Source organism: Corynebacterium sp. TUM25015 (assembly GCF_056393505.1).
Genome location: NZ_CM150783.1, coordinates 807,401 through 922,743, shown reverse-complemented (window position 1 = coordinate 922,743; position 115,343 = coordinate 807,401). Strand labels below are relative to the sequence as shown.

Sequence of the window (115,343 nt, the reverse complement as noted above, 5' to 3'; positions counted from 1 at the left end):
GTGCGCATGAGTCGGTCTAGGTTAACGAAGCTTCCGATAGTTAGGCCGATCGTGGTAGCGGCAAGGAAGCGACTGCCCAGGGACAGGGCGATCTGCACACCATCGCGGGTGAGGATCCACCATCCGGTTTCCTGTCCGAAGGGTGCGTACATCAATCCGAAGCCCAGGAAAGCCGGTAGGCCTAAGAGGTTGGCTGCGAGAAAGGGACGACGGGGCGTCGAGAAGAAAAGGGCCATAACGGCGCACAAGACCCACGCGATAGCGGACACGGTGAGGCTATCGGCGACGAGGACGAAAATCACCCCGCTTATAGCGAGGGTGAGGTATGTCAGTGGATTCATGCAGCCTTGTCGGACGTCGGTGCAAAGGTTCGGCGCGTGCGCTGTGGCAATGCGCGAATGACCAGGTAGATCACGCTAAACACAATGAACTTATCGATTGGATCGGAAGTCCACGACTGCAAGAATACGGCGGTCATCGGATCGAAGCCCAGGGAACGGTAGGCAGTCACAAGCAGACCCGTGCCCGTACCGGCGGTGCCACCGAAGATGAAGGAGGCGATCGGGGCGGAAAGCAGGGCTGTCAGGAAACCGATGAGCAAGGCGGATAGGGCGATCTTCCAATATGCACCTACCCACCACTTGCCGAGCAGTCCAGCGCATACGCCGACGAAGGCGTAGGCCGCTGCGAAGCCAACGACGGTCGGGTTGAAGGTTCCCCACACCAGCGCGGAGAGCACGCCGGTGACCAACCCCGCCCAAGGGCCGGCCAAGGCACCGACCAGCACCGTGCCGATGGAATCCAGGTACAGCGGCAAAGGCAGACCCATGTTGCCGATGATGTGGCCGAGCACGACATTGATTGCCAATGCGACCGGCAGGAGCGCAAGGGTGCGCACGGGCAGGCGCGGGATTACGGCGATGAGCGCCAGGATGGCGGGGACAACGAAACCGACGAGGGCAATGGTGGAACTTTTGGAGTCGGCGAGGGACTCATATGTCGAGTCGGAGGGCTGCCAGATGACGAGGGTCAGCCAGGTGGCGACGATGATGATTGCGGATAGACCGAGCAGTCCATAGGTGGCTTTTTGTGACAGGGGGCGCATGGGGTGGGTCCTCGTTTTTCGCAGGGGCCAGCGCGCGACTAAGCGTAACGTCTATGTCACCTCGACGTTTCGACCGCGTGGCCAGTGGTTTTAATGTTTGTTTAATGCTTACAGAATCGGTACGGATTGCACAAATCGCAGCCATTTTGGCGGCATCAGGGGCAGGGAAAACGGGTGTGAAACCGGGGTCACAAGCACCTAATTTAAGTGACTTAGTTGACAGACCAAGCTGTCTATTCTTAAATGGTTTAGCAAGCGACCCGCGCATGGCGGAGGCAGTTCCGCCCCGCCGCGAAGCGTGCCTTCTGGAGCCCCGGGAAAGGCATAGCGCGCGGGAACCGCAGAACGGCAAAGGCTCCCAAACGAGCCTTAACGCAGATCAATTAAACAAAGAAAGACAGGAAAAATCATGACTTTCAACGCAACCGTCGCCGGGGTTCCGCGCATCGGACCTGACCGCGAGCTCAAGAAGGCTCTGGAGGGCTACTGGCGCGATAACTCCACCGGACGCAACCTGGCCAACACTGCAACACGCCTGGTTAACGACTACACCGACGAGCTGCTGGCCGCCGGCTTGGATTCCGCAGCCTTCTCTGGCCGCTCCTTCTACGACGCGGTACTCGACACCACCGCTTTGCTGGGGCTGCTACCCGAGCGCGTCGCTGACATCGCGGATCACGATAACGATGGCCTGCCGCGCTTCATCGACCGCTACTTCGCCGCCGCCCGCGGAACCAAGGACCTGCCGGCCTCCGCAATGACGAAGTGGTTCGACACGAACTACCACTACATCGTGCCGGAGCTGGCCAAGGATTCCCGCGTGGAGTTGGACGATTCCGCATTCCTAGAGGACATCCGCGACCAGGTCACCCGCGCTGGCGAGGCCGTCCGCCCCGTTCTGGTGGGCCCGCTGACGTACCTGGCTCTGTCGCGCACCATCGACGGTTCCGATGCCTTCGCTCACCTCGAGGAAATTTTTGACGCCTACTCCCGCCTGCTCAAGCGCATCGCAGACCGCGGCGTGAAGTGGGTACAGTTCGACGAGCCGATCCTGGTTACCGACTTCGCCTACGCGGATGCACCTGCCAACGAAGACCTGCTGAAGCGCACCCGCGCTGGCTACGAGAAGCTAGCCGAGGTGGCCGGAGCTGGAGATGAGGGCGTCAACCTGCTTATCCAGACCTACTTCGGTGACGGCAACGCAGCCATCGAGCTACTGAGCGGCTCCGGTGTGGCAGCCTTCGGCGTGGACCTGGTGACAGGTGGCGCTGCTGCTGCCGAGCTGCCCGCATGGACCGGCAAGGAACTGCTGGCCGCTGGCGTGGTGGATGGACACAACGTGTGGCGCACCGACCTGGACGCAGCGCTAAAGACTCTGCAGGGCCTGCAAGAGCGCGGCCCGGTGGCTGTCTCCACGAGCTGTTCCCTGCTGCACGTGCCGTACTCGCTGCAGCGCGAAGAGAACCTGAATGCAGAGGTGAAGAAGTGGCTGGCCTTCGGATCCGAGAAGATCCGTGAGGTCGCCGCCCTGTCCCGCACCCTGCGCGGCGAGCAGACCGAGGCCGATGAGCAGCTGTTTGCCGAAACCCGTGAAGCCATCGAGGACCGCAAGAACTCCACCCTGACGCACAATGCCGCCGTGCGTGAGCGACAGGATGCTGTGACCGACGCCGACCGTCGCCGCGATTCCATTAAGGCTCGTCGCGAGGCTCAGAAGGCTGAGCTGAACCTGCCGCCGCTGCCGACCACCACGATCGGTTCCTTCCCGCAGACCACCGAGATTCGCCAGGCGCGCGCCAAGCACCGCAAGGGCGAGATTGATGATGCGGCCTACACCCAGGCAATGAAGGACGAGGTCGCGGACGTAATCAAGCGCCAGGAGGAACTGGGCTTGGACGTGCTAGTGCACGGCGAGCCAGAGCGCAATGACATGGTGCAGTACTTCTCCGAGCAGCTGGAGGGTTACCTGTCCACCGAGCACGCATGGGTGCAGTCCTACGGCTCCCGCTGCGTGCGACCGCCGATCATCTTCGGCGACGTCTCCCGCCCGCACGCCATGACTGTCGATTGGTACAAGGTGGCAGCTGACCTGACCGACAAGCCAGTCAAGGGCATGCTGACCGGTCCGGTGACCATGCTGGCCTGGTCCTTCGTACGCGATGACCAGCCGCTGGGCGTAACCGCCGACCAGGTTGCACTGGCGCTGCGCGATGAGATTGCCGACCTGATTGCCGCTGGCGCCCGCGTGGTGCAGGTGGACGAGCCCGCTATTCGCGAGCTGCTGCCATTGCGCAAGGAACAGCAGCCGGAGTATCTGGAGTGGGCTGTGGGCTCCTTCCGCCTGGCTACCTCTGGCGCGGAGAACAAGGTGCAGATCCACACGCACATGTGCTACTCCGAGTTCAACGAGCTGATCGACACCGTCTCTAACCTGGACGCCGACGTGACCTCCATCGAGGCTGCACGCAATGGCATGCAGGTTCTGGCCGCTCTGAAGGATGAGGGCTACGAGCTGGGTGTTGGCCCAGGCGTGTGGGATATCCACTCCCCGCGTGTGCCGAAGCAGCAGGAGGTTGATGACCTGCTGATCGCTGCCCTGGGCTCCGTGGATCCCGCCCTGCTGTGGGTTAACCCGGACTGTGGCCTGAAGACCCGCGGTTGGGAAGAAACCACCGCCTCCCTGGAGGTTCTGGTGGCTGCCGCCAAGAAGGCCCGCGAGCGAGTCTAGTTACTCGGGGGGCTTACTAGGGGCTTTCTCGGAGGCTTTTTAGTCTCCAATGTCGCTAGATCGGGAATGTGTTACTGACAAGCATTTCAATCAATCTAAAACCGCAGGTCAGGGGTTTTTGATTTTGAAGGTTTTGAGAATCTCGTCAACACATTCCCGATCTAGCGACATTTTGCACTTTTGGGACGGCGCTAATCAGCGCCGAACCCGCACACAACCCGTTCAAATTCCGCAAAGACGTCCGCCGGATCCAAAGCTTCCAGAATCCGCGCATTAGCTGGGCGGTTCCAATAAGCACCACACGCTCCTGCGGGATCCACATCTCCACGGACAGCTGCGACAGATCCGCCACCACCGTCAACAACTCGGTCAGCCACGGTAGTGCCACGCATGAGGGGAGAATCCGCTTCAACATCCACGGTGGCGTCATAAAGAGAACAAGGAATACGCCCCAACATCACCATCGCCGCGGCGAGGTCATGGATCTGCGCGCAATAGCCCACGCCGACAGATTGGTGAAATTCGAAATAGAAGCGGAGAGCGTCGCCGAGCAGGGCGGCAAGTTGTGGGCGTGAAGGGCGCACGGCGTCCTGCCACCTGCTTAAACGCGGAGGATGCAGTAGAACCTGTTCCGTGACATTGAGTGGGCAGATGACCGGCAACGAGCGCTGCGCACACTGCGCACTCTGTGCACTCTGTGCAACAGACTCGCCGGACGCTTCCCCACCGAATACGGCCTTCAAAGCATGCGGATCAACCCACGCATTCCATTCAGCGGTGGGAGTGGTGTTGCCTGGGTAGTTAAATGCCCCCGTCATTAGCGTAATTTCAGCCGGCCCCACCACCTCGGGCTCGTGTGCCAAAGCCCAAGCCAGGTTTGTCGCCGGACCAGCTACCAGAATGTGGGTCGCCCCGCGCCACGTCTCCACGGCCGCTCGCGCATCTCCATGCACGGCCGCTCGCACATCCCCTCTCACATCCTCGTGCGCATCCCCACACCCAGCCTCCAATTCGGGCGAATAATAACCTAATCCTCTTTTTCCGTGCGTTTCCGGAGTCGTGGTCAATGGCAATACCAAAGGCTTCCCAGCACCGGCCACTACAGAAACTTCCGGCGCTCCCGCCAGACGTAAAACCTCTTTAGAATTCACCGCCGCCTGCCCGACCGTCGTATTCCCTGCGCTGGTCGTCACCACTAAATCAATCTCATCAGCGGAGTGAAGATAAGCCAGGTAAATCAGTGCAAGACTGTCGTCAATCCCGGTATCCACATCGGCAACAACACGTGGTTTCTCCGCCTCCGCCGCCATTGATTTTTTAATCATTTCTATTCCCCAAAAGCTGTTTATTTGTTTAGTTGATAGGTGTTCAGTCTTATATAATGAATGCCATGGTGCACGACAATGTAACCGAAACTACTCACTCTGATGATGCCCGCTCCCCGAAGGCCGCGGCTCGCCGCGCCGCTATCCTGGACGCCGCCCGCAAGGTGTTCACCAGCGACGGATATCACCACACTAAGCTCACGAAGATCGCAGAGGTGGCCGGCTGTTCGGTCGGTACCCTGTATACCTACTTCGAAGATCGCCAAGATCTGCTGATGAACGTGCTGGCCAGCGTCGAGAAGGACATGACTCCCACCCTGGACGATAGCTTGCTGAGCACTGATGACGCCCGCGCTACGATCGAGGGCTCCAACAAGGAGTTCGTGCGCTTTTACGCACACAACGCGGGTGCCATGAACCTGGTGGCGCAGTCTTCGCAGTTCAGCAAAGAGCTCGCGGTTCGACAGATGCAGATTGCCAAGCAGATGGTTGGCCGTAACCGCCGGTTCTTGGAGGCCTTGCTCGCTAAGAACATGATCCCGCCGCTGGACGATGTGGAGTACACCGCTGCTGCCATTGCCGCCATGTTCACCCGCTTCTGCCACGCCACTTTCGTGGAAGGCTTCTACGAGGTCACGGATGACAACCGCGAGGAAATCATCGAGCGGACCACCAAAACGCTCAATCTGATGACTCTCCGCATGGTCGGTCTGAATCAGGCTAATTCCGCCGAAGACTAAACTCTCTGCCCTGATCGATCGAGATGCCGCGCACAGCAGTTGGCTCCCGATCGAGCACCTTCAAGCAGCCAGATAGGTCGCCTGCAAACGTATAGCCCTCTAGAAGTCCCAGTCGTCTTCCACTGTGGACTCCGCCCGACCGATAACGTAGGAAGATCCCGAGCCGCTAAAGAAATCGTGAGTCTCATTAGAATCGGGCGCTAACGCGGCGATAATCTCCGGCTCGGTTTTTGCCGATTCTTCCTCATACTGTGGCGGGTACCCTAAGTTCATCAGTGCCTTATCTGCGTTGTAGTGCACAAACGCCATCACGCCTTCGATCAGTGAGGCTTGGCTGGGCAAGGCTGTGCCATACAAATCCCCCGAGTATTCTTTCTCTAAGGCAAGCAGCTCCTCCACTAGGGAGAATGTGAAGTCCTCGAGCTCCTGCGCGCGTTCTGGGTGAGCCTCCAACCCGCGCTGAAACTTATATCCCGAGTAGTAGCCGTGCACCGCCTTGTCGCGCAGGATCAGGCGGATCATATCCGCCGTATTCATCAGAATGCCGCGACAGCTAAACCACAGCGGCAGGTAAAACCCTGCGTATAGCAATAGAGAAGAAAGTAGCGTGGCCGCAACTTTGCGCTTGAGCGGATCTTGCCCGTTGTAGTACTGCATCACGGCGGTCGCCCGCCGTTGGAGTACGGGATTGTCCACTGCCCAGGCGTATGCGCGGTCGATTTCCTCGCTGCTGCACATAGTGCTGAAAACGCTGCTATAGCTGCGAGCGTGCACGGCTTGCATGAATGCAATGTTCGCGTAGACGGCCTGTTCGTGCTCCGTGCGGGAATCTGGGATCTGGCTGATCTCACCGACGGTGGCTTGGACTGTATCTAGCAGTGTCAGTCCCGTGAATACCTTTATGGTCAACTCGCGTTCGGCATCCGTCAGGCCATTCCATCTGGACAGGTCATTGGATAGCGGCACCTTCTCAGGCAACCAGAAGTTACTGGTCAGGCGCTGCCAGATCTCTAGGTCCTTTGGATCTTCCAGCTGGTTCCAATTCACCGGCCGCAGAGGAACGCTTGGGTTCTGCAGCCATTGTGGTGGGGTTTGGGAGCGTTTACGGTAACTCAATTTTCACTTCCTGCGTTTTTGTATCGGTTTTCACTTGGGTCTTGTTCTTGACGCCCGTTCTCCCCGCGCATGTGATTCCAGAAATTGCGGAGCCCTAGTTGTACCCGGGCAACGTCGCGAGCCGTGCCTAGAAGCTCGAAGCGGTAAAGCTCCGGCACGTGGCACTTGGCGGCAATCGTTGATCCGGCGCAGCAGTATGCAGTGCCAAAGTTCGTATTTCCGCTGGTAATTACTCCCCGAATTAGCGCGCGATTGTGCGGATTGTTGAGGAATTTGATGACTTGCTTGGGAACGGCTTTCCGCTGATCACCTCCGCCATACGTCGGGGTGATTAACACATAGGGTTCGTTGACGATCAGCTCGGGATCTTTTCTTCGCAAAGGAATGCGCTGGGCGGGGATACCGAGTTTGGCTACGAAGCGTCGAGTGTTTTCGGAGGCAGAGGAGAAGTAGACGATGCGCGGCTGTGTAGCCGCGGTTGTTGACATAGCGGTTTTCCTTCCTAGTTGTTTAATCTGCCGCTCTTGGAAAACAGCACCTTGAGCACGAGACATAAGGTTCAGACATAAAGTTCAATATATTGAACTTTAGAGTAACACTCGATTGAACTTTTGTGTAGAGTATGCAGCGTACAACGCTCGACTACTAAGAAAGGAAAACTTCCATGGCGAAGCTCACCCAAGAGATGAAAGACATGCTCAGTGCGCAATTGCCGTATCTGGCAACGGTGACCGACGGCGAAATGCTCTTGCCGAATATCGGCCCGAAGCGCAGCCTGCGCGTCTGGGATGACGAGACGCTGATCTACAACGAAAACACTGGGCGCCAGCACCTCGAGAATCTTCGTGCGGGGTCGAAAGCCGCGGTAGCGGTAGTAGATTGGAGCCAACTAGACGGGTTTAGATTTGTCGGCTCTGCAGAGCTATTCCACGAGGGGCCCGTTTGGGAAGCAGCAGTGAAGTTCGCTGATGAAATGGGCCACAATCCGCCGAAAATGGCGGTGCTAATTCATATTGAGCAGATCTACACGCTCATGCTCGGCAAGAATGCCGGACAGCTACTCGCCAGCGATGATGAATCCCTATTCGTAGACTGACCGCAGCGCCCTTTGCGCCACTACCGCTAGCCGGTAGTTATCGCGCCAGCCCTAGCCTTCCGCTACGTCGTTGATGACGATAGTTTGGTCGCGCCCCGGCCCCACACCGATGTAGGAAATGCGGCAGCCGGAAAGCTCCTCCAGGCGCTTGACGTAATCCTGCGCCTTCTGCGGTAGTTCCTCGAAGGTCTTGCACTCCGTAATGTCCTCGTCCCATGCAGGCATGGTTTCGTAGATCGGAGTGGCATGGTGGAACTCGGTCTGCGTCATCGGCATCTCGTCGTGGCGAACACCGTCCACGTCATAGGCCACACAGATCGGGATTTCGCCGATGCCGGTCAACACGTCCAGCTTCGTCAGGAAGTAGTCGGTAAAGCCATTGACGCGGGAGGCGTAGCGGGCGATCACGGAGTCGTACCAGCCACAGCGGCGCTTACGACCGGTGTTCACTCCCACCTCTCCGCCAGTGGTCTGTAGGAACTCTCCCCACTTATCGAAAAGCTCGGTCGGGAACGGTCCGGCGCCCACGCGGGTGGTGTAGGCCTTGATGATGCCCAGGGATGCCGTGATGCGCGTCGGTCCAATGCCACTGCCCACGCAGGCGCCACCGGTAGTGGGGTTCGAGGAGGTCACAAAGGGATACGTGCCATGGTCCACGTCTAGCATCGTGGCCTGGCCGCCTTCCATCAGCACGGACTTACCGGCGTCAAGAGCCTTGTTCAGCTCCGTCGTCGCATCGATCAGCATCGGCTTGAGGCGATCGGCGTAGGAGAGGAAGTACTCCACTACTTCGTCCACATCGACGGCGCGGCGGTTGTAGATCTTCACGAGGATCTGGTTCTTCTGATCCAGCGCGGATTCGATCTTTTGACGCAGGATGGATTCGTCCAGCAGGTCCTGGGCGCGGATGCCCACGCGGGAGACCTTATCGGCGTAGGTCGGGCCGATACCACGACCGGTGGTGCCGATGGCGCGCTTACCCAAGAAACGCTCCGCCACGCGGTCGATAGCAATGTGGTACGGCGCGACCAGCTGCGCATTAGCGGACACGCGCAGGCGGGAAGCGTTCGCACCGCGGACCTCCAGCCCGTCGATTTCTTCGAAAAGCGCCTCTAGGTTCACCACGCAGCCGTTGCCAATGATGGGTGTGGCGTTCTCGGATAGCACGCCTGCGGGCAGCAGCTTGAGCTCGTATTTCTCGCCTCCGACGACGACGGTGTGTCCGGCGTTGTTGCCACCGTTGGGCTTGACGACATAATCGACCTTTCCGCCCAGAATGTCGGTAGCTTTGCCCTTACCTTCGTCGCCCCACTGGGCGCCTACGACAATGATCGCTGCCATGGAAACTTAAACACGTCCTCTTGGGTTGGTACAGATGTACTCACGGTTGTAGCCCCGCTCCGGCGGTCGGACGGGGCACCTAGACGTTTCACCATTCTAGTACTTCGCCGGTGGTTGTGGCACTCGCTATGGTGGGTTTCTATGTTGTTCTTCTTGCGTTGCGATGTTCCCGCCAGCGATCACGTGCGCGATCCCGTGCTGCCGGGCGAGGTCGTGGAATGCCTCGATGTATCCGCTGTTCCCACGCGCAAGGAGTTGCGCTTTTTGGATGATCTGGAGCGTTTTGTGGTGGGCTCTACCCCGTCGCTGGATGAGCTGATGCAACGCCCAGACGCACCCCATTTGGGCACCCCGCAGCCTGACCCGCACCAGGTCAGCGAGCGGGTGCGGGTGATTGTGCAGGGCAACGATGCCGCCATCGCCGCTGTGGTTTCTAAGTTGATGCGGATCGATGCTCTGTGGGTCGAGGTTGGGTTTATCCCTACCGGTTCTTCTGCGGTCGCTCTTTCTTGGGGGCTGGACGCCACCTTCTCCCCCGCCGAACATCTCACCTTCGCGCTCGCTTCCCCGGCTGTGCCGACTCCGGTGATCCGCGACGACCATGGCGTGGTGACGTTGGGAGTGGCCGAGGTGACTGGCCCGGAGGGTGATTCTGGGACTGCAGAGATGATCGGCGAGGTGATTGTTGATTCCGCGGTCTTGTTTGAGCAGAACAAGGCCGGAACAAGTGACTTCAATAACGGTGTGCGGATGGTGCCCACTCCGGATGCTCCAGGGTTGGCTGCGGTGCAGCGTCCGCCGTTGCCACGCAAGGGCCTGTTTGGGCGAGTGAAAAAGCCCCGCAGTGCCGTTTCTCCGACGGTACTGCGGGGTCGGGCCTTGCAGGCCGGTGGGGTGGATCTGGTAGTCACCCGCGATGGGGTGCGCCATCCCCGCCCGCTGAAGTCGGTGACGTTTTACCGCCACCTGCGGGACGGGCAGTTCGTGCGGCAATAGGCGGGCCGGAGCCCGCCCCATTCCTCAGGAACTGTGGCTAGCGAATGTAGCCGTGGTCGCGGGCCCAGTTGTATAGGCCAGTCAGCCCAGCACCGATGGCAAGGACGCCAAACAGCGCGGCGATGAAGTAGCCGAAGGCACTGGAACCAGTAACTCCGTCAGAGCTGCTGGAGCCAGAGCTGCCAGTGGGCTTGTCTTCATTGATGGTCACCTTCAGCGGCTTGGTGGCCTTGGTTCCATCTGGGTAGGTGATAAGAACCGGAATGGTGTAATCGCCCGGCTTAACGTCCTTACCCGGCTTGAGGCTAACGGTGCCGTCCTCGTTGACGGTCGCCCATGCCGGAGCACCTTCACCGGCGGTGAACTTGGTGCCGTCGGCCACATCGGTCGGAGCCGGGACGGTTGCCTCTTCGCCCGGCTTGACGGTCGTATCCGTGTACTCCGGGTTGTGGATCTCGTTGGCGGGCTTCACGGTAACGGTGACGTTCACAGTGGTGTCATCACCGGAGTTATCCGGGTATGTCACCTTCACCGGAACGGTGTAGTCACCCGGCTTAACATCCAGACCCGGCTTCACAGTCACCGTGCCATCCTCGTTAACAGTCGCCCACGCCGGAGCACCCTCACCGGCTGCGAACTTCGCACCCTCAGCCACGTCCTCCGGCTTCGCAGCGGTCTGCTCATCACCCTGCTTCACGGTCACATCCGTGTACTCCGGGTTGTGGATCTCGTTGGCGGGCTTCACGGTAACGGTGACGTTCACAGTGGTGTCATCGCCGGAGTTATCCGGGTATGTCACCTTCACCGGAACGGTGTAGTCACCCGGCTTAACATCCAGACCCGGCTTCACAGTCACCGTGCCATCCTCGTTAACAGTCGCCCACGCCGGAGCACCCTCACCGGCTGCGAACTTCGCACCCTCAGCCACGTCCTCCGGCTTCGCAGCGGTCTGCTCATCACCCTGCTTCACGGTCACATCCGTGTACTGCGGATCGTGGATCTCGTTAGCGGGCTTCACGGTCACGGTAACCACAGCAGTAGTGCGGTCAGCAGAGTCATCTCCGTAGATGACCGTCACCGGGATCTTGTACTCGCCCGGCTTAACCTCGAGACCCGGACGTGCCTCGAGGCTGCCTTCTTTGTTCAGAGTGACCCAGTTCGGTGCGCCTGCACCCAGGGAATACTCAGCGTCCGCAGTGCTGCCCTCAGGAGCAGCAACAGTGGCGGTCTCTTCCTGCTTTACCTCGATCGGCTTGTAGGTCGGATCATGTAGCTCGTTGATCGCGCGCTCCGTGACCGTGACCTTCAGCTCGCCATTGTCGATAGTGCCATCGGGGTAGGTGATGGTGACTGGTACGTCGTAGTTCTGCGGAGGAACATCGCCATCTGGGTTCAGTCGAACTACGCCCTGGTCGTCGATTGTTGCCCAGCTGGGAGCATCCTCTGCCAAGGCAAACTTCGTGCCCTCTGGCAGTCCTTCGATAGCGGGGGACTTTGCGGAGCGGTTCGCTTGAACGGTGATACTACCGAGCTCAGGGGAGTAGATCTCGTTGTCCGCCTTCTTGGTGACAGTCACCGTAGCGGTTACATCGTCCTTGGAACCATCGGTGTAGGTAGCAACAACTGGGATCTGGTAATCGCCAGGCGCAACCTGCAGGTTCGGCTTTACAGTAATGGTGCCGTCCTCGTTGACAGTCGCCCACGCCGGAGCACCCTCTCCAGCGGCGTACTGCGTGCCCTCGGCAGCCCCTTCCGGTGCAGCAACTGTCGCGTTGCTCTCCTGCTCCACCTTGGTGGCACCGGTGTACTTCGGATCGTGAATCTCGTTCTTCGGTTTCACAGTAACGGTAACGTTCACAGTGGTGTCATCGCCGGAGTTGTCCGGGTAGGTCACCTTCACTGGAACGGTGTACTTGCCCGGTTCAACGTCCAAGCCCGGGTTCACGGTCACAGTGCCGTCATCGGCAACCTTTGCCCACGTCGGAGCCCCCTCACCCGCAGCAAACTTCGCACCCTCAGCAATGTCCTTCGGAGGCTCGACAGTCTCCGTATCCTGCTGCTTCACGGTCACATCCGTGTACTTCGGATCGTGGATCTCATTATCCGGCTTCTTCGTGACGGTGACCTTCAGCTCCGTCTTATCGGAGGACTGATCCGGGTAGTTGATGACAACCGGGACAGTGTAATCGCCCGGCTTAATCTCCAGACCCGGCTTCACGGTCACAGTGCCGTCGGTATTCACGGTTGCCCAGGCAGGAGCACCGTCACCTGCTGCGAACGTAGTGCCCTCCGGAGCATCCTGAGGCGCAGCTGCATTCTCAGTATCCTGCTGCTTGACAGTCACATCCGTGTACTTCGGATCGTGAATCTGATTATCCGGCTTCTTGGTGACAGTCACCTTAGCGGTCAGATTGTCCTTGGAACCATCGGTGTAGGTAGCGACGACCGGAATCTGATAATCGCCAGGCGCAACCTTCAAGCCCGGCTTAACAGTAATGGTGCCGTCCGAGTTGACGGTCGCCCACGCCGGAACGCCCTCTCCAGCGGCGTACTCCTTAACCTCACCAGCCTCTTCCGGTGCGGCGACAGTCGCGCTGCCCTCCTGCTCTACCTTGGTAGTGCCGGTGTACTTCGGATCGTTCAGTTCGCTCTTCGGCTTAACAGTGACCTTCACCTTCACCACGGTGTTATCCGCAGAAGTATCCGGGTATTTAACAACAACCGGGACAGTGTAATCGCCTGGTGCAACATCCAAGCCCGGGTTCACAGTCACCGCGCCATCAGCGGCAACCTTCGCCCATGCCGGCGCATTAGCCCCCTTAGCGTAGATAGTGCCAGCCGGAGCGGCGGAAGTATCTGTCGAGGTCGCCGTATCCTGCTGCTTGACCTCAATGTCCGCATATTTGGGCTCGTTGACTTCAGCGAACTTTCCCACCTGAGTAGCGCCCAGGGTCTTGAACTGATCGGTCATGCAGGTGACCTTCAGTCCTGGGGTCTTAATGAATCCGCCAGCAATTCCTTGCCCCCAGACCATGTTGCTGGCGACAACACGCCCCAGGTTATCCAGCTTCTCGTACTTCTTCGGGGTCTGGACTGCAAGGGTTCCCGAGCTCTTCGCCTTGAGCTTAAGCTTGAGCTCCTGGTAGTTAATCGTAACCTTGCTACCGGACTTGCTGGGCTGCATCATCCCATAGACTTCCAGGAGGCGACCATTCAGCGTGGTTCCGGGCAGATTAGATTCGACCAATTCTGCGTCTGCGGAAAGAGCGAAGCGAATCCGGTTCGCTTTAGTATCTCCCCTCTCAAAGGATGGTTGTCCGCTCACGAGACCAGCCTGCTCATTCACGATGGACACCGGATCGATCTTGATCGTGACATCAAATTCCTCGCCCGGGCGGACACTCTCAGGCGTCGTCACGTGCATGCCAGTCGAGATGTCATAGTTCACGTTTCCTATACCGCCACCGGCATAGACGTTACAGCGGAAATCCAGGTTCGTATCCTGTGTCTTGCTGGCGGTCGCGGCCTGGGCAGCGGATGGGGACAGTGGAGATTCTGGAACCGCAGACACGGTCAGGATCATGCTGGCTGCGGCCGCGACAGCGATCATTGCGCGGCGGGAGCGAAGGTGCATCATAAGTGCTTCCTCAATTTAGAATGAGTCAATCCGAAAGCATGACGCGACAGAAGCGTCATTCGCTGCTGAATTTACGCCCCACTCCCAGGAAGTTCCACCCGTATTCATATTCAATCTTAATCTATTACTAATTTTTACCCCCGTTTCCTTATCAACCCCCGCTCCCACTCCTCTTACTCATCCCACATCTCCGGCGGCTGCCACGGTCGATCCACCGTCGGACGCAGAAATGCAATGGCCGATTCACGCGAGTAGCCACAGATCTGCAGGGCGTCCACAATAATCGAGCGGCACTGCGCCAACACCACCATGCCCGACAACCCAGTCCCCTCCGCAATATGCAGATCCGCCTCCGCACCAAGCTTTTGCAGGGCGCGCACGATCTCCGGAATCTCCACCGCCTCATCGCGCGTACCACGGGTGCCGCCCTCGGCGAACAACGCACCCAGATGCCCCAATTCGTTGGAGATACCACGCATCAGCTCTATCATCTCCTCCGGCGGTTCGATCTCGTCCAGCATCATGATCTCCGCCCGGCGCGCCAGCACGCGCGTGTTGCGCATGACATTATCCACGGGCACCAGGATGCGGTTCATCGTCTTCGCATGCCGTCTGGCCGTCCAATAGATCGGAGATACCGTCACCACTTCCGATCCCCCGCCCACGTTCGTGAGCAGGGCATTAACGTTTGTCTGCGTACCGCGGGCAACCTCTAGCGCCTTGGTAATTTTCTCCGCCTTGCGTTCCTCCATCCCCTGAGCCACATCATCCAACACCAGCGAGGCCTTAGACACCAGCGTGGAGACCTCCCGCCGGGCCGGGCGCAGCGGCGAGTTCGGCACCAAGGCCAGAACCAAAATGCCGATCACACCACCAACCAGCGCATCCACCATGCGGTCGAAAGACCCCGAGGTGCCTGGAGGCAGAATCGTCGCCACCAAAACCGCAGAACTGGAAGCCTGAAAAGCCACGGAGACGGACTTATCCACGAACGTCGCCACCAGAATTGCCACCAGCACCACCACTGAGACCTGCCAGTAGCCACTGCCGATATTGCTAATCAGCACGTCACCGATACCCACGCCCACCGCGGCACCCAGCACCAGCTCAAAACCACGCCGCAGCCGCTTACCTGCGCTAACCCCCAAGCTCAACACCGCAGCAATCGGCGCAAAGAAAGCCTGTTGGTGGCCGCAAACCTGCACCGCAATAAGCAGCGCCAGCCCAGCACCGATTGCACATTGGATGGCAAAGACCAGACCCTCGCGTACGCGGATCATGCCCTGCACAGGAGCAATGCGACGCAGGTTCCGCGCAGCGGCGCGCACGCCGGGGCGCAGGCGGTTGGCCGGCTCGCCCCACATTTCCTTTGCGGTTCGTGGCCGCCGTTGTGGTTCTGCCATGCCCGCCAGTCTAGGTGGTCACATCCGCCCACACTGCCAGATGGTCCGTGCCGAGGATGCGCTTCGTCCCGCCACCCAAGCATTCGCCAGTGGTCATAATGTGGTCCAGCCGAACCACAGGGAACACCGCCGGCCACGTCGGCGTGTGCGCCAGGTGCCCCGTACAGTCACTGAGCTCAAAATCGCGGTAGCGCGGGTGGCTGCGCGTAGCGTTGAAGTCGCCTGCCAGCACCAGATGGCGCCGGGAATTGGCCCAATCACTCAAGTTCGCCAGGTCGCGCTCCCACGCCGTACGATACTCCTTGACCGGCGCCACTGCGTGCACACCCACGAACTCGCTGTTGCCATGCAGCGGCGCGTTCACCCGGGGTGTTTGGAAACGGGTAAGGTCGCGCACCATGTTGCCGTGCGCCCCTGTTTTTTCTTTATATGACGCCGACACCAAGCCCACGACATTATCCGCCCGATCGTTGCCAGGCCGCGGCTTGGTCAAAGGCAGATAGCCAGTTTCCTCCGCTACGCTATCCACTTCCTCTTCATTCGTTTCCAAGAGGAAGACAACGTCCGGTTTAAGTTCCTCAATCGCACGGGCGATTCGCTTATCGTCAGCTTTCCCCCAGTATGTGTTGAGGGAAAATACTCGGGTGGAGTTGTGGGCGTCCGAAAAATTGGGGGCAGGTACGCGCGGGACGATCAAGACCGCCAGCACAGCGAGCACCGCGCACAGCGCCGCGCGGCGAACTGAATTCAGAATGCCCAGGCCGGCGGCGGCCAGCACCCCGGCGACCCAAGCGCTGGCTTGGATTTCCGCGACAAAGGGCCACGATGCGGTGGTTTGCGCGGGCCATAGGATGCTGGACATCCAGACGATCGCCACCACGACTGCGGCGATGCACAGGTTGCGGTGCGCCACCGGGTGGGGCGTCGGCTGGGAAAATGAACGGCGTTTGTTCAATTTCCTATTACGGGGGATCACTAGCGCTCAGTAGAAGAGGCAGCGGAGCCATCCAGCCCCAGGGCTGGAGCTGCGGCAGGATCACAGTCGTGCAGCAAGTTCAGGCAACGCACGACCTCATCGTCCTCACCGAGGGCGCGGGCGGTCTGCACCAATGCGCCGATTGCGCGGAGCACTCCCCGGTTAGGTACGTGATCCCAAGGCACCGGGCCGGTGCCACGCCACCCGTTACCGCGCAGCGCATCGAGGCCGCGGTGGTAACCAGTGCGGGCACAGGCGTAGGCCTGTACGGGCTGTCCTTCGGCCAGTAGAACCTCGGCCAGGGCGGCCCAGGCACCGGAATCCTTCAAGTTGGCGGAGACGGCCGCCTCCAAGGACTCGCGGGACGGTGTGGATGATTCCACCGCAACCGCACTGGCTAGTTCCTCCGGCAGACGCACCTCTGGGTGCTCTGCGCCGAAGAGATCTCGACTGTGACGAATCTGTTCTGCCATGGCTCCAGCGACGCTTACTTTGCGACGGAGGTGCCGGCAGAGTGCAAGTCGTTGCAGGCCTCAACAACGCGGACGGACATCGCTTCCTCAGCCTTCTTCAGGTAGGAGCGCGGATCGTACACCTTCTTGTTTCCGACCTCGCCGTCGATCTTCAGCACACCGTCGAAGTTGGTGTACATGTGGCGTGCAACCGGGTTGGTGAACGCGTACTGGGTGTCCGTATCAACGTTCATCTTGATAACGCCGTAGCGCAGCGCCTCTTCGATCTTCTCCTTTTCGGAGCCGGAGCCACCGTGGAAGACGAAGTCGAACGGCTTGTCGCCCTCGGACAGACCCAGCTTCTTCACGGCAGCCTTCTGGCCCATGTCCAGAACCTCCGGGCGCAGCTTCACATTGCCCGGCTTGTACACGCCGTGGACGTTGCCGAAGGTAGCGGCCAGCAGGTAACGGCCGTTCTCGCCGGTACCCAGAGCATCGACAGTCTTCAGGAAGTCCTCTTCGGTGGTGTACAGGTTGGCACCAGCCTTGGCCTCCACGCCGTCCTCTTCGCCACCCACGACGCCGATCTCAACTTCGAGGATGATCTTAGCCTTCTGCGCATCCGCCAGTAGCCCCTTGGCGATCTCCAGGTTCTCGTCGATCGGAATAGCGGAACCGTCCCACATGTGGGACTGGAACAGCGGGTTCTCGCCTGCCCCCACGCGCTTGCGGGAGATCTCCATCAGCGGGCGCACGTACTCGTCCAGAACTTCCTTCTGGCAGTGGTCAGTGTGCAGAGCAACGTTCACGCCGTAGTGCTTCGCAGCCTGGTGTGCGAAAGCCGCCAGAGCCTCCGCACCAGCAACCATGTTCTTCACGGCCAGGCCCGAACCGAACTGGGCACCGCCGGTGGAGAACTGGATAATGCCGTCGGACTCAGCATCTGCAAAACCCTTCAGAGCTGCGTTGATGGTCTCAGAAGAGGTGCAGTTGATAGCAGGGTATGCGAAGCCATTTTCCTTCGCATTGTCCAGCATGTCGCGGTAGACGTCGGGGGTTGCAATAGGCATTTCGATGCTCCTTCAAATCCTTGACTAAGGCAGGTTGGTCTCCGCCAACAATTATGCCGACAAATTCCACACCGTGCAGTCGCCTCCGGTGAATACTCCCCCTACTCCCCCGGAAGATTCGCTTGGATAGCCTTCGGGCTTGCCTACTGGCCCGCCTGGATCGTGCGTACTACCGCTTCCATGAGCATCCAGCCGGAAAGCTGCACCGAGAGGTCCCTTTCTGCAATGTCAGAGCTCGATACCGCCCCGGCAATTGTCGCCCCGACCAAGCCGCCGGACTGTGGCATGGTCGCATCCGTTCCCCAATCTGCGGAGAACACCGGCAGGCCATCGACCTCTAGCCGGTAACGCCACACCTTTTCGGCTGTGGCCAATACAATCCGTCGGGCTATGGCGACAGATTCGGCGCCGTGCCGACCTGGCGTCGGAACGCACTCAACAACAAGAGAAAGATAACGCGCAAGAATGCCATTAAATAGGCCGCCGTCCCCGCCCGCCGTGCGCACGTTAATAGCACCGTCGCGGTCGGTTAGGTGCGTTTCGATTGCGCGGAGGAGGCCATGGATGCGGGTAATTTCTTTGACGCCCACTTCTGAGACTTCTTCATCTCCAACCCCGGCGGCGCGTCTGCGCGCACGGGCGAGCTCCACGAGCGCGCCGAGAGTGACACCCTGACAATAAGGGTGCACCGCTGTGACGGGTTCTGGGCCGGCCATCCGCATGTGGATACCGTCCATGACCAGGCCATCTTCGTTGATGAGGTTGTCGAAGGTCCAGTCGACGAGCCGTTCCGCGGTGTCGATGTCTCCATGGCGGGCGGCCAGAATGGCGGCGGGGCCGTTGGTGGGGACGTTGTAGAAGGTCTCATTTGTGCGCCACGGCAGCACGCCGGTGAGGCTGTCCACGCCCTCGAATATGTTCTCCATCAGGGGCTCTAGGTCGCGCGGGATGCCGAGTTTCTCCTGGATTTTGGGGGTATTTGCCACCCGCTGCAGGGCCAGCGCGAGCCACGCCTTGTCATCGTAATAGTGGTTGGCGGTCAGGCGGCTGATGTTGCGGAGCCGCATGGCGCGGATGTGGCGCTGAATGGCGCGGATCCGCGAGCTGGTGGGGCGGCGGAGAGCAGCATCGATGACGTTGTCGATGTAGTGGGCTTGCCACCAATAGTGCCAGCGGACAAACATGCGGTCGCGGGTGGTCGGTGGCCAGGCGATGACGCCCAGCGTGGTCCGCGGGATACCCCAGAGTCGGCTGGCGTGGCGCTCGTTAATCGCCTGGTAGGCCAGGTCTGCGCGGTGATCCCAGAGTTCCAAGAGTTGCTGCTTGGGATCGGCTGCGGCTGCAGTTTCCTTGTCACCAGCGGCAGCCTTGACGTCGCTTTTCTCTCGCTTGTCTGGAAGTTTGAACACTTCTGCACACCTCACTAGGTTGTCGCACTTCTGCTGTTCCGCCGTAGTGCCCCGGCTTCCACTGCAGACCAGTCTATCTACAGGCTCTCCGCTGCTGCATGCTGCTGTCTGCTGCTGCATGTCCACAATCCGTGCTTCCCAGCCTTCATTACAGCCTCTTCACAGAGGAAAATGTCGCTAGAACGGGAATGTGTTAAAGACAATCTCTTTCAACTACACAAATATGCAGGTCACGGCGCTAACACTTTGTGCCAACCAGCCTGCACAACCAGCAGATTCCCGATTCAACGACATCCCCCCCCCAAGACGGCCAAATGGCCCCAGCTACCAGGCCTTATCCAGGTCCGCATGCTGGCGGATCCATGTATGCATCGCAATCCCCGCCGCCACACCGGCATTAATGGACCGCGTCGAGCCGAACTGTGCAATCGACACCGTCATGCGGGCAGCGTCCTGCGCCTCCTGGGAAACACCCGGCCCCTCTTGGCCAAACAGCAGCAGGCAGCGCTCCGGCAGTTCCGCAGTTTCCAGCGGAACGCACCCCGGGGTGTTATCCACTGCCACCACAGTTAGCCCCTCCCGGGCAGCGAACTCCAACACATCCGCAACCGTCGCATGATGTTGTAGGTGCTGGTAGCGGTCGGTGACCATCGCTCCGCGCCTGTTCCAGCGCCGCCGCCCGACGATATGCACGGTATCCACCGCAAACGCATTGGCAGTGCGCACAACCGTGCCAATATTCGAGTCGTTTTCGAAGTTCTCGATGGCGATATGCAGCGCGTGCCGCCGCGTATCAATGTCCTGAATGATCGCGGACTGCCGCCAATAGCGGTATGCGTCAACCACGTTGCGTGTGTCCCCGGTATCCAGCAGTTCGGGGTCGAAGCGCGGATCCGTCGGACGGGGCTGGTCGGGATACTCATCCTCCCAGCGGCGCACGCCATGGGGATGCTCCAGCCATTCCGTCGGTCCGGGCTTATCGTGTGCTTCGGGTGAAGTGGGCGTCATAGAAAAACTAAGCAAGCCCCAGGTCAGACAGGCCCAGCAGCGAGCGGTACTCAACCCCCTCGGCCTCGATAACATCCTTGGCGCCCGTCGCGCGATCCACAACTGTGGCCACACCAACAACAGTCGCGCCAGCCTCGCGAGCTGCGGCAACGGCTGTCAGAGGCGAATTGCCGGTAGTCGTCGTGTCCTCGACGATGAGCACTCGCTTGCCTTCAATGTCCGGCCCTTCGATACGGCGCTGCATGCCGTGCTTCTTAGCCTCCTTGCGCACGACAAAAGCGTCGATGGATTCCCCATCTGCGTGCATGATCGCCGTCGCCACCGGGTCCGCGCCAAGAGTTAGTCCGCCGACGTGCGCGTAATCCCAGTCTGCAGTCAGTTCACGCAGCAGCTCTCCGATCAGTGGAGACGCCTCGTGGTGCAAGGTAGCGCGACGCAGATCAACGTAGTAGTCGGCCTCCTTGCCGGAGGACAGCGTTACGCGCCCATGCACGACCGCCAGCTCTCTAACGAGTTCAGCAAGGCGCTGCTTCTTAGCTTCATCAATCATTGCGGTTTCTCCTTCTGGTTGCTGCTGGCTACTGCCTGGTTACTGCTGCTTACTGCTGATCGTCTTCGACGATCTCGCCGTCGACGGTTTCGTACTCGATCGGTTCGATAGGTTCGGGGCGGGCGTGGCGTGCTTCTGGCGCGCGATGACGCCCCCTGCTCCGCCGCCGTTGCGTCACAGGAGACAAACGCACTGCAGTGGACTTAGTCTCCTCGACTTCCGCGAACTCATCGAAGTCCTCGAGCTCATCAAAAATTGTGGCTTCTTCCGCATCATCGCGGATGACCCGCGCGTATTGAGAAAAGTGGGAGCTCATGTGCTCCGGATCTTCGCCCAGTCGCGGGATGCCTCCATCGCGGCGGCGCCGGCGCCCTGCGTGTGGGTCGTCGTCCGCATCTGCGTCGTCATAATCGCCTACGGCGAAGCTGTCGAAGCTTTCTGTATCCCCGCCTTCCCAGCGCGCGTGCGTTCGGGAGGGGAAGGCCACCGGCTCAGCGGGGCGAGTGATGTCGGGGCGTTCTGGGTTCGGTACCTCGGAGTGCGCGGCAACCTCTTCGGCCTGTTCTTCAGCAGCGCGGGCGGCGGTCGTGTCGGCTCCCTCGCCTTCAGCAGTGCCCTCGCCCCCGCTGCTGGTATTGCCATCTGGAACGGCCCGCAGGTGCGCGCGACGAGAGGAGGTCTCTGCAGCCTGCTCCTCAATCGCTTCCTGGTTCACCGGATCATTGGTGTGCACTTGCAGTGGCCCGCCAGGCAGCGGTCGCAGCTGATCGGCCACGAACATCTCCAACGGCGCACTGGTATGTGCCGGGGGTAGCACCATCGCGGCATCCACCAGCGAGCGCAGCTGTGGGAAGATCGCCTGCCACACGTGGAAATCTAGTTTCCGGGAGACCCGCACTACCGTCCAATTCTGCCCCCATGCCACATCCGTCGCGACCTGCGAAAGTGCGGCCAGAGCATCCTCCACGCGGGCATCCAGCATGCGGTCGAGCGCGCGGACGTCGGTGGTATAAGCCGCGAACGGCGGCTGATCCAGCAAGTCGGTTCGCCGCATGCCCGCAGGTTGCGCTCCCCCTGCTGAATAAAGCACCTGAACTGGCGATTCTTCCACTCGCCGCATAGCCATCAACGTGGAAGAACCGAGGTCACCGATATGTACCTGGTGCCCGTCGATGAACCCGCTCACAACCTCTCGCAAGGTCGGCACCCCGCGCTGGTGGTCGCCGGTGATGGCGACGGGCCAGTCCCGCGCGACTTCACTGTCTTCCTTTGTGTATTCGAAGCCGTTGTCGGCTGCCCATTGACGACGCCGCCTCCGGGGAAAACCGAAAGCCGCCATCGCCGACGCGGACGAACGCGCGGGAACAGGTTCCTTTTCAGGCGTGCCTTCTTCCCCGGACCAGTCATCGAACTGGGGGCCATCCCACGCCTCAGACCACTCTTCACCGTCTGGGTTGTCGGTGCTGTCTACAGCCTCCCCGTAATCCGGGTCGTCCTCCCAGTCCTCGTCTTCCGGGTAATCCCCGTCGTACCCGTAATCCTCAAAGTCCGAGTACTCCTCGTAGTCCTCGTAGTCCTCGAACTCCTCGTTTTCCAAGCCCTCTGGGTCTTCGGTGTGTACTGCACCTTCTGCAGCCTGCTCTACGCCAGAGCCTGCGCCCTCGGCCTTTTTTGCGCGCAGCAATAACCACACGGCGAGGCCCAACAAGGCCAAGCCGAGGAGTAACGCGAAGATGGAACCGCCCATAGAGACTGTGAGGAAAGCTGAGGAGTTGGAGTACTGAGTACTAAGAGCTGACTTACTCGTTAGCCGCCTGGTAAGCCTCAGCGTCCATCAGATCACCGGACTCGGTGACCTTTACCTCGTACAGCCAGCCCTCGCCGTAGGGATCCTCGTTGATCAGGCCAGCGTTATCCTCCAGCTCCTCGTTGATAGCTACAACCTCGCCGGAAACGGGAGCGTAAATATCAGATACGGACTTGGTGGACTCGACCTCACCGAAAGCCTCGCCAGCCTCAACCTCAGTACCGACTTCAGGCAGTTCAACGAAAACGATGTCGCCCAGTGCCTCAGCGGCGATGTGGGTGATACCCACGCGCACGGTCTCGCCCTCCACAACGGCGGAGGTGTTAACCCACTCGTGCTCCTCGGAGTACAGGAAATCAGTTGGCAGTGCAGTCATTGTTTTTAGCCTCTCTTTTTCAAACTTTTGCGGTTATTTGTGGTTATCTGCCCAAACCATACACCAGCGGACAGACAACCCTTTTTCGTTACTTTTCCCGGGAGTAGAACGGCAGCGCCACAACCTTGTATTCGAAGCGCTTACCACGAATATCTACCTCAACAGTTGCACCCTCGGCAGCCGCACCGGAATTCACAGCGGCCTTCGAGACATACGCCATAGCCACCGGGTGTCCCAACGTCGGCGACAGCGCGCCGGAGGTCACGGAACCAATCGTGGTCTCGCCTTCCGCTGCGTACACCTCGTATCCCTCGCGGGCAGCGCGACGGCCTTCGCCTACCAAACCGATCAGGATCTGCTGGGTGCCCTTGTCCTTCGCGGAAACGATGGCGTCGCGACCAACGAAAGAGTCCTTGGACTTCGTCGCAGCAAGAATGCCCAGACCCGCATCAACCGGCGTCAGCTTCAGCGACAGCTCGTGGCCGTACAGAGGCATGCCCGCCTCCAAGCGCAGAGTGTCGCGGCATGCCAGGCCGCATGGCAGGCCGCCCAGCTGCCCGGCCACGTCCATAGCCTTCGTCCACACAGCCTCCGCGCCATCGTTGTCCACGATCAGCTCAAAGCCGTCCTCGCCGGTGTAGCCCGTGCGCGCAACCAGTACCGGCTGGCCTGCGGCAATACCCTGGAATGCCGCGTAGTAGCCCAGTCCCTCGATGGCCTCTGCCACGGTCTCGCCCGCGCCGGATGCCTCAGGAACCTCTACCACGTTGTCTACGATTTCCAGCATCGCCTGCGCGGCCTTCGGTCCCTGTACGGCGACCATGGAGGTCTTTTCCGACTCGTTTTCAACCTCTACATCGAAACCTTCGGTACGGCTCTGAAGTGCGGAAACGACGTTATCCACATTGCCCGCATTCGGCACGATCAGGAACTCGTTTTCCCCCAGGCGGTAGGTAATCAGATCGTCGATAATGCCACCGGATTCGGTGCAGATCATCGAGTACTTCGCCTTGCCGATCTTCACCGCGGACAGCTTGGAGATGAGCGCGTGATCCAGGAACTCCGCCGCCTTCGGTCCGGTCACGCGCACCTCGCCCATGTGGGAAAGATCGAATACGCCCACGGACTTACGCACCGCGTGGTGCTCATCAAGTTCGCTACTGTACTTCAGCGGCATATCCCAACCGCCGAAATCGGTGAAGCGAGCGTCCAGCTTCTTGTGTACTTGGTACAGCGCGGTCTTCTTTAGTTCGGTCATATCTTATTCTCCTTCTTCTCGTTTTTTATGACGCCCCTAGGCCCCAACGATCCTTAGTCTTCGTTAATTGCGAAGTCTTCCAAGGGCGGGCAGGTGCACACGAGATTGCGGTCGCCATAAGCATTGTCGATACGACGCACGGGCGTGAAGTACTTGGTGTGCCGCAGGCTGGCCACTGGGTATGCGGCCTTAGCGCGGCTGAAGTGTCCACCGGATACAGCTTCCTCGAAGTCGTCCCGCACAACAGAATAAGCGGTAAACGGCGCATGGCGCAGAACGGACTGCTCGGCGGTCACCTTTCCGTCGATGATCTCCTGGATCTCGTCGTAAATGGTGACCATGGCCTCGATGAAGCGGTCCAGCTCCTCCTTATCCTCCGACTCGGTGGGCTCCACCATCAGGGTGCCGGCCACGGGGAAGGACAAGGTCGGTGCGTGGAATCCGAAGTCCATCAGACGCTTGGAGACATCCTCCGCGGTAATGCCGGAGGCCTTCGTCAGCTCGCGCAGATCCAGGATGCATTCGTGGGCGACCAGGCCGGTATCGCCCTTGTACAGCGTCGGGTAGTACTCCTCCAGCTTTCGGGAAACGTAGTTAGCGTTGACCAGCGCCATGCGGGAAGCCTCGGTCAGTCCCTCGTCACCCATCAGAGCAATGTAGGACCAGGTGATCGGCAGCACGCCTGCGGAACCGTACAGGGCACCCGAAACCGGCTGACCGGTTTGCAGGGCGGCATCCCCGTCCAGGACGTCGGCGTTCGGGTCGGCGGGCAGGAACGGAACCAGGTGCTCCGCTACACAGACCGGGCCAACGCCCGGGCCACCGCCGCCGTGCGGGATGGTGAAGGTCTTGTGCAGGTTCAGGTGGGATACGTCGCCGCCGAACTCGCCCGGCTGGGCCAGACCCACTAGGGCGTTCAAGTTGGCACCATCGACGTACACCTGGCCGCCAGCTTCGTGGACCTTCTGGCACACGTCGCGCACCTGCTCCTCGAACACACCGTGGGTGGAGGGGTAGGTCAGCATGATGGCGGCGGTCTGCTCGCCATACTTCTCCAGCTTGGCCTCCAGATCCGGGACGTCGATAGAGCCGTCCTCGGCGTTCTTCACAGCAACCACCTTCAGACCCGCCAGGGCTGCGGAGGCGGCGTTCGTGCCGTGTGCGGAAGCCGGGATCAACACAATGTCACGCTGGTCGTCGCCACGGGACTGGTGGTAGCGGTGGATAGCCAGCAGACCTGCGAACTCACCCTGGGAGCCGGCGTTTGGCTGAACGGAAACCTTGGCATAACCAGTGATCTTCGCCAAGCGCTCTTCCAGATCCTCGATCAGCTCAATCCAGCCCTGTGCCTGCTCCGTCGGAACCTGCGGGTGAATGCCCGCAAAGCCCGGCCAGGTGATGGGCTCCATCGAGACCGCTGCGTTCAGCTTCATGGTGCAAGAGCCCAGCGGGATCATGGTGCGATCCAGCGCCAGGTCGCGATCGGCGAGCTTGCGCATGTAGCGCATCATCTGAGTCTCGGAGTCAATGGAGGTGAAAATCGGGTGGGTCAGGATCTCCTCGTCAGCTGCGCGCAGCACGCCGGCCTGCCCCAGTGGCCCGGCGGTAACGTCGAAGCCCGCGGAGGTGACGTCGCCGGTGCGGGAACCCAGCACCTCGATCAGCTTGGCAATGTCCTCATCCGTGGTGGACTCACCCACCGAGATGCCGACAAAGGAATCATTGACCTGGCGCAGGTTGTAGCCTGCCTCTGCTGCGGCGCGCAGAGCCGTGGAGGCGTCGCCCAGAGAGGAACCAGACACATCAACGGTGACAGTGTCAAAGAAAGTATCGTGCGCCAAGGTCAGGCCAGCCTCGGACAGGCCAAGTGCCAGGGCGGTCGCACGAGCGTGGATGCCCTCCGCGATTGCGCGCAAGCCAGCCGGGCCGTGCCAGACCGCGTAGAAACCGGCAACGACAGCCAGCAGAGCCTGGGCGGTACAGATGTTACTGGTGGCCTTATCACGGCGAATGTGCTGCTCGCGGGTCTGCAGAGCTAGACGATAAGCCGGGGTGCCCTCAGCGTCCACGGATACACCCACAATGCGGCCCGGCAGCTTGCGCTGCAGGTTCTCGGTGCAGGAGATGAAGCCTGCGTGAGGGCCACCGAAAAACAGCGGCACGCCGAAACGCTGAGCCGAACCGACGGCGATATCTGCACCCTGGGAGCCGGGAGAGGAAAGCAGTACCTGAGCCAGTAGGTCGCAGGCGACCGTTACCAAGGCACCGGCGGCCTTTGCTGCACCAATCACACCGGACAAGTCGCGCACGCGCCCCGTGGAGCCGGGGTTAGAGAGTACGACGCCTACGAGGTTCTCATAATCCTCGAAAGAGACATCATCAGCCAGATCTGCCACCTCCACCGGAATGCCCGCAGCCTCGGCACGAGCCAGGGTGACGGTGATGGACTGCTGGTGCAGGGCAGAATCCAGCAGCACCACGCCGCCCTTCTTAAAGGCCTTTGCGTTACCGCGTGCCATCAACTGCACGGCCTCTGCCACGGCAGTGGCCTCATCCAGCAGGGAGGCACCTGCGACCGGCAGGCCGGTCAGATCCTGCACCATCGTTTGGAAGTTCAGCAGAGCTTCCAGGCGACCCTGGGAAATCTCCGGCTGGTACGGGGTGTAGGCGGTGTACCAGCCCGGGTTCTCCACCACGTTGCGGCGGATAACGGCCGGGGTGATTGTGTCGTAGTAGCCATTTCCGATCAGCTGCTGCTTCTGCACGTTCTTATCGGCGAACGCACGCAAGGCGGCGAGGGTATCAGTCTCGTCCAAGGGCTCCGGCAGACCGATCGGGCCGGCCTGGCGGATGGACTTCGGCAGGGCATCATCGGCCAGCGCGGCGGTGGATTCATAGCCCAGGTAGTCCAGGATCTCCTTGGTATCAGCCTGGTTCGGGCCGATATGACGCTGAACGAAGGGGGCAGAGTTACGGCGAGTAGCAGTAGACATTGCTTTTTCAGGGACTTTCCGGTCGTAAGTGCACGGTCGTAAAAAGGAGCCCTCCCCACTCTGTCGCTTGTACCTGAGAGCTTCACCCGGGCAACCCGGCTTTTCTCCTTCGGCGCCCGCGTGCACACGACTGCGCGCAGGTCTTTCCAGAGTTGCCTCACTGCGACGGTTCTTGGGGCCTGAGAGTGTCCCGGGGAGGAATTGCTCCGTCGGCGGCCGACGCGGTTCAAGCGCCGAGCCTCTCCCACCACAGCTAAAAGCGGCAAAAACATATGCAGTTTTCCCCCACATCATAGCGGGCGTGGGTCGGATCACTAAAGAATCCCAGCAATGGGGAAAATCTCATTCTGGCTCCGTGCCCCCGCTTGAACCGCCAAAATGTTACGCATGGCAAAACTTCCTAGCTTCCTCCCCCACGCTCTTCCCGCCGTTAACGGCGGAGTCGCAATCGTCACTGGCGCTTCCTCGGGCATTGGACGCGCCACCGTCGCCGCCCTCGCAGAGCTTAAATCCAGAGCTGCTACAACCTCCACGACCACTTACGCCCCAACCCACATCATCGGTACCAGTCGAAACCCCGACACCATCACTGACCCTGTCGATGGGGTCGATTACCTCCCCCTCGACCTGGCTGACCCTGCCAGCATCGACGAGTTCACCTCTTCTGCCCTGAGCTACGGCTCCCCCACTGTGCTCGTCAACAACGCTGGCGAAAGCCAATCCGGCCCCTTGGAAGAGCTCCCCTATGATGCCCTGCACCGTTTATTTGAGATCAACGTGCTGGGACAAGTGGGCGTCACCCAGAAAATCCTGCCGGAAATGCGACGTAACGGAGCAGGGCGCATCGTGATGGTCGGCTCGATGCTGGGCTCATTTCCATTGGCCTACCGCAGCAGCTATGTCGCGTCGAAAGCCGCCATCAAAGGCTTTGCTTTCGCCGCCCGGCGCGAAGTCAGGCCATTTGGTGTGGGCATTTCCGTGGTCGAGCCTGGGTCGATCAACACGGGGCTTTCCACGCGGCGCACCAAGTACGTGGATCTTAATGGTCCCTACGGCGCCGAGTTCTCCACCATGCTAAAGAACCTGGATAACAACGAAGCCAATGGCATTTCGGCGGAGCGCGTGGCCATGGAGATCCTCAAGCCCATCACCACGGCTCGCCCTCAGCCGCTGTATGCGACGGGGTCGATGGCGCCGGTGGTGTTCCCCCTTTCCCGCGTGCTGCCGACAGCGGCTATGCATTGGCTCATCAATCGCAAGCACGGACTCTAAGACTCTTAGCTGTGCTAGGTTCTAAAGCTGGTGTCCCAGACGTCCTCGACCGGCTCCTCCTCCCAGCCAAAGAACTCATCGTCGAAATCGCGACCGCGACGAGTAGACCAGTCATCCCAGGGTGCGGCGAACAACGCCAAAATGCCCGCTCCCACAATTCCCGTGATCATCAGCGCCCCGGCCAACGTGATCAACCAGATGGTCGAGTGGAGATAGAAGACGAACATCAGCAGCAACGTTCCGATCAGCCCGACGGTCGCCAGCACAACGTATAAGCGATTCACAGGGTGCCGTCGGTGCCCGTAGCTATTGCGCATGGTGGCCAGAAGCGGCCATACCTGCACCCCAATCAGCACGACAAAGAAAACACCGGCGATCTTCTGAACCTGTTGCGGGGTGAAGATATCCACCGCACCGGACAGCGCCAGGAGCATCCCCAGCGTCGCAACCATGCTCAGAAATTTACGTACCATCGCCCGCGGACACCCCTACACCCAAAACAGGTTGTCGCCGCCCATCACGGGCTCGCCCGACATCACGTCTATCTTTATTTCCGACGCCCCCATCTGCAGCCCCAACACCATCACTACCGGGTCGAATCCCATCCGGCCCAGCTCCCGGGGAGTGTAAGTACATAGGGGTGTTCCCTGTCGTACTATGTCGCCTTCCTGGACATGTACGTCGAAGCCTTGCCCACCAAGGCGACCGGTATCCACGCCGAGCTGCATAAAGATGCATGGCTGGTCGGCCAGCATTTCCGCATGGCGGCCGTCTACGGCATGGGTACCAGAATCCGGGCGGAGGGTGGCTGGCAATGACTGGGCTTGAATGACATACATGTTCGGCGCCACGCGCTTCATCATCCCGCCAATGGGTGCGAGCGCTTGTACAACCTCCACGCCTGCGTCGGGGATTACGGCTATACCTGCGCCGATGGTGCCAGTGGCAAGCACGGGGTCGGGAACGGAATTGAGGCTAACGGCAGTCCCCGCCAGCGGGGTCACAACGGGATACTGAACTGGCAGCTCCTGTTGCAGGCCGGGCCTACGGGGATCCTGTGCGAAACGGGGATCCATACCTCCAGAGTCTAACCGCGTGCGATGGGTCGCGAGGAGGAAGCGGACCATTGAGACCAACCTCCTACGAAGTTTTTGGCCCCTGGCAGTCCCGCGTACTCCATTGCGGCAATAAACAGCGAGGAGTGCAGCCCGGATCCGGAGTAAACACACACGTCCTCACCACTGGTCACACCATGGTTGGCAAGGATCTGCCGGATCTCCTCCGGGGATCGCACCTTGCCGCTGGCGCTGCTGTCGCGCTCGCTACGGTTCTGGAATAGTTCCTTAACCGGAATGTTGATGGCTCCCGGAATGCGACCGGCCTGGTGGTCGAAGCGTTCCTTCTTGCCAGTGAAGCGAGAATTCTCGCGCGCATCCACCAGGATGTGATTCTCGCGCCACTCATTCACCTCGTCGAGTTCAAGGGTGGGCATGCTACCCGCACGAACCTCAGTGGTACCGCGGCCGCGCAATGCACCGATTCCACCTGCGACGTCTCCGCCCGCCGCCTCCCACGCGCCTGTGCCGCCGTCGAGGATGCGGACGTTCTGCACACCTGCCCAACGGAAAACGAACCAGGCGCGAGCTGCATAGAGGTTGGCGCCGGCGTCATAAATGTATACAGGGCGACCATCCGTAATACCCCAATCGTTAAAGCTCTTCTGCAGCTCCTCGGGGGCGGGCAAAGGGTTACGTCCGACATGGCGGGAAGGGATGGAGGCCAGGTGCACCAGGGGGTTACAGAACATGGCGCCGGGAATGTGCTGGCCGACATAGGCCTCCCAGGCGCTGTTTTCGGTACGCGCCCAGTGCGAGTCGATCACGGTCATACGCTCGCCCCGTTTGAATGCTTCTAGCATTTCCTCGCCGGTGACGAAGGGGCTAGCGGGCGGCTGTTGGGCAATAGGGTTGCTCATAGTTGCCAAGTCTAGAACCCCGCGTGCGCCGATGTTGCATACGTGTGGCTACAGTGACGCTCCGTTACTCCGGAGCCCTATTGTTTATGCGCCTTACTCTTGTGCCACCGCGGCAGTTTTGCCGGGACGCCTTCCTGTTCTTTCCGGGAACCAACCTCGCACCGCCGCAAATCCGATGATCGCAATCGCTACCACCGTCGCAATCCCCCCAATACCCCAAGCGAGTCCGGCTATCACGGCTATGGGCGCCACAATATTCATGCCGATTTCGAAGGGAGCGAAACCCACGTAGGCAATGCCATATTCGTTCATGGTGCCGGACTTCAGATCCGGGTCCACGATCTTTAGCAGTGCAATACCTGTAGCCACTGCCGCGGTTGCCCAACCCCAACCAAAGATGCCGCGTTCTAGCCACTGATCGCCGAAGAACAGTGGAGCGAAAACGAAGAAGAACAGACAGCAGTAGGCAATGCCCAGCGCGAACAGAATCAGCAGGGGCACTAGGTAGTTAGCCACCGCGTCCGGCTTAATTGAGGCAATGCCGAAGGCGATCATAAAGTCCGTCGACGCTCCGGAAATGGACTTCACGGTTTGCTGGTCCAGGTACTTCGGGCGTCGAATCACATGGAGGAAGACCTTGCCTCCGATACCGACCACGAAGGCCAGGGCAAACAGCGGTACGGAAACATCCGGGAAGAAGTGCCCGATGATCTGCTGACCGATGTAGGCAAACATGACGGTCACTGCAATGAAGCCCGCATGCAGGGCGAGCGGCTCGATCGAGGATGGGTTTGTGGTGGCTCGGCCGATCGAGGGCTGTTTTTCCTCGTCCTCAATGTGACCCGAACGCAGTTCCCATGGCAGTTTCTCCGGCAACGTGGATGTGCGACCTGTTCGGATGCCCCAGTTCGCGAAGATGATTCCACCAATGATGGCGGCCAGTGTGCCGACGGTGGCGGAGGTAAAGCCCAAGGACATGGCGGCGTCCGCACCATGATCCCCAAACGCGCCACCGACGGCCGCAGCAGTTCCGAATCCACCTACGAAGCCGACGGGCAGCATCATGCCGAACCACTCCGGGGTGTCGAAGAGCGGACCGAAGATGAAGATGCCTAGCAGGATGAATAGGCCCCACTGACCGAGGAACATAGAGGTGGAAAAGCCCCACATGTTCTTCGCTTTCGACGCATCGTTCGACGCGAAGGACATACTGTACGGCATCGAGGCGAACACCACGGCAATTAATAGTGTGGAATAATCGCCGAGGGCTCCCTCTTTAATTCTCTATCTTTTCTCTTCTTACTCTGCGCGCTCTGTTGCTCTCGGTATACTATCGCACCCAATTCTTGACGCCCGCGTTTCCCAAGCAAACATACTTAGTATCGGATAGGTTCAAACTGTGCAGCGTGCCGCACACGTGGGAACTTTTCGCTAACGGGCGACATCCCACACCCTGAATGCCTGATGAGGCATGATGCCAACCGCAAACAAGAGAAAGAGACCAACCCCGCATGAAGAACACTTGCCCCTCCACTGGCTCCACCGGCATGTCCAAGCGCCTCGGCGCTGCTTTCCTAACCGGCGCGCTAGCCGTCACCGGCTTAAGCGCCTGTTCTCTGCTTGGAGGAAAAGAAGTATCCCAAGAAGAGGTAGAACAGGGCATCTCTGACTCTTTGGAGAAGGAGGTTGGTCAAAAGCCCGAGAGCATCGAATGCCCCGGCGGCCTCAAGGCCGAAGAGGGCGCAAAGCTGGAGTGCAAGCTGCACCATTCCGGTGAAACGTACAGCGTTGAAGTCACCGCAGACACGGTCGACGGCAACAACGTTCACTACAACGTAGAGGTCGCCGACCAGCCAGAATAAACCATAGCAGAACTAGATAAGCACTAGAATAGCCCAGAAGGCTCGTCCGAATAAGACCACAGCAGGTTCTTGGTCTGCTGGTAGTGCGCGAGCATCATCAAGTGAGTCTCGCGCCCCAGACCGGACTTCTTATAGCCACCGAAAGCCGCGTGAGCTGGGTAATTGTGGTAGTTGTTCACCCACACTCGGCCCGATTGAATCACACGACCAGCCTTGTAGGCAGTCGTTCCATTACGCGACCACACACCTGCACCCAGACCGTATTCTGTGTCGTTGGCGATACGCATAGCCTCGTCAAAGTCCTTGAACGTGGTGACGGCCAGCACGGGCCCAAAAATCTCCTCTTGGAAAAGGCGCATGTCATTGGTGCCCTTGAAGATGGTGGGTTCGATATAAAAGCCACCGCTGCGACCCGAGATCTCATTAATGCCGCCACCGCACAGCACCTGCGCGCCTTCTTCGGGGCCGGTCTGCAGGTATCCGGTGATCTTATCCATTTGCTCCTGGGAAGCCTGCGCGCCCATCATCACATCCGTGTCCAGGGGATTTCCGACATTGATGGACTTCACTCGCTCAATGGCTAGTTCCAGGAACTCTTCGGCAATATCCTCCTGTACCAGCGCGCGGGACGGGCAGGTGCAAATCTCGCCCTGGTTGAGTGCGAACATGGCCAGGCCTTCCACGCACTTAGCGCGGAACTTGTCGTCGTGATCCATGATGTCGCTAAAGAACACTGACGGGGACTTCCCGCCGAGTTCCAGGGTGACCGGGATGAGCTTTTCCGCCACGGCCTTGTTGATGATTTTGCCGACTTCCGTGGAGCCGGTGAACGCGATCTTGTCGATGCGGTCGGAAGCGGTCAGCGCGGCGCCTGCTTCAGTGCCCAGCCCGTTGACGATGTTCAGCACACCCTCCGGGATAATGTCCTGGATAAGCTCCGCGAACAGCAGGATGCTGGCGGGGGTCTGCTCGGCGGGCTTCAGCACGATGGCATTGCCGGCAGCCAGAGCTGGGGCGAGCTTCCACGCCGCCATCAACAGCGGGAAGTTCCACGGGATGATCTGCCCCACCACACCCAGCGGCTCGTTGAAGTGGTAGGCGATGAGGTCTTCGCTGATCTGAGATGTGCGATCTTCCTGGGCGCGGAGGGCACCGGCATAGTAGCGGAAGTGGTCAACAGCCAACGGAAGATCAGCTGCGAGAGTTTCGCGTACCGCCTTACCGTTGTCCCAGGTCTCGGCGACGGCCATCATCTCCAGGTTCTCTTCAAGGCGATCAGCAATCTTCAGCAGCACGGCGGCGCGATCCTGCACAGAGGTCGCGCCCCAACTGGGCTGAGCTTTTTCTGCGGCGTCGATGGCCTTCTCGATGTCAGCCGTCTTCGAGCGTGGAACCTGGCAGAACACCTCACCGTTGATGGGCGTGACGTTGTCCATGTATTCGCCATCGACGGGTGGTACCCACTGGCCACCGATGAAGTTGTCGTAGCGCTCCTTGAAGTTGACGAGGCTTCCTTCGGTGCCGGGATCAGCATAGACGGTCATGAGCGTGCTCCTTACGGTAACGAGATGGAATATTGAAACTGCAAAAGCTCCACCCCGAATACTCGGAATGGGAAACTTTTGTCATCCAATATAGTGACGCTCGTCACTTTTCACGACCATGCTGTTTTTATATTTATGTCGCCGACACCCCCCCCGACCGTCACCAGACTTTAGACCTCACCATCAGCGGCCCCGAGGGAGGCGATGACCAGACCTGCAGCCTCGTCGCCACCGCGATCAACGTCCACGCGCACCGTATCGCCGTCGCGCACGTCCCCAGCCAGTAGCTTCTTAGCCAGCTGGTCACCGATCGACTTTTGAATCAGTCGGCGTAGCGGCCGTGCGCCATAGGCTGGATCGTAGCCGTGCTCGGCCAGCCACGACTGGGCGTCATCAGTAACATCCAAGGTCAAACGGCGGGCCGCAAGGCGATCCGCCAGAGCGCGCACCTGGATAGACACGATGGATTTCAGCTGGTCAGACGACAGCGGCTCGAAGATCAGCACGTCGTCGAGTCGGTTGATGAACTCCGGCTTAAAGGCGCGCTTCACCGCCTCCATGACCTCCTCGTCGGTACCGCCGGCGCCAAGGTTAGAGGTCAGGATCAGGATGGTGTTACGGAAGTCCACAGTCCGGCCCTGGCCGTCGGTCAGGCGGCCTTCATCCAGCACCTGCAGCAGCACATCGAAAACATCCGGGTGAGCCTTCTCTACCTCATCGAACAGCACCACCGTGTACGGGCGACGCCGCACCGCTTCAGTTAGCTGGCCACCTGCGTCGTAGCCGACGTATCCCGGAGGAGCACCGACAAGGCGAGCGACGGAGTGCTTCTCGCCATACTCCGACATATCGATGCGCACCATGGCGGTCTCGTCATCGAAGAGGAAGTCAGCCAGAGCCTTTGCCAGCTCCGTCTTACCCACGCCTGTCGGCCCCAGGAAGAGGAAGGAGCCCGTCGGACGATTCGGGTCAGCCACCCCAGCGCGTGCACGGCGCACTGCATCGGAGACCGCATCAACGGCGCTGTTCTGGCCGACCACACGGCTACCCAGAACACGCTCCATGTTCAGCAGTTTCTCGGTCTCACCCTGCAGCATCTTGCCGGCGGGCACGCCAGTCCAAGCGGAGACGACATCGGCGATGGTGTCGGGGGTGACTTCCTCGGTCAGCATCATGCCTTCCTGCTGCTCAGCCACAACCTTCTCCGCTTCGGCCAGCTTCTTCTCCACGTCCGGAATGTGTCCGTAACGCAGCTCAGCAACCTTGGCGAAGTCGCCTTCCCGCTCGGCGATCTCGGATTCGCGACGCAGGCTATCCAGCTCCTCCTTCAGCTCGCGGAGGTTATCGATACTGCCCTTTTCGTTTTCCCAACGGGCGGTCAGCCCAGCGAGCTTTTCCTTTTCATCGGCCAGCTCGCTGCGCAGACGCTCCAGGCGATCCTTGGAAGCAGCGTCCGTTTCCTTGGCTAGTGCCATCTCTTCAATTTCCAGGCGGCGAACCACACGCTCTACGTTGTCGATCTCCTCTGGGCGTGAGTCGATTTCCATGCGCAGGCGGGATGCGGCTTCGTCGACCAGGTCGATAGCCTTATCCGGAAGGAAGCGGCTGGTGATATAGCGATCCGACAGGGTTGCTGCTGCCACCAGCGCGGAGTCCTGGATACGTACGCCGTGGTGCACCTCGTAGCGCTCCTTCAGGCCACGCAGGATACCGATGGTGTCCTCCGCGGTCGGCTCACCGACGTATACCTGCTGGAAACGACGCTCCAGCGCGGCATCCTTTTCGATGTACTTGCGGTATTCGTCCAGGGTGGTCGCGCCGACGAGTCGCAGCTCACCTCGGGCCAGCAGAGGCTTGATCATATTGCCCGCATCCATCGCGGAGTCGCCGCCGGCGCCAGCACCGACAATGGTGTGCAGCTCGTCAATGAACGTGATGACCTCACCCTCGGCCTCCTTAATCTCATCCAGGACAGCCTTCAGGCGTTCCTCAAACTCGCCACGGTATTTTGCACCGGCAACCATAGAGCCCAGGTCCAGGCTGATCAGCTTCTTGCCGCGCAGGGACTCCGGCACGTCACCAGCTACGATGCGGCGGGCCAGCCCCTCTACGATTGCGGTCTTACCGACGCCGGGCTCACCAATGAGCACCGGGTTATTTTTCGTGCGACGGGAAAGCACCTGGACAACTCGCCGGATCTCCTGGTCACGTCCGATGACCGGGTCGATCTTGCCCTCGCGGGCGCGTGCTGTGAGGTCGGTGGAGTACTTTTCCAATGCTTGGAACTGCCCCTCCGGCTCTTCAGTAGTGACCTTTCGGTTACCGCGCACAGATTCAAAGGCGCCACGGATGGCCTCGAAGGTCGCGCCCGCCTCGTGCATCGCCTTTGCGGCGTCGGAATCACCCTTGGCGATACCGGCCAGCAGCACCTCGGTGGAGACATAGGTGTCTCCCAGCTGCTCCGCCAGTTCCTGAGCGGCGGTCAGTGCGTTCAGGGCATCGCGGCTGAACTGCGGGTTTGCCATCTCGCTACCGGATGCCTGCGGGTATCCAGCTACCAGGTTCTTAGCCTTGGCTGCGATGGTCTGCGGCTGTACACCTGCAGCCTGCAATACGGGCAGGGCAATGGAATTATCCTGCTCCAGTAGCGCAACAAGCAGGTGCGCTGGTCGGATGTCTGGGTTGCCTTTGGCGGAGGCATCCTGAAGTGCAGCCTGCATTGCAGACTGGGTCATGGTGGTGGGGTTGAAGCTCGACATTTCTACATCTACCTCCTGCGGCTTCATTCAGGTCGCGCTTGCACGCTCCCGACTTTACTTGAGTACACCTCACTCAACCACTACAAGCTTGAGTCTATTCCGCTCAATTTACGTATATGAGTGTGATTTACCCCACAAATTCACCCCCGGCCTAGTTTTCTATACGAAAGCTATCGTTTCCTCGCGCTCCATTGGGTTAGATGAAGGTTATCCAAATCGGAAAATCTCTACATATATCCGTAAAAGGGGTGAAGGGATCATGCTCAGACTCCACAAGAAGAAAGCACCCGCCCGCCAAGTAGCCTCCGCCATAGCTGCTACAGCTTTGGCACTGGCGCTTCCCGGCGCGCTTACCGCCTGTTCGGACTCCTCCGCTGAACCTTATGGTCCAGGCAGCACCGCCAAGTTGAAGATGGCGGACAGCTACTCAATCACTCACCCTGTCGGCAAAGGTGGCACTCAACCTTTTCTCGATCAGGTCGAAAAAGACCAGTCAGTAGACATCGAGTACTTCTCTTCAGGGCAAATGGGCAAACAAGCAGACATCCCCTCCGTGCTCCGCAGTGGTGTGGTCGACCTGGCAGTCATCTCTCCTTCCTATGTCAGCTCCAGCTTTCCTCTCAGCAGCGTGGGCGATCTTCCGGGTTTTAGCTCCGATGCATGCGTGACCGCCTATGCACTTCGCGATCTAGTGAAGCCAGGGGGCGTCCTTTATAAAGAAGAACTCGAACCCATGAAGTTCATGCCGCTGTGGACAGGTTCGATCCCAGGCTACGAAGCGATGACCGGCGGCAAAGACCCATCTCACCCCGCCAACTTCCACGGCGCGGTACTGCGCTCCACGGGCGGCGCACTAGACCGCGTGATTGATGAGATCGACGCAGCAGGTGTAAGCATGCCCATTGGCGACATGTATGAAGCAATGTCGCGCGGCACAGTAGAAGGCACACTCGCCAGCCCGATCTCGATTACTCCCTACGGGTTGGAAGACGTCATACACGCCAGCACGTACGGAGCCCAACAGGGCAACTTCACCTTCTTCTATGGCATCAACCTAGATACCTGGAACCGTCTGAACGATCAGCAGAAGAAAGTGCTGACCGATGCGGCCGATAAATCACAACAGTCTGTCTGCAAGGAACTCAATTCCGCCCGTGAAAAGTCGGTACAGAAGATGAAAGATGCCGGCGTGCAGTTCTACGACGTCACCGAAGGCCAGAACGCCAAGGAATGGCAGAACATTTCGCAACCAGTTTTGGACAAGTGGATTGAGGTTGCCGAATCCAAGGGTCACCCAGCTCAACGGGTCGTGGATGACTTCAAAGCCGCCCTCAAGCGCCATGCACATCGCGCAGAGACGAAAGAGGCAGCAGGAGAAGGAGCAGAAGAAGGGAAGGAGCAGTCATGACCAGTAGCAACTTGGTCCACCCCGGCCATCATGGCACCGCCGAACGCAGCAAATACGGCTACCAAACCCAGGATCACCCGGGCTTCGACAAGGTACAAAACACCATCTCCGCGGTGTGTGCCTGGATCGCGGGCGCGGCGATTTTGGGGCTGGCGCTCGTCACCCTCGCTGAAGTCATTGCGCGCGAGTTCTTCAGTTCTCCCCTCGGCTGGAATATCTCCGTCACGGAGCGCTATCTACTCCCCATTACTGCCTTCTTTGGGCTGGTCACCACCTATCGAACCGGCACCCATATCGCCGTAGAGTCGCTCTTCAACAAACTCCCGCTCCGAGTGCAAAAGACCATCCTGCTGCTTATTCATCTGGCTGTGGTTATTTCCATGGTGTTCGTCTTCATCGGTGGGTGGAACCAGACCTATACGGTGTTTACCCTGCACCACGCCACCCTCCCAGGCATGGCCGATCTCGCCACTCCCGACTGGACTTACCGCGTGATCGTGCCCATTGCAGCCGCACTGTGCGCTTTTGTGGCGGCACTGGATTTTCTCCGGGAGCTCATCACCCCATGGGATCGCCCCTACACCGACTACGAACCCGGCGAGGAAGAGGTATAGACCATGCTTGCGCTCTCAATCATTGTGCTGTTGGTCGCGCTGATTGTTCTGCGTGTACCCGTTAGCTTCGCCATCTTCGGTGCGGCCACGGTCGGACTCATCGCCCTCGGCGGAGTCGAGCTGGCCATCGCCACGATGGAGACCTCGCCCTTCGCCGCCGTGCGCTCCAACTCTCTATCCGCCGTGCCACTGTTTATCCTGATGGCGCAGCTGATGCTGATGTCGGGTCTTTTGAATTCTGTTTTTGACGCCGCCAAGGCGCTCGTTGGCCGTATCCCCGGTGGTACCGCCATCGCCTCCATCGGCGCGGGCACCGCGTTCGCAGCCGTCTCTGGCTCCTCCACCGCCGCGGCCGCCACGCTGGCGCAGACGTCCTCTACCCGCATGATCGAGGAGGGCTACCACAAGGGCACCGCGACGGGCTTGGTGGCAGTGGTCGGCACGCTGGCAGCCATGATCCCGCCCTCGATCATTTTGGTCTTCTACGCGATTACCGCAGAGGCTCCAGTAGGCGATGTCCTGGTCGCGGGCTTCTTCCCTGGCTTGATGGTCGCACTGGGACTGGTATTGGTCATGTACATTGGCTTCCTCAAGGATCGCTCCCGTGCACCACAAGGCGAGCCGGTTCCCTTCAAGGAAAAAGGCCTCCAGCTGTTGAAATCATCCCCATTGCTGCTGATCTTCCTGGCGGTAGTCGGCTCCATCTTCACCGGCATCGCCACGCCCACCGAGGCCGCCGCCCTGGGCGTGCTGGCCGCGCTGATCCTGGTAGTCGCGAAAGGTCGTTGGGACCGCAAACAATTCGGACTTACTGTGCTGGAAACGGTGAAGACCACCGGCATGATCTTTGCCATCATCATGGCCGCTCACGTGCTGGGGCACTTCCTCACCGAAACCCGCGTGACCCCGAAGCTGGTCAGCGCCATCGGCGAGTCCTCCCTGCACCCGCTAGTGGTCATGGTTCTGATCGGTGCTGTGTACCTGGTTCTGGGCTTCTTTATGGATCAGATCGCCATTATCGCCCTAACCGTGCCGGTTACTCTGCCCATTGTCGAATCACTGGGCTACGATCCGGTCTGGTTTGGTATCTTCATCGTGCTGCTGGCCGAGACCGGCATGGTCACCCCGCCCATGGGCCTGAACGTATTTGTCGTCTCGAAGGCCGTACGTATCAACCCCATGATCGTGTTCAAGGGAGCATTCCCCTATGTCGTGATCATGCTGGTCATCGCCCTGGCTTTCCTGCTGTGGCCCCAGCTGGTGCTGTGGGTGCCGGAGTTAGCCGCTTAAGCTGGCCCGTGCCCATCGGGTATGGGGTTCCTTTCTAAAACACTAGAGAACGCATAGTGCTCAAAACCTGTTTAAGCTGCAGAGCATCCATTAGCGTTTACCCCATGTACAAAGATCGCTACATTATCCTGCAAGCATCCACCTTCACCGAAGAGAATGTGGATCCCGACCTCTTTTTCGACCGGTTTCGCTGGGCCGAATTATCCCTGGGTTTTTCCTACACCGGCGATTCCGACGGAAAGGTAATCCCTCTTAGCCTTTGGGAAATTAATGATGCTACCCACGACACTATTGAAGATCTGCAGACTATTCGCGCACACTTAACCGTGCGATCGAAAGAGGATCGCTTCCCTCTTCGCCCGTTATTTGCCGTGTGGGACTCCGCATTGCCAAGTTCCGCATTTTCAGCTCTCCACTCCATCAGTATGAGCGCGATTTCCGACTTCGGCATACCTTCAGTTTCCGATATCGAAGCTATCTCCGCTTGCGAGCGAAGCGTCAACGCATATGAACAGGACGAACCATGGGCCAGCTCCGTCAAATTGCTCGAACAGATCATCTCTCGTCACCACATGAAGCAACGAGGGAAGATCACCGCATTCTTCGGTGGAAAAGAGGTTTCCAAGGAGGCGTACTACGCAGAAAGCTTTCGCCCCGCACTAATCTCCAGCGCCTTTGAAACCATCTTGCACGCCCTCCCCCAGGGAGAGGACTGGCGAATCACCGCCACTTCTTCAACGACGAACTCAGCTTAAGCTGCTAACGGTTCCAGCGGGCACTGTGGCGTCTTAAAACCTCAATAATCCGCTCCGCATCGCGCGCGATCTGCTCGGTCGAGGCAATAACGGCCACCGAAGCGACCGCCGCTCCCTGACTCTCGACCCGCACAGCCACACCATCCGCCCCGTTCAAGGCCACACCAGGAGCAATACACTCGCCGGTCGCGCGCATGTCTGGGTACCAGCGCTGGAACTTATTGATGGTCTCCTGCGAGCTCTCGGAAGCAGCCAGAATCCCCCACACTTGCTCGTGCCCCAGCCCGGAGAGGATCGCCCACCCCGCCGATGTCTCGAGCGGCGGGCGCTGCAAACGATTCTGCGCCAGATACTCGAACTCAGGATCCGACAGCGCGTAGTCGAGGTAGTAGACGTTGTCACCTACCAATGACGCCAACACGGCGATATAGCCCGTCTCTTCAACCACGTCTTCCAGCATGTCGTGGGTGACCTGATCCACTGGTCGGCTACCGGCGAGAGTGCTCAGAAGATACGGCGCAAGCCCCAAGCGGAAGGTTTTATCCCGCTCCTCCAGGTATCCGGCCGCGACCAGACCATTCACCAGGGACTGAGTGGAACTTACCGGCGCGCCAATAGCCTTCGAAATATCGGTGAGCCCGCGTGGCTGCGGGTTGCGGGCCACAAACTCCAAGATGTCCGCAATCCGGTCGACAGTGCGGTGGTGCGACCTGCCTGGCTGCTGATCGACGGGAAAGGGGAACCGGGACGCGTCGGGCATTGAGGGTTCCTTTCGGCTAGGTAGTTGACGTAGAGGGAACGGCGTAGCGAGAGCAACGTCGGGAGCGTGACTCAAACGATAGTAAAGGAAGATTTCGCAAAAACCTTTCGCGACGAAATCACTTCCTCTACACTCAAGGGTACACAAATCAGTATCGGAATCCCTATATATGTAAGGAACTGACTGGCATGACCTCCTCACCGCTCGACCTCACCTCCTTCAACAGCCTGCTCTCCGACGAAGAGCGCATGCTGCAGGAAGCCATGGCGGACTTCGCCCAGAAAACTCTCAAGCCCAATGTGCAGGAATGGTTCGACAAGGGTACCCTGCCCGTCAAGGAACTCGGCCCGCAGTTCGGGCAGCTCGGCGCTCTGGGCATGCACCTGGAAGGCTACGAGTGCCCCGGCGCCTCCGCTGTCGCCTACGGCCTGGCCTGCATGGAAATCGAGGCCGTCGATTCCGGCCTGCGTTCCTTCGTCTCCGTCCAGGGCTCCCTGGCTATGTTCGCCATCCACCACTGGGGTTCCGAGGAACAGAAGGAAAAGTACCTGCCGAAGATGGCCGCCGGTGAGTACCTGGGCTGCTTCGGCCTGACGGAGCCCGACGCCGGATCCGACCCGGCGTCCATGAAAACGCGCGCAACCCGCGACGGCGACGAGTGGGTCCTCAACGGCACCAAGATGTGGATCACCAACTCCCCCGTCGCCGACGTGGCCGTTGTGTGGGCTCGCACCGAGGACGGCTTCGCAGGTTTCATCCTGGAAAAGGGAATGGAGGGCTTCACCGCCCCGGAAATCCACAAGAAGCTCTCGCTGCGCGCCTCCATCACCGGCGAGATCGTGCTGGACAACTGCCGCGTTCCGGATTCCCAGCGCCTACCGAAGATCGACACTCTCCGCGGCCCGCTGACCTGCCTCAACGAGGCTCGCTACGGCATCATCTGGGGCGCCCTGGGTGCCGCCCGCGACAGCCTGGAAACTGCCATTGAGTACACCGAGACCCGCGAGGTATTCGGCAAGTCCCTCTCCAGTTACCAGCTCACCCAGGCGAAGCTTGCCAACATGTCCGTCGAACTCAACAAGTCCGTCCTTTTGGCCCTACAGCTCGGCCGCCTGAAGGATAAGGGCGAACTCGCCCCGCACCAGGTTTCCGTCGGCAAGCTGAACTCCACCCGCGTGGCCTTGGAGATCGCCCGCGAGTGTCGCACCCTGCTGGGTGCTTCCGGCATCACCCTGGAGTATTCGCCGCTGCGCCATGCCAACAACCTGGAATCCGTGCTGACCTACGAGGGCACCGCAGAGATGCACCAGCTGATCATCGGCCAGGCTCTCACCGGCAAGGGCGCATTCCGCTAAACCGCCGCAGCCTACTCCCTACCCAATCCACCCAATCCCCCTCCCCAACCAGAAAGGCACAAATGGGCCCCCTTGAAGGTATCGTCGTGGCCGATTTCTCCCGCGTCCTCGCCGGCCCCTACGCAACCATGATGCTGGCGGACATGGGCGCACAGGTCATCAAGATCGAGCGCCCCGGCACCGGCGACGACACTCGCTCGTGGGCACCACCCGTCAACGCCCAGGGCATGTCCACCTATTTCGCGGGTGTGAATCGCAATAAGAAGTCGGTGGAGATCGATCTCTCCACCGATGAGGGCCGCCAGCAGGCCCGCTGCATCGCCGCGGAAGCCGACATTCTGGTGGAGAACTTCCGCCCCGGCACGATGCAGCGCATGGGATTGGATTATGAAACACTCCGCCAGCACAACGAAGGCCTGATCTACGCCTCCCTCTCCGGTTTCGGCTCCGGCAAGGGTGCAGACATCGGCGGCTACGACCTGATGGTGCAGGCCGTCGGCGGCCTCATGTCTATCAATGGCGAAAAGGACCACCCCGTGAAGGTCGGCGTAGCACTCGTTGATGTACTTACCGGACTGCACATGGGCATGGGCATCCTCGCGGCGCTACATTCCCGCACCTCCTCCGGCAAGGGCCAGCACATCGAGATCAACCTGTTGCACACTCTGCTTTCCTCCCTAGCCAACCAGGCCAGCGCGTTCGTCGGCGCGGGCGTCATTGGTAAGGCCATGGGCAATACCCATCCCTCCATCGCCCCCTACCAGGTGTTTAAGACCCAGGAGGGCGACCTCGCCATCGCCGCCGGCAATGACTCGCTATACCACCGGACCTGCCGGGTGCTGGGGATTGAGGAATATATTGATGACGCCCGCTTCGCCACCAACAGCGACCGAGTCGCTCACCGCGCCGAATTGGCCGCAATCATCGAACAGGCATTGGCTCAAGGCAGTGCGCAGGAATGGTTTGAGAAGCTGCGCGCCGCTGGAGTCCCCGCAGGCCCGGTAAACAACATCAAACAGGCCTTTGAGTTCGCCGAATCCCTCGGGCTGGACCCGATCGTGGAGGTCGAGGGCATGCGTAGCGTGCGTAACCCGATCAACTTCTCGGACACCCCCGTCGAGTACCACACAGCACCTCAACAGCTGGGCAATCAGGCGTTCCAATAGGGGAAGTTCCCATTCACAGGTTCAGGTGAGACAATGAGGGCAACCAGCCGGCCCCTCACCCGGTTGCCTCAACCCGCCCCTGGAGAGCAAGGAGACTTCGAGTCCGTGGCACGCCACTCTTCACAAGACGAATACACCTTCGCTGAGTTGCTCGCGCTCATTGAGGAACACCGCCACGATCTGACTCAGCTCACCCGTGCGAAGCTGAATTCCATGGATCTGAGGCCCCGACCTGTGCACTTTCCGCACGTCGCGGGTACTGAGTACACCAATCCCTCCCCGGATTTCTCCCAGACTTTGGATCTGGATGAGGTATATCTGGATCGCACCATCCGCTTCGTTCTCCGCGGCATCACCCGTGGCGGCGAGTTCGCCTCTGCCCAGGGGGAATTCCTGGTGGCGATGGGCAAGGATTTCCGCAAGTTCGGCATGGGGTCGGAGCATTATGCCGCGCTAGAGTCCACGTTAGTGGAGGCCATCGGCGAGCATATCGGCGTCACCAAAAAGCTCAGTGACACGATCAACCTGGGGTGTAGCCTGCTTGCGTATGGCGCAATCGAGGATGAGGAAGCCGAGCTGCCCGCCACCTCCGCCGCGAAGGTACTCGAGGTTCTTCATCCCTGTGACGCCGTCGCGGTGGTCCGCACACAGGTGGATCCGCCGTTGCCGTATTGGTCGGGTCAACATGTGGAGGTGCGCACTCCGCACACCCCCGAGCTGTGGCGTGCGCTGTCCCCCGCTATCCCTTTTAATGAGGACGGATTGGTGGAGTTTCACGTACGCGCGGTCGGACCGTTTTCCCGTGCAATCGTGGAGGGCACCCAAGTCGGCGAGCAGTGGGTGCTGGCTAACCCCTATGGGGATCTACAGATTTCGGGGGAAAAGCCGGTGGTGATGGTGGCGGGCTCCACGGGTTTGGCTCCGGTGCGGGCAATCCTATTGGATCTGGTTCAATCCGAGGAGCGGCCTCCCAAGGTGCAGCTCTTCTTCGGGGCACAGAACCCGGACGAGCTCTATGAGTGGAAGAGCCTGGTGGCCTTTGAGGAGGCTTTCGACTGGCTAGACGTGTACCTGGTGGTGCAGAACGACGAGCCGGCGGCGGAAGAGTTCGATGCTTTCACTGCACGTGGCCTAGTAGGCGAGGTGGCTGCCGAACAGGGCGCATGGCGAGATGCCGAAGTGCTGATCACGGGAAACCCAGACATGAAGCAGCACACTGTGGAGGCTTTCCTGCGTGCGGGCGCGAACCGAGAGCAGCTGCGCTTCGACGTACCGCACAGCTAGTGCATTACTGCACTATTTCTCTTTGCTCTTCAACCTCACCGATCAGATCGACCCCTACGCCGAGTTCGCGATCGATGCGGTGGCCATCGAGTACCGGGAGAGACTTGCGAACCTTGTCCACGTAATTCGGGTCAATATCGATGGTCAGCACCTGTGCGGCATAGCCAGTCTCCGCTAGCCGGGCGCCGTTCGGGCCGATGGCCACAGAGTGGCCGATGCCGGTAGGACCGTCCGCAGTGCCGTAACGCTCCGGTGAACCAGGACGCGCCATTCCCGCGGCGATCAGGTAGCTAGTCGAATCCAGCGCACGGGCTGCCGTAAGCTCGCGCCACTGCTCCAGCTTCCCAGGACCATCCGCCCAGCTAGAGGGCACAATCATCACCTTGGCGCCCGCGGCTGCCATGGCCACAAAGTGCCCTGGGAAGCGGATGTCATAGCAGGTAGCCAGCCCCACACCCACGCCACCGACGTCAATAACCACGCGACGCTCCCCGGGCTTGACGGTGTCCGACTCTCGGTAGCCGAAGGCATCGTAGGTGTGAATCTTGTCATAGTGCGTCACATAATCCGGTCCCGCGACCAGCAGGGTATTGTGCACGCGGCGGAACTGATTGGCCTCCGGGGAGTCGCTGGGCTGCTCAGTTACCAGCTTCCCGCTCGGAGTGCGATAAACGGTATCCGCCGGGGTGAACATGCCGACAACGGCGGTCGTCCCGTGCTTCTTGGCCGTATCGATCACCGCCTGGGCGAAGGGCCCATCCAGCGGTTGGGCGACTGTATCCAGCCGTCCGCTATCGAAGGGGAACATAGCAGCTTCCGGGAAAACGACCAGGTCAGCACCATTTGCCGCACCGGACGCAATGTACTTCAGGACGCGAGCCAGGTTAGCTTCCACATCCGGTTCGGCCTTCATCTGGATGACAGCGATACGCATACAGACCACCCTAGCGATTCTGCCGACATCGTGCGCTCTTTTGCCTTCCGCTTACCGAAGGCCTGTGGATAAAACTGAGTTATCCACAAGCTCCCAAGTTTTCTCTTTATTGACGCCCCTTGGTCTCCCTACACTCCCTTTTCAAAAGCACGGTCTAAAAATGCGTAGAGCACAGGGGGTTTGCATGCAATATTCGGCAATGGGGTTTCTAAATTATCTCGACACAATGGAAATCGATTCGGCAGCGGTACAGAAACGATGCGAGAAAATCACTGAGAACGGCGTGCAGTGCGCTTCGGCTGGCTATTCGGTGGCGAACGCAGAAGCTCCTGGAGTGCCTGGCGGATCAACAACCAGTGCAATTGCCACGGCTGCGGATGGACTCCACGCAGCTTTCACCGGTTTCGGCCGGCAATTGAGCACAATGAGCCAGAGCATTAGCGCCTTCACCAACGACGTGGACTTCGCCGATAATGACAGTTCCGATGCGCTCTCCGGAGGTAACCGATGAGCGAGTATGGAGGTTCCGGTTCCAGCAGTTTCGGAAAAACAGTCACGGTCCACGATGTGGAACATGCCAATGTAGATGCGCTGCGCACCGCCGCCGGACTGTTTAAAAGCAGCGGCGAGAAGACCTCTCGCCATGCAGGAGAAGCGCGAAAGACTGCCCAATGGGAAGCCGACTGGTCGGGGCAAGCAGCCGATGCAGCTAAACACGCCACTGATTCAGCTGCGAACCAACTGGACACCGCTGGTTTTAGCAGCAGCACAATTGGGAAAGTGGCGAATCTTCACGCCGATATTCTTACCCCCACCAAGTTGGCAGTGAGGACGACGGTAGGGCTTGCCCGGATGGCACTCATGTCCGTCCAGCAGGATGGTGAGGTGTCAGCTAAACACCTTGTGTTGATTCCTGGAATCGGCGAGGCTGCACAAAGCATGGCTCTAGCGCTAACGAATGTTCTGCGCGGGGCACTGAAATTGGCGGGTCTGTTGGATCGAGCCTCGGGCGGAATCATTCATTCGATCAGTAACTCCATTGCCCTACCCCGAAGTGATTTTGCAGGGGGCGAAACCGAGGGGGCGTCACTACCGCTAGTTTCCAAAGACCTGCCAGTAGAGCGCGTGAATTCTCCCCATGGCCCCGTGGTGACGGTGGGTGATCCCAAGCATGCGGATGAGGTAATTACGCTGGTCAGTGGCGTGGGTTCCAATAATCCGGAGGCACTCCAGCGCACAGAGGCGTGGGCGCGGGCAACGGCGGCGGACGCCGCAGCACAGGGCAAGAACGTGGCGGTGGTGGCTTGGCATGGTTATGCGGCGCCCGAAGATCTCACAAGTGCGGTATCGCGGGAACCAGCAAAGGCCGGCGCTACGGCACTGCAGGAGCATCAACGTCAGCTACGCGAAAGGAACCCGAATGCAAGATTGCAGGTAGTGGGCTATAGCTACGGGTCCGTGGTGGTCGGCGAAGCCGCGGCTCGCAGCGGTGCAGGCCTCACCGCGGACGAAGTCAGGCTATGGGGCAGCCCGGGCGTCCACTCCGAACAGGCGGAGGACTTGCAACTACATGCGAAGGATGGGCACGCGGAGGTGTACAACGAGCACGTCCCCGGCGATATGATTCGGCTGACGACTACTCCGGAGCTCGGGGTGCATGGGCGAGATCCAGCCGCACCCGATTTCCATGCCCCACCGCACGATGCCAATGCAGGTGATTGGTCCAGTTACGGTTGGGGGCGAATTTTGGATCTCTACCTGCTACGCCGCGGGGAGACAGATGCGCATAGCTCCTACATGTGGTCTCCGGAGGTGAATGCACACTAGCGAAAACCACTATGCACAGTGCCGGCGTTCCATATCGATTAGCGCCTGCTTCAGCTCAGCTCCGCCCAGATACTTTCCGATGTGCCCATCGCTGCGCACTACGCGGTGACAGGGATAGAGGATCGGGAGTGGATTGTTTGCGCAAGCCGAGGCAGCGGCACGGATGGCACGCGGGCTGCCTGCCTCAGCTGCAAGCTGGGCATAACTCCATGTCTGGCCGTAGGGAATCCGCGCCATTGCTTGCAGCACTCGTCGCTGGAACGGGGTGGTAACACGACTGAGATCCACAGGAACGGTGAATGTGCAGAGTTCGCCGGAGAAGTATGCGCGCAATTGTTCTGCAGCTTCTGCAGCGTAACAGCTGGCGGCATTACCGGGGTTGCCGGCGCCGCTTTCCTGCTGAACACCTTCGAACTCAACGGCCAACACGCCTCGGTCGGTGGCCAGCACCCGGAGCGCGACGTCATCCAGCCGAACTACATTCTGACCGATTTGTGAATCCATACTGTTATTATGCCCAACCATTATGCCCCCCTCACGCGAGCATCCACGCGCCGGTTGGGTCAAAGCACCATCTACGTTGTACGGTACTAACCGTGAATATCTCTAATAATGGGGATACCCCATCTACTTCGAACGCATCGCAGGGAAAGCGCCTGGGCGCGTCCGCCGGTGAATCGACCGGGGCGCACCACCCCCAGGCCTCTACTGCGGAGGTACTGATTAAGGACGACCCGCGCACCGTTCGCATGGGCACGCTGGTCAGCCTTATCGTTGGCTCCACCGTCGGCGCGGGCATATTCGCCCTGCCGCAAAATATCGCGTCGGTGGCCTCGCCCGGTGCCGCTCTCATCGGCTGGGGCATCACGGGCGTGGGCATGCTGTGCATCGCCTATGTCTTCCAGGCTCTCGCTCTGCGCAAGCCGCACCTGGATTCCGGCGTGTATTCCTACGTGCGCGCCGGGTTGGGGGACTTCGTGGGCTTCGCCTCTGCCTGGGGATATTGGCTGGGCACCATCATTGCCCAGGTGGGGTATGCCACATTGTTCTTTAGCTCGCTCAGCTTCTTCTTCCCCATCTTCAGCAGCGACCATCCGCTGGTGCAGTCGATCTGTGTTTCGGCGCTAACCTGGGGAATCTTTATCGTCCTTTCCCGAGGCGTGCGTCAGGCAGCGATCATGAACGTCATCACCACTGTGGCGAAGATCCTGCCGATTCTGGCTTTCCTGGTGCTGGTTGCCTTCGCCGGCTTCAACACGGACGTCTTCACCTCAGACTTCTGGGGCCGTGCCGCAACCTTCGGCGAGAATCAGGATCAGGCTTTCTCCCTGGGCGACCAGGTAAAGGGCATGATGCTGTTCACTGTCTGGGCTTTCATCGGCGTGGAGGGCGCCTCGACTTACTCGAAGCGCGCACGCCACCGCAAGGACGTGTCGCTGGCGACCTTCCTCGGATTCATCGCAGTGTTCTTCCTACTCAACGCCGTGAGCTTCCTTTCCTTCGGTGTGGTCTCCCGCGAGGAGCTGGCTGCTATGGGCGACAATTCCATGGGAACGGTGCTGGAGCACGTCGTTGGCCCGTGGGGCGCTGGGTTGATCTCCATCGGCCTGTGCATCTCTGTGCTGGGCGCCTATGTCTCCTGGCAGATGCTATGTGCCGAGCCAATCACGCTCATGGCGCAAGATGGACTACTACCAAAGACAGTTGGACGCACCAACGATATGGGCGCCCCCTATGTCTCACAGTTCCTTTCCGCCGTGGTGATCCAGGTGTTCATTATCGTGTTCTACCTCAATGAATCCACGTACACCACGATGGTGCAGCTGGCTACGTCGCTCTATCTGGTGCCTTATGTGTTCTCCAGCCTGTACCTGCTGTTCCTGGCCACGCGCGGCCACGGCTTCAAGCACCCGGACGCGGGCTCGAAGTTCGATATTTCCGGACCGGAGGTAAGCAAGGGTACCAACCGCATTCACCTGCTCATCAGCGCGGTGGCCTTCGGCTACTCCTTGTGGCTGCTCTACGCCGCCGAGCTGCAGTTCGTCCTACTGGGCACGCTGCTCATTGTGCCGGGGCTGGTGGTTTACGTATCCACCCGCATCAAGGCCGGCGGGCGCATCTTCAATACTTTCGAGTGGATCATCAGCACCATCGTCGTTATTTCGTCGATCGGCGCACTGTACCTGATCCTCACCGGCCAGGTCAGCCTCTAAACTAGCGTCGCTTCTGCCTGTCCCACAGCACTACCGACGTCGAACGCGGGACATGCACGATCTCACCACGTGGCCGCCCGCCCGCACCTTCGCCACGCTCCATGCGCGCCTGCACATCCGCCAACCGGCGACGCAGGGCAGCGTTTTCCTTCTCCAGCTCATCCAGCCGGTTCTGCTGGGCAATGATCGTTTTAATGCCCGCCAGGTTTACGCCCTCCTCGTGGGAAAGACGCTGGATTTCCTGCAGCTGCTCAATATCCTCACGCGAGTAGCGACGGCCACCGCCGCTGGTGCGTTGGGGCGTCACTAAACCCATCCGGTCGTACGTGCGTAGCGTTTGGGCGTGCATTCCGGTGATGCGCGCGGCGACAGAGATCACGAAGACCTCCCTTTCGCCGCCGCTCTTTCCAGTACTCATCAGTTACCCTCCCATCCTTCGCGGGGGTCGAATCCAGAGCGCTTTTCCTCTTCCGAGTACTTTCGCAGCGCACTCATCGCTCCCTCGTCCAGGTTCTTTGGTACCGCCACCTTGACGGTCACCAGCAAGTCGCCGCTGGCACCGTTGCGCTTATTCACGCCGTGGCCGCGCACACGCAGCGTGGTGCCGTCCTGCGTGCCCGCAGGAATGCGTACCCGCACCTTGGAAGCCAAGGTAGGCACCGTCACTGCCCCACCGAGCACCAGCTCGGGGTAGCTCACCGGCACGGTTAGCTTCAGGTCATCGCCGTCGCGGCTGAACACCTTGTCCGGCTTTACGTGCACAGTCACGAATAGATCGCCAGCCGGCTTGCCACGCTGCCCTGCCGACCCCTGTCCAGCCAGACGCACCTTCTGCCCGTCGACCACACCCGCCGGCACGCGCACCGTAATCGTGCGCGCCTGAGTAGTGCGGCCCGTACCAGAACAGTCTGCGCATTTGTCCTTAATTACCGACCCCGTACCCGAGCACTCCGCGCACGGGCGGGAAAAACCGAAGGCACCCTTGCTCTCACTGACCATGCCGTCACCGCCGCATGCACCGCATGTGCGCGGCGCGGTGCCCGCCTTGGCACCAGAGCCATGGCAGTTTTCGCAGGGCTCGGGTTTAGTGAGGCGAATCGGAACGGTCACGCCTCTTGTAGCCTCGCGGAACTCGAGCGTCAGCTCCGTCTCCACATCTGCCCCGCGGCTGCGCTGGGTACGGCGGCTACCCCGCCCTCCGAAGCGGCTGCGGGAGGCGCCGGCGGTCGGATCCTCACCGAAGATTCCGCCGAAGATGTCGCCGAATCCACCACTGTGGGCGTCATTGCCAAAAAGATCAGAGACGTTAAAGCCGCCTGCACCGCTGAATCCTGCACCGCCGAATCCTGCGCCGGTCGAATATGCACCGCTAGCAAGCATGCGCTTCAGCTCGTCATACTCCGCGCGCTTTTCCTTATCGCCCACCACACTGTAGGCTTCGGAAGCCTTCTTGAACCGCTCCTCCGCCACCGTATCGCCCGGGTTGGCATCCGGGTGGTTTTCGCGAGCGATCTTGCGGTATGCCTTCTTGATCTCCTCTGCCGATGCGGTGGAGGACACGCCGAGGTCTTGGTAGTAATCCTTCTCGGCCCATTCACTGTGCGCCATGTGTCGCTCCTTCCTTCTTGCGCTGTTCACGCGGGGTATCACTCATTAACCTTGAGTCTACCGCGCTGAACTTTTGATATCTAATCTTCTATAACGACGCCCCTACGCTCTTATTCCCTTGCAGCGCCACTTCGGGGCCAGACGAAAGCCCACTCGAGCAGAACTGACTAGGGTGGGGCCATGGCACCCAAAAAGCGCAGTTGGTTTAGCCGACTTTTCGGCTCCCACAATTCACCATCCGATCTCGGCAGCTCTGGCAGCTCGGTTGATAGCTTTTCTGCTCCCGGCACACCTGCTCCCGGCCCGGAGGATCCACCAGTGCCGTTGAGCGGCCTGGACTTGCACCAGTCCACCGCGATGATTCGCCACATCGTGCGCGCGCTTAACGATCTCGGCTATGGCGCGAACCCCACTCCTGAGGTGGTGTATTTCAGCAAGCCTGAGGACATTGAGAAGCCCCTGAAATATGTCGGCCGCACCCCTGGCCCCTATGGCGGCAGACTTCCGGCACCGGACGATGGCGAGGGTTCACTAATGGGCCTTGAGAACATCACGAAGCAGGTCGCGAGCGCCGAGGACTTTGCCAGGGACATGCCCGAGATGGTCAATAACTTCGTTTCCACGCTTGTCTCGTCTATCCAGATCACGACGGATATGGGCTCAATCCCCGACGCGGAGTTCTACTCCTACCTGCGTGTACGCCTCACGGCGATCGAACTTCTGCCGGAGAGCGCGCAGGCGGATGCGTTCGAGTTCAACCCAGAATCCCCCATTCGTCCTTTTTCAGACGCCCTTTGTATCCACCTAGTCGTAGACTCACCTAACGCAGTGTTGGGCCTGACCCCGGATTCGCTGGAGGATCGAGGGCCCGTAGAGGACCTCTTCCGGATCGGCTACCGCAACCTATGGCAGGATCTGATTGATTCCGATCTTGAGGTGCAGTCCATCCAGGCGGACAAGAGCAAGCCCGGAGAACGCGTGTGGTTGTTCGTTGGATCCTCGTACTACGTGGGGTCTATTCCGATTCTGTTGGATGACATCGTCGAGCGTTACCTACCCCAGATCGATCGCGAGTCTGGGTTGTTGCTGGCAGCTCCGCATCGCCATGTAACGCTGCTCCGCGAGATGGATGAGGGCAGCGATCTCATGGGGTCCATCAAGATGATGGCAACCCTGGCCGCCAACCAGTTCTCCCAGCAGGCGGGCGCGTTGAGTCCACGCCTGATGATCTCTCACATGGGCGAGGTGACTACGTTCACCAATGTGAAGTGGAATAGCGACCACACTGCGGAGCTTGAGGTCAAGCCGACCGCATACCTCACCGAGAAGCTTCATCTCGGTGACCTAGGGGATGGAGGCGGCCTCGCCTAGAACGGTGGCTCTTCCTCGTGGTTGCGCTGTTGTTTCCGCTGGTTGAACTCCACCACCCTCCGCGTTCGCTTTATGGCTCGGTGCCGGAATGTGAATCTTCCCAGCGGGCCGTTCGGAGTGGTGATCACGGTGTGGCCGTCGCCGTGGCTGCTCCAGGTTTCCACTCCATCGGAGGAGATCTCCACATCCCATGCTCCGGTCGTCTTCGCATTGTGATGCTTTGCACAGAGACAGTGGAGGTTTGACGTATCAGTCGGCCCGCCTTCCGGGTTGTTATGCACGAAGCGTTTGACGTGATCCAGCTGGCATTTGTGGGCAGGCACGTCGCAACCGGGGAACCGGCAAGTCCCGTCCCGCCCTTCCACGCTCGCGCGAATCAGCGGCGTCGGAGTATAACCAGCCGTGGTGGCCTTCCCCGGAGCCTGCAGATGGGTCACGCGAGCCATCCATTCCTTCGTAGCCAGCGGACTAAGCCAGGTGCCAGCTGCCCAGATCTGGGAATCCGGAATATCTACCCGTCGATATAGGTTGAGGTTCACTTCTGCAGTAGCACTCCCCCGCACCAGACTTAGCAGCGCCCGCGCCCGCGAGCAGTTCTCTTTCTTCCGTACGCCATCAACCGCTTGAATCAGCTCTAGCGCCTCCAACTTAGGGAGAGTCAGATAAAACTCGGTATGGTCGTTTGGCCGGTCATCAATGCTCAGCCTTGCTGCACTTCCCAGCGCATCTTCGACACCCTCCTCATTCGCATCGTCCGAGAGCATGGCCTGATCTGCAGGATCGATCGGACAAGCCAAAGGCTCGCGCTGCATCACGATCTTCTTCAGCCGCTGACGGATCGTGCCATGCCCAAGCATTGCCTGGTTAGGTCGAGTAGGTGAAAGTGCAGTGTATACATCGGCTTCTATGGCGGAGGCGTGGGCGTCACTAATAGCGACAAGGCTCTGCGCGACAATCCGCCAGATTTCCATGGAGTAAGCCCCCGTTTCGGCGAGCTTCAACAGCGATGGGAAGCGGCGGAAGGTCGCGCCGACGTCAATAAGCTGGATGACCCGAAACTCCGGGAGCCCCAGGCGGACACACAAGCGGGTGGTGACATCGCCGACGCATTCATGGTCGCGAGGCGTGCATGCCACAGCAAGGCGCGCATTGTTGCGATTGATGTCGCAGACTGCTGCGCTTATCGGATCGGTAGGGTCGGTTACCTTCCAAAAAGGCTTCTGCGCCTGATCGGCGGATTGGTTGGGCGGACGCTGGTCTGGTGGCGATTCTTCTGGTGGTGTGGGTTGGTCGAACATCTTTCCCCTTTGATGATCAAAGTCCCCTGTGTTGCATGGTTTTCGTCCCGTGGTTTTCCGTGCACAATAAGCATAGAAAACGCCCCCGACACCCCTTCCGAAAAACACTACAAAATCGAACGCTCGTTCTAAACATGTGTGTTCTAGCCATAAGAAAGGGCCCCACGGTAAAACCATGGAGCCCTCTTAAGGGGTTAACTCAGCGGTAGACCGCCAACAGGACTACTGCGGGTCGCCGATAATAACCATCGCATTGCGCAGCACCCGATCTTCTAGACGGTAGCCACGACGTAGAACAGTGGCCAGCACCTTCTCGTCACCGCTGCTAGTGTCCTGCACTGCCTCGTGGCAGTTCGGGTCGAATTCGTCGCCTTCCTCACCGAACTTCTCCACCTTCATGGAGGCCATCACGGAGTGCAGCTTATCCGACATGGACTTCAGCGGACCGGTCAGATCGCCATGCTGTTCTGCCATCTCCAGATCGTCCAGGATCGGCAGCAGCTCGGAGGCTACGTCGGCCTTCGCGCCGGTAATCACGCTCACGCGGTCACGCTCTACGCGACGGCGGTAGTTGGTGTACTCCGCCGTCACGCGCTGCAGATCTTCGGTGCGCTCGGCCAGCTCGGCCTCGATGTTGTTCTCGGCCTCGTCTGCGGCGTTGTTGTCGACGCCCTCATCTTCAGCCAGATCAACCTCAGCCAGACCCTCGTCGACCCCTTGTGCCTCGGTTACTTCCGGTTCGGTATTTTCCGAGGCGTCCGGGTTCTGATTCAGATCTTCAGACATTACTTCTTATCATCCTCTGCGGAAGTGTCCTCATCGACAACCTCGGCGTCGACAACGTTCGGGTCATCGGTTGCAGCGGCACCTTCAGCACCGGATGCTGCTTCTGCCTCGTAGATAGCCTTGCCCATCTCCTGAGACTCAGCGTTCAGCTTCTCCACAGCGTCCTTGATGGCCTCGATGTCATCACCCTTCAGAGCCTCGTCCACAGCCTTGGCTGCTTCCTCGACCTTGTTCTGGGCGTCTTCGCTGACCTTGTCCTTGTTCTCCTCGACGAACTTACGGGTCTGGTAAGCCATAGACTCTGCAGAGTTGCGGACTTCCTGCTCCTCGCGGCGCTTCTTGTCCTCCTCTGCGTGAGTCTCAGCATCCTTGACCATACGGTCGATCTCCTCCTGGGACAGGCCGGAGCCTTCCTGGATCTTGATCGTGTTTTCCTTGCCGGTCGCCTTGTCCTTTGCGGACACGGAGACGATGCCGTTGGCGTCGATATCGAAGGTGACCTCGATCTGCGGAACGCCGCGCGGTGCAGGGGCGATGCCGGCCAACTCGAAGGAGCCGAGCAGCTTGTTGTGCGCAGCCATCTCGCGCTCACCCTGGAAGACCTGGATCTGCACGCTGGGCTGGCTATCCTCAGCGGTAGTGAAGGTCTCGGATCGCTTCGTCGGGATGGTGGTGTTGCGCTCGATCAGCTTGGTCATCACGCCACCCTTGGTCTCAATGCCCAGGGAAAGCGGGGTGACGTCGAGCAGCAGCACGTCCTTCACCTCGCCGCGCAGCACACCGGCCTGCAGGGCAGCACCCACGGCAACAACCTCGTCTGGATTGACGCCCTTGTTGGGCTCCTTACCACCGGTCAGCTCGGTAACCAGCTCGGATACGGCAACCATACGGGTGGAACCACCGACCAGCACGACGTGGTCGATCTCGTCCACGGTAATCTCCGCGTCCTTCAGTACTGCCTGGAACGGAGCCTTGGTGCGATCCAGCAGATCCTGAGTGATCTTCTGGAACTCGGTGCGGGTCAAAGTCTCGTCCAGGAACAGCGGGTTCCTGTCCTCGTCCACCGTGATGTACGGCAGGTTGATGGAAGCCTGCTGGGAGCTAGACAGCTCAATCTTGGCCTTCTCCGCTGCCTCGCGCAGACGCTGCAGAGCCATCTTGTCCTTGGTCAAATCCACGCCGTGGGAGGCCTTGAACTTCTCGGCCAGCCAATCGACAATGCGCTGATCCCAGTCGTCGCCACCCAGCTCGTTGTCACCAGCGGTCGCGCGAACCTCTACCACGCCGTCGCCGATTTCCAGCAGGGAAACGTCGAAGGTACCGCCACCGAGGTCGAAGACCAGGATGGTCTGCTCCTTGTCGCCCTTCTCCAGGCCGTAGGCCAGAGCAGCTGCGGTCGGCTCATTGACGATACGCAGAACGTTCAGGCCGGCAATCTGGCCCGCATCCTTGGTTGCCTGACGCTGTGCGTCGTTGAAGTAAGCGGGGACGGTGATGACTGCGTCGGTTACGTCCTCACCCAGGTAGCTTTCCGCGTCGCGCTTAAGCTTCTGCAGGGTGCGAGCGGAGATCTCCGGAGCGGTGTACTCCTTGTCGTCGATGGAAATCTTCCAGTCCGTACCCATGTGGCGCTTAACGGAGCGGATGGTGCGATCCACGTTGGCAACCGCCTGGTTCTTAGCGGACTGGCCAACCAGTACCTCACCGTTCTTGGCGAAAGCCACGATGGACGGGGTGGTACGGGACCCCTCGGAGTTGGCGATAACCTTAGCCTCGCCGCCTTCCAGAACAGACACCACAGAGTTGGTGGTGCCCAAGTCAATTCCTACTGCGCGTCCCATTATGGGGTACCTCCTGTTGTGTTAATCCTTCATTGGATTGTTGTTGTCGGTCATCGAGCCTTTAGTGTGGACGACTCAACTCATGTTCTCCAGTATCCGGAGTTTTTCTTTCTAGTCAAATCTTCTTGAGTCAGTCACACTCAACCTGCTCACACCCTACTCAACTCATCGCACCTCAAACTTGTTCCCGATCGACTCAACTTTTTCAAAAATACTTTTAGATTCACCCCTGAACCTCCCCTGAAATGCGCAAACCCGCCCCACCTGTTTTGATAGTGGGTATGAAAAACCGCATACGCATAAACCGCGCCCTCATTTCCACCCCGCTGGCAGCCGCCACACTTGTCGCTACCTCGATTCTCGCTGGGTCGGTCATTGCCGCTCCCACAGCCCTTGGCGCAACCACAGCCACCGCCCCTTTTTCTTCCGCTACCCCTTTTGGTTCCGACGCCTCACTCTCCGCACCGCAATTCCCCGCAGGATCGGCTTTCCCACCTTCCGGCGCTCTGAAAACTGGTGGCCAGGAACAAACTCACTACAACGGCGCGTTCGACCTCGGCCAAGCGAGCAAGGATCCCAACGTGGGTGGGCTATCCGGGCTTACTGCCCTCACCGATGGCTCCTACCTCGCCATCTCGGATGACAAAGGCGATCATGGCCCCACGCGCGCCTACCGCTTGAACATCGACAACAACGGGCGGGCAAAGGTCACCGGACAAGTTAATTTCACCAAGCCAGATGGCAGTGCATACAACCCCAAGGAATACGATGCGGAGGAGATCCAGCAGCTACCTAACGGCCATTTGCTATGGACCACCGAGGGCGAATCAAAGGGATCGAAGAACCGCTCACCCCTTGTCATCGAATCCGATAGCAACGGGCGGGAAATCCGGCGCATCCATCCCCCGCACTATCACGTCCCCGACCACAATGCAGCAAAAGATGTTAAACAAATTAAAGGTATAAGCCCCAACAAAGGCCCGGAGGGCATGACAATTTCTCCTGATGAGGAAACTTTTTACACTCTCAACGAGAACTCATTGGTGCAGGATGGGCCAATCAATACTCCCGAGGCGGGGTCCAAAACTCGGTTGACCGCTTACAGCACTACAACCGGCAAGCCCAAGGCTGAGTATGTGGTCGAGGTGGACCCCACGTACGCCCCCAAGGCCGATCGCGGGTACGCTTCCTTGGCTACTTCCCCGGATGGCAGCCTCTACGCGCTGCAGCGCGGTTACATCCCCAAACAAGGTAACCGCGCCGAAATCTACCGTTTGAGTCTGGAAGGGGCCACCAATGTGCTTGGCCGGGAGCGCTTGGACGGTAGCGAGGTGCCCGTTAACCGCGAGAAGGTCTTCGATTTCGCTGGGCAAAAACCCAGTGACATTCACAAGCTCAGTGACAACCTAAGCTCGAGTGGCGATAAGGCTAACACTGAGGCAAGCCCTAATATCTCTGCATCCCCCGAAAATGTTGAAGGCTTAACCTTCGCGGTCCCGCCTGCCCACTCTGCCGATGTGCCGGCTCACGGTTCCGTCACCACCGGCTCCCTTCCTGCGGGCTCCTCCGCCATCGGAAACCACGCCGGCAGCTCCACTTCCCCGGCGGAGTTAAACCGCGTGTACTTAATCTCGGACAATAACTTCAGTGATTCGCAGCGTACGTTGCTCCATTCTTTGGACATCCCCCGGCGCTAATTACCGCTCCTCACCAGCACAGGCGCGGAACGCAGAGTTCTAAGCCTGCGGGATGGTTTCTATAGCCACTGTCCGGTCAGCGCACGCTGTCAATAACCGATGGTCGTGGGAAATCAATAGCACTCCGCGGTTCGCCCGCACGGTCTCGCGCAACATCTCCACAATTTTCGCCGTCGCAATTGGGTCGAGCATTGAAGTCGGTTCATCGCAGATGAGGAAGGCCGGATCCATCACAGTTGCGCGGGCCAAGCATGCTCGCTGCAGTTGCCCATCGCTTACCTGTGCTGGTCGACGATCAAGCAATTCCCTATCCAGCATTGCTCGCTTCGTATGATCCTCCACGCACTCGCGAATCACTTCCCTATTGTGCTCCCCGGCGATCAATAAGGGTTCGGCGATGATCTCTCGGAGAGTCCACCGCGGATTGCACGCATCCCGCGGGGATTGGCTCACCAACGCTATTCGTGATCGCCGGCGATCTCGCCCCGTCACCACAGGTTCTCCGTCAATCGTGACCTTTCCCGAATCTGGGAGGAAACGCCCGGAAAGCAACTTGGCCAACGTCGTTTTGCCAGATCCTGAAGGTCCAATCAGCCCCACGAGCTCACCGCGTTCAATGATCAGTTCAATTTTCTCCAAGACGGGTTTCCCTGCATAGGAATAGGTCACCTCGGTAGCTTTAAGCATTTCTCTCCCCTACCTCGGTTTGGTATTCAATGCCTCCGCTGGGCAAAGCCGCAACCAACGCGTGACTAAAGTCGGTTTGCGGTGCATCCCAAAACTCGCTGGCCTGTCTACTTTCCACTACTTCGCCCTCATGCAGCACAAAAATGTGGTCGCACACTTCCCATTCTCGAAGGTCCTCTAGATCGTGACTTATCAGCAATACTCCGAGCCCCAAATCCTTGGCCGCGGACCGCAGTAGCTCCAGCGTCTCCTTCGTTAATTGTGGGTCCAATGCTGCGGTGGGCTCGTCTGCGATAAGGAATTGCGGATTTCCCGCCAACGCCGCAGCCAGCGCCGCTCGCTGCGCCATGCCGCCCGATAGCTGGTGTGGGAAATACTCGCTGACCTCAGAGTCAAGGTGAACGCGTTCTAACAACTCCTCCACATCCAAGCCACTGCCATGCCGATCGATAATCTCTTGGAGCTGGGTTCCAATTCTCCTCACGGGCGTAAAGGACAACGCCGCGGCTTGGGGAACAAACCCCACCATTGAGCCCCGCACACTAGCTAAATCAGTACTGTTCCAGTCTGCTTCATCAGCAGTGGTTTTATCGGCTTCCGCAACGTGAGCGGATCCACCAGCTTCCGTATCTTGGGTGACCCCGCTGGGTTCAAGGTGCCCTTTGGTCGCCCCGTGCGCTGCACAATTCCCATCAGGCGCCCCAGCCGGATAAAGCGAGACCTTCCCTTCTACTCGAGCCCCTGTTGGGACCATCCCAATCAACGCGCGCCCCACGGTCGATTTACCAGAACCGGAGGTTCCGATCAGCCCGGCCACTTCTCCACGGCGCACGGTCAGGTTCACCCCACACACAATGTTTTTTGTCCCCACCTCTACGCCAAGCCCGCGAGCACGTAGCTCCCCCAACTCGCTCGTCGCCTCAGTTGGCTCCGCAGGCTCCGACCTACGCCCTCTGCGGCCTGCCCCGGCTTCTTTCTGCAGTGCTGACTTCTTCTTTTGCTTTCCGACGCCACGCTCTGCCCGCGCTGTCGCTCCTCGGGTCAGCGATACCCCAGACATCGTGGTGAGCAGCAAGATCATCGCTGGGAAAACCAAAGCCCACCACGCCCCACGGGTGATGTCTTCGCGCGCCAAATCCATGAGCGTTCCCAGTGATGGCTCGTCAGCCTGGATGCCCAGGCCAAGGAAGGACACGGTGGATTCGTGCCACACAGCATGGGGAGTGAGCATCGCCATCGCTACCAGTGCTTGACCAGAAGCCGCTGGTGCCAAATGCTTACGCAGCACCCAGCCAAACGAAGCCCCTGCACCGTACGAGCACTGCACCATTTCGGACACGCGGACCGTCAACACCGCAGATCGCACGATACGCGCAACCGGTGACCAGTGAGTCAAAGCGATGGACCCCACGATGGCAGCAACGGATCCCTGGAATAGTGCGACAATAACCACTGTCAAAATGAGGTGCGGAATGGCACTCACGGCATCGTTGATGCGCATAACAATGCGATCGACCACGCCACCGAGCCCCGCCAATAACCCGACGAGCACGCCCAATGCCGTAGCGGCAACCGCAGCCGTAAGCCCGATGAAAAGGGAAACCCGCAAGCTTTCCGCGGTTCGTACGAATAGGTCGAACCCAAAGTGATCAGTACCGAAAATATGCGCGGCAGTCGGTGAACGCAGGGAATTGGCGAAACTTGGAGTTCCCGCCTCGAAGACGGCGGGAACTATAGCTGCATACAGCACCAGAAGTGCAAAAACGCTTAATCCAATGAGGTGCCCACGCATCCACCTGCGGGCACTCTGTGTCTGCGAGTGCGCGCTAAACCCCTGTGCTTCGGCGCTGCCAATATCTAGATGAGCACTATGTGCTTTCACGGCTGAGTTATTTGAACTAGGGCTGTGCTCATCGATCGAACTAGAGCTGTGCTCATCGGAGGAAAGAGAATTCTTGTTAGACATCGCTTACCCTCGGGTCGATCAATACGTAGGACAGATCGCTCAATAGGGATCCCAACATCACCACTACCGTGGTCGCGACCGTGGTGAATGCCAGCAGGTGAAAGTCCACGGCCACAGCCGATTCCACCGTGGCTTGCGCCAACCCCGGCCAGGAGAAAACCGTTTCCACGATCACTGCTCCGACGACTATCTCGCCGAGGCGCGCTCCGATCAAAGTGATCAGCGGCATGAGCGACATAGGCAGCACATGCCGAACGAGGATCGTGTGTTCGGAGAGACCACGCAAGCGCACGTTGGCAACCGCTGGCGACTCAACGGCTTCGGCAGTAGCGCGTTGCATCGTCAACAAAGGCCACGACAGCTGCGAGATCGCTAGAACGACTGCCGGTGCGATGAGGTATGGCCCCACCGTTCCCAGTGACGGGGACTTACCGACGGGCGCGGCCCCTCCCACGGGGATGAGGTGCCAGAACACGCCAAAAAACAGCACGCTTCCTAGGGCATAAATATAGGAAGGAGTGGCTGCCACAAATACACCCAACGCGGTTATCGCCCGATCCACCACTCCGCCGGGTCGGCGAGCAGCACTCAAGCCGAGAAGCGCTGCAATCGCCAGCATCAGCAGCAGGCCCGCTCCGGATAGCAGCATCGTCCACGGCAGGCGCTCGCCAATAACTTCAACAACCGGTTTGCTGTACACCCGGGACCACCCCAGATCACCTGTAAAAACGTGCCCCCACCAGGAGACCCATTGCTGGTACCACGGGGCGTCGAGGCCCAAGGAAGAGGCAATGCGCGCACGTTCTTCGGCAGTGTAGTTGCCGTAGTTCGCGCCGAGGTGGTGCGCAAGGGGATCAAACGGCGACAAGGCAGCGAGGCCGAACATAATGAAGCTGACCACCACGGTTGTCACGGCAATGAGCAACAAGCGCGTACCAACCATACGGCCGATCCCGCCGAGGTTATCCCGGCGCCCCGGCAATACAAACCTGCGCCAGGACTGCCGAGTTTTTGCTGAAGTGAGAACCCCGTCTGAACCGTCAACTCCGTTTGAATGGGGGGCTCCAGCCGAGCTTGCCTTATCTGCAATCCGAACAGCACCAACGTGACCAGGAGCAGGATGACCAGCACCAGAGTGACCTTCAGCGGTGTGAACGTCCGCAGTATTCACAGCGGCTCCGCCATGAGCGGAGTTAGCAGCAGAAGAAGTGGTAGAAACCGCTCTCATGTGTTATTTCTTCCAAGCGGCTAGGCGCCACCAAGGCCCCCACGTCACGCCGTGAATATGGGGTTCGAGCAGGAGATTCGGTTTCTTCCACGAATTTTCCTTTGAGACGTAAATGTGGTTGACGTTCGCCAAAGCCAGCATGGATGGGTTTTCTGCGTGCTCGGCTTGGATCTTGCGCCACAGTTGGTTGCGCTTCGCCTCGTCGTTCTCACTGCGCGTCTCATCCAGCAGGTCATCCAATTTCTTGGAGCCGTAGTTGCCTGGATTAGCCCACTTACCCGTCGCGGGTGTGCGTGTGTGCAAATACTCATAGGCCATCACCGTGGCGTCATAAGGGGCCGATCCGCCGCCCAAAACGACCGACACATCGTGTACCTTCGGTTCGATGTCTTGCCACGTGCTGGACTTGGTTTCGAACTCTAGACCCAGCTTCTTCATCTGCGAGGCGAACTCGATGGCGATGTCTCGGCGCAGCGTGTCGTTGCCTGCATAGTAGAGGTCTACGTGGAAGGGCTTACCGTCTTTTTCCCGCACACCCTGGCTGTTCTTCTTCCACCCAGCTTCATCGAGTAGTTTCTCCGCTTTGGCCACGTCGTGTTGGAAATCCAGGGCTGGATCGTGGGCATCACCGTAGATTGAGGACAATAGTCCAGAGATCGGAGTGCCCTGCCCCGCCAATGGTCCATCAATAAATGCCTGCCGATCAGCGGCGAGGTTCAAAGCCAAGCGCACCTTCGGATCGGCGAACTCGGGCGTTTCAGGGAAGGAAATACCCCGCCAATCAGCCGTCTTGGTGACATCTACGCTGATGCCGTCCTTACCTTCTAACCCCTTCAGTTGGCTGGGCGGAATAGCGGCACCATCAATTTCACCAGCAGCTACGCGCTGCGCGCGGGCCGTATCATCCGCAGCCGTCGTAACAACCAATTCCTTGACTTCCGGCGCACCGTCAAAATAGTTGTCGTTGGCTTCAAAGATCGTTTCATCACCCCGGCGCTCCTTCAGGTGGTAAGCGCCAGTACCCACGGGTTCGGTATTCAGCTTGCTTTGGGTAACGGCCCCTTTGTCCAGCATCTCGGAGGGAGCGATCGCGTAGGTGAGTCGCGACAACATTTCGGCAAGTGGGGAACGCAACTTAAACACCACGGTGTGCGGATCTTGGACCTGCACCTCGTCGATGATGTCGTAGCGGCTGACTACTTCGGAACCGGCGGAAATGTCTTTGGCTACGTCATACGATGCCTTCACATCTTCGGCATCGAAATCAGAACCATCGCTGAACTTCACTCCCTCTTTGAGCTTCACAGTCCACTTCGTGGAGTCAGCATTGTGTTTCGGCATTTCCGCAGCCAGTGCTGGCATAAAGTTCGGAACCTTGTCTGACGACGATGGCTCTGGTCGCAGCAGACCGTCGTAGATCGGGCTCACACCGGTTTGGGCATATCCCGTCGCTGGGTGGAATCCATCGCCAGCTTTACGGTCTGCCAAAACCAGCCGGGTGGGGTACTGGCCCTCCCCACCGGAAGCTTGGCGGCTCGGGTCACCGCAGGCTACCAGCGCCCCTCCAATCATCACGCCGGTTAAGGCACATGCTGCCCTTCGCCGCAGTTTTGTTCGCATACGTCATTCCTGTCCAGCACCCTATTTAAAGCACTTATTGCAATTCATTGTCATTATTAGAAGAAGAAACTACCTTACGGCATATTTAGATTTCAACCCCTTGAACTTTTCTCGACAGCACCGCAGGGTGCCTTAAGCTTGGATGCCATGGACATCTTCACCCGCGCCACTCCTGAACCCCCTCATGCGTTGCGACAGCATTTCGCAATGCGCTCCCACTCCTGCGATACACATACCGTCTACTCCATTGCCCCTATGCAGTTCGGGGGCTCTCATTCCACCGACGCCACGCGCAACAGCCCGCACACTTCCGCCTTGGCGGAGATTCCACCCGAACACGCAGCTTCACAGGCTGTTCTTTTTATTGCGCCACACTCCCCCTCAGAGCCATTCACAAACAGACATTGGGATCTCGCCTGGCAACTCGCGGAAACCGATCTTCGAGTTGAAATACCAATCCCCCGCGCCAATAAAACTTCCACATCACCTTCCACTCCTCCCCCACACCCCACCACAGCATCTTCAACGCACCCCGGCACACCATCTTCAACCGCTACCGCCTCCTCCACAGGCTCTGCGACCATCCGTCAGACCTACCGCAACCTCCTAACGGACCACGGCCCTCAACTCGTAACAGCCATAGCGGAATCGTCTTGCATCCCCGAGTTATTGGACGCACTCCAGGAAGCGACCGCACCGCGCACCATTGTGCTACTGGCGCCCCAAGCTAAAGACATAACTCTACTGAAACAGCTCTTCAGAGCCGATAGCCCGATCGCAGACCGTGCGCTAGACACTGAAGTACACATCTTCTTCGCCAAGAAGGATAAGGGAAGCCCGGGGATCGTCGACGAAGCGTCGAAATTAAAGAAAATTGGAGCCACAGTCATCCTCCACGAAAGCGCTAGCGGCGACCGCCTATACCATCTGCGACGTTCAAAGGCAGGGCGCGCAGCCCGGAAAGCGATCATTTCTGTGGCACACAACACAGCAGCTCGGGATATTTAAGCAACATCATCGTTTCTAAAATACTGCCAAAAAAATAGGCGCGACCAGCGGAGAAAACTTCACCAAAGCCCTGTTCAATTGTTAATCTACCTAGCAAGTAATTAGTTCATACATATTCCGATTCCAGCTCGGATGTGAACTACTTGACTGAGTCACCGTGGCTCATACAGGACTTGCGAGGAGCACAACATGGACCTGCTTGCAGCAGGGCAGGCGACCTCCAATGACATTCCATGGAACATCACCGTTCCACTGGGCATCATTGGCGCGCTGCTTTCACTGCCCGCCTGGATTTTCTTCATCCGTGGCGCGGCGCAGATCTTTACCACGATCCGCCTCGGCCAACCGGCGCTGAAGAGGACGGACAATCCCGCCGGCCGACTGATGAACCTGATTAAGGAGATCGTCGGCCACACCAAGATGGCTAAGAAGCCGGGAGTAGCGATTGCTCACTGGCTGGTCATGGTCGGATTCCTGCTGGGATCCATGGTGTGGTTCGAGGCCTACATCCAGATCTTCGATCCCGAGGGCGGTTGGCCAATCATCGGCGATTGGGGCCTGTACCACTTCGTGGACGAACTGCTGGGCTTGGGCACCGTCCTTGGCATTATCGCCTTGATCATCATCCGTCAGAAGATTGGCGATAAAGATAAGAAGGCACGCTTCTACGGTTCCAACTCTAAGGCCGCGTACTTCGTTGAGGCCGTTGTGCTCATCGAGGGCTTGGGCATGATCTTGGTGAAGTCCTCCAAGATTGCTACCTTCGCCAGCTACGAAGGTGGCCACGTAGCAACTGACTTCTTCACCATGCAGGTCGCCAAGATTCTGCCGGAATCCCCACTGCTGGTTTCCATCTTCGCGCTAATCAAACTGCTTTCCGGAATGATCTGGCTGTTTATCGTGGGCCAGAACATCAAGTGGGGCGTTGCATGGCACCGCTTCATGGCTTTCTTCAACATCTTCCTGAAGCGCAACTCCGATGGCCGTAACGCCCTGGGTGCAGCGAAGCCGCTGACCTCCGGTGGTCGCATGCTGACCATGGAGAATGCAGATCCGGAGGAAGACTCGATCGGCGTAGGCAAGATCGACGACTTCACCTGGAAGGGCTGGATGGACTTCACCTCGTGTACCGAGTGTGGTCGCTGCCAGGAGCAGTGCCCGGCGTGGAACACCGCGAAGCCGCTAAGCCCGAAGCTGCTGGTCACCAACCTGCGTGACCACGCCATTGAGTCCGCACCGTACCTGAAAGCCACCCGCAAAGACGAGAAGCACAGCGGTGGCATGTTCTCCGGCGATGGTGCTACCACTGCCGTTCTGGATGACCCTTCTGTTGACGCCCACGCGGACATGCCGTTGCTGCAGCTGGTAGCTGCGGGCGAGATGGGTGTTATCGACCCCGACGTACTGTGGTCCTGCACCAACTGTGGCGCCTGCGTGGAGCAGTGCCCTGTGGATATCGAGCACATCGACCACATCGTCGATATGCGCCGTTACCAGGTACTCGTTGAGTCCGACTTCCCGACCGAGCTGGGTGGCCTGTTCAAGAACCTGGAAACCAAGGGCAACCCGTGGGGCCAGAACAACAACAAGCGCTCCGACTGGATCCAGAAGGCCAAGGAAGATGGCATCGAGGTGCCGGTATTCGGCGAGGACATCGAGAACTTCGACGACACCGAGTACCTGTTCTGGGTTGGTTGTGCGGGCGTCTACGACGACAACGCAGTAAAGACCACCCGTGCTGTCGCCGACCTGCTATACACCGCCGGTGTGAAGTTCGCCGTACTGGGCGAGGGCGAAGGCTGTACTGGTGACTCCGCCCGCCGTGCCGGCAACGAGTTCCTCTTCCAGATGCTGGCAGAGCAGAACATTGAAATGCTCGACAACGCTTTCGACGGCGTTCCGCCGAAGCAGCGCAAGATCGTCGTGACCTGTGCACACTGCTTCAACACCCTGCGCAACGAGTACCCGGACCTGGGCGGTAACTACCAGGTTGTCCACCACACGCAGCTGCTGAACAAGCTGATCCGCGAGGGTCGCCTGGAGCCGGTTGCCGCACCGCAGAGTGGCCGCCAGGTCACCTACCACGACCCGTGCTTCCTGGGCCGCCACAACAAGGTCTTTGAGGCTCCACGTGAGCTGATCGGCGCTTCCGGCGCCAACCTGGTGGAGATGGATCGCAACCGCGATACCGGCTTCTGCTGTGGTGCCGGTGGTGCTCGCATGTGGATGGAAGAGCACCTGGGCGAGCGCATCAACCTGAACCGTACCGACGAGGCTCTGGCAACCGGTTCGGATGCCATCGCCATCGGCTGCCCGTTCTGTAAGACGATGATGACGGACGGCGTGAACAACCGTCAGTCCGACATCGAAGACAAGAGCCAGCGCACCCAGGTTATGGACATCGCCCAGATGTTCCGCGAGTCCGTCTTGGTTGACGGCGAACTGCCAGCACCGAAGTCTCCGGAGTTCCTGGTTGCGCCGGAGCGTGGCTGGGTAGACGAGGAAAAGCTGGCCCGCGAAGAGGCTGAGCGCAAGGCTGAGGAAGAAGCCAAGAAGAAGGCTGCCGAGGAAAAGAAGCGCAAGGCTGAAGAAGCTAAGAAGAAGGAAGCTGCTGGTGGCGCCGCCGCTGCTGGAGCCGCCGCCGCTGGTGCCGCTGCTGCAGCACCGAGTGCTCCGGGCGCTCCTGTTGCACCGGGTGCTCCGGGCGCTCCAAAGGCTCCGTCCGCTGGCGCTCCTGCTGCTCCGTCCGCTCCAGGTGCTCCGGCAGCTCCATCCGCTGGCGCACCATCTGCTCCGGGCGCACCTGCTGCACCGGGTGCTCCAAAGGCTCCGTCCGCTGGTGCTCCTTCTGCACCATCTGCTCCGGGCGCTCCAGGTGCTCCGGCAGCTCCGTCCGCTCCTGCTAAGGAAGAGCCAGCAGCAGCTGAAACGACTTCTGATGGCAAGATCAAGCTCGGCGCAACCGCACCGGCGGCACCAGGAGCTCCCGCAGCTCCCTCTGCTCCGGCGCCAGCGACCCCATCGGCACCAGCAGCACCAGCGCAGAACCAGGCAGACACCGAGACCGCATCTGCTGAGGCCGAAGCTCCACAAGCACAGGCACCAGCAGCTCCGGCACCAGCACAGTCGGAAGCCAGCACTGAAGGTGGCGTCATCAAGCTAGGTGCGATGACCCCTGGCGCGCCAGGCGCTCCAGGTGCACCAGCACCGACCACTGCTGCGGCACCGGCTGCTCCTGCAGCGAACGAGGCGCCTGCAGAACCTGAGGCTCCAGCCGAGACAGAGACTCCCGCTGAGCCGGAAGCACCTGCAGAGCCGGAAGCACAACCTGCACCAGAGGCACCAGCCGAGGACAACGCTCCTGCTAAGGATCAGGAGCAGCCTCAGGCAAAGACGGAAGGTGGCGTCATCAAGATCACGCCAACCGTCCCAGGTGCACCAGGTGCGCCAGGCGCTCCGGGAGCCCCCAACGCCTAAGGTCTAAAGCCTGAAGTCGGGAAGAATTTCCCGGTAACAACAGCCGCATCTGCTCAGCAAGAGCAGGTGCGGTTGTTTGCGTCTGTGAGGTTCGGACTACTCCGGATCACCCGTGAAGTGCCACGCGCTATACCCTTGGGCGACCTCGTGGGGTACTGACCGTGGGATCTCCTGGGATCCAAAAGCGCAGCGGTGCATCGACATTCTTGCTGATGCCGATACGCTTTCCCGCCACGAAGTCCACTGATTCGCTTGCGCGCTGAAAGTGAAGGACAGGCAGACGGGATGGATTAGAGGTTTTGCCTTGTCGAACTTCAGCCCCGTTCAGCTCGAGGTCGAACCCCATCGCCTGGCCGAGGTTTCCTGGACCGCGGGCCAACGCGGCGTCGAGAACCTTAGATCCCCGGCGCCGACGAGCAACCTCGTAACCATCGATGACTTCCCCACCACGCAGAAGCACTCCGCCCGCATGTCCATCAGGACTGCACACTAAGTTCCCGGCGCGGTGAATGCCATAACTCGCATACACATACAAGTGAGACGAAGGACCGAACATCGTCATGCAGCGCGGAGTGGGCCCCTTAAAAGCGTGCGATGCAGGATCGGTTTCCCCAAGGTAGGCCTCTACCTCCGTGATCCGAATGGCCACCTGCCCCAAACGCAAAATGCCGCCCAACAACAACGGGGCGACGGCATCCGCAGACTGGTCGAAATCAATCAGACTGTCATTGAAAGCGTCGATCGAGTTACTAGTGGAAGCGTCGGTCATGCCGCAAGTTTAAGGCAAGCACCCGGAAGCGGGAGCAGCGGCAATCGGCCCCCGTCCAGCCCGGGAATGTACCGCACGCGTATGGTGCCCTAGAATGAATTCTCATAGAGAGGCCTCACGCCTAAAGATAGAGGTAGGTTTTCCATGACTGACGCTGATTCGACTGACAAGAACGCTCCCCTCACCTCGGGGAAGTCTGTAAGCGACGCTGAGGAAACCTCTGTTATGAAAGTCAGCAACGACGGTAACGGCAGTAACGACACTAACGGCACTAACGATGCAGACGCTCCGAACAGCAAGCCGACTGAACCCGCGGAAAATCCTGAGTCTCAAGAGGAACCCGAAGAAGAAAAGCCAAAGTCGGGTTTTCGGAAGTTCTTTGGGATCATGCCGTTCTGGGCTTGGGTTCTTACTCTCGGCCTGATCGCAACAATCATTGTTGCCATCGGCGCCTACACCTCCATGCGATCCACGGAGACGGGCACTCCCGGCAGCATCAGCAACACCGAACAGCTGAAACCCTCGTACCCGAAGCCCACCACCAGCGGCAAGTACGATGACGACGATACGAAGCCAACCCCCGACGCGGGATCCGGCTACGGATCGGGCTACGGCAATGGGTACCAGGACTACGGCTACACACCACAGGAACCGCAGCAGACAGAAGCGACTTCCACGGAATCCGAAACAGAGAAGCCATCTACCAGCCCCAAACCCTCTACTCCGTCCCGCGGCGGAGACAACCGCCCCTCTCCGAGAGGCAATCGCGGCAACAATAGCTCAAGCCCCCGCCCCCGCGTTGGAGGCGCCGTCGGCGGTAACACAGGTGGTGGCACGGGCAACGGCAATAGCTCCCCCAACACCGGCGCCGGCGACACTGGCACTGACAGCGATTCCGACGCAGACGCTGCCGAAGAGTAGTGTGCCGCCCCGATAGACATACGCGCGGTCGCGCATACGCAGGGTGGCGTCGTCAAAAAACTATAAAAACAGCAGTCACAATGGCACAATGGAGAGAATGAGTAGACCCAAACGCCCAAGCGAACTGCGCACGTTGGACCAATCGACGAAGCTGCAAAACGTCCTCTACGAAATCCGCGGCCCGGTGAACACCGAGGCGGAGCGGATGGAGGCCGACGGGCACCGCATCCTGAAGCTCAACACGGGCAACCCCGCGGTGTTTGGCTTCGAGGCGCCGGATGTGATCATGCGCGACATGATCGCCGCGCTGCCGACGGCGCAGGGCTACTCCACGTCAAAGGGCATCATTAGCGCCCGGCGCGCCATCGTTTCCCGCTACGAGGTCATCCCAGGCTTCCCCCAGTTCGACGTCGAAGACGTTTACCTGGGCAACGGTGTATCCGAACTAATCACCATGACAATGCAGGCGCTGTTGAACGATGGCGACGAGGTTCTGATCCCCTCCCCCGACTATCCACTGTGGACTGCCTCCACGTCACTTTCCGGCGGCCGCCCCGTGCACTACCTATGCGACGAGGAAAACGACTGGATGCCCTCCATCGAGGACATCAAGGCGAAGGTCACGGAGCGCACGAAGGCCATTGTGGTCATCAACCCGAACAACCCTACGGGTGCTGTGTACTCTCGCGAGATCCTGCAGCAGATCGTGGATGTGGCCCGCGAGCATTCGCTGTTGATTCTGGCCGACGAGATTTACGACAAGATTCTTTATGACGACGCCCAGCACATCAACGTCGCATCACTGTGCCCGGATCTGCTGTGCATCACCTACAACGGTCTCTCCAAGGCCTACCGCGTGGCGGGCTACCGCTCCGGCTGGATGGTTATTACGGGCCCGAAGGGGCATGCAAAGGGCTTTATCGAGGGCGTGAATGTCCTGGCTGGCACACGCCTGTGCCCGAACGTGCCGGCGCAGCATGCGATCCAGGTTGCGATTTCTGGTCGCCAGTCGATCGACGATCTGGTGCTGCCGGGTGGCCGCCTGTTGGAGCAGCGTAATGCGGCCTTCGAAGCCTTGAATGAGATCCCGGGTGTGAGCTGTGTGAAGCCAATGGGCGCGCTATATGCTTTCCCGCGCCTGGATCCGAATGTGCACGAGATTCACGACGACGAGAAGTTCATGTTCGATCTTCTACGCTCCGAGAAGATCCATTTGGTGCAGGGTACGGGCTTCAACTGGCCTACCCCGGATCACTTCCGTGTGGTGACGCTGCCGTGGGCCAGTGACCTGCGCGCGGCGATCGAGCGCTTGGGTAACTTCTTGGCTAGCTACCGGCAGTAGCTGTTACAGGCTGGCGCCCTTCTGGGGCGCCTTTTTATTGACGCCACCTGCGCCCCAGTTACTTTTGGAAATTCAGGTAGGCCTTCGAGGGGGTCGGGCCGCGCTGCCCCTGGTACTTGGAGCCCAAGGCGCCACTACCATAGGGGGATTCCGCCGGGCTAGTCATGGCGAAGAGCGCCAGCTGCCCAATCTTCATGCCCGGGTAAAGGGCGATGGGCAGGTTGGCCGTATTGGAAAGTTCCAGGGTGATGTGCCCGTTAAAGCCCGGGTCGATAAAGCCCGCAGTGGAGTGCGTAAGTAGCCCGAGGCGACCGAGGGAGGACTTGCCTTCCAGGCGCCCAGCAAGGTGTGCGGGAATGCTGAAGCATTCCAAGGTGGCGCCGAGGACGAACTCGCCGGGGTGCAGAATGAAAGCCTCATTGTCGGGGACTTCCACCAGGGTGGTGAGCTCTTCCTGTGGCTGCTTCGGATCGATGTGCGTGTATTTGGAGTTATTGAACACGCGGAACAGGCCGTCGAGGCGCACGTCGATGCTTGATGGCTGAACCATCTTGTCGTCGTGAGGGTCGATCTTCAGCTCGCCGGATTCAATGGCGGCGCGGATGTCTCGGTCTGAAAGTAACACGCTCTATAGCCTAGCGGGTGTGGAGTTAGCCCCGGCCTAACGCCAGGAATTTCCACCCCGCGGCCTCCCAGGTCTTGCGGGGCAGGCAGTTGCGTCCATCCAGCACGACGGGGTGTTCCCCTGCCACCAGCGCACGGGCAGCCACTGGATCGAGCTCTTGGAACTGCTTCCACTCCGTCGCCACAATGACGATTTCCGCACCACGCAGCGCTTCCTCCACATCGGGCGCGTAGTTGAGCGTGGGGAAGATCTTCGCAGCGTTCTCCATACCCTGCGGGTCATACACGGTCACATTCGCACCACTCAGGGAGAGCGAACCTGCTACAGATAGCGCTGGGGAATCACGCACGTCGTCACTGTTGGGTTTGAATGCTGCACCCAGAACCGTAACGTTCCGACCAATCAGGGAACCGCCCAGCGTCTCGCGCGCCAGCTCTACTGTTTTCTCGCGGCGACGCATATTAATGGCGTCCACCTCACGAAGGAACGTCAGTGCTTGGTCGGCGCCGAGTTCACCTGCGCGAGCCATGAACGCGCGGATGTCTTTTGGCAAGCAACCGCCGCCGAAGCCCAGGCCTGCGCCGAGGAACTTGCGGCCGATGCGATCATCCATGCCGATTGCGTCGGCGAGCGCAGTAACGTCCGCGCCGACAATTTCGCAGAGCTCGGAGACGGCATTGATAAAGGAAATCTTGGTGGCTAGGAATGCATTGGCCGATACCTTAACCAGCTCGGCGGTCGGCAAATCCATGACGAGGAACGGGGTTCCCTCGTCGAGTGCGGGGGCGTAGATCTCCCGTGCGAGGTCTTCAACCCGCTGTTGTCCTGCTTGGTCTTCACTGTTGGAGCTATCCCCGCCGAGGCCTAGGACGATGCGGTCAGGGTGCAATGTGTCTTTCACAGCATGGCCTTCGCGGAGGAACTCAGGGTTCCAGGCAATAGCAATGTGCGCATTGTTTGCTGACGCCGCCGTTATTTCATTGGCCTTCAGCTGCAACTCGTGCGCAGTGCCGACAGGCACGGTGGACTTGCCGAATACTGTGTGCTGCCCCTTGACTAGCGGTGCGAGGGTCTCGATGACTGCATTTACATAGGTGGTGTCTGCAGCATAGGAACCTTTGCGCTGTGGGGTACCCACTCCGATGAAGTGCACGTCGGCAAACTCAGCTGCTTCTGCGTAGTCAGTAGTGAAGCGCAGGCGACCAGCCTCAATGTTGCGGGTGAGGATTTCTGGCAGTCCCGGTTCAAAAAAAGGTACGCGCCCTTCCGAAAGAGCCTGGATTTTGTCCGGGTCGACATCGACTCCGAGCACATCGTGGCCCATTTCGGCCATGCAGGCGGCGTGGGTTGCGCCAAGATATCCCGTTCCAAACACTGTCATACGCATAGCAGGCAAATTTACAATTGCTAGGTAAACGGGAAGTAACCTTCAGATGATCTTGTTAGCAGCGTTAGGTTAACTGCGTTTGAGCACTCCTAAGCCCAATCTGAGCGTCAGGTATGCACATCATCAATCCCGGTAAGGTGCCGAACGCTCAAAAATATCGTCACCCCCCCGAAACAGCACCCCCATCCGGGAGTCAAGGCGACACGCTGATTATTGATAGATATATCCGTATAGCTGGGCATATAAGAGGGAAAGCTATCCCACTTCAGCGCGTAAACGATTTAGATGACCCAAATCACACCGAATGTTCCCTCCCAGTTTTCCAAAAGCTTCAAATCCCTGTTAAGGTTTATCTTTGTTAGGGCTTATCAGCGTTTCTCCAGCTTAGTTGTGAGATTCTCTTATGAAAGAAGAAGTGAACAACAAGGAGCCCCGGGGGAGCTTGAGTGAAGTCCTAGACTTCGAACCGCTCACACTTTCAGAAAGGCATTTCAGATGCGTAAGTTCCGCAACGCAGCTCTGGCTGTTGCTACCGCTACCACCGTTGCCATCTCCGGCGTTTCCGTTGCTTCTGCTCAGAACAACGAGGGCCAGAACCCACCCGCTACCGGCTCCTCCGACCTGAAGGACAAGCTCGGCTGGGGTCAGGACTTCACCGGTGACCAGGTCGGTAACTGGCTGAACCCGAAGTACGACGGCGAGGACAAGAACAGCGCCCTTCCTCTGTGGGCCAAGATCTTCGTCGGTGGCGGCATCGCTGCTGCAGCTGCTTCCGTCCTGGGCCTGGTCGTTGCTCCGGCCTACAACTTCCTGAAGTACAACGGCTTCCTGGGCTAATTCCAGAGCTGCAATTCTCTTTCATCACACGATTTCAAGGAAAAAGGATTCTAACATGAAGAACTTCCGCAAGGCCGCTCTGGCCATCGCCACCGCTTCCTCCGTTGCACTGGGCAGCACCGCTGTTGCTTCCGCTGAGGGTCACCAGAACCTGTCCCCGATCTACGGCTCCTCCGCTGAGGCTAATAAGAACGTCGGCGAGGCTCTGAACACCGGCGACAAGGTTCACGGCGCTAACCTGTGGGGTAAGGAGCAGATCGACAACCAGCCCGGCTGGTGGATCCTGACCAAGACCCTGACCTTCACCGCTATTGCTGGCGCTATCGCTAGCGTTGGCATTGCTATCGGCAACTACCTGAAGAACCAGGGCATCATCATCTAAGACCCTTTAGAGCTCCAAGCTCTGGGCTTCGATAGCCGAGGGGGCGGGAACGATATTTCGTTCCCGCCCCCTTTTCGCATGCCTGCAGTTCTCCGTAGGCCCGCCCCCAGAGCCGCCGGAGGCTTAGGCTCTTACTTACAGCTCACGATCGGCTGGGGATCGTAGACCGTGCGCTGGGTTTCGCGGGATAGTTCCTTGCCCTTCAGATCCTTTACCACGCGCGTATCGGTAGTGGTAAAGCCCGGAGCACCCGAGGATGGCGAGCATTCATCGCCATCGAGCTCAATCTTTTTAGGCGAGGTCGGATTTGTCCGCTCACCCGGGATGGATTCCACATCCACCTGCTTCACACCACGTAGCTCCACGGTGACGTCGCCATCACTCACACGCGTCCTAATGCGCACAGGGGTATCAAATGGATTCTTAAACTTCAGGTCGATCGCACCCTCGTACACCGTGGCCTCGCGACCAGCCGGATAGCGGGAAATGTAATACGAGTGCGGAGTGTGAGCGACGTCTTCCATACCCGCGAAGTAAGAAGCGTTATACAGTGTGGTCGCAAACTGCGAAATGCCACCGCCCACAGCCTTGCCGGCGTGACCGTCAATAATGATGCCGGACTCCACAAAGCCCTGCTCCGTACCACGTGGGCCCGTGTGCCCGTTCAGAGAGAATGTCTCGCCCGGCAGAACGATGGCGCCGTCCACCATCTCCGCTACACGGCGAATATTGGTACCCGACGGACCGCTGAAGCCACCAGTAGTAAAGGTGCCGACGACATCGTCAAAGTGTGCCTTCTTGGCCTGTGCGGTGGTGTACTTTGCCTTCTTCTCTTCGTAGAGAACCTGATGATCGCGCTTCTTCTTATCCAGAGCCTTGGCCTGGAAGTCGCCAAGCGTTTCCTTCCACTGAATAGCCACACCGTCCTTGGACGGCACCACCTCGATATCGTCGCCGTGGAACTCGAAGCTAGCGTCCCGATATTCCACCTCAGTGCTGGAAAGCTGTTCGCCTAGGATCTCCTGCACCTTCTCGGTATTCCACTGCGGCATGAACTCACCGCCTTCCACCTTGAAGGTCAAAATGTCATGCCAGTTCTGTGGGGTGATTACACCATCGACCTTTTCCCGGCCATGGAACACCAACTTCTTCGCCGTCGCGGGCACCACGTACTGCTTGGCTGCCCGCTCGGCTGCGTCCTTATCAGCATCAGCCGGCGTGATGGTCGCCTCCACGTTCACGCGACCATCAGTGTTCAGCCAGTTGTCTCGCACCTCGGAACTTAGCAGCTCTCGATCCACGGTCTGCCCCGGCTTGTCTTCCTTAATGTCAGCTTTGCCCTCGGTATTAACGGAAAGCTCAGCATTCTGTGGGTCGCGGGTTAGTTCCCTTTCGACGCGGTTCAGGGAGCGGTTGAGATTCTCGTCCGTAATCTTCGAGATAATGCCCACCTCACGGGTCTCAAAGAACGAGCGGATACGCGTAATAGGGTTCAGCGGCTGCTGCCCTGCCTGATCCACCGTGGCACCCCAATCCACCTGCATGCCGGACTGTGTGGGCTCAAGCTTGGTACTCATATTGCCCGCCAGAACAGTGACCGGCTGTCGGGTACACTCCCCCAGGTCGTTACGTAGGCGCTGTTCAGCCTGGGATTTATCCACGCCACTGATGTCTACACCACCGACGGTTACGCCCCGGGGAACCTTGCCTTCACTCATGGCCAGATCTACGCCGTAGAGGATGCCCCCCAAACCGATCAAGCCGATAAAGAACCAAGCCCACCACGGAATGCCTCGCCGCTTGCGGGGCTTGACGGGACGGTTCCCGTCCCCCACCTGCGCACGGTGCTGGCCGTGTGGGCGACCTTTGCTCGTCTGATCCTGAGAATTCACGCAGGTAAGTCTATCGTGAATGCCCCCGATCAGGGAATTCTTTTATCGCGGATTACACGTGCGATTCACAGAATCGCGCACATGCTCTTCCGGAATCCGCCCATCGTCAATCGCCTTGCGGATGGCTTCCACCACATCGGGGATCTCCACCGCACCCGCCGCCGCCAATGCCACATCCGCACCGGCTGCCAGCGCGGCAACAGCTGCCTCGGGACCGGGGTAGCGATCCGTCACAGCTTTCATTCCGGTCAGGTCATCGGTATAAATCACGCCATTGTAACCTGCGGCGTCATGCTGCGGCCCGTAGCCGCCATCTCGCAGCAGCTTGTACGCGGCAGGGTTCACGGACGACGGCAGCCCCTCGCCGAGTCCCGGAACCTGTACATGGCCAACCATGACGGCCATTCCGTCAACGTCGATCAGCTCCCGGAAAGGTAGCAGATCTTTAGCTTGCATCTGCTCCAGGGGCGGAGTGGTCACCGCACCCATGTGCGAATCTCCCGTCGCGTGACCATGTCCTGGGAAGTGCTTCAGGACAGGAGTCACACCGGCCTCCTGCAACCCCTCCGAGTAGGCCCGTGCGTAGTCCGCGGCAATCTTCGGATCGGCACTGAAGGAACGGGAACCGATCGCATTGTCAGAGACATTCTGCCCGCCAGCCAAGTCCACCACTGGCGCGAAATCCACGGTAATGCCCAGGTCGCGGATCTTCTTGCCATGTTCGGCCATAAGGTCGCGCACTTGGTCGGGGCTCATCGTCTCCGCCATCTCCTTGGCACTGGGGAGTTCGCCGATAATCTCGGATAGGCGTTGCACCAGCCCTCCTTCCTCATCCACACTCACCGTCAGCGGTTCACCCGCGCGCTTCTCCAGCGCTGCCAGGCTACGCGCGGGATCACCTTGGCCATTGAGGATTGAGCGATCAGTCTGCGAGCCGATAAAAAGGTGGCGCACGCCTTCGTCGATGGCTTGTTCTGCAGATTCGTAGCTAGTGACGCCCACAGCCAGCATTCGGCCAGCCATGTCCCTCGGGGCCTTGTTCTCCACCTGGGTGCAAGCCTTTTGGTTCTCCGCCTCGGCGGCAGTACTGCCGGTCGGCGGAGAGCCCGCGGAAGAGGAGGCAGCGGACGTGCTGGCAGAGGTGGAGGATGCGGTGGGCTGGTCAGTGGGCGTCGAAGAGGAACAAGCGCTTGAGGCAACAAGAAGAGCGCAAGCAACGGCGCCAATGGCTACATGTCTACGGGGCATAGTATTAACGTAGTAACAAACGCAACGTGTAGCGCACCAATCGAAGGGCGCATATCAAGGAGCGAGCAACATGACCGAACAAGCACAGCAGACAGAACAAGCGCAGCAAACACAGCACAAAACCTTTGACGCGAGCGGCGATACCGTACTCATCGCCTATGACGGCTCCGCCGAGGCCCGCGGAGCTGTGGAGCACGCCGGGCGCTTCCTGTCGGCGAAGAACGCCTACATCCTGACGGTCTGGGAGCCTATCCACCGCCAGGCGGCACGTGCGGCGGGCATGAGTGGCATGATGCAGCACGACTGGTCCAACGAGACCGGCGAGCATCCAGAGGATGATGATCCGGCTTACGCTGAGGCCGTCAACATTTGTAACGAGGGCGTGGAGTTGGCTAACTCCCATGGTTTTGTTACCGAACCCTTTCTGGTAGAGTCCGGAACGGCTATTTGGAGCGCCATTGTTGACGCAGCTGATGAACTGGACGTGGATCTGATCGTGACGGGCACTCGCGCCCTCTCCGGTTGGAAGTCTTTCCTACAGTCCAGCGTGTCGGACAGCATCATTAAAAACGCTGGTCGCCCCGTTTTGATTGTCCCACCCATTGAAGATGAGGACTAGTTTTCGCAAACGAATGTTTGTGACGTGTTTCATTGGGTACGATCAACAAGAAGCTAGTACGCTAAAACCACAACAGTCCCACTAGGAACAGGAAATCACATGGCTAACGAAACCGCCTCCACCCGTCGCGGCCTGGGCGCCCTGGTCGCCTCCGCAGTCGCAGGCCTGGTTCTGGGCGGCGCCGCAACCTTCGGTGCTGGCGCAATGGCCGACACCACTGAACTCCCCACCGATGAGCAGATCGCCGTGAACCAGGACAATGCCTTCCTGGGCGCAGTCCAGTACGGCGGCCGCGCAGAATAAGGCGCACCACCCACGTGCCAAGTTCGGCGCACCGTCCCCTTTCTCGCCACGCATGGGCTCTTAGTGCCCTTGCGTGGTTTCTTTTCGCGTTCCTACAGTCCCCCGGGCTGATTTCAGCCGATACAAAACTGGATCTAACGGCCGATCCTTGGGGCTTTCTACGCCAAGCGCTGTACCCCTGGACGGATACTTTCCCCCTGGGGCAATTGCAGAACCAGGCCTACGGATACCTGTTCCCCCACGGCCTATTCTTCGCAGTCTTTTCCTTCTTGCCCGATTGGATAACGCAACGCTTGTGGTGGGGGCTGCTACTTACGCTCGCTTTCGCTGGCACTGTCCTGCTGCTGCAACGGCTCCAGATCGGTAGCCGCAGCTCGCGGGTGATCGCCGGCATCCTCTTTGCACTATCTCCACGCATTCTCACCACGTTGGGGGCTATTAGCTCCGAGGCGTGGGTGTGCGCACTTGTGCCCTGGGTGTTGTTGCCGGTAGCGAGCGCCGCCCTCATAGCGCGAAGTGGACGAGGTTGGCCCGACCGGCGCTCACGCACCTACCTCGCAAAATACGCCCTCCTCAGCGCGCTGGCCGTACTCTTCCTCGGCGCAGTGAATGCCGTCGCTACAGTTGTGGCCATCCTGCCCGCAGTGATTTTCTGGCTCGGCATGTGCCTACGCCGTCCACGGGTGGGTCTCTACTTCGCACTGTGGTGGGTTCCCGCCGGGTTGCTCGCCACATTCTGGTGGATCGGTCCACTCCTGCTGCTGGGGAAATACTCGCCGCCGTTCACGGATTACATCGAGTCAGCCTCGCTGACGACCAATTGGATGAACCTCGCCGAGATTCTGCGTGGCACCACCAGCTGGACCCCTTTCCTCTCCGCCGAGCGTCAGGGTGGCTACGCGCTGGTCGGCGAACCGGTCTTCATCGCCGGAACCCTATTGGTCGCCTTTCTGAGCCTGTGGGGGCTTACCCGCCCGAACCTTCCCTTCGCCCGTCGCTGGCTGGCGATTCTGTTAGTGGGAATCGGTGCAATGGTGTTCGCCACAGCCCCGATCTCTCCGCTCTCCGTGTGGGGTCGCATATTTCTCGACGGTGCGGGCGCCCCGCTGCGCAACCTGCACAAATTCGATCCACTAGTGCGACTCGCACTGGTGGTCGGTATCGCCCACGGCCTTGCACGCCTTCCCTGGCCGGGACTTAGCCGCGAGCGCTGGGCACGGTGGCGCAACCCGGAAAAGTACCCGGAGGTTCCCCGCGCCATCGCCATAAGCCTATTGATCGCCGTGGTCACCGCCACGGGCTGGAGTGGGCGCATCGCTGCCGCCGATGCCTACCGCCAGATTCCTGACTATTGGACCCAAGCCGCCGACTGGTTGAACTCCGAGGTCAAGAAGGAAGCCGGGGATTCCCATACCCCTGCCCGCACTATGATCCTCCCCGAGGCTCGATTTGGTCGACAGACCTGGGGAAACACCCGCGACGAACCCGCTCAGCCACTACTGGACGTGCCGTGGGTCGTGCGCGATTCCGTGCCACTAGTGCAGCCCGAGGCCATCCGTGGGTTGGACGGACTCCAGCGCGAACTCGATTCCGGCACAGCCATCCCCACCCTCGCCCCTACGTTGTGGCAACAAGGCGTGGGCTATCTGCTGCTGCGCTACGACCTCACCACCGCTGCCGATACGCCGGGCGCCAAGCGGGTTCAGCGCACCCTCGACCGATCGGGCGGATTCGAGGAAGTCGCCTCCTTCGGCGACGACCAGGTGCGGATCTATCGCGTCGACGGCGGTGTTACAGATGGCACCGACGGCACCGCGGGTGATCTGCGGATTATCGACGCCGAACGCATCGACGTCGCCCATGCCAGCCCCGAGGCCCTTCCCCGCCTGGCGGCAGCGGACGCTGCCTTAGGCCGGCAAGGCGTGCCGCGGACGCGCGTGGGGGCGTCCCAAGGAAAAGACCTAGGGGTACCGGCACAAACGGTAACCGACACGCCTGCGCTGCGTGAACATAACTACGGCAACGTGGTGGGCGCCGACAGTGAGATCCGCAGCCTCGACGATCCCAGCCAAGTACTCAATCCGGTGCGGGATTACCCAGTGCGCGATGCCGATGGGCGTCCGCTGTCTCCGGAGGAAATGACGCATGTGGAGACCCAGGGCGAGGTACGTGTTTCATCAACCGCAGCAGACCCAACGGGCTTCGGCGGTGCGGAAACGTATTCGTCGGCAACCTCCGCAGTGGATGGCTCACAGCGCACCGCGTGGCGGCCGACGGTCGGCAACGTTGCCGGACAGTACATCGAGTTCCGGGTGGGCGACGCACACAACAAGCTTGGGTTGCACCTAGACATTCAGGGGCGGCCCGCACGCGTGCAGGTGACAACATATCTGCAGGGCAAGACGGTTTCGGGCACCAGCGCTACCCTCAAGCCCGGCGAAACGAACAAGGTCAAGGTGCCCGCGGGGCGCGCAGATTCGATCCGCGTAACGATTGTGGGCGCCTTCGGTGACTTCGGCATCGCCGAGGCAAAGGTACTGGCCGACGGCGATGAGGACGTGACCCCGCGGCGAGTACCCACTGTGCCTGCTGTGCCTGCTGCCGGGGAAAGCGATAACAAGTCGACGCTAAACCGGTGGGTTTTTGGCCAAGAGATCAATGAATCCGTGATGCTGCGTGGCTTTGAGATTCCCAAAACCGTTGGCAATGGTACCGGCGAACTGCCGGTTGTTGTCCACTCCTCCGAATGCACAGCTGACGGAAAGAAGGGTGCGCCGGTAACGATCGACGGGCAAGACTACTTCTGCGGAGACACGCTCAACCTCACAGCGGGCAAGCACATCCTCTCCACCACCGCACGCTGGTCGGCGCTGACAGTTGCCGAGCCGCTGTTCGCCGCAGCAGTGCGGGAAACACCGGCGGCCCAGCCCCTGCAGCAAGGCACTCGCCTGGAACCTGCGGACAAGAAGCGCGTACTATTCAGCCCCTCGCAAGCAAACCCCGGACGGATCGCCACCCTGGAGAACGAAGGCGAAAGTATTCAGCTGACACCTATCACCGTCAACGGTTGGCAGCAGGGGTGGATCGTCCCGGAGGGCGCCTCCGGGCTGGTAAAGATCCACTTCGAAGGCACGGGACTGTACCGCGCCTGGCTGGCTATCGGACTAGTCGCAGCGTTGGTCCTGGTGGGGCTATGCATTTTCGTCGCACGACGGACACGCGGACTGCCGCGCCCGGAACTGGTGGCAAACGAGGAGCCTGCGCAGCATTCTCCACGAGTGCGCCGGGCTATCCGCGCGGCCAAGGTTGTCGCTGGCGCAGCGGCATTCCTCGCCTTGCTGCTGTGTGTGCGCGGCAACTGGGGCAGCGGAAACTACTACGCAGGTGGGTTCGTTGTTAACGGCGCACTGGCCGTCGTGTTGCTGGTCGTAGTCGGCTCGGTACTCGCCCGGTCGTTCCGGTCTGCGCGCACCGAACGCCACCAAGAGTTAATCGCCCGGCGCGCAGGCTCCTCCACCACGGAGTAGCTCAGCGCGGCCACCGGCACGCTCAACACGAACGTCGCCACCAGTACCAGCGCCGTGTGCCCGCTAAAAAGGTTCACGCCCAACAGTGGGAACACAATAGAAAGCAGCGACATGTGCCACAGGAAGATCGCATAGGACCAACGCCCCAGTGCCTGCATCAGCGCGGACTCCAGGAACTTGGATCTTGGCGCCAACGTATAGGGCACGATCAGCGAGGCCGCAAACACCAACCCATACAGCGTCCGGCGGGCGAACTCCGCCGGCGCCGCGTGTGTAAGCCCTTCCGGTCCATCCGAAGCTGCGACCGCCAGCGCCCCCACAGCCAGGAGCCAAAACACCCAGCGAAACTTCGCGATAGCTCGAACCACCGGCAACTGGTAACGGGCGTCAATACCCTCGGCACCTTGCTTACCCGTCAGTGCGTAGGCGCGATCCTGCACGATCGACTCCAGCTCTGCACCGAGCAATCCCACCCCGAACCACGCAGTAAATGCAGGTGGCATGATGTGTGGATTAAGCCCTCCCGGCTCCGGCGCGTCGGCGAATGCGGGGATAAAAGCCCAGCCAAAGCTTGCCGCCGCCACCCCGACGATCCACGCGATACGCCATTTTCGTTCTTGACGCCCCCACGCCACACCGATTAACGGGAGAACGAGGTAAAAGGCCATTTCTACGCACAGGCTCCATAGGTGAGTCAGCCCACCGATGAGACCACCGTCGACGTAGATTTGCGTCATGGTGATGTTGGATAGCATCTGCCATACCGTTGGTGCACCCGCTACCGGGAAGAACAGCAGAACTATGGCGACGGTAACCAGATAGGCGGGGAAGATGCGCCCGAGACGCTTGACGTAGTAGCCCGCGAGAGTCATCAGATTGTCGTGCGAGGTCGACAATGAGAAATCCGCCCGGTGACGGCGCCACAGTAGGAAACCGGAGAGGGCGAAGAACACTGGGACGAAGAAATCCGTGCGTGCCATCATGCGGTTAAGGAGGTTGCCGGTATCCGCGCCCGTCTGGAACGCGACGTGGGTGATGATGATGCCGGAGCAGGCAATCGCGCGCAGACCTTCCAACGCGGGGAGGAAAGGCGCGGGTCGGGCGGATACTTTCTTTGGGCTCATCGGGATCAGCATAACCGACCGGGTGGACTGTATAGAACAAAACTGCAGGCGGAAGCTGCAAACAAGACTTTTCTGGAAAAATATTTTAAATCTACGAAGTATCTAGTTTTGATTGGCTAAAGTATTGGAAGCTTCACAGGCTAACTACAGTCACATCAGAATCTTGTTCCTCCGGCCAGTGGTCCGGATAAAAGCAGACAAATAGAGTCAGGAAAAACCATCCTATGAAGAGAATCCTCTCCTCCGTAGCGATCGTGCTCGGCGTGGCATTGCTGGTCTTTGCCATTGCACTGCCCACTTATGTCGTTCCGAAGGGCAAGGTGCTGCCACTGGACCTCGTGTCCACCACGGGCACCCCAAAGACCGAAGGTAATCTGCTGGATTCCGGCGCACTAGCTTCCGGCAAGCCGGTCGGCGACAACAAGGACAAGCCCGAGTGCAAGGGCGACAATCCGCAGGTCAAGTGCTTTATCAACAAGGGGCTCGAGATGCAGTCCCAGCGTTTTACGACCGCACAGGAGCCCTCGGACGATAAGGTCGTGACATTCGAGGCCGGCCAGACTTTGTTCCGTACGGACAGGAAGGAGCCGAAGAACCTGATTAGCGCCTCCATCGACCACGTCACCCTGGATCGCAAGACCCAGATGCCTGTGCCAGACCCGACGTCCTCGGTGGAGCTGAACGCACCAGCGCTGGATGCAGCGGCGAAGAAGGGCGAGGACGAAGAGGTTGAGACCTCCGTGGCGCCGTTTACCCGCCCCGGTATCACCTACCAGTTCCCGATGGGCACTGACCGTAAGTCCTACGACTACTTCGACATGCAGATCCTAAAGACCCAGCCGATCGACTACGTCGGCGAGGAGGAGCAGGATGGCGAGAAGGTCTACCGCTTCGAGCAGACCGTTCCCCCAACCGAGCTGTACCCGGCTCTGCGTGAGCGCCTGGAGGCCGATGGTGAGCTGTCCAAGGGTGACGAGGGCACCCTGGCTGCGCTGCGCCTGAAGTTCCCGGCAAAGGTGTGGGGCCTGGGCGAGGATGAGATTAAGAACAAGTCCGGCGAAAAGAAGGACGCCGACGAGAAGGACGAAGAAGGCGCCGACAAGAAGGAAGACCTCGGCCCTGAGGTCGAAATGTCCCGCTACTACACCGTCCACCGCGTGCTGCGCGTGCAGCCGGATACCGGCGTGATCGTCAACGGCTCCGAGGAAGTCTTCCAGTACTACGCACAGGACGACGAGGACGCTCAGCGCATCTACGAAAACAAGGAAGAAGAGATCAAGAATCCGACCCGCACCGCCGTGTACTTCCCCGGCGCGTGGGACGATGAGTCTCGCAAGCAGCAGATGAGCAAGGCCAGCGACGGCATCAAGAAGATGAAGCTCATGGGCACCATCCTGCCGTGGATTCTAGGCGCAGTTGGCCTGATCCTTCTGGTTATCGGCTGGATTGCTCACCGTTCAGCCCGCCTGGCAGGCAAATAATCCCCCGCTGAACTACTAGACTATTGACTGTGAATTCGCAGTCGCTTAAGACCACCGCCAAGCGCGATAGCCTGATCGTGCGGGGGTGGTCTTTTGTAGTCTCCGTAGTCACTCTGTGGCCGTTTTGGTTGGGGCTGCGCCCCGACCCCACCAAGGCTTATCTACTGCGGGACATGTTTGTTCCCCACTCGCTGCCGGATAACTCCAACAACCTGGGGATTAATGAGGGCGCTCCGCGTGCCCTACCGCAGGATGCGATCCTCGCCCTGTTTTCCCCGACTATCCCAGCGTCCTTCATCGCCAGCGCGCTTGTCATTGTCTCAAGTTTGATGGGGTGTTTCTTTGCGGCCAAGATGGTGCGGGGGATGGCAGAGGGACGGCTATCAGCACAGCTATTGGCGGCACTTTTCGTCGTGTGGAACCCCTTTGTTATCGAGCGTTTTCTGCAAGGGCAATGGACTGTCGCCACTGCGGGAATGTTGCTGCCCGCCATCGCTTATCTATCTTCGGCTCGCCGCCACGGACTTCTTTATGTCGCGATCTGCCTATGCGGTTTTGTCCCCACTGGATTGATCTTGGCACTAATCACGGCGCTGGTTTTTGCTCCTTCACGCGGGGAACGCCTGCGCAGTCTGGCTGCGAGCGCTGTCGCTTCCCTTCCGTGGATGCTGCCGGCACTGTGGATCTCCAATTCTTCGCAGACCCGCTCCGATGCACTGTCGGCTTCTCTGTTCTCCGCCCGTGGCGAATCGTTTCTAGGCCCCCTCGCCTCCACCATGGGACTTTCCGGTGTGTGGAACGCTGAGGCTTCCCCACCTTCTCGCACTTTGATGTCTGTGGTCATCGGCATGCTGTTGTGCGTAGTGTTGTTGTTCGGCTTTAAAGAGCTATGGCGCGTCTACCGGGCCGCCGCGGTACTGACGGTTCTTGCCTTAGTGACGCCCCCTCTGCTGGCCACTCCTTGGGGCGTGGATGTTATGGGCTTTGCCATTAGCCATGTGCCCGGTGCGGGCATGTTCCGCGATACAACCAAGTTCGTTTGCCTGGCCATCCCCGGTTTTGTGCTTCTCCTGGCCGTCGCCGTGGAACGGCTGGATCCGCGCCGTGCACGGGAAAATTCTCCTAAGTCCACAGCTCCACCGAAGTGGGCGCCTCAGGCGGCGGCCGTGGGACTGGCGGCTGCGTGTGTCCTGACGATTCCGGCCTTTCCTGCCGACATGGCCCCGCTGAAGCGTGTGGAGCTTTCCGATACTTGGAATCAAATGTCCAACATCATCTCTGGCGCGCCCAAGGGAAAGATTGTGCTGCTACCGCCCGGCAATTACCGCACCCGAAACAACCGACCACACGTGGCTCCTGGGCTGAAGCTCTTGCCGGGCTCGCCGATGGATCCGGGGTTTTTGATCGTCGATGGTCACGTGGTCGACGGCAACCCGGCCAGCATGGCGATCCTGTCTGACCTTATGAGCGGCAAGAACACCCTGAAACGCAACGGCGTGAGCTGGGTGCTGGTGGACTGGTACTCCGTCAACGATGGGGAAGCGATGGCTAAAGCTATGCAGGTGCTGAACTCGAAGGGAATCCGCCGAGTCTTAAGCTCCGATAACTACGAGCTTTTCCGGGTACAAAGTCCGACACTTCCGCACAACCCTGTGCAGGATCGCGCACCGCTGTACGTGGGCATGACTTTCTACTGGATGCTCATGATGTGGGGAATGTGCTTGTGGCTATGGCGCACAATCCAGGGGCAGACTAGTGCTCGGCCTCCTCGCGCAGCAGTTTCTCCCATGAAGCTCCGGTAGCTTCCCAGGAGAACTCCCGCGCACGGCGCTGCGCGGCACGCCCCATTGCCCGGCGCTTCTCGGGGTTGTCCAGGAGAAACTCCACCGCGTTCATCAGCCCACCTGGCGAATCGCACAGCAGACCGGTTTCCCCGTCAATAACAGAATCCCGCAGCCCGGCAGAAGACTCATAACCCACGGTTGGCACTCCGTGTTGCCCGGCCTCAATGACGGCTAGACCCCATCCTTCCTTCCGGGAAGGCATTACGTGCACCGAGGCGCGGTTGAGGATTCGGTGCTTCAACTCCTCGGACACGTAGCCGTGGAAGATCACCAGCGGTTCGATGCCCAGCTCGCGGGCATAGTCCCGCAGACGGTCGGCCCACCACCCGTCGCCGATAACGTCCAGGCGTACGTTCGGATGGGTGCGCGCCACCGCGGCTACCGCGTCGAGCGCATGTTCAATCTGCTTGTGGGGCACCAGTCGAGAAAGCGCCACCAAGTGAATCGTCGGTTCTTCAATGGCATCGTCGGAGTTGGGGTTAGGGGCGTCCGGAATCAAAGAGGAAGCAACCGGATCCACGCCGTTACGAATAATCTCAATATTGCCGCGAGGCACACCCAACTCGATAAACTCCTCGGCCGACGGTGCCGAGACAGTGACCCAACGGCGACGGCGGTGGATCCATGGCGAGAGAGTCGATTCGATAAACCACCCGATACGGGAGAGCACCGGGCCTGCGACAGACCACTGCTCACGGTGGCAGTGGTGGGTGAGCACGACCGTGGGCGCGCCCGCTACGAGGGAGGCGAAGAAAGGCACACCGTTTTGTGTATCCACCACCACATCTGGGCGCCCGATATCCGCTAACGGCCCCCGCCCCCGACGCGCGGCAAGGATTGCAGCTAGGGCACGCAAGTAGACCGTTAAGTTTCCGCCCCCACGGGAGAAGCGGAAGTTGGGGCTCAGTTGTTCCGAACGAGACGCACCGGAGTAGTGTGCCGTGCGGAAAACTACCTGGTGGCCTTGGTCGGCGAGGTACTGCCCGACTCGCTCCAAGTAACGCTCGCTGCCGCCACCTTCGGGGTGGTTCGTGTCGCGCCAACAGAGAAGCAGTACTTTCATGATGAACACTATTCTATCCACCCCTGCCAGCACCTTTGAGGGCTTTGGCGAATCTTTGGCGAAACGCGCGCACGATCGCCTAGCAACCTGAAAAGATGGACACTCGATGAGCCTTAATAACCACCCCTCCCGGCAGCACACAGTGTTGAGCGTCTTTCGTCGCCGTGCGACACTACGCCGTTCTTTTGGCCTGCTGAGTGATTTCAAATACGAGCAAACTCGCCCGGATATTTTCTACGGCCACCTAGCTGCGGACACGGTCGGGTTGATCCGGGACGTTTACGCCGGCGTGCGTGGCTTAACAGCTAGTGCAGCTGAGGAGCCTTTGCATGGCGCAAAGATCCTGGACGTTGGCGGCGGACCCGGCTACTTCGGTGTGGCCTTCGACAAAGCCGGCGCGGATTATTACACCTGCGAACCGGACGTAGGCGAGATGGCCGCCGCAGGTATTAAGCTGCAGACCTCGGTGCGGGGTTCGGGGCTAGATCTACCTTTTGTTAGTGACGCCTTCGACATCACCTACTCTTCCAATGTCGCCGAACACGTGCCGGATCCGTGGCGGATGGCGGACGAAATGCTACGGGTGACGAAACCCGGCGGAGTAATGATCTACAGCTACACGGTGTGGTTGGGTCCGTTCGGCGGGCACGAAACCGGCCTATGGCAGCACTACGTGGGCGGGGAGTTCGCAGCCCGGCGCTATGAGCAGAAGATGGGCAAGCCGCCGAAAAACCGTTGGGGCGAAAGCCTGTTTAACGTTTCGGCCTCTGATGGTTTGGAATACGGCCGCAAGGTGCACGCCCGCGCGGATGATCCCGCCGAGCTCGTGGCCGCTTTCCCGCGGTATCACCCGTGGTGGGCATGGTGGATGGTGAGGGTTCCGGGGCTACGCGAGTTCGCGGTCTCGAACTTGGTATTGGTCTTTCAAAAGCGCTGATTCCCCGGCTATCCCCCATGATCCACCTCAATGGGGGCACCACGTGGGGCATAAAAGGGGCAAGAAAAGACATAAGACTACAACTATTTCCCCAAAGAACGGGTAATGTGGCGTGAGACACAAGGTTAGTGCTTTGCGCGTACAAATCACTAACAAATCACTGTCGAGAACGATAGGAAATAGGACTGACATGACCAGTAACACTGGCGCCCCAGAGGCATTCATTTACGACGCCGTCCGCACCCCGCGTGGCAAGGGCAAGCCGGGCGGCTCCCTGCACACCGCAAAGCCCGTCGACCTGCTCTCCGGTCTGATCGAGGCAATCATTGAGCGCAACCCGGGCATCGACCCTAACCGCATCAGTGACGTCATCGCTGGCTGTGTCACCCCCGTCGGCGACCAGGGCATGGATATCGCCCGCACCGCCGCACTGAACGCCGGCCTGCCGTACACCGCCACCGGCCTCCAGGTGAACCGCTACTGCGCCTCCGGCCTGACCGCCGTGAACCTTGGTGCCCAGAAGATCCGCTCCGGCTGGGACGACCTGGTCTTCGTCGGTGGCGTGGAGTCCATGTCCCGCGTCCCAATGGGTTCCGACGGCGGCGCCCTGGCCATGGATCCGGCCTCCAACTTCTACAACGACTTCATCCCGCAGGGCATCTCCGCTGACATCATCGCCAGCCTGGACGGCCTGACCCGCGAGGATCTGGACACCTTCGCAGCTCGATCCCACGAGCGCGCATCCAAGGCCTGGGAAGAAGGCCGCTTCGACCGCACCGTCGTTCCGGTGAAGGATCAGAACGGCGTGACCCTGCTGGACCGCGACGAGACCATCCGCCCCGGCACCACCGTCGAGGGTCTGTCTGGCCTGAAGCCCGCCTTCGCCATGATCGGCGACCAGGGTGGTTTCGACGCTGTCGCACAGACCAAGTACCCGCAGTTGGAGCGCATCAACCACCTGCACCACGCAGGTAACTCCTCCGGCATCGTCGACGGCGCAGCGCTGCTGGCCATCGGTTCCGAGCAGGCCGGTAAGGACTTCGACCTTACCCCGCGCGCCCGCGTTGTCTCCGTCGCTACTTCCGGTGTGGAGCCGACCATCATGCTGACCGCCCCGGCCCCAGCTTCCCGCGCCGCTCTGGCCAAGGCGGGCCTGAAGCCCGAGGACATCGACATCTGGGAGATCAATGAGGCTTTCTCCTCCGTCGTACTGCGTGCACAGCGCGAGCTGAACATCCCAGACGAGAAGCTCAACGTCTCCGGTGGCGCCATCGCCATGGGCCACCCGCTGGGTGCAACCGGCGCGATCATCACCGGCACCGCCGTCGACGAGCTGCACCGCACCGGCGGCCGCTACGCCCTGATCACCCTCTGTGTCGCAGCTGGCATGGGTGTGGCCACGATCATCGAGCGCGTCTAACCGACCTTTCCCGCAAACCAAAAGCACCAGAAACACTCAAAATTTTCCTCTGACTTCCTCCCGCGAACGGATGCGTGAGGGCGTCAATACATAAAACAAGGAGCATCACACATGAGCATGTTCAAGTGGGACCAGGATGGCGACGGCATCGTAACCATCACCATGGACGACCCGAACCAGCCGGTCAACACCATGAACGACACCTTCCAGGGCGAGCTGCCCGAGCTCGTGGAGAAGCTGCAGGGCGCAGTGGAATCCGGCGAGGCCAAGGGCGTAGTTATCACCTCTGCAAAGAAGACCTTCTTCGCAGGTGGCGACATCAAGTCGATGATCAAGTCCACCCCGGAAGATGCAGAAGCAATCACCAAGCAGATCGACGGCATGAAGGCCGGCCTGCGCGCCATCGAGACCCTCGGCGTGCCGGTTGTCGCCGCCATCAACGGTGCGGCTCTCGGCGGTGGCCTGGAGATCGCACTGGCTACCCACCACCGCATTGCTTCTGACGCCAAAGGCCTGAAGGTTGGCCTGCCAGAGGTCACCCTGGGTCTGCTGCCGGGTGGCGGCGGTGTGACCCGCGTGGTTCGCATGCTGGGTCTGCAGGACGCACTGATGAAGGTCCTGACCACCGGACGCCAGTTCCGTGCAGAGGACGCACTGAAGACCGGCCTGATCGACGAGATCGTCCCGGCTGACCAGCTGGTCGACGCTGCGAAGAAGTGGATCAAGGAGAACCCGGAAGCTACCCAGCCATGGGACCAGAAGGGCTTCAAGATCCCGGGTGGTACCCCGACCAGCCCGAAGCTGGCACAGTTCCTGCCCTCCTTCCCGGCTAACGTGACCAAGCAGATCAAGGGCGCACCGATGCCGGCTCCGAAGGCCATCCTGAAGGCCGCCGTTGAGGGCGCACAGCTGAAGAACATCGAAGAGGCCACGGCCGTAGAGACCCGTTACTTCGTGGAGCTGGTCACCGGCACGACCTCCAAGAACATGATGCAGGCATTCTTCTTCGACCTGCAGTACTGCAACGGTGGCGGCCAGCGCCCCAAGGACGTCGAGAAGAAGCAGTTCAAGAAGCTGGGCATGGTTGGTGCCGGCATGATGGGCGCAGCGATCGCCTACGTGGCAGCAAAGGCTGGCATGGAGGTTGTGCTGAAGGACATCAAGATGGAAGCTGCCGAGAAGGGCAAGTCCTACTCTGAAGGCCTGGAAGCTAAGGCACTGAAGCGCGGCAAGACCACCGAGGAGAAGTCCAAGGCTCTGCTGGATCGCATCAAGCCTTCCGTCGACTACGCTGACCTGTCCGACTGCGACATTGTGATCGAGGCCGTGTTCGAAAACACCGAGCTGAAGCACAAGGTATGGGCAGAGATCGAGGCTGCCGTGCCGGAGGATTGTGTACTGGGCTCCAACACCTCTACCCTGCCGATTACCGAACTGGCTACGGGTGTAAAGCGCCCGAAGGACTTCATCGGCATCCACTTCTTCTCCCCGGTCGACAAGATGCCACTGGTGGAGATCATCAAGGGCGAGGAAACCTCCGACGAGACCCTGGCTGCGGCCCTGGACTTCACCGGCCAGATCCGCAAGACCCCGATCGTCGTCAACGACTCCCGTGGCTTCTACACTTCCCGCGTTATCGGCTTCTTCCTGAACGAGGCTATGCGCATGCTGGCTGAGGGCATCGACCCGGCCGTGATCGAGGCCGCTGGCCGCCAGGCCGGCTACCCGGCACCGCCACTGCAGTTGCAGGACGAGCTGAACCTGAAGCTGGCCCGCAAGATCGGCTCCGAGACCCGTGCTGCCCAGGAGGCCGCTGGCCTCACCGTCGACGACGGTGGCGTAACCGAAATTGTGGACAAGATGCTGGACGTCTACGACCGCCCCGGCAAGCTGGAGGGCAAGGGCTTCTACGAGTACAACGAGGAGGGTCGCCGTGCCGGCCTGTGGCGTGGCCTGTGGGACGAGCTGGGCGCTGGCAAGGTGAAGGTCGCCGACGCCGAGTCCACCGTTGCTGGCCACGGCCTGGATTCTGCCACCGTCGGCGCTGCCAAGAAGGCCGCTGCTGATTCCACCGGCGTATCCGCTGGCTCCAACGTTCCGGCTGACGCACCGGCCTTCATCGACCTGGTCGAGCGCCCGCTGTTCGCCGAGGCTCTGGAAACCCAGAAGTGCATCGACGAGGGCGTGCTGACCTCCGATGCGGATGCCAACATCGGCTCCATCATGGGTATCGGCTTCCCAGCATGGACCGGTGGTACCCGTCAGTACATCAAGAACTACGACCGCCCGGCCGCTGCTGTTCTGCCTGAGGGCAAGGTGGCAGACCGCGACGGTGGCGACTACCCGACCCGCGGCGTTGCAGGCTTCGTTGCCCGCGCCGAAGAGCTGGCCGCCAAGTACGGCGAGCGCTTCACTCCGCTGGAGTCGCTGAAGAAGTAGTTCTTCCTCCCCTTTTAGGTAATAGTCCCGGTTAATGGTTCCGCGGAGCCATTAATCGGGGCTAGTCTTTTACCTCTGTCTTGTGCAGCTGCTCGTCTAGATCCTCCGGATCCAGGTTCGCCTGCGAGAACGCGCTGGTCAACGGTAGTCGCAGCTCCAGGTCAGTTCCAGGGCACAGTTCGATCTTGCCCTCCTCCAGGGTGAAATCCAGCACATGCCCGCCGACGGTGCGCAAGTCGTCGATGAAGTGCACGTGGCAGCCGGGAACAGAGATCCCCTTTTCGTAGACCGGTGTGCGGAAGCCCGCGATAATGCCCGTCACGTCGGTGAAGTGCTGCTCGGCGTCATCCTCCGTGACCTGCACCATCGGCCGATACGGCGGTTCCTGCTTGATTACGGTGCGCGTCACCACGCTACTAAAGTGCCCGGTAATGCGGACGGCGTACATGTAATTCGAGGAGGGAGTCATGCCGTCGATGAACTTCGATAGATCCGCGCGACGGATATTCTCCGGCGCACGGCGCCGGATGCGGGGTACGAAGTTGGTGGCCACGGCATAAGGGCTACAGGTCTCCAGATCCGCGCGGGTGGCGGTGCCGTCGTGGCGCAGCTGATAGCAAACGCCGTCGATGATCACCATCTCGCCATCCAATGCGTCGAATGTTCCGAGCCCGAAGTTGCCCTTGCCCAGCAGCTCTCCGACGGTCATCTCGCCGTCGTAAATACCGTCCAGGAGGGCGGTCATCAGGGAATTCTGAAAGATTGTGTGCCTGGTTACCGGTGAATCGCTCATGCCCCCATTGTTGCTGGAGCCACCGGCCATTCGCTTTTTGGTGACGCCACTCATTCCCCAGGCACCCCGAAGCGGGGGAGACTAGCAGCCCTTCTTCACGGTAATCGTCCAACCGGCGTCGGTGGTCTGCTCAAAGTTCGTGACCTCATGGCCATCGTTGGCAGCCCATCGTGGGATGGCGTCCGTCGCCTGGGTGCAGTCGAAATCGATCTGCAGTGAATCACCGACGGCAAGGTCAGACATTGCCGCCTTCGCGTCTACCAGCGGGAAAGGGCACACCGCACCGAGGGTGTCGAGCTTATAGGTCCGCTCACCGACTAGCTGGAGGCCGTTGTCTTCCTCATCGCTTTTCGACGCCAAAGCCTCCGCCGCCGTAGATTTCCGATCTAGCAGGAGTGTTCCGGTGGTTTGGAACCCCAGCTGAGCAGCCATGGACTCGTGGTCTGTATTACTCGTTCCAGTACCAGCGGGTTTTACGTTGCGTAGTGTGGTCTGAGTCTGGCCTGGCACCGCATCGGTGGGCTTGAGCCACAGCTTGGAGGCAATGCCAATTCCGATGGCGATGAACAGCAGCGCAACCCATCCCTGGTAGCTGAACAGGGAGGTCTGCACCATGCCGTTGCCCACGGTGCAGCCACCCGCAGCGGACGCGCCCACACCCATCAGCACACCGCCGATAACGGAGCGGACGGCCTGTTCGGCGGAAGGAACGCGCAGCCGGAATTCTCCCGACGCCTTGGCCGCGAAGAACGCTCCTACTAGGAGGCCAAGCACCAGCATGACTCCCCAGTCGACCTTGTCTTCACCGCCAATGAGGAACTTCGACAGGTTGGACGAGGGGCTGGTAATACCCAGGCCGTCGTTACGTCCGGTCGCTGCCGACAGCGGCCATGCGAGCACTCCCAGCGCACCGATGATCGCTGCGGTCGGGTAGAAATGCCATGGCTTCTCTGCGAGTACGTGCGCCAAGCCAGTTTTCTTTGGCTTCAGCGTTGCCATCGTGGGCGCCTTAGCTTCCTGCGAAAGGAAGTGCCGGGTAAGAAAGGCCACACCGATGGCGAAGGGAATCACTAGCCACCAGACGTAGATACCTAGAGAACCGTGGATGGTGGTTATGGGCAGCTTCCAGCTTCGCAATCCCTCATTGAGGAAGTTCAGCGCGCCACCCTTCATAGCCGCAGCGCTTCCCGCATAGAACACGAGGGCAAGCCACGAACCGATGAGGCCTTCTGCCGAGCGGTACCAGGTGCCAGACGCGCAACCGCCGGCCAACACGATTCCTGCGCCGAACAGCAACCCACCGAGAACCACTGCTATTGGAGCAAAGGACTTGTACTCCGGAGTGATCACACCCGCAGAAGTGAGAGCGGCAAGGCCAACGGCATGTACGGCGATAACGATGAGCAGTGCGTTAAAGCCGCGCCACGTCTTGTTGAGGAAAATGTCGCGGATCATGCCGGTGACGCAGAACCGTCCGCGCTGCATAACCCAGCCAAGGACAGCACCTAAAGCTAGTCCGGTGAGAATCATGGGCTCCCCTACTCTAAATCCAAAAAGTGAACCGATCTGTCTATTTTGTTCCGGTCATATTAGCGCTCGTCACCCCTCCCCACAAAGCTATAGCGCCCAAAAGTGACCCAATAAACATTGATAACGACCCCCAGTCCAATCCCATAGCCCAAGACCAATTCAAACCTATAAATCGTGGATACTTTACAAAGTCGATGCTATAATGAGTGGTGGATCGCAATGGCGTCACCCGCATTTCCTACTCGGAATCCATTTCAACTCCACAACAGAGCTGAAGAAAGTAGGTAGGCTATGGGGCGACGGTTGCGAATAACTGCCAAACAAATCCATCGAAGCCAAGCCCTTAGGAGGCACAGCATGTCCCTCATCAACACCGAGATTCTGGATTTTAAGAACCCCGCCTTTTTCAACGGTGAATTCACCGAAGTATCCAAGGACGACGTCCTGGGCAAGTGGTCCATCTTCTTCTTCTACCCGGGCGACTTCACCTTCGTCTGCCCCACCGAGCTGGGTGACCTGGCTGACCACTACGAGGAGCTGAAGGGTCTGGGCGTAGAGGTTTACGCCGTTTCCACCGACTCCCACTTCGTGCACAAGGCATGGCACGCAGAGTCCGAGCAGGTCGGCAAGGTGAACTACTACATGCTGGGCGACTCCACCGGCCAGCTGACCAACAACTTCCAGAACATGCGCCCGGGCGCCGGCCAGGCTGACCGCGCTACCTTCCTGGTAGACCCAGAGGGCAAGATCCAGTACATCGAACAGACTGCCGAGGGTATCGGCCGCGACGCTTCCGAGCTGGTCCGCAAGGTCAAGGCTGCTAAGTACGTCGCAGAGCACCCAGGCGAGGTCTGCCCCGCCAAGTGGGAAGAGGGCGAAGACACCCTGACCCCGGGCATCGACCTGGTTGGCAAGATCTAACAAACCCTTATCCCCCGCTGCATAGAAGCGGGAAACCCACGGCGGGCAGGGCTTTCCATTTACGGATCCCGCCCGCCGTTTTTAGTGCCCCTAATAGAAAACACAACGCCTCCTCCCCCGAAGAACCCACCGTGGCGCAATACCCGATTGGGGTGGCGTCAATAGGAAGAAAGAAAGAGAGAGCCTCACATGGCTAAGCAACTTTTGGATGACAACCTGCGCAAACAACTAGGCCAACTCGTCCCGCGCATTACCGAGGACATCGAGCTGGTATACGGCCTGGATGACCGATCGGCTTCCGAAGACCTGGAGAAGTTGCTGCAGGACATCGCCGGGCTGTCCGATAAGATCACCACACGCCGCGACGACGAAGCACACGAGCGCAAGCCCGCCTTCAGCATCGTGCGGACTGGAAGCGATATCTCCGTAACCTTCGCAGGCATTCCGATGGGCCACGAGTTCAGCTCACTGGTACTGGCGCTGCTGCAGGTCGGCGGCAACCCAGTCAAGGAAAACCAAGACCTCATCGAGCAGGTAAAGAACCTGGACGGCGACTACGAGTTCGTGACCTACATGTCCCTGACCTGCCAGAACTGCCCGACCGTCGTGCAGGCGCTCAATACCATGGCGGTGCTGAACCCGCGCATCAAGCACACCGCAGTGGAAGGCTCGCTATTCCAGGACGAAGTGAAGGAAAACAACGTCCTGGCCGTGCCGACCATCTACCTCAACGGGGAGGAGTTCGGCCAGGGGCGCACCACCATCGAGGACTTCGTGCGCAAGCTGGACAGTGGTTCCTCGGCGCGCGAGGCTCAGAAGCTGAACGAAAAGGAGCCTTTCGAGGTGCTGGTCGTTGGCCAAGGTCCGGCGGGCGCGGCAGCCTCCATCTACGTTGCCCGTAAGGGACTGAACGTAGGCCTGGTTGGCGAGCGCTTCGGTGGCCAGGTGTTGGACACGAACGCGATTGAGAACTTCATCTCTGTGCCGCGCACCGAAGGCCCGCAGCTGGCCGCCGCACTCGAGGATCACACGAGCCAGTACGACATCGATGTTGTGAAGTCTCAGTCCGCCACGGGCCTGACCCCCGCCACCGAGGAGGGTGGCCTGCACACCGTTCACTTTGGGGATGACGCCACCCTGCGCGCCCGTGCCCTGATTATCGCTACGGGCGCCCAGTGGCGAACCCTGGGCGTTCCAGGCGAGGAGGAGTACCGCAACAAGGGTGTGACCTTCTGCCCGCACTGCGATGGCCCACTGTTCAAGGGGAAGCCAGTTGCCGTGATCGGTGGCGGAAACTCTGGCATCGAGGCTGCGCTGGACCTTGCAGGTGTGGTGAAGCACGTGACGGTGCTGGAGTTCGGCGAGGCCTGCCGTGCCGATGACATCCTGATGGAGCGCGTGAAGGAGACTGCGAACATCGACGTGATCACCTCCGCCGCTACCACGGAAATTGTGGGTGACGGCAAGAACGTCACGGGTCTGAAGTACACCGACCGGACCAATGACGAAGAGAAGTCGCTGGAGATTTCCGGTGTATTCATCCAGATCGGCCTGGTGCCGAATACCCAGTGGCTGGGCGAATCCGGCCTGGAGCTAAACAAGATGGGTGAGATTGTGGTGGACGAGCACAATGCCACCAGCATCCCCGGCGTTTATGCTGCTGGCGACTGCACCGCCGTGCCTTTCAAGCAGATTGTGATTGCTCAGGGGGCCGGCGCGAACGCGGGCTTGGGCGCCTGGCAGTACACGGTGACTGCGCCGAAGGCCTAGGGATTAACTGGTTTGGCGGCCCGGCCGTGCTGACTGAGCGGTAGCCGTCATGCGGTAGCTGTCGTGCGGTAGCCACCGTGCGCGCCACACCAGCCCCACCAGCCCCACTGAGCTATCTACCCCCCTCCAATAATGGAAATGGGCAGCGACTCAAGGGTGGCGAAGCGGGGTGCTGGCTCAAATGTCGCTAGAACGAGAATACGTTACTGCGAATAATTTGCATTACCACAAAACCGCAGTTCAGAGACCTGCAGCCGGTCAGGGGACCATGGCGCATGGTTGCGCATTCCCGTAATAACGACATTTCCGATTCTGTAGCCACTCCACACACCCGGAACACCCCTCTGCAGAACAGGTTTTTATCCACCGCGGAGCTCCCCCCCAGCCGCAAAGAGCCAACATCTCTCGCTACAGGGAGCCAGTTTGACTGCGCCACGGGGTGCCGGGTTGCGCTTTGTGGGCTACCTATTTGCCAGCCTCGGCAATCTTCCTGATAGTCGCGAGCGTTTCGGGAATCCCCACCAGGGCAGCTTCGCGGCGCTTCTCCGCTTCCGATTCGCCCTGGTCACCCCACTTCTTGAAGAATGCAGCTCGGCCGGCCTCGTGAAAATTCCAATCCTCATAGAGTCGCGTACGCATGCCCGCACCGTTGCCCGCAGCCCCACCGAGCGGCTCCACACGGTAGCCCCAGCGCACGAAACCGCCAGGCTGAGCATCCGGCCCAACCACCCATGCGAATTCGTGCGGGCGATCCGCTGCTACAACTTGGGATACTGTTCCCCAGGTACGCTCGGACGTTTCGTTGGTTCCCTTGAAACGACTCCCCACCTGGCCAGGTTCGCCCAGCCACTCGCAGCGCTTACACGTTGGCGACCATTCTCCGGTGCGGGTGACATCGGAGATTAGCTCATAGACTTCCTCCGGTGTGGCATCGATATCAATGAAATCGCTAACCGCCCATCGGCTGACCTGCTGTGATTGCTGGTCATGCCGAGTCTGATCTTCTGCGGTCTGATCTTCGGTGCTCATGCCTCCCAGACTAGAACACCGGGGACTTCGAGACTGGCGCTTTAGTCAACGCGCGAGCACTGGTTCGAGCAACACACTTCTTTAGTCGTTCCAGACCTGCACAGCACCTTCGTGACCAGTCATTACGACTGTCACGATCACTGCAATCGCAGCAATCACAGCAACGACGCGCAGCACATTGGCCAGCCAAGTAGGCAGAGAAGCGAAGCGGTCGACAAGGAAGAACCCGACAACTGCAACAAACAACACAATCACACTGACAATGAGGAAATTCGCGTACTCCGCATGCTTTGCGAGCGGTCCTGGATCACCTTCAGAAAAGCCCTGCATTTCTAGCAAAGCTTCGCCAGATACACGCGCCAGCCAGGTGAATGGCAAAGCCAGAAGGTTTGTGGCGACAGCGCTGCGGACGATGGTCTTACTCTGCGGGCGAAAACCCACGCAATACTGAAGCTCGCAGCAAGTGGTGCAAATACCACTGCGGCGTGGATAAACAGAGAGTGACCGGGTACCCCGGCAATCGTTGAAAACGATTCCACAAGTATCCGCACTAGTTTTGTTAGCCGCAAGCAATCACATGCTGCCCTAACTGAGCTAATCCTCGCGTTACTTCACAGCAAAGGGTGCCGGGAGAGTTTCTCTCCCGGCACCCTTTGCTCGGAAGCGTCTAGTGGACGCAAGCGCAAACCACGTGCGCTAGGGCACAGCTACTTCGCAGCCTGCACGCGATCCTTGAGACCATTGAACTCGTCCCAGACCTCGGACGGAACCTTCGGACCGAGGAACTTCAGCCATTCCTCGTTGTCCGCCAGGTCGCGCTCCCAATCAGCTGGGTTCACCGCCAGCGCCTCGCGGATGTCCTCCTCGGTCTCCTTCAGGCCATCGGTGTAGATGTCCTCATAGCGAGCGGTGTAGCCAACGACGGTCTCGTCAGCCTCAACGCGCCCCTCGATGCGGTCGATGATCCACTTCAGCACGCGAGAGTTCTCGCCGAAGCCCGGCCACAGGAAGCGGCCGTCCTCGCCACGGCGGAACCAGTTGACCAGGAAGACCTCCGGCATCTTGTCGCCGCCCTTGTTGCCCATATCGATCCAGTGCTGCAGGTAGTCACCGGCGTTGTAGCCGATGAACGGCAGCATAGCCATCGGGTCGTGGCGCAGGGAGCCCACAGCAGCCTCGGCAGCAGCGGCAGTCTGGCCGGAAGCCAGAGTAGCGCCGATGAAGGTGGCGTGGTTCCAGTCGCGTGCCTGGGTAACCAGCGGCACGGTGTCCGCACGGCGACCGCCGAACAGGATGGCGGAAACCGGCACACCCTTCGGGTCGTTGAACTCCGGTGCGGCAACCGGGCACTGCTCGATTGGCACGCAGTAGCGGGAGTTCGGGTGTGCGGCCTTGTTGCCGGAATCCGGGGTCCAGTCGTTACCCAGCCAGTCAATGAGGTGCTGCGGCTCGCCCTCCTTGGACTCCCACCACACGTTGTTGTCGTCGGTCAGGGCAACGTTGGTGTACAGGGTGTTGCCCGGCTCCATGGACTTCATTGCCATCGGGTTGGAGGCGTAGTTGGTGCCCGGTGCCACGCCGAAGAAGCCGTTCTCCGGGTTCACCGCGTACAGGCGACCGTCCTCGCCGAAGTGCAGCCATGCGATGTCGTCGCCGACGACCTCTGCACGCCAGCCCGGAATGGTCGGCTGGATCATGGCCAGGTTGGTCTTGCCACACGCGGATGGGAAAGCCGCACAGATGTAGTAGGCCTTGTCCTCTGGGCTGATCAGCTTCAGGATCAGCATGTGCTCTGCCATCCAGCCCTCGTCACGTGCCATAGCCGAGGCGATGCGCAGGGCGTAGCACTTCTTAGCCAGGATGGCGTTACCACCGTAGCCAGAGCCAAAGGACCAGATTTCGCGATCCTCAGGGAACTGGGTGATGTACTTCGTGTCGTTGCACGGCCAAGTCGAATCTTCCTCGCCGGGCTCCAGCGGAGCGCCTACGGAGTGCAGCCCCTTAACGAACTCGCCGTTCTCGCCGATCTTATCCAGCGCTTCCTTACCCATGCGGGTCATAATGCGCATGGACATAACCACGTACGGGGAGTCCGTAATCTCGATACCCAGCTTCGGAGACGGATCGGTAATTGGACCCATGCAGAAGGGCACGATGTACATACGACGCCCCTTCATGGAGCCGGAGAAGTGCTCGCGCATCTCCGCACGCATCTGCTCCGGATCCATCCAGTTGTTGGTGGGACCTGCGCCTTCCTCGGTCTTGGAGCAGATAAAGGTGCGGGACTCCACACGCGCAACGTCAGACGGGTTGGAGCGAGCCAGGAAGGAGTTCGGCTGCGCCTTTTCGTCCAGCTTGATCAGGGTCCCCTGCTCAACCAGCTGCTCTGCCAGCTGATTCCACTCCTCCTCGGAGCCATCGCAGAACACGACTGATTCTGGCTGAAAAAGCTCCACGGCCTCCTCGATCCAGTTCAGCATTTCCTGGTTCTTGGTGGGCGCCTCGCCGACAAGTCCTCGAATGGTCATCGATATTCTCCCTACGTTGTTTCTTCCCACAACCCGACTTAGCCGTCCGTATGTTTAAAACGTCCAGTTCAAACCCTGGCTGTATTCACCTAAAGTCTACTAAATCCTGTGGTTCTTGGGCGTTCGATATAGCTGCTATCTGTAATTTTCCGGGCCTGCACCACGGCACAAGAGCCCCTTATGCCCCCAGACTATCGCGAAGCAACGCGGCGATGTTTTGGTTCCACACGGAGTGGACGCAGGTCACACCCTCACTAACCCCATTGCCCCCGATCAACGCATTTCCAAGCATCCGTTTCCCAACGAGACCTCCCCGAATTGGGGGTGTCGCTGTTGCCTCTTGATGACGCCCCCTCCGCCTCCGCGGGCTCTATCCACCGCCAGGCTGACCATTGTCCGTCATAAGAGACTGAGGAGACATAATCCACCTTGCCGTCACCATCCGTATCAGAAAGGATGCTCATCCCCTGGTCGTCGGCAATCGTGACGGACTCCTCCACTCCAGTGCTATAAGATCCACCGGCCCCGCTGTATCCTCCACTAGTTTCAACACTGTTGGCACCGGCACCCCAACCACCGTGGCCGGGCGCCCGATTCGGGTCGTGAGCATGCGGATCGCTGAGGTTCAGCTCGTTGACGTAGTACTCACGGCCTTGGTACTCGACAGTCAGCCCGTCGCGAATCTCGCTCTCTCCGCCACCGTGCAGCTCGTTCCCGACGTGCAGCTCGTTTCCACCGATCAGATCGACCAGCGGATTCTGTGGCAGAGCCCCGCTGTTGTTGCCAATAATGTCCGCGTAATCGCCCGCACCGTCAAGGCTGAGGCCATCCCCTGGAAAATCACTCATGTCCATCCCTCCATATTCACCCCTGCATATTCATTAGCGATTCACTAGCGCGTCTTTATTGCCAGTTCGCGGATTCGAGGTGCGACCGGCGGAACCTCCAGCCGGGCAACCACCTCCGTCACCACCGTTGCCCAGTGGGTTCGCAGAGCCGCACCCTCCTTGGCAACCCGGACTCGCAGCGCTGCGGATCGCTGCATTGCCAGTCGCGCTCCCACCACAACCAAGGTCACGAACACTCCCACAAGGATTCCGGCAATTACACCAAATAACCTGCCGACCATGGTGCCCAAACCCAGCCCGGCTGCCAGCCCAGCGGCGGCAGCCAACACCAAGCTCGCACGGGATCCCATTTCCACAGCAGGCCGGGCTGGAGCCTCCGCCTGTGCCTCCGGAAGCGCCGGGAACAACACACCTTGTTCCAATACCGCCAGCCGCAGCCGCGCCATAAACACCGCGTGCCGGTGCGCAAAACCTGCAGCTCCTCCTGCGCCCGAAACGCGCCCGTTCGTATCACCGGCGCCATCCAGCACCTCCTGGGCGATCCGCGTCGCACTCAAGCGCGTAGCGATACGCACACGATCTACACGCTCGGCATCCGCTCGGCGCGCTTGCATCTCCCACTCATTAAGGTCCACCCCCAGCGTGCGGATCCATTCGCACACCTCCTCCACGGTGTCACACCACACCCATCCTGGAGTATCAGCCCATTCGGACGAGGGGGCGTCACTACCAAAAGGCCACAACAGCACCACGCCCATGGCTTGTGCAACGGCCCGGGCAACCTCGCGATCCTGTTGCGTCGAGCGACCAACCGCTGCCACGACAATGTCCGGGTGCCGCTCTGGACCAGCTCCCTCGATGACCTCTAACCTCTCCCCCGCCTCTGCCGTGCTCTCTACTCGCGCACGCAGCGCCGCAGCGCACTCGGCCACGACACGCGCGTCCGGGCCGATGACCGAAATGGTCTTCAACATGATTGTTAAGTCCCCCACTTGGCTTAAGACATTCTGCAAACCATCTGCAAGAATGGTCGAGATGAATAATTCTGATAAAACGCCAGGCAGCCTTCCCCCAGGCCGCCCTCTACAGACAGAGTTTAACGATGGTCGCGACTATCCGCGACTGGGAAACTTCAGCTTCCGTCGCGGCACCCTGACCGATAACCAGGAGGCTCTCTGGAACGAACACTGGCCCCACCTGGGCAAAGTCCTCGCCGACGAGGTCATCGACCTGCCTGAATGGTTTGGCCGAGAAGCTGAAACGATCGTGGAAATTGGCTCCGGAACCGGCACGTCCACCGCCGCAATGGCTCCTTTGGAAGCCGAAAAGAATATTGTTGCCGTCGAGCTTTACCGCCCTGGGCTGGCCAAACTGCTGGGCTCTGTTGTGCGCGGCGAAATCCACAATGTGCGCATGATCCGTGGCGATGGCGTGGAAGTCCTGCAGCGCATGTTCGCCCCCGAGTCACTGTCCGGCGTACGCATTTACTTCCCCGATCCGTGGCCCAAGGCACGCCACCACAAGCGCCGCATCGTGCAATCCGGCACGCTGCACCTGATTGCTTCCCGCCTCAAGCCCGGTGGCATTTTGCACATTGCTACCGACCACGCGGACTATGCCGAGTGGATCGACGAGCTGGTGGAGGTGGAACAGCAGCTGGAATTCCTGGGCTGGCCAGAGGATCAGTCCGACATTCCGCAGCTCACAGATCGCCAGGTGATCACGAAGTTCGAGGGTAAAGGCCTGGACAAGGAGCACGTAATCCGCGAGTACCTGTGGCGGAAGAAATAGCTAACACGCCCTGATTGGTTTGCCATTCGCCCTGGTCGGATTCGTAGACTAAGGGGAACTTGAAAGGAAAGGATCACACGTTGTTTAGCTCTTGGGGCGATGTCGCTTACCGGTTCCGCCGGCTGATCCCACTGGTGATCATTGCGGCGATTCTGGTGCTGTATGTCGTCGCCGGGCTGAAACTGGCCGACCGGATGAGCCAGGAAGGTTGGGACGACCCCAACTCGCAGTCCACGAAGGCCGCTCAGATCGAGCAAGATGTTTTTGGTCGTGACGCCAACGGGGACATCATCCTGATGGTCACCAGCGATAAGCCGGGGGGTGCGACCTCGAACGAGGTGAAACAAAACATCACCCGCCAAATCGAGCAGCTGCGACAGGATCACCCCGATGAGATCGGCGGTGTGACCAGCTACTTCAACCGGGGCCCGTCTGCTATGGCCAACCCGGACGGCACCGCTGCGTTCGCCTCGATTGGGCTAAAGGGCGTAGAGGACGACGTACTAATCAACTTCCGCAAGATCGAGGATGATCTGCGGGCCATTACCGCGCCTGGCGTGGACGTCCAGATTGCTGGCGCAACGGCGGTCTCCGATTCCCTGGACGAGGGCATGGCAGGCGATATCCACCGTGCCGAGGTCTACGCGCTGCCTGCCGTGGGCTTACTGCTGCTGCTCGTTTTCGGTGGATTGATCGCCGCATTCATGCCACTACTGGTCGGTGGTCTGTCGATCCTGGGCTCCATGGGCGTGCTGGCAATCCTGGCCAGCTTCACACAGATCAACGTTTTCGCACAGTCCGTTGTAACTCTGCTGGGGCTGGGGCTGGCCATCGATTATGGCTTGTTCATGGTCTCCCGCTTCCGCGAAGAGATGGCAGAGGGCAATGACACCCGTACTTCCGTGCGCAACACGACCGCCACTGCAGGCAAGACGGTAGTCTTCTCCGCCGCCATGGTGGCCGTGGCGCTTTCCGGACTGTTTATCTTCCCGCAGGCGTTCTTGAAGTCCGTGGCTTTCGGTGCAATTTCTGCAGTGGGCTTGGCCGCACTGCTGTCGGTGGCTGTACTCCCCAGTATCTTTGCAATGCTCGGGCCGAATATCGACAAGTTGTCGTTTAAGAAAAACCGCGACCGTCGTCGCTCTGAACAGGTCAATGGCATTTGGGGACGTATTCCGGCCTTTGCCATGCGTCACTCCAAGCTGTTTACGGTAGTCATCGTCGGTGGCATGTTGCTCTTGGCCGTACCGATCGCCGGCATCAAGCTGGGTGGCATGAACGAGACCTACCTGCCGCCGTCGAATCAGACGCGCGTGAACCAGGAGGAATTCACCGAGAAGTTCCCGCAGTTCCGCACCGATCCGATCAAGCTGGTTATCGAAGGCGATTCCAAGGCCGTGGGTGCGGTGTACAAGGAAGCCAATGCCATCGAGGGCCTCACCGCCCCGTTCCAGGTTTCGCGCCCAACGAAGGACGGCGTCACGGTGCTGTCCACCGGTATTACCGACCGCAAGGATAACGACCGGATCGTCAATTCCCTGGAGGACATTAACGTCGACGGCGCCAATGTGTACGTCGCGGGCACTCCGGCCTTGGAGGTCGAGTCCATCGACGCGCTGTTTGAGAAGCTGCCGTGGATGTTGCTGTACATCGTCCTCGTCAGCTTCGTGCTGATGGCTATGATTTTCGGCTCGCTGATCATCCCCGCTAAGGCCGTGATCATGAATATCCTGGGCACCGGCGCCACCCTTGGCCTGTTGACGTTGATCTTCGTCGACGGCCACGGCGCGGACATGTTTAACTTCACCGCCGGCCCGCTGACTTCGCCCGTATTGGTGCTGATCATCGCCATCGTCTTTGGGCTTTCAACCGACTACGAGGTTTTCCTGGTCTCACGCATGGTCGAAGCCCGTGCCCGCGGAGCCTCGACCGATCAGGCGATCCGCTTCGGCACAGCGACCACCGGCAGTATCATTACCGCTGCTGCGCTGATCATGATTGTGGTCTGTGGCGCCTTCGGCTTCTCGTCGATCGTGATGATGAAGTACATCGCTTTCGGAATGGTCATCGCCCTCATCCTGGACGCGACGATCATCCGCATGCTCCTTGTACCTTCCGTCATGCATCTGCTCGGCCCGGATAACTGGTGGGCCCCGCGTTGGGTCAAGCGACTTTCGGAGAAGGTCGGGCACAATGAGCAGCTGGAATCCGGATCGCACGAATCTATGCGACCACGTTCCTCCTCGCGAGTGACGGTCGCGGAGCTTTCTGGTGTGGACGCCATCGCCCCCGTGCCCGCCCAACGTCCCGGCGAGGCTCCCGCGCGTCTGCGGGATTTGCCTTTCGCGGAGTTGATGCGCCGAATGGAAAACAGCCGCAATGCCACCGACGAGACGACTGACGAAAAGACTGACAAGGCGCACCACGAGGGCGATTACTAATGCGTAGTTTGTTGCGACGTGCGGATGTCAGGGCTCTGCTCTCGCTGGCATTGATAGGCCTCATTGCCTTTCTCGCCCGGGAGCACCTGCACTTCATCGGAGAAGGCTGGCGTGCCCTCCGGCACTCGGACAAACGCTGGATCGGACTGGCCGTTGCGGCATTGGCGATCTCCATGATTGCCCAGGCCGAAGTGATGGTGGTGCTGCTACGCAGCGCCGGGGTGAAGGTCAAACGCAGTAGCGTGAACTGGCTGGGACTAGCAGCAAACTCCTGGTCTGCGACCTTCCCCGGCGGGCCGGCACTGTCGGCCGCCATGATCTTCCGCGAACAGCTGAAGTGGGGAGCCACACCCGTGATCGCCAGCTGGTACATGCTGCTTTCGGGAGCTCTAGCTGGCGGTGGGATGGCAATTCTTGCCATCGGTGCGGTGTTCTTCCTGGGGCTAACCGTAAAACCAATGACATTGGCGCTCTCGTTACTTGCAATGATTGGTCTGGCTTTCCTGACCAACTGGGTGGCCTCCAACCCAGACAAGGTGGAACGCTGGCTGGTTAACCGCCTGCGCACCTACAACACGCGTCGCGGCAAGCCCGCAGATCGTTTCACCGACAAGGTGGAGGGACTCTCCCACCAGCTTTCCGCCGTCGAGCTACCACTGTCTAAGCTCACCGCGGCTATTTCTGCCAGCCTGGGAAATTGGATCTTTGAGATTCTCTGCCTGCTGTGCTGCGTCTACGCCGTCGGTGCCACGCCGCCTATCGCCGGCGTGGTACTGGCGTTCCTCACTGCAAAGCTGGTGGGACAGGCGCAGGTAACACCCGGCGGCCTAGGCACCGTGGATGTGGCCCTGACCAGTGGTTTGGTCGGCTTCGCCACGCTGACATCGGTTCAGGCATTCGGCGCCGTGATCGTCTTCCGCATGCTCAGCTTCGTGGGGCTTACCCTCGTGGGCTGGATCGTCTTTTTCGCCACCAAGATGGTTAACCCCAAAGGTGCCGATGAAAAGAAAACCGCGGAGACTGGGCGTCAAGCAGAAAAGCAAGAAGAACCCGTCGGCCCGGCACAGTAGGATACGAAGCTATGACCACCAACCGCACCTCCACAGGCGATACTCCCGGCACCGTCCAGCGCGCCCCGGGGATGGCGCTGTGCTTCGACGTGCTCGCTGTTCTTTTGTTTGCGCTGCTGGCGCGCATTGCTCATAACACTCCCGAGATGCCGCTGAGCTTCACGGGCTGGCTGGATACCGCCTGGCCATTCCTGATTGGTGTGGCGATCGTATGGGCACTGCTGTGGATTGGTGTGGTACGACCGCGCAGTGGACGCAGTGGCTTTGAATTCTCTACGGGCGCGTTGGTGTGGATCGTCAATGTGATCGTCGGCCTGGGCATTTGGGGTGTCCGGCACGGGGAGGTTCCGCATTGGTCGTTCATGATTGTCGCGACGGTGATGAGCGGCCTGCTCCTATTCGGATGGCGCGGAATGTTTCGTCTGGGGAGGATGCGCAGGCTGGGGAGGCTCTCCCGCATGAAGCGCATGGGTCGGATCTTCGGCAAGTGAAGTAGATTTCAGTTGATTTAACCTGGCGTACACCTTTGCGCCACATGGGGTTCGTTCGCATTCCTTAGAGTTTTGCAAGAAGTCCGTACACGCTCATTAGACATCCGGCAGTGACTGGCCGGGCGCGATGAGACGACATGACGAAATGGCATGGCAAAACCAGCGTGTGCAGATGACGATAAAACTCAACAAAAGTTATAGGCCGGCAGCAAAACCGCGGATAAGCACCGTATTTGCGGCTCGGCCGACCACGAACATCGAGGAGAGATCCCCCATGGGCCTTAAGGGTCGTAACCTGCTGAAGAAGATGGACTTCACGTCCAGCCGTTCCCACCGCACCTGCGTTTACAAGTGCGGTGACGCTTGCTCCAAGCCAGTCAACAACAAGTCCGACAACAACTACTTCATGGACTTGATCCAGGGAACCTTCTCCCGTCGTACCGCACTACGCGCCAGTGGCGCAGCAGTCGTTACCGTCGGTGGCGCTTCTTTCCTGGCAGCCTGCAGCGACGACAATGGCAAGGACGGCGAGGCCAAGGGTGGCAACGGTGAGAACAAGGGCGGCGGCTCCAACGGCGACGTTGATGCACCGGACGGCCTGAAGTTCGAAATGGTCGAGCCGAACACCAAGGACGAGGTTGTTGTTCCGGCCGGCTACAAGTCCGAGGTTGTTATCCGCTGGGGCGACCCGGTTGTCGAGGGCGCTCCTGAGTTTGATGTAGACAAGCAGACCGCCGAGGCCGCCGCAAAGCAGTACGGCTTTAACTGCGACTTCGCAGCCCTGTTGCCGATCGAGGGTCAGGACAACCGCTTCCTGCTGGTTTCCAACCACGAGTACACCACCCCGCAGCAGATGATCCCGGACTACGACCTGGAGAACCCCTCCAAGGAGCACGTGGACATCGAGCTGGCCAACCACGGCATGTCCATTGTTGAGGTTGAGGGCAATAGCAAGGATGGCAAGCTGAAGCCTGTTATGGGCAAGTACAACCGCCGCCTGACCGGCACCACCGAGTTCGAGCTGCGCGGTCCGATCGTTGGCCACAAGCTGGTGAAGACCTCTGACGATAAGGAAGGCAAGATCGTCAAGGGCACCTTCAACAACTGCTCCGGTGGCGTCACCCCGTGGGGCACCATCCTTTCCGGTGAGGAGAACGTTGACCAGTACTTCGCAGGTGGCGAGAACGTCAAGGACGAGAAGGTGCGCGAGCGCCTGAGCCGCTACGGCATCGAGGATGCCAAGACTGCGCGTCAGTGGGAGAAGCACTACGACCGCTTCGACGTAACCAAGGAGCCGAACGAACCACACCGCTTCAACTACGTGGTTGAGGTTAACCCGTGGGATCCGAAGTCCACCCCGGTCAAGCACACCGCTCTGGGTCGCTTCAAGCACGAGGGCTCCAACATCCACGTCACCGACGACGGCACCGTAGTTGCTTACTCCGGCGACGACTCTCGCTTCGAGTACATCTACAAGTTCGTCTCTTCCCGCAAGATCCGCAGCGGTAACTCCGACAAGGATCGCGAAGAGAACATGAAGATCCTGGACGAGGGCACCCTGTACGTTGCTACCTTCGAGGGCAACAACAAGGACTTCGACTCCGAGAACCCGCCGAAGGGCGAGAAGTGCGACGGCACCGGCAAGTGGATCAAGCTGGTTACCGTCAAGGAGGACGGCTCCGCGGAATCCCACGTGGACGGCATGTCTGCTGAAGAGGTCATCGTCTTCACCCGCGAGGCAGGCGACAAAGTCGGCGCTACCAAGATGGACCGCCCAGAGGATGTCGAGCCGCACCCGACCACCGGCAAGATCTACGCTTCGCTGACCAACAACAAGTACCGCGGCGTGCAGGAAGAGGGCAAGGACTACGAAGAGGTCAAGGAGTACGCCCCGGTCAAGGAAAACAAGAACGGCATGGTCATCGAAATCGAGGATGACTTCACCGGCGAGGAACTCAAGTGGAACCTGCTGCTGGTCTGCGGTGACCCAGATGAGGCCGAGACCTACTTCGGCGGTTTCGACAAGTCCAAGGTGTCCCCTATCTCCTGCCCGGACAACGTCACCTTCGACTCCTTCGGCAACCTGTGGGTTTCCACCGACGGCAATGCTCTGGAGTCCAACGACGGCCTGTTCGCTGTAGCCCTGGAGGGCGACTCCCGTGGCCTGACCAAGCAGTTCCTGACCGTACCGGCAGGCGCTGAGACCTGTGGCCCACTGGTCTTCGATAAGCGCGTTATTGTCAACGTTCAGCACCCGGGTGAGGACGAGGAAGCTACCGTCAAGACCTCCAAGTCCCACTGGCCAGACGGCGGCGACTCCATCGCCCGCCCGGCCACCGTGGTGGCTTGGAAGGATGACTTCGGCACCATCGGCGCCTAAGGTTCGGCGCCTAGCCGAAGCGCAGCCTGCCGTCGCGCCGGACCGCCTGGTCCACGACGAACGCGCGGAACGCCTCGGCGGCGGGAGCCGACCGAGCGCGTGCACTCCAGACCATCCCTAGCTCCCTCTCGCGGTCTTCCTCGAGCGGGAGCATTTCTATGCCCGCGACCACCAGGTTCGGGTCCCCCATCGGCAGCAGGGCCACGCCCAGTCCGGCGCTTACCAGTCCCGCCATCGTGGTCAGCTCCATCGACTCAAACACCAGGCGTGGCCGGAAGCCCGCCGCGGCCGCCAGATCGTCCAACAGCATACGGGTTCCGTACCCCGGCAGCATGGCCACGAAGGGTTCGTCTGCGGCCTCTGCGATGCTAATGCTTGTGCGCCCCGCCCAGCGGTGGTTCGTCGGCACCGCCATTGCCAGCCTTTGGGTGGCCAGCTGCTGCCATCGCACCTCGCCGTCCTCCACCAGCGCATGTGGCTTCGGCCCTACCATCGCTACGTCGGATTCCCCGGCTACCACGCGATCCGTCAGTGGCCGTGCGGCGCCCTGCACCAGCTCGAACCTTACCTGCGGGTGCGCGTTCCTGAACTCCCGCAGCAGCTGCGGCACCATCCACGTGCCCAGTGAGTGCATGAAGTCCACGCGCACGGTTCCCCGCTCTGGATCCATCAGCCGGTGTACTTCGTCGACTCCCCGCTGCCATGCTTCATCGGCCTCGCGGGCGTGCCTGAACAGCGCGGCTCCGCATTCGTTGAGGGCGAGGTGCCTGCCGTTGCGGTCGAATAGCTCCGCACCGAGCTCTCTTTCCAGCGCCGATAGCCGCCGGGAGAGCGCCGACTGACTGATCCCCAGGCGCAGCGACGTATCCACCATGTTCTGGGTTTCAGCCAGGTCCAGGAGCCACGTTAGGTCTTTCACACTCTGTATCTTCCTTCTTGTCCTTCCTTCTTGCTCTTCTTATCGACGCCCACACTTCAGCATATGCGCTATCCGGGACAACCAAAGCTATTTATTGCATTTAGTGAATTGATACTGGTTGCGTCACACTAGATACATCGATTGTGGGCATGAGCCGCTAGAGAACCGCCCAGACTCGCAGGAAGGAGCTTCATCGGTGCCGGACCCCCTCGCAGACACTGCAAACACTGCGAACACCGCAGACGTTCACCCTCTCACCCCGGAGGATAAGGGCTACAAGATGGCACTTATCGCCTCCTTGTGTTCAGGCCTGGCTTCGTACAACGCTCTGTACGCCACCCAGGCTGTCCTCCCGGCGCTGTCGGAAGACTTCGGCATTTCGCCCTCACTGGCCGCACTGACCGTCTCCGCCACCACGGGCGGGCTAGCTCTCATGGTCATCCCGCTCAGCATCGTTTCGGAGCGCTTCGGCCGTCGCCACGTCATCCAAGCTTCCGTCCTGGCGGCTACCATTCTTTCCCTGGCGCTCGTTGCACTCCCCTCGATCCAGTCGATCATCGCAGTGCGGCTTTTACAAGGCATCGCAGTGGCGGGTGTACCTGCCGTGACAATGGCCTTCCTCTCCGAAGAGATCGATCGCCGTTATTTACCCCGCATCATGGGCTTTTATATTGCCGGTAATTCACTCGGCGGCCTCATCGGCAGGCTCATCCCGGGAATCGCTCTTGAGTTCACTAATTGGCGTATCGCCACACTCTTGAGCGCCGTTTTCGCATTCTCGATGGCGCTTCTCACCACCTGGGTTCTGCCCAAGCAGCAGTTCTTCACGCCGAAGAAGATCACCCTGTCCCATGAAGTTCAGGCTTTCACCAACCATCTGCGTGATCCGATCCTTCTGAAGCTCTTCCTCCTGCCCTTCCTGCTGATGGGTAGCTTCGTCTCCCTGTACAACTACATGACCTTTCGGCTGATCCATACTTTCGGTCTGCCGGAGTCACTGACCGCCCTAGTCTTCGTCATATACCTTTCGGGCACCTGGACCTCCACCCGCACGGGCAAAATGGTCAACAGCTTTGGCCAATCCAAGGTCGTGGTCACGTGCATCGCATTGGCTCTGGTCGGCTTGTTCTTCGCCTTTATCCCGACCATTCCCACCACCTTGGTGGCCGTGCTGCTGTTTACTGCCACCTTCTTCCCCGCTCACTCAATTGCTAGTGCATGGGTCGGCGAGGTCGCGCGGCAGGATCGCGCGGAGGCTTCCAGCCTGTACATCCTGAGCTACTATCTCGGTTCTTCCGTCATTGGCTGGGTGTCCGGCTACTTCTTTGCCCACAGTTGGGGCCTGTTTATCGGGTGGCTGATCCTATTGACCTTTATCGCCCTCGTCACCGCCCTTGCCGCCATGCGACGAGTGAGAGCTGATTCTTAATGACGCCACAATGCCAGCTATAGCCCTTTCAGCAAAAACTTAGCGCGTGGACTAATAAGAGGAGCTTTGTTCGTATTGGGGTTCCAAATTATTTAAACCAATACATTTTTTTAGATAAAAAACCTCCTTTCACTCCGATGCGTGTTTAAGATCACTCCCATGGGACATACTCGTAAAGTACGATTCGCATCGATTCTCGGCGTGGGGTTGCTAGCCACAGCCGGCATGGGCGTCGCAGTCGCCCAGGGTGGCGTGTCCGCCCACCTGGCACTATCCGGCACCATTTTCAACATGGAAGTCGGGGAACTGGATGGCAAGGGCTTTGACCTATTCACCGACGTTGACAAGATGCACAACGGTGATCAAGCAATCTCGCGCCTGCGCATCAAGGATGCCAAGGTAACGGATGTCTGCATGACTGCCCCGATTAACCTTCCTGGGGTTGGCGAGAAGAAGTTCCAAATGACCGTTCCAGGTCAGAACTTCTCCGCCGACAATATGCTGATCGGCGCCCGCAAGCTCTCCGGTGACCTGACATTGAAGAACCCGCAGATTGGTGTGGACGCGGGCAAGATCGACAAGGATGCGCCCGATGGCGGCTGGGGAATCTTCGCCGATTCCCTATCGGCGAAGGGTCAGGGCATCGAGGCGACCTCTCTGTCCGCGGATAAGATGACCGCAGGTGGCAGCAAGATCGCGATTGTGGATAAAGACAATGCCGAGTGCTAACTCCAGCACAAACCCCGAGCTGGATCCGAACTACGACCCAGATCTAGATGCAGATCTCGATGCGGATAGCGCACCGAACACCGCTGTCGCTCAAGACGCAGAGGAGCACCAGGTAGCCGCGGTGAAGAACACCCGTGGCTTCACCCGCTGGCGTCGCGGCCGCCCCTTCGCGGCGGGGCTGTTCATGCTTTTGTCGGGCATCATCATGATCGTTCCGGCCTACCTGTCGTTCGAGGTATCGAACATCATTATTCAGGTATCCACGATCTCCGGTGTATCCACGCTACTTATTGGCGCCCTGCTTATTACCTCAGGCCTCATGACGTGGTTTAAGCCCGACGCTCGACTACTCACTGGCGTGGCAGCGCTCATCCTCGGCATTGTGGCGCTCCCAATGTCGAATATCGGTGGCTTTGTCATAGGAACCTTGTGCGCCGTTATTGGCGGAGCCTTGGCTCTGTCGTGGACGGATGAAGAAAAGGCGCCTAAGGGCGTCAAGAAAAGGAAGGTCGATGAGCAAGCAGCATAAGCGCGGCGGCATTGCCAAGGCCGTTGTCGCCGCAGCATCGATGTGCGGGCTGGTGGCAGCGATGGCGGTCGAGATGTCGCCAACTGCCGAGGCGCAGCTGCAGCTCCCGCCGCTGCCTCCCCTACCGCAGTCTCCACAGCTGCCACCAGCACCAAAGCTGCCACCGGCGCCAAAGCTGCCACCGCCTCCTTCGCCTCCGAAGGTGCCGGAGAACCTGCGGGTGGATCTCACTCCGCCGGGCCCAATCAAGGGCGAGCGACCTGTGCAGAATGGCACCTACGTGATCAAGAGCGACAACACGCGCCTGCTTGGACACGTGAAGATGTCGCTTGTACAACAGGCCACGCCCCAGGGGCCAAAGCCCGCGCTGCGGATCGACGCCGACAAGGCGATCCTGACGAACCTTTCGGTGCAGTTCCCGACTCCGGGAGCAGGCTCTGGAGGTGGCATTTGGCAGCGGACTGGACCGGGACAGATCACCACGTTGACCGGTAATTTTCACATTGTGGTGAGCTCGCTTAACGTCACCCCGCGCGTGGCCGGACTACCGCTGATCCCGCTGCCCATCGACGCAAACATGGCGCCGAAGGAGCTGCAGGAAGCCGCGAAGAAGATCGGATTGGGCACGCCAGACGCGCTCTCCGAGCACCTGGAGATGACAAACGGCACCATGCAGACGTACTTCGTGAAGGCCGACGAGCTGAAGCTACCCAAGGGCACCCAGATCGGGATGTAAACACCCTGGTAAGAAGGGCAGCTACATCGGCATAATGGTGTGCTTCTTTGGCGGCTCCAGCACCTGCTTGTTACGCAGTTGACGCATAGCCTGACGCAGGCGGATGCGGGTCTGATCCGGAGTAATCACGGAATCCACATAACCCCGCTCCGCTGCCACATAAGGGCTGGTCATGTTCGCATTGTAGAAGTCCATAAACATCTTCTTCGCCGCCGGGCGTTGCTCCTCTGGCATCGCAGCCAGGGCCTTGCCCTGCAT

At 59.8% G+C, this 115,343-nt stretch carries 94 protein-coding genes, 2 pseudogenes and 1 riboswitch (2 of these 97 running past the window's edge); of the genes and pseudogenes, 44 read left to right on the top strand and 52 right to left on the bottom strand.

The genetic code is table 11. The annotated features are described in order from the left end of the window. Together AC06DS_RS04145 and AC06DS_RS04140 are read right to left on the bottom strand one after the other, a co-directional pair. Nucleotides 1-341, bottom strand: partial view of an energy-coupling factor transporter transmembrane component T gene (locus AC06DS_RS04145; RefSeq protein ID WP_477101085.1) — the 5' portion only. The gene continues 340 nt to the left of window position 1, outside the view; 341 of the gene's 681 nt are visible here — the first part of the coding sequence; it begins with the start codon at nucleotides 339-341; its stop codon lies beyond the left edge, outside the window. Beyond that, a complete protein-coding gene (locus tag AC06DS_RS04140) occupies nucleotides 338-1,105 on the bottom strand; it encodes an ECF transporter S component (protein ID WP_448306944.1) in 768 nt (255 codons plus the stop codon). The genes AC06DS_RS04145 and AC06DS_RS04140 overlap by 4 nt, the downstream gene beginning before the upstream one ends. A 409-nt stretch (nucleotides 1,106-1,514) precedes the next feature. Here AC06DS_RS04140 and metE point away from each other — a divergent pair, with 409 nt between their 5' ends. After that, nucleotides 1,515-3,833 (top strand): 5-methyltetrahydropteroyltriglutamate--homocysteine S-methyltransferase, encoded by a 2,319-nt coding sequence (gene metE, locus AC06DS_RS04135; protein WP_293792220.1) that lies wholly within the window; start codon nucleotides 1,515-1,517, stop codon nucleotides 3,831-3,833. A 191-nt stretch (nucleotides 3,834-4,024) separates the two neighbouring features. Here the strand turns inward: metE and AC06DS_RS04130 are convergent, their stop codons facing one another. Further along, nucleotides 4,025-5,158 (bottom strand): nucleoside hydrolase, encoded by a 1,134-nt coding sequence (locus AC06DS_RS04130; RefSeq protein ID WP_477101084.1) that lies wholly within the window; start codon nucleotides 5,156-5,158, stop codon nucleotides 4,025-4,027. Nucleotides 5,159-5,223: 65 nt separating this feature from the next. On the opposite strand from AC06DS_RS04130, the gene AC06DS_RS04125 reads away from it, so the two are divergent. Next, entirely contained in the window at nucleotides 5,224-5,898 is a 675-nt protein-coding gene (locus AC06DS_RS04125; protein ID WP_477101083.1) for a TetR/AcrR family transcriptional regulator, read from the top strand. Between the two features lie 99 nt (nucleotides 5,899-5,997). Here the strand turns inward: AC06DS_RS04125 and nrdF are convergent, their stop codons facing one another. Next, nucleotides 5,998-7,014 (bottom strand): class 1b ribonucleoside-diphosphate reductase subunit beta, encoded by a 1,017-nt coding sequence (gene nrdF, locus AC06DS_RS04120; RefSeq protein WP_477101082.1) that lies wholly within the window; start codon nucleotides 7,012-7,014, stop codon nucleotides 5,998-6,000. After that, nucleotides 7,011-7,502, bottom strand: coding sequence for a class Ib ribonucleoside-diphosphate reductase assembly flavoprotein NrdI (gene nrdI, locus AC06DS_RS04115; RefSeq protein ID WP_473963555.1), 492 nt, complete (start codon nucleotides 7,500-7,502; stop codon nucleotides 7,011-7,013). Before nrdI ends, nrdF begins: the two co-directional genes overlap by 4 nt. Before the next feature lie 176 nt (nucleotides 7,503-7,678). On the opposite strand from nrdI, the gene AC06DS_RS04110 reads away from it, so the two are divergent. Next, the gene (locus AC06DS_RS04110) at nucleotides 7,679-8,110 is read left to right on the top strand and encodes a pyridoxamine 5'-phosphate oxidase family protein (protein WP_477101081.1); all 432 of its coding nucleotides are present in this window, start codon (nucleotides 7,679-7,681) and stop codon (nucleotides 8,108-8,110) included. A 51-nt stretch (nucleotides 8,111-8,161) separates the two neighbouring features. Here AC06DS_RS04110 and AC06DS_RS04105 read toward each other — a convergent pair whose 3' ends face one another. Beyond that, nucleotides 8,162-9,451, bottom strand: a complete 1,290-nt coding sequence (locus AC06DS_RS04105) for an adenylosuccinate synthase (protein ID WP_477101080.1) — start codon at nucleotides 9,449-9,451, stop codon at nucleotides 8,162-8,164. A 141-nt stretch (nucleotides 9,452-9,592) separates the two neighbouring features. Here AC06DS_RS04105 and AC06DS_RS04100 point away from each other — a divergent pair, with 141 nt between their 5' ends. Continuing rightward, nucleotides 9,593-10,447: a hypothetical protein gene (locus AC06DS_RS04100; protein WP_477101079.1), complete on the top strand. Its 855-nt coding sequence runs from the start codon at nucleotides 9,593-9,595 to the stop codon at nucleotides 10,445-10,447. A 37-nt stretch (nucleotides 10,448-10,484) separates the two neighbouring features. Here AC06DS_RS04100 and AC06DS_RS04095 read toward each other — a convergent pair whose 3' ends face one another. From AC06DS_RS04095 to gcvP, 12 genes are all read right to left on the bottom strand, one after another. Continuing rightward, nucleotides 10,485-14,084, bottom strand: a complete 3,600-nt coding sequence (locus AC06DS_RS04095) for a Rib/alpha-like domain-containing protein (protein WP_477101078.1) — start codon at nucleotides 14,082-14,084, stop codon at nucleotides 10,485-10,487. 173 nt (nucleotides 14,085-14,257) lie between these two features. After that, on the bottom strand, nucleotides 14,258-15,487 hold the full coding sequence (locus AC06DS_RS04090) for an FUSC family protein (RefSeq protein ID WP_477101077.1): 1,230 nt from the start codon (nucleotides 15,485-15,487) through the stop codon (nucleotides 14,258-14,260). Nucleotides 15,488-15,497: 10 nt separating this feature from the next. Then, nucleotides 15,498-16,442: an endonuclease/exonuclease/phosphatase family protein gene (locus tag AC06DS_RS04085; RefSeq protein WP_293790667.1), complete on the bottom strand. Its 945-nt coding sequence runs from the start codon at nucleotides 16,440-16,442 to the stop codon at nucleotides 15,498-15,500. A gap of 20 nt (nucleotides 16,443-16,462) precedes the next feature. Next, the gene (locus AC06DS_RS04080; RefSeq protein ID WP_477101076.1) at nucleotides 16,463-16,936 is read right to left on the bottom strand and encodes a DUF3151 domain-containing protein; all 474 of its coding nucleotides are present in this window, start codon (nucleotides 16,934-16,936) and stop codon (nucleotides 16,463-16,465) included. Nucleotides 16,937-16,950: 14 nt separating this feature from the next. After that, nucleotides 16,951-17,985: a class II fructose-bisphosphate aldolase gene (gene fbaA / locus AC06DS_RS04075; protein ID WP_477101075.1), complete on the bottom strand. Its 1,035-nt coding sequence runs from the start codon at nucleotides 17,983-17,985 to the stop codon at nucleotides 16,951-16,953. 143 nt (nucleotides 17,986-18,128) lie between these two features. Then, nucleotides 18,129-19,394, bottom strand: a complete 1,266-nt coding sequence (locus AC06DS_RS04070) for a glycoside hydrolase family 76 protein (RefSeq protein ID WP_477101074.1) — start codon at nucleotides 19,392-19,394, stop codon at nucleotides 18,129-18,131. Nucleotides 19,395-19,718: 324 nt separating this feature from the next. Beyond that, nucleotides 19,719-20,402, bottom strand: a complete 684-nt coding sequence (locus tag AC06DS_RS04065; RefSeq protein WP_293790664.1) for a TrmH family RNA methyltransferase — start codon at nucleotides 20,400-20,402, stop codon at nucleotides 19,719-19,721. A 7-nt stretch (nucleotides 20,403-20,409) separates the two neighbouring features. Continuing rightward, nucleotides 20,410-20,952 (bottom strand): orotate phosphoribosyltransferase, encoded by a 543-nt coding sequence (gene pyrE, locus AC06DS_RS04060; RefSeq protein ID WP_476727799.1) that lies wholly within the window; start codon nucleotides 20,950-20,952, stop codon nucleotides 20,410-20,412. A gap of 49 nt (nucleotides 20,953-21,001) precedes the next feature. Next, nucleotides 21,002-22,699 carry a hypothetical protein gene (locus tag AC06DS_RS04055; protein ID WP_477101073.1) on the bottom strand — a complete coding sequence of 566 codons (1,698 nt, stop codon included), beginning with the start codon at nucleotides 22,697-22,699 and terminating at the stop codon, nucleotides 21,002-21,004. A gap of 52 nt (nucleotides 22,700-22,751) precedes the next feature. Then, nucleotides 22,752-23,135, bottom strand: a complete 384-nt coding sequence (gene gcvH / locus AC06DS_RS04050) for a glycine cleavage system protein GcvH (RefSeq protein WP_293790661.1) — start codon at nucleotides 23,133-23,135, stop codon at nucleotides 22,752-22,754. 88 nt (nucleotides 23,136-23,223) lie between these two features. Continuing rightward, nucleotides 23,224-24,393, bottom strand: coding sequence for a glycine cleavage system aminomethyltransferase GcvT (gcvT, locus tag AC06DS_RS04045; protein WP_477101072.1), 1,170 nt, complete (start codon nucleotides 24,391-24,393; stop codon nucleotides 23,224-23,226). 53 nt (nucleotides 24,394-24,446) lie between these two features. Continuing rightward, complete coding sequence (gcvP, locus tag AC06DS_RS04040; protein WP_477101071.1) at nucleotides 24,447-27,386, bottom strand: aminomethyl-transferring glycine dehydrogenase; 2,940 nt, start codon at nucleotides 27,384-27,386, stop codon at nucleotides 24,447-24,449. A 50-nt stretch (nucleotides 27,387-27,436) separates the two neighbouring features. Beyond that, a riboswitch (glycine riboswitch) is annotated at nucleotides 27,437-27,546 on the bottom strand. Between the two features lie 227 nt (nucleotides 27,547-27,773). Between gcvP and AC06DS_RS04035 the strand changes: the two genes are divergently transcribed. Beyond that, on the top strand, nucleotides 27,774-28,658 hold the full coding sequence (locus AC06DS_RS04035; RefSeq protein WP_477101070.1) for an SDR family oxidoreductase: 885 nt from the start codon (nucleotides 27,774-27,776) through the stop codon (nucleotides 28,656-28,658). Between the two features lie 14 nt (nucleotides 28,659-28,672). Here the strand turns inward: AC06DS_RS04035 and AC06DS_RS04030 are convergent, their stop codons facing one another. The 4 genes and pseudogenes from AC06DS_RS04030 to AC06DS_RS04015 all read right to left on the bottom strand — a co-directional run. Further along, nucleotides 28,673-29,110: a hypothetical protein gene (locus AC06DS_RS04030; protein ID WP_473963832.1), complete on the bottom strand. Its 438-nt coding sequence runs from the start codon at nucleotides 29,108-29,110 to the stop codon at nucleotides 28,673-28,675. A 36-nt stretch (nucleotides 29,111-29,146) separates the two neighbouring features. Further along, nucleotides 29,147-29,734: a PTS sugar transporter subunit IIA gene (locus tag AC06DS_RS04025; protein WP_293790656.1), complete on the bottom strand. Its 588-nt coding sequence runs from the start codon at nucleotides 29,732-29,734 to the stop codon at nucleotides 29,147-29,149. A gap of 11 nt (nucleotides 29,735-29,745) precedes the next feature. Beyond that, a complete protein-coding gene (locus tag AC06DS_RS04020) occupies nucleotides 29,746-30,633 on the bottom strand; it encodes a sulfurtransferase (RefSeq protein WP_448306909.1) in 888 nt (295 codons plus the stop codon). A 93-nt stretch (nucleotides 30,634-30,726) separates the two neighbouring features. Further along, a pseudogene (locus tag AC06DS_RS04015) lies at nucleotides 30,727-31,899 on the bottom strand (sodium/glutamate symporter); the annotation flags it as partial. 245 nt (nucleotides 31,900-32,144) lie between these two features. Between AC06DS_RS04015 and AC06DS_RS04010 the strand changes: the two are divergent. Beyond that, nucleotides 32,145-32,495, top strand: a complete 351-nt coding sequence (locus AC06DS_RS04010; RefSeq protein WP_477101069.1) for a DUF4333 domain-containing protein — start codon at nucleotides 32,145-32,147, stop codon at nucleotides 32,493-32,495. A 23-nt stretch (nucleotides 32,496-32,518) separates the two neighbouring features. On the opposite strand, the gene exaC is transcribed toward AC06DS_RS04010, so the two are convergent. Further along, nucleotides 32,519-34,039 carry an acetaldehyde dehydrogenase ExaC gene (exaC, locus tag AC06DS_RS04005; protein WP_477101068.1) on the bottom strand — a complete coding sequence of 507 codons (1,521 nt, stop codon included), beginning with the start codon at nucleotides 34,037-34,039 and terminating at the stop codon, nucleotides 32,519-32,521. 170 nt (nucleotides 34,040-34,209) lie between these two features. Next, nucleotides 34,210-36,798: an ATP-dependent chaperone ClpB gene (clpB, locus tag AC06DS_RS04000; protein WP_477101067.1), complete on the bottom strand. Its 2,589-nt coding sequence runs from the start codon at nucleotides 36,796-36,798 to the stop codon at nucleotides 34,210-34,212. Nucleotides 36,799-37,057: 259 nt separating this feature from the next. Between clpB and AC06DS_RS03995 the strand changes: the two genes are divergently transcribed. The 4 genes from AC06DS_RS03995 to AC06DS_RS03980 all read left to right on the top strand — a co-directional run bounded on the left by AC06DS_RS03995 (nucleotide 37,058) and on the right by AC06DS_RS03980 (nucleotide 40,865). Beyond that, entirely contained in the window at nucleotides 37,058-38,206 is a 1,149-nt protein-coding gene (locus AC06DS_RS03995) for a TRAP transporter substrate-binding protein (protein WP_477101066.1), read from the top strand. After that, the gene (locus AC06DS_RS03990) at nucleotides 38,203-38,820 is read left to right on the top strand and encodes a TRAP transporter small permease (RefSeq protein WP_477101065.1); all 618 of its coding nucleotides are present in this window, start codon (nucleotides 38,203-38,205) and stop codon (nucleotides 38,818-38,820) included. The genes AC06DS_RS03995 and AC06DS_RS03990 overlap by 4 nt, the downstream gene beginning before the upstream one ends. Before the next feature lie 3 nt (nucleotides 38,821-38,823). Beyond that, nucleotides 38,824-40,110 (top strand): TRAP transporter large permease, encoded by a 1,287-nt coding sequence (locus AC06DS_RS03985; RefSeq protein ID WP_477101064.1) that lies wholly within the window; start codon nucleotides 38,824-38,826, stop codon nucleotides 40,108-40,110. A 104-nt stretch (nucleotides 40,111-40,214) separates the two neighbouring features. Next, nucleotides 40,215-40,865, top strand: coding sequence for a hypothetical protein (locus AC06DS_RS03980; RefSeq protein WP_477101063.1), 651 nt, complete (start codon nucleotides 40,215-40,217; stop codon nucleotides 40,863-40,865). Nucleotides 40,866-40,869: 4 nt separating this feature from the next. Here AC06DS_RS03980 and AC06DS_RS03975 read toward each other — a convergent pair whose 3' ends face one another. Next, a complete protein-coding gene (locus AC06DS_RS03975; protein ID WP_477101062.1) occupies nucleotides 40,870-41,625 on the bottom strand; it encodes a helix-turn-helix domain-containing protein in 756 nt (251 codons plus the stop codon). A gap of 188 nt (nucleotides 41,626-41,813) precedes the next feature. Between AC06DS_RS03975 and AC06DS_RS03970 the strand changes: the two genes are divergently transcribed. The 3 genes from AC06DS_RS03970 to AC06DS_RS03960 all read left to right on the top strand — a co-directional run bounded on the left by AC06DS_RS03970 (nucleotide 41,814) and on the right by AC06DS_RS03960 (nucleotide 45,430). After that, a complete protein-coding gene (locus tag AC06DS_RS03970; RefSeq protein ID WP_477101061.1) occupies nucleotides 41,814-42,980 on the top strand; it encodes an acyl-CoA dehydrogenase family protein in 1,167 nt (388 codons plus the stop codon). 62 nt (nucleotides 42,981-43,042) lie between these two features. Next, on the top strand, nucleotides 43,043-44,146 hold the full coding sequence (locus tag AC06DS_RS03965; protein ID WP_477101060.1) for a CaiB/BaiF CoA transferase family protein: 1,104 nt from the start codon (nucleotides 43,043-43,045) through the stop codon (nucleotides 44,144-44,146). A gap of 105 nt (nucleotides 44,147-44,251) precedes the next feature. After that, nucleotides 44,252-45,430 carry an FAD-binding oxidoreductase gene (locus tag AC06DS_RS03960; protein ID WP_477101059.1) on the top strand — a complete coding sequence of 393 codons (1,179 nt, stop codon included), beginning with the start codon at nucleotides 44,252-44,254 and terminating at the stop codon, nucleotides 45,428-45,430. Nucleotides 45,431-45,434: 4 nt separating this feature from the next. Here the strand turns inward: AC06DS_RS03960 and AC06DS_RS03955 are convergent, their stop codons facing one another. Beyond that, on the bottom strand, nucleotides 45,435-46,364 hold the full coding sequence (locus tag AC06DS_RS03955) for a carbon-nitrogen hydrolase family protein (RefSeq protein WP_293790642.1): 930 nt from the start codon (nucleotides 46,362-46,364) through the stop codon (nucleotides 45,435-45,437). 226 nt (nucleotides 46,365-46,590) lie between these two features. Between AC06DS_RS03955 and AC06DS_RS03950 the strand changes: the two genes are divergently transcribed. After that, entirely contained in the window at nucleotides 46,591-46,875 is a 285-nt protein-coding gene (locus AC06DS_RS03950; protein WP_477101058.1) for a hypothetical protein, read from the top strand. Continuing rightward, complete coding sequence (locus AC06DS_RS03945) at nucleotides 46,872-48,191, top strand: alpha/beta hydrolase (RefSeq protein ID WP_477101057.1); 1,320 nt, start codon at nucleotides 46,872-46,874, stop codon at nucleotides 48,189-48,191. Before AC06DS_RS03950 ends, AC06DS_RS03945 begins: the two co-directional genes overlap by 4 nt. Nucleotides 48,192-48,200: 9 nt before the next feature. Here AC06DS_RS03945 and AC06DS_RS03940 read toward each other — a convergent pair whose 3' ends face one another. Beyond that, a complete protein-coding gene (locus tag AC06DS_RS03940) occupies nucleotides 48,201-48,695 on the bottom strand; it encodes a methylated-DNA--[protein]-cysteine S-methyltransferase (protein ID WP_477101056.1) in 495 nt (164 codons plus the stop codon). Between the two features lie 245 nt (nucleotides 48,696-48,940). Between AC06DS_RS03940 and AC06DS_RS03935 the strand changes: the two genes are divergently transcribed. After that, a complete protein-coding gene (locus AC06DS_RS03935) occupies nucleotides 48,941-50,404 on the top strand; it encodes a basic amino acid/polyamine antiporter (RefSeq protein ID WP_477101177.1) in 1,464 nt (487 codons plus the stop codon). 1 nt (nucleotide 50,405) lies between these two features. Here AC06DS_RS03935 and AC06DS_RS03930 read toward each other — a convergent pair whose 3' ends face one another. Continuing rightward, entirely contained in the window at nucleotides 50,406-50,822 is a 417-nt protein-coding gene (locus tag AC06DS_RS03930) for a heat shock protein transcriptional repressor HspR (protein ID WP_477101055.1), read from the bottom strand. Next, nucleotides 50,822-52,012: a molecular chaperone DnaJ gene (gene dnaJ, locus AC06DS_RS03925; RefSeq protein ID WP_476727781.1), complete on the bottom strand. Its 1,191-nt coding sequence runs from the start codon at nucleotides 52,010-52,012 to the stop codon at nucleotides 50,822-50,824. The genes AC06DS_RS03930 and dnaJ overlap by 1 nt, the downstream gene beginning before the upstream one ends. 180 nt (nucleotides 52,013-52,192) lie before the next feature. On the opposite strand from dnaJ, the gene AC06DS_RS03920 reads away from it, so the two are divergent. Further along, nucleotides 52,193-53,383, top strand: coding sequence for a DUF3899 domain-containing protein (locus AC06DS_RS03920; protein WP_476727780.1), 1,191 nt, complete (start codon nucleotides 52,193-52,195; stop codon nucleotides 53,381-53,383). On the opposite strand, the gene AC06DS_RS03915 is transcribed toward AC06DS_RS03920, so the two are convergent. The 3 genes from AC06DS_RS03915 to dnaK all read right to left on the bottom strand — a co-directional run bounded on the left by AC06DS_RS03915 (nucleotide 53,380) and on the right by dnaK (nucleotide 57,308). Continuing rightward, nucleotides 53,380-54,681 (bottom strand): HNH endonuclease signature motif containing protein, encoded by a 1,302-nt coding sequence (locus AC06DS_RS03915; RefSeq protein ID WP_477101054.1) that lies wholly within the window; start codon nucleotides 54,679-54,681, stop codon nucleotides 53,380-53,382. The genes AC06DS_RS03920 and AC06DS_RS03915 overlap by 4 nt on opposite strands. Before the next feature lie 222 nt (nucleotides 54,682-54,903). Continuing rightward, the gene (gene grpE / locus AC06DS_RS03910) at nucleotides 54,904-55,467 is read right to left on the bottom strand and encodes a nucleotide exchange factor GrpE (protein WP_448306887.1); all 564 of its coding nucleotides are present in this window, start codon (nucleotides 55,465-55,467) and stop codon (nucleotides 54,904-54,906) included. Next, entirely contained in the window at nucleotides 55,467-57,308 is a 1,842-nt protein-coding gene (gene dnaK, locus AC06DS_RS03905; RefSeq protein WP_477101053.1) for a molecular chaperone DnaK, read from the bottom strand. Before dnaK ends, grpE begins: the two co-directional genes overlap by 1 nt. A gap of 281 nt (nucleotides 57,309-57,589) precedes the next feature. Here dnaK and AC06DS_RS03900 point away from each other — a divergent pair, with 281 nt between their 5' ends. Further along, nucleotides 57,590-59,005, top strand: a complete 1,416-nt coding sequence (locus tag AC06DS_RS03900) for an esterase-like activity of phytase family protein (protein ID WP_477101052.1) — start codon at nucleotides 57,590-57,592, stop codon at nucleotides 59,003-59,005. Between the two features lie 39 nt (nucleotides 59,006-59,044). Here AC06DS_RS03900 and AC06DS_RS03895 read toward each other — a convergent pair whose 3' ends face one another. The 4 genes from AC06DS_RS03895 to AC06DS_RS03880 form a co-directional block, all read right to left on the bottom strand. Beyond that, nucleotides 59,045-59,692: an ABC transporter ATP-binding protein gene (locus AC06DS_RS03895; RefSeq protein WP_434824164.1), complete on the bottom strand. Its 648-nt coding sequence runs from the start codon at nucleotides 59,690-59,692 to the stop codon at nucleotides 59,045-59,047. Next, a complete protein-coding gene (locus AC06DS_RS03890) occupies nucleotides 59,685-61,484 on the bottom strand; it encodes an ATP-binding cassette domain-containing protein (protein ID WP_477101176.1) in 1,800 nt (599 codons plus the stop codon). Before AC06DS_RS03890 ends, AC06DS_RS03895 begins: the two co-directional genes overlap by 8 nt. 166 nt (nucleotides 61,485-61,650) lie before the next feature. Further along, nucleotides 61,651-62,601: an ABC transporter permease gene (locus tag AC06DS_RS03885; RefSeq protein WP_477101175.1), complete on the bottom strand. Its 951-nt coding sequence runs from the start codon at nucleotides 62,599-62,601 to the stop codon at nucleotides 61,651-61,653. Between the two features lie 288 nt (nucleotides 62,602-62,889). Then, on the bottom strand, nucleotides 62,890-64,458 hold the full coding sequence (locus tag AC06DS_RS03880; RefSeq protein WP_477101174.1) for an ABC transporter substrate-binding protein: 1,569 nt from the start codon (nucleotides 64,456-64,458) through the stop codon (nucleotides 62,890-62,892). 717 nt (nucleotides 64,459-65,175) lie between these two features. Here AC06DS_RS03880 and AC06DS_RS03875 point away from each other — a divergent pair. Both AC06DS_RS03875 and AC06DS_RS03870 read left to right on the top strand, forming a co-directional pair. Then, nucleotides 65,176-65,514 (top strand): hypothetical protein, encoded by a 339-nt coding sequence (locus AC06DS_RS03875; RefSeq protein WP_293790612.1) that lies wholly within the window; start codon nucleotides 65,176-65,178, stop codon nucleotides 65,512-65,514. A 189-nt stretch (nucleotides 65,515-65,703) separates the two neighbouring features. Beyond that, nucleotides 65,704-68,991, top strand: coding sequence for a (Fe-S)-binding protein (locus AC06DS_RS03870; RefSeq protein ID WP_477101051.1), 3,288 nt, complete (start codon nucleotides 65,704-65,706; stop codon nucleotides 68,989-68,991). A 127-nt stretch (nucleotides 68,992-69,118) separates the two neighbouring features. On the opposite strand, the gene AC06DS_RS03865 is transcribed toward AC06DS_RS03870, so the two are convergent. Further along, the gene (locus AC06DS_RS03865) at nucleotides 69,119-69,760 is read right to left on the bottom strand and encodes a DNA-3-methyladenine glycosylase (RefSeq protein WP_473963853.1); all 642 of its coding nucleotides are present in this window, start codon (nucleotides 69,758-69,760) and stop codon (nucleotides 69,119-69,121) included. 144 nt (nucleotides 69,761-69,904) lie between these two features. On the opposite strand from AC06DS_RS03865, the gene AC06DS_RS03860 reads away from it, so the two are divergent. Both AC06DS_RS03860 and AC06DS_RS03855 read left to right on the top strand, forming a co-directional pair. After that, complete coding sequence (locus AC06DS_RS03860) at nucleotides 69,905-70,681, top strand: hypothetical protein (RefSeq protein WP_477101050.1); 777 nt, start codon at nucleotides 69,905-69,907, stop codon at nucleotides 70,679-70,681. 88 nt (nucleotides 70,682-70,769) lie between these two features. After that, nucleotides 70,770-72,023: a pyridoxal phosphate-dependent aminotransferase gene (locus AC06DS_RS03855; RefSeq protein WP_366789169.1), complete on the top strand. Its 1,254-nt coding sequence runs from the start codon at nucleotides 70,770-70,772 to the stop codon at nucleotides 72,021-72,023. A gap of 58 nt (nucleotides 72,024-72,081) precedes the next feature. Here AC06DS_RS03855 and dcd read toward each other — a convergent pair whose 3' ends face one another. Together dcd and AC06DS_RS03845 are read right to left on the bottom strand one after the other, a co-directional pair. Beyond that, nucleotides 72,082-72,648: a dCTP deaminase gene (dcd, locus tag AC06DS_RS03850; protein WP_477101049.1), complete on the bottom strand. Its 567-nt coding sequence runs from the start codon at nucleotides 72,646-72,648 to the stop codon at nucleotides 72,082-72,084. A gap of 25 nt (nucleotides 72,649-72,673) precedes the next feature. Further along, entirely contained in the window at nucleotides 72,674-74,035 is a 1,362-nt protein-coding gene (locus AC06DS_RS03845; protein ID WP_477101048.1) for a UDP-glucose dehydrogenase family protein, read from the bottom strand. Between the two features lie 495 nt (nucleotides 74,036-74,530). Between AC06DS_RS03845 and AC06DS_RS03840 the strand changes: the two genes are divergently transcribed. Together AC06DS_RS03840 and AC06DS_RS03835 are read left to right on the top strand one after the other, a co-directional pair. After that, a complete protein-coding gene (locus AC06DS_RS03840; RefSeq protein WP_473963857.1) occupies nucleotides 74,531-74,872 on the top strand; it encodes a hypothetical protein in 342 nt (113 codons plus the stop codon). Between the two features lie 55 nt (nucleotides 74,873-74,927). Next, entirely contained in the window at nucleotides 74,928-75,254 is a 327-nt protein-coding gene (locus tag AC06DS_RS03835; RefSeq protein ID WP_473963858.1) for a hypothetical protein, read from the top strand. A gap of 131 nt (nucleotides 75,255-75,385) precedes the next feature. On the opposite strand, the gene AC06DS_RS03830 is transcribed toward AC06DS_RS03835, so the two are convergent. Further along, on the bottom strand, nucleotides 75,386-77,146 hold the full coding sequence (locus AC06DS_RS03830; RefSeq protein WP_477101047.1) for a VanW family protein: 1,761 nt from the start codon (nucleotides 77,144-77,146) through the stop codon (nucleotides 75,386-75,388). Nucleotides 77,147-77,188: 42 nt separating this feature from the next. Continuing rightward, the gene (locus AC06DS_RS03825; protein WP_477101046.1) at nucleotides 77,189-78,169 is read right to left on the bottom strand and encodes a glycoside hydrolase family 3 N-terminal domain-containing protein; all 981 of its coding nucleotides are present in this window, start codon (nucleotides 78,167-78,169) and stop codon (nucleotides 77,189-77,191) included. Here AC06DS_RS03825 and AC06DS_RS03820 point away from each other — a divergent pair. The 4 genes and pseudogenes from AC06DS_RS03820 to AC06DS_RS03805 all read left to right on the top strand — a co-directional run. Further along, nucleotides 78,168-78,407, top strand: coding sequence for a hypothetical protein (locus tag AC06DS_RS03820; protein ID WP_477101045.1), 240 nt, complete (start codon nucleotides 78,168-78,170; stop codon nucleotides 78,405-78,407). The genes AC06DS_RS03825 and AC06DS_RS03820 overlap by 2 nt on opposite strands. A 57-nt stretch (nucleotides 78,408-78,464) precedes the next feature. Continuing rightward, on the top strand, nucleotides 78,465-79,013 hold the full coding sequence (locus tag AC06DS_RS03815) for a universal stress protein (protein WP_477101044.1): 549 nt from the start codon (nucleotides 78,465-78,467) through the stop codon (nucleotides 79,011-79,013). 99 nt (nucleotides 79,014-79,112) lie between these two features. Continuing rightward, on the top strand, nucleotides 79,113-79,316 hold the full coding sequence (locus AC06DS_RS03810; RefSeq protein WP_448306868.1) for a DUF2613 domain-containing protein: 204 nt from the start codon (nucleotides 79,113-79,115) through the stop codon (nucleotides 79,314-79,316). A 14-nt stretch (nucleotides 79,317-79,330) separates the two neighbouring features. Next, a pseudogene (locus AC06DS_RS03805) lies at nucleotides 79,331-81,343 on the top strand (DUF3367 domain-containing protein); the annotation flags it as partial. Between the two features lie 1,349 nt (nucleotides 81,344-82,692). On the opposite strand, the gene AC06DS_RS03800 reads toward AC06DS_RS03805, so the two are convergent. Further along, on the bottom strand, nucleotides 82,693-83,967 hold the full coding sequence (locus AC06DS_RS03800; RefSeq protein ID WP_477101043.1) for an acyltransferase family protein: 1,275 nt from the start codon (nucleotides 83,965-83,967) through the stop codon (nucleotides 82,693-82,695). 224 nt (nucleotides 83,968-84,191) lie between these two features. On the opposite strand from AC06DS_RS03800, the gene pgfA reads away from it, so the two are divergent. Beyond that, nucleotides 84,192-85,448 (top strand): cell envelope lipid trafficking protein PgfA, encoded by a 1,257-nt coding sequence (gene pgfA, locus AC06DS_RS03795; protein ID WP_477101042.1) that lies wholly within the window; start codon nucleotides 84,192-84,194, stop codon nucleotides 85,446-85,448. A gap of 29 nt (nucleotides 85,449-85,477) precedes the next feature. Then, nucleotides 85,478-87,250, top strand: a complete 1,773-nt coding sequence (locus tag AC06DS_RS03790; protein ID WP_477101041.1) for an MmpA family trehalose lipid delivery protein — start codon at nucleotides 85,478-85,480, stop codon at nucleotides 87,248-87,250. On the opposite strand, the gene AC06DS_RS03785 is transcribed toward AC06DS_RS03790, so the two are convergent. Further along, nucleotides 87,201-88,355 (bottom strand): glycosyltransferase family 4 protein, encoded by a 1,155-nt coding sequence (locus tag AC06DS_RS03785; protein ID WP_293790558.1) that lies wholly within the window; start codon nucleotides 88,353-88,355, stop codon nucleotides 87,201-87,203. The two genes, AC06DS_RS03790 and AC06DS_RS03785, sit on opposite strands and share 50 nt — an antisense overlap. A 106-nt stretch (nucleotides 88,356-88,461) precedes the next feature. Here AC06DS_RS03785 and AC06DS_RS03780 point away from each other — a divergent pair, with 106 nt between their 5' ends. From AC06DS_RS03780 to AC06DS_RS03770, 3 genes are all read left to right on the top strand, one after another. Beyond that, entirely contained in the window at nucleotides 88,462-89,292 is an 831-nt protein-coding gene (locus AC06DS_RS03780) for a class I SAM-dependent methyltransferase (RefSeq protein ID WP_473963865.1), read from the top strand. Between the two features lie 190 nt (nucleotides 89,293-89,482). Then, nucleotides 89,483-90,712 carry an acetyl-CoA C-acetyltransferase gene (locus AC06DS_RS03775; RefSeq protein WP_293790552.1) on the top strand — a complete coding sequence of 410 codons (1,230 nt, stop codon included), beginning with the start codon at nucleotides 89,483-89,485 and terminating at the stop codon, nucleotides 90,710-90,712. Nucleotides 90,713-90,823: 111 nt separating this feature from the next. Continuing rightward, nucleotides 90,824-93,151 (top strand): 3-hydroxyacyl-CoA dehydrogenase NAD-binding domain-containing protein, encoded by a 2,328-nt coding sequence (locus AC06DS_RS03770; RefSeq protein ID WP_477101040.1) that lies wholly within the window; start codon nucleotides 90,824-90,826, stop codon nucleotides 93,149-93,151. Between the two features lie 61 nt (nucleotides 93,152-93,212). On the opposite strand, the gene budA is transcribed toward AC06DS_RS03770, so the two are convergent. Together budA and AC06DS_RS03760 are read right to left on the bottom strand one after the other, a co-directional pair. Next, nucleotides 93,213-93,944, bottom strand: coding sequence for an acetolactate decarboxylase (gene budA / locus AC06DS_RS03765; protein WP_477101039.1), 732 nt, complete (start codon nucleotides 93,942-93,944; stop codon nucleotides 93,213-93,215). Nucleotides 93,945-94,025: 81 nt separating this feature from the next. Then, nucleotides 94,026-95,474 (bottom strand): YeeE/YedE thiosulfate transporter family protein, encoded by a 1,449-nt coding sequence (locus AC06DS_RS03760; protein ID WP_477101038.1) that lies wholly within the window; start codon nucleotides 95,472-95,474, stop codon nucleotides 94,026-94,028. A 357-nt stretch (nucleotides 95,475-95,831) separates the two neighbouring features. Between AC06DS_RS03760 and ahpC the strand changes: the two genes are divergently transcribed. Next, nucleotides 95,832-96,395: an alkyl hydroperoxide reductase subunit C gene (gene ahpC, locus AC06DS_RS03755; RefSeq protein WP_239388151.1), complete on the top strand. Its 564-nt coding sequence runs from the start codon at nucleotides 95,832-95,834 to the stop codon at nucleotides 96,393-96,395. A gap of 189 nt (nucleotides 96,396-96,584) precedes the next feature. After that, entirely contained in the window at nucleotides 96,585-98,165 is a 1,581-nt protein-coding gene (gene ahpF, locus AC06DS_RS03750) for an alkyl hydroperoxide reductase subunit F (protein ID WP_477101037.1), read from the top strand. Between the two features lie 465 nt (nucleotides 98,166-98,630). Here ahpF and AC06DS_RS03745 read toward each other — a convergent pair whose 3' ends face one another. The 5 genes from AC06DS_RS03745 to AC06DS_RS03725 form a co-directional block, all read right to left on the bottom strand. Then, nucleotides 98,631-99,194 carry an SRPBCC family protein gene (locus AC06DS_RS03745; RefSeq protein WP_477101036.1) on the bottom strand — a complete coding sequence of 188 codons (564 nt, stop codon included), beginning with the start codon at nucleotides 99,192-99,194 and terminating at the stop codon, nucleotides 98,631-98,633. Nucleotides 99,195-99,275: 81 nt separating this feature from the next. Continuing rightward, a complete protein-coding gene (locus tag AC06DS_RS03740; RefSeq protein WP_293790529.1) occupies nucleotides 99,276-99,635 on the bottom strand; it encodes a hypothetical protein in 360 nt (119 codons plus the stop codon). A gap of 266 nt (nucleotides 99,636-99,901) precedes the next feature. Next, nucleotides 99,902-101,722: a phosphoenolpyruvate carboxykinase (GTP) gene (locus tag AC06DS_RS03735; RefSeq protein WP_293790526.1), complete on the bottom strand. Its 1,821-nt coding sequence runs from the start codon at nucleotides 101,720-101,722 to the stop codon at nucleotides 99,902-99,904. Between the two features lie 254 nt (nucleotides 101,723-101,976). Beyond that, nucleotides 101,977-102,570: a DUF6802 family protein gene (locus AC06DS_RS03730; RefSeq protein ID WP_477101035.1), complete on the bottom strand. Its 594-nt coding sequence runs from the start codon at nucleotides 102,568-102,570 to the stop codon at nucleotides 101,977-101,979. A 44-nt stretch (nucleotides 102,571-102,614) separates the two neighbouring features. Continuing rightward, nucleotides 102,615-103,544: a hypothetical protein gene (locus AC06DS_RS03725; RefSeq protein ID WP_477101034.1), complete on the bottom strand. Its 930-nt coding sequence runs from the start codon at nucleotides 103,542-103,544 to the stop codon at nucleotides 102,615-102,617. Between the two features lie 52 nt (nucleotides 103,545-103,596). On the opposite strand from AC06DS_RS03725, the gene trmB reads away from it, so the two are divergent. The 5 genes from trmB to AC06DS_RS03700 all read left to right on the top strand — a co-directional run bounded on the left by trmB (nucleotide 103,597) and on the right by AC06DS_RS03700 (nucleotide 110,743). Further along, nucleotides 103,597-104,361 carry a tRNA (guanosine(46)-N7)-methyltransferase TrmB gene (trmB, locus tag AC06DS_RS03720; protein WP_293790519.1) on the top strand — a complete coding sequence of 255 codons (765 nt, stop codon included), beginning with the start codon at nucleotides 103,597-103,599 and terminating at the stop codon, nucleotides 104,359-104,361. An 80-nt stretch (nucleotides 104,362-104,441) separates the two neighbouring features. Beyond that, nucleotides 104,442-106,802 (top strand): MMPL family transporter, encoded by a 2,361-nt coding sequence (locus AC06DS_RS03715; protein WP_477101033.1) that lies wholly within the window; start codon nucleotides 104,442-104,444, stop codon nucleotides 106,800-106,802. Continuing rightward, nucleotides 106,802-107,872: a lysylphosphatidylglycerol synthase transmembrane domain-containing protein gene (locus tag AC06DS_RS03710; RefSeq protein ID WP_477101032.1), complete on the top strand. Its 1,071-nt coding sequence runs from the start codon at nucleotides 106,802-106,804 to the stop codon at nucleotides 107,870-107,872. The genes AC06DS_RS03715 and AC06DS_RS03710 overlap by 1 nt, the downstream gene beginning before the upstream one ends. Before the next feature lie 11 nt (nucleotides 107,873-107,883). Continuing rightward, nucleotides 107,884-108,363, top strand: a complete 480-nt coding sequence (locus AC06DS_RS03705; protein ID WP_477101031.1) for a DUF3054 domain-containing protein — start codon at nucleotides 107,884-107,886, stop codon at nucleotides 108,361-108,363. Nucleotides 108,364-108,637: 274 nt separating this feature from the next. Next, complete coding sequence (locus AC06DS_RS03700) at nucleotides 108,638-110,743, top strand: PhoX family protein (protein ID WP_477101030.1); 2,106 nt, start codon at nucleotides 108,638-108,640, stop codon at nucleotides 110,741-110,743. A gap of 10 nt (nucleotides 110,744-110,753) precedes the next feature. Here the strand turns inward: AC06DS_RS03700 and AC06DS_RS03695 are convergent, their stop codons facing one another. Next, nucleotides 110,754-111,662: a LysR substrate-binding domain-containing protein gene (locus AC06DS_RS03695; protein WP_477101029.1), complete on the bottom strand. Its 909-nt coding sequence runs from the start codon at nucleotides 111,660-111,662 to the stop codon at nucleotides 110,754-110,756. A gap of 196 nt (nucleotides 111,663-111,858) precedes the next feature. On the opposite strand from AC06DS_RS03695, the gene AC06DS_RS03690 reads away from it, so the two are divergent. The 4 genes from AC06DS_RS03690 (at nucleotide 111,859) to AC06DS_RS03675 (ending at nucleotide 115,085) form a co-directional block, all read left to right on the top strand. Further along, on the top strand, nucleotides 111,859-113,091 hold the full coding sequence (locus AC06DS_RS03690) for an MFS transporter (protein WP_477101028.1): 1,233 nt from the start codon (nucleotides 111,859-111,861) through the stop codon (nucleotides 113,089-113,091). A 159-nt stretch (nucleotides 113,092-113,250) separates the two neighbouring features. Continuing rightward, the gene (locus AC06DS_RS03685; RefSeq protein WP_293790506.1) at nucleotides 113,251-113,820 is read left to right on the top strand and encodes a DUF6230 family protein; all 570 of its coding nucleotides are present in this window, start codon (nucleotides 113,251-113,253) and stop codon (nucleotides 113,818-113,820) included. Beyond that, entirely contained in the window at nucleotides 113,807-114,349 is a 543-nt protein-coding gene (locus AC06DS_RS03680) for a DUF6114 domain-containing protein (RefSeq protein ID WP_477101027.1), read from the top strand. Before AC06DS_RS03685 ends, AC06DS_RS03680 begins: the two co-directional genes overlap by 14 nt. Further along, nucleotides 114,333-115,085, top strand: coding sequence for a hypothetical protein (locus AC06DS_RS03675; RefSeq protein ID WP_448306849.1), 753 nt, complete (start codon nucleotides 114,333-114,335; stop codon nucleotides 115,083-115,085). The genes AC06DS_RS03680 and AC06DS_RS03675 overlap by 17 nt, the downstream gene beginning before the upstream one ends. Nucleotides 115,086-115,106: 21 nt before the next feature. Here AC06DS_RS03675 and AC06DS_RS03670 read toward each other — a convergent pair whose 3' ends face one another. Continuing rightward, a protein-coding gene (locus tag AC06DS_RS03670) for an acyl-CoA carboxylase subunit beta (protein ID WP_477101026.1) crosses the window boundary here: on the bottom strand, nucleotides 115,107-115,343 show its 3' end. The gene runs 1,356 nt beyond the window's last position; the window shows 237 of its 1,593 coding nt (coding positions 1,357-1,593); the start codon falls outside the window, past its right edge; its stop codon occupies nucleotides 115,107-115,109.

Bases quoted from the DNA above. Each gene is read 5' to 3' on its own strand.
- AC06DS_RS03780 (WP_473963865.1), top strand. From the start codon at position 88,462: ATGAGCCTTAATAACCACCCCTCCCGGCAGCACACAGTGTTGAGCGTC.
- AC06DS_RS03930 (WP_477101055.1), bottom strand. From the start codon at position 50,822: ATGAGTACTGGAAAGAGCGGCGGCGAAAGGGAGGTCTTCGTGATCTCT.
- AC06DS_RS03980 (WP_477101063.1), top strand. From the start codon at position 40,215: ATGTACAAAGATCGCTACATTATCCTGCAAGCATCCACCTTCACCGAA.
- AC06DS_RS03945 (WP_477101057.1), top strand. From the start codon at position 46,872: ATGAGCGAGTATGGAGGTTCCGGTTCCAGCAGTTTCGGAAAAACAGTC.
- AC06DS_RS03955 (WP_293790642.1), bottom strand. From the start codon at position 46,364: ATGCGTATCGCTGTCATCCAGATGAAGGCCGAACCGGATGTGGAAGCT.
- AC06DS_RS04010 (WP_477101069.1), top strand. From the start codon at position 32,145: ATGAAGAACACTTGCCCCTCCACTGGCTCCACCGGCATGTCCAAGCGC.
- AC06DS_RS03735 (WP_293790526.1), bottom strand. From the start codon at position 101,722: ATGACCATTCGAGGACTTGTCGGCGAGGCGCCCACCAAGAACCAGGAA.
- metE (WP_293792220.1), top strand. From the start codon at position 1,515: ATGACTTTCAACGCAACCGTCGCCGGGGTTCCGCGCATCGGACCTGAC.
- AC06DS_RS04100 (WP_477101079.1), top strand. From the start codon at position 9,593: ATGTTGTTCTTCTTGCGTTGCGATGTTCCCGCCAGCGATCACGTGCGC.
- AC06DS_RS03865 (WP_473963853.1), bottom strand. From the start codon at position 69,760: ATGACCGACGCTTCCACTAGTAACTCGATCGACGCTTTCAATGACAGT.
- AC06DS_RS03970 (WP_477101061.1), top strand. From the start codon at position 41,814: ATGACCTCCTCACCGCTCGACCTCACCTCCTTCAACAGCCTGCTCTCC.
- AC06DS_RS04020 (WP_448306909.1), bottom strand. From the start codon at position 30,633: ATGAGCAACCCTATTGCCCAACAGCCGCCCGCTAGCCCCTTCGTCACC.
- budA (WP_477101039.1), bottom strand. From the start codon at position 93,944: ATGAGCGATTCACCGGTAACCAGGCACACAATCTTTCAGAATTCCCTG.
- AC06DS_RS04110 (WP_477101081.1), top strand. From the start codon at position 7,679: ATGGCGAAGCTCACCCAAGAGATGAAAGACATGCTCAGTGCGCAATTG.
- AC06DS_RS03685 (WP_293790506.1), top strand. From the start codon at position 113,251: ATGGGACATACTCGTAAAGTACGATTCGCATCGATTCTCGGCGTGGGG.
- AC06DS_RS04080 (WP_477101076.1), bottom strand. From the start codon at position 16,936: ATGGCAGAACAGATTCGTCACAGTCGAGATCTCTTCGGCGCAGAGCAC.
- AC06DS_RS04035 (WP_477101070.1), top strand. From the start codon at position 27,774: ATGGCAAAACTTCCTAGCTTCCTCCCCCACGCTCTTCCCGCCGTTAAC.
- AC06DS_RS03840 (WP_473963857.1), top strand. From the start codon at position 74,531: ATGCGTAAGTTCCGCAACGCAGCTCTGGCTGTTGCTACCGCTACCACC.
- AC06DS_RS03855 (WP_366789169.1), top strand. From the start codon at position 70,770: ATGGAGAGAATGAGTAGACCCAAACGCCCAAGCGAACTGCGCACGTTG.
- AC06DS_RS03785 (WP_293790558.1), bottom strand. From the start codon at position 88,355: ATGAAAGTACTGCTTCTCTGTTGGCGCGACACGAACCACCCCGAAGGT.
- trmB (WP_293790519.1), top strand. From the start codon at position 103,597: ATGGTCGAGATGAATAATTCTGATAAAACGCCAGGCAGCCTTCCCCCA.
- AC06DS_RS04125 (WP_477101083.1), top strand. From the start codon at position 5,224: ATGGTGCACGACAATGTAACCGAAACTACTCACTCTGATGATGCCCGC.
- AC06DS_RS04055 (WP_477101073.1), bottom strand. From the start codon at position 22,699: ATGGGCGGTTCCATCTTCGCGTTACTCCTCGGCTTGGCCTTGTTGGGC.
- AC06DS_RS04090 (WP_477101077.1), bottom strand. From the start codon at position 15,487: ATGGCAGAACCACAACGGCGGCCACGAACCGCAAAGGAAATGTGGGGC.
- AC06DS_RS03880 (WP_477101174.1), bottom strand. From the start codon at position 64,458: ATGATTGGAGGGGCGCTGGTAGCCTGCGGTGACCCGAGCCGCCAAGCT.
- AC06DS_RS03920 (WP_476727780.1), top strand. From the start codon at position 52,193: ATGGCACCCAAAAAGCGCAGTTGGTTTAGCCGACTTTTCGGCTCCCAC.
- AC06DS_RS03870 (WP_477101051.1), top strand. From the start codon at position 65,704: ATGGACCTGCTTGCAGCAGGGCAGGCGACCTCCAATGACATTCCATGG.
- AC06DS_RS04105 (WP_477101080.1), bottom strand. From the start codon at position 9,451: ATGGCAGCGATCATTGTCGTAGGCGCCCAGTGGGGCGACGAAGGTAAG.
- pyrE (WP_476727799.1), bottom strand. From the start codon at position 20,952: ATGATTGATGAAGCTAAGAAGCAGCGCCTTGCTGAACTCGTTAGAGAG.
- AC06DS_RS03915 (WP_477101054.1), bottom strand. From the start codon at position 54,681: ATGTTCGACCAACCCACACCACCAGAAGAATCGCCACCAGACCAGCGT.
- fbaA (WP_477101075.1), bottom strand. From the start codon at position 17,985: ATGCCTATTGCAACCCCCGACGTCTACCGCGACATGCTGGACAATGCG.
- pgfA (WP_477101042.1), top strand. From the start codon at position 84,192: ATGAAGAGAATCCTCTCCTCCGTAGCGATCGTGCTCGGCGTGGCATTG.
- AC06DS_RS03745 (WP_477101036.1), bottom strand. From the start codon at position 99,194: ATGAGCACCGAAGATCAGACCGCAGAAGATCAGACTCGGCATGACCAG.
- AC06DS_RS03700 (WP_477101030.1), top strand. From the start codon at position 108,638: ATGGGCCTTAAGGGTCGTAACCTGCTGAAGAAGATGGACTTCACGTCC.
- clpB (WP_477101067.1), bottom strand. From the start codon at position 36,798: ATGTCGAGCTTCAACCCCACCACCATGACCCAGTCTGCAATGCAGGCT.
- AC06DS_RS04065 (WP_293790664.1), bottom strand. From the start codon at position 20,402: ATGACGCCCACTTCACCCGAAGCACACGATAAGCCCGGACCGACGGAA.
- AC06DS_RS03820 (WP_477101045.1), top strand. From the start codon at position 78,168: ATGTCCCTCGGGGCCTTGTTCTCCACCTGGGTGCAAGCCTTTTGGTTC.
- AC06DS_RS04130 (WP_477101084.1), bottom strand. From the start codon at position 5,158: ATGATTAAAAAATCAATGGCGGCGGAGGCGGAGAAACCACGTGTTGTT.
- dnaK (WP_477101053.1), bottom strand. From the start codon at position 57,308: ATGGGACGCGCAGTAGGAATTGACTTGGGCACCACCAACTCTGTGGTG.
- AC06DS_RS04030 (WP_473963832.1), bottom strand. From the start codon at position 29,110: ATGGTTGCGACGCTGGGGATGCTCCTGGCGCTGTCCGGTGCGGTGGAT.
- ahpC (WP_239388151.1), top strand. From the start codon at position 95,832: ATGTCCCTCATCAACACCGAGATTCTGGATTTTAAGAACCCCGCCTTT.
- gcvH (WP_293790661.1), bottom strand. From the start codon at position 23,135: ATGACTGCACTGCCAACTGATTTCCTGTACTCCGAGGAGCACGAGTGG.
- AC06DS_RS03950 (WP_477101058.1), top strand. From the start codon at position 46,591: ATGGAAATCGATTCGGCAGCGGTACAGAAACGATGCGAGAAAATCACT.
- AC06DS_RS03975 (WP_477101062.1), bottom strand. From the start codon at position 41,625: ATGCCCGACGCGTCCCGGTTCCCCTTTCCCGTCGATCAGCAGCCAGGC.
- AC06DS_RS03730 (WP_477101035.1), bottom strand. From the start codon at position 102,570: ATGAGTGATTTTCCAGGGGATGGCCTCAGCCTTGACGGTGCGGGCGAT.
- grpE (WP_448306887.1), bottom strand. From the start codon at position 55,467: ATGTCTGAAGATCTGAATCAGAACCCGGACGCCTCGGAAAATACCGAA.
- AC06DS_RS03710 (WP_477101032.1), top strand. From the start codon at position 106,802: ATGCGTAGTTTGTTGCGACGTGCGGATGTCAGGGCTCTGCTCTCGCTG.
- ahpF (WP_477101037.1), top strand. From the start codon at position 96,585: ATGGCTAAGCAACTTTTGGATGACAACCTGCGCAAACAACTAGGCCAA.
- AC06DS_RS03935 (WP_477101177.1), top strand. From the start codon at position 48,941: ATGGGCACGCTGGTCAGCCTTATCGTTGGCTCCACCGTCGGCGCGGGC.
- nrdI (WP_473963555.1), bottom strand. From the start codon at position 7,502: ATGTCAACAACCGCGGCTACACAGCCGCGCATCGTCTACTTCTCCTCT.
- dnaJ (WP_476727781.1), bottom strand. From the start codon at position 52,012: ATGGCGCACAGTGAATGGGCCGAGAAGGATTACTACCAAGACCTCGGC.
- AC06DS_RS03845 (WP_477101048.1), bottom strand. From the start codon at position 74,035: ATGCGTATGACAGTGTTTGGAACGGGATATCTTGGCGCAACCCACGCC.
- gcvT (WP_477101072.1), bottom strand. From the start codon at position 24,393: ATGACCGAACTAAAGAAGACCGCGCTGTACCAAGTACACAAGAAGCTG.
- AC06DS_RS03985 (WP_477101064.1), top strand. From the start codon at position 38,824: ATGCTTGCGCTCTCAATCATTGTGCTGTTGGTCGCGCTGATTGTTCTG.
- AC06DS_RS03990 (WP_477101065.1), top strand. From the start codon at position 38,203: ATGACCAGTAGCAACTTGGTCCACCCCGGCCATCATGGCACCGCCGAA.
- AC06DS_RS03995 (WP_477101066.1), top strand. From the start codon at position 37,058: ATGCTCAGACTCCACAAGAAGAAAGCACCCGCCCGCCAAGTAGCCTCC.
- exaC (WP_477101068.1), bottom strand. From the start codon at position 34,039: ATGACCGTCTATGCTGATCCCGGCACCGAAGGAAGCCTCGTCAACTTC.
- AC06DS_RS03705 (WP_477101031.1), top strand. From the start codon at position 107,884: ATGACCACCAACCGCACCTCCACAGGCGATACTCCCGGCACCGTCCAG.
- AC06DS_RS03885 (WP_477101175.1), bottom strand. From the start codon at position 62,601: ATGGTTGGTACGCGCTTGTTGCTCATTGCCGTGACAACCGTGGTGGTC.
- AC06DS_RS03825 (WP_477101046.1), bottom strand. From the start codon at position 78,169: ATGGCTGGCCGAATGCTGGCTGTGGGCGTCACTAGCTACGAATCTGCA.
- AC06DS_RS03770 (WP_477101040.1), top strand. From the start codon at position 90,824: ATGAGCATGTTCAAGTGGGACCAGGATGGCGACGGCATCGTAACCATC.
- AC06DS_RS03860 (WP_477101050.1), top strand. From the start codon at position 69,905: ATGACTGACGCTGATTCGACTGACAAGAACGCTCCCCTCACCTCGGGG.
- AC06DS_RS03965 (WP_477101060.1), top strand. From the start codon at position 43,043: ATGGGCCCCCTTGAAGGTATCGTCGTGGCCGATTTCTCCCGCGTCCTC.
- AC06DS_RS03680 (WP_477101027.1), top strand. From the start codon at position 113,807: ATGCCGAGTGCTAACTCCAGCACAAACCCCGAGCTGGATCCGAACTAC.
- AC06DS_RS03835 (WP_473963858.1), top strand. From the start codon at position 74,928: ATGAAGAACTTCCGCAAGGCCGCTCTGGCCATCGCCACCGCTTCCTCC.
- AC06DS_RS03810 (WP_448306868.1), top strand. From the start codon at position 79,113: ATGGCTAACGAAACCGCCTCCACCCGTCGCGGCCTGGGCGCCCTGGTC.
- AC06DS_RS03675 (WP_448306849.1), top strand. From the start codon at position 114,333: ATGAGCAAGCAGCATAAGCGCGGCGGCATTGCCAAGGCCGTTGTCGCC.
- AC06DS_RS03725 (WP_477101034.1), bottom strand. From the start codon at position 103,544: ATGTTGAAGACCATTTCGGTCATCGGCCCGGACGCGCGTGTCGTGGCC.
- AC06DS_RS03940 (WP_477101056.1), bottom strand. From the start codon at position 48,695: ATGGATTCACAAATCGGTCAGAATGTAGTTCGGCTGGATGACGTCGCG.
- AC06DS_RS04025 (WP_293790656.1), bottom strand. From the start codon at position 29,734: ATGGATCCCCGTTTCGCACAGGATCCCCGTAGGCCCGGCCTGCAACAG.
- AC06DS_RS03800 (WP_477101043.1), bottom strand. From the start codon at position 83,967: ATGAGCCCAAAGAAAGTATCCGCCCGACCCGCGCCTTTCCTCCCCGCG.
- AC06DS_RS03895 (WP_434824164.1), bottom strand. From the start codon at position 59,692: ATGCTTAAAGCTACCGAGGTGACCTATTCCTATGCAGGGAAACCCGTC.
- AC06DS_RS04140 (WP_448306944.1), bottom strand. From the start codon at position 1,105: ATGCGCCCCCTGTCACAAAAAGCCACCTATGGACTGCTCGGTCTATCC.
- gcvP (WP_477101071.1), bottom strand. From the start codon at position 27,386: ATGTCTACTGCTACTCGCCGTAACTCTGCCCCCTTCGTTCAGCGTCAT.
- AC06DS_RS03775 (WP_293790552.1), top strand. From the start codon at position 89,483: ATGACCAGTAACACTGGCGCCCCAGAGGCATTCATTTACGACGCCGTC.
- AC06DS_RS03900 (WP_477101052.1), top strand. From the start codon at position 57,590: ATGAAAAACCGCATACGCATAAACCGCGCCCTCATTTCCACCCCGCTG.
- AC06DS_RS03815 (WP_477101044.1), top strand. From the start codon at position 78,465: ATGACCGAACAAGCACAGCAGACAGAACAAGCGCAGCAAACACAGCAC.
- AC06DS_RS03890 (WP_477101176.1), bottom strand. From the start codon at position 61,484: ATGCGTGGGCACCTCATTGGATTAAGCGTTTTTGCACTTCTGGTGCTG.
- AC06DS_RS04095 (WP_477101078.1), bottom strand. From the start codon at position 14,084: ATGATGCACCTTCGCTCCCGCCGCGCAATGATCGCTGTCGCGGCCGCA.
- AC06DS_RS03760 (WP_477101038.1), bottom strand. From the start codon at position 95,474: ATGATTCTCACCGGACTAGCTTTAGGTGCTGTCCTTGGCTGGGTTATG.